67 protein-coding genes (2 of these 67 only partly in view) are annotated in these 115343 nt (G+C 72.1%); 50 read left to right on the top strand and 17 right to left on the bottom strand.

The window, feature by feature from the left end:
* The 18 genes from ACWEGE_RS03125 to ACWEGE_RS03040 form a co-directional block, all read left to right on the top strand.
* Positions 1–11128 carry the 3' portion of a type I polyketide synthase gene (locus ACWEGE_RS03125; RefSeq protein WP_449658780.1) on the top strand. The gene continues 3047 nt to the left of window position 1, outside the view, so the window shows 11128 of its 14175 coding nt (coding positions 3048–14175); its start codon lies off the left edge, out of view; it ends in the stop codon at positions 11126–11128.
* A gap of 33 nt (positions 11129–11161) precedes the next feature.
* Entirely contained in the window at positions 11162–26227 is a 15066-nt protein-coding gene (locus ACWEGE_RS03120) for an SDR family NAD(P)-dependent oxidoreductase (protein ID WP_449658779.1), read from the top strand.
* A 10-nt stretch (positions 26228–26237) separates the two neighbouring features.
* Positions 26238–31466: a beta-ketoacyl synthase N-terminal-like domain-containing protein gene (locus ACWEGE_RS03115; protein ID WP_449658778.1), complete on the top strand. Its 5229-nt coding sequence runs from the start codon at positions 26238–26240 to the stop codon at positions 31464–31466.
* A gap of 100 nt (positions 31467–31566) precedes the next feature.
* Complete coding sequence (locus tag ACWEGE_RS03110; RefSeq protein ID WP_449658777.1) at positions 31567–36651, top strand: beta-ketoacyl synthase N-terminal-like domain-containing protein; 5085 nt, start codon at positions 31567–31569, stop codon at positions 36649–36651.
* Between the two features lie 48 nt (positions 36652–36699).
* On the top strand, positions 36700–46917 hold the full coding sequence (locus ACWEGE_RS03105; protein WP_449658776.1) for an SDR family NAD(P)-dependent oxidoreductase: 10218 nt from the start codon (positions 36700–36702) through the stop codon (positions 46915–46917).
* 9 nt (positions 46918–46926) lie between these two features.
* Positions 46927–47709, top strand: coding sequence for an arylamine N-acetyltransferase (locus tag ACWEGE_RS03100; protein ID WP_449658775.1), 783 nt, complete (start codon positions 46927–46929; stop codon positions 47707–47709).
* A gap of 20 nt (positions 47710–47729) precedes the next feature.
* Positions 47730–47918: a hypothetical protein gene (locus ACWEGE_RS03095; RefSeq protein WP_449658774.1), complete on the top strand. Its 189-nt coding sequence runs from the start codon at positions 47730–47732 to the stop codon at positions 47916–47918.
* Positions 47915–48970 carry a 3-dehydroquinate synthase family protein gene (locus ACWEGE_RS03090; protein ID WP_449658773.1) on the top strand — a complete coding sequence of 352 codons (1056 nt, stop codon included), beginning with the start codon at positions 47915–47917 and terminating at the stop codon, positions 48968–48970. Before ACWEGE_RS03095 ends, ACWEGE_RS03090 begins: the two co-directional genes overlap by 4 nt.
* A complete protein-coding gene (locus ACWEGE_RS03085) occupies positions 48967–50289 on the top strand; it encodes a 3-deoxy-7-phosphoheptulonate synthase class II (RefSeq protein ID WP_449658772.1) in 1323 nt (440 codons plus the stop codon). The genes ACWEGE_RS03090 and ACWEGE_RS03085 overlap by 4 nt, the downstream gene beginning before the upstream one ends.
* 10 nt (positions 50290–50299) lie before the next feature.
* The gene (locus ACWEGE_RS03080) at positions 50300–51091 is read left to right on the top strand and encodes a shikimate dehydrogenase family protein (protein WP_449658771.1); all 792 of its coding nucleotides are present in this window, start codon (positions 50300–50302) and stop codon (positions 51089–51091) included.
* Between the two features lie 91 nt (positions 51092–51182).
* Entirely contained in the window at positions 51183–52349 is a 1167-nt protein-coding gene (gene rifK / locus ACWEGE_RS03075; RefSeq protein WP_449658770.1) for a 3-amino-5-hydroxybenzoate synthase, read from the top strand.
* A gap of 73 nt (positions 52350–52422) precedes the next feature.
* Positions 52423–53493 carry a Gfo/Idh/MocA family protein gene (locus ACWEGE_RS03070; protein WP_449658769.1) on the top strand — a complete coding sequence of 357 codons (1071 nt, stop codon included), beginning with the start codon at positions 52423–52425 and terminating at the stop codon, positions 53491–53493.
* Between the two features lie 12 nt (positions 53494–53505).
* The gene (locus ACWEGE_RS03065; RefSeq protein WP_449658768.1) at positions 53506–54204 is read left to right on the top strand and encodes an HAD-IA family hydrolase; all 699 of its coding nucleotides are present in this window, start codon (positions 53506–53508) and stop codon (positions 54202–54204) included.
* Positions 54205–54208: 4 nt separating this feature from the next.
* Entirely contained in the window at positions 54209–55120 is a 912-nt protein-coding gene (gene rifN, locus ACWEGE_RS03060) for a kanosamine kinase (protein ID WP_449658767.1), read from the top strand.
* A gap of 51 nt (positions 55121–55171) precedes the next feature.
* Positions 55172–55936 (top strand): PIG-L deacetylase family protein, encoded by a 765-nt coding sequence (locus ACWEGE_RS03055; RefSeq protein WP_449658766.1) that lies wholly within the window; start codon positions 55172–55174, stop codon positions 55934–55936.
* A 79-nt stretch (positions 55937–56015) separates the two neighbouring features.
* The gene (locus ACWEGE_RS03050; protein WP_449658765.1) at positions 56016–56948 is read left to right on the top strand and encodes an alpha/beta hydrolase; all 933 of its coding nucleotides are present in this window, start codon (positions 56016–56018) and stop codon (positions 56946–56948) included.
* A gap of 91 nt (positions 56949–57039) precedes the next feature.
* A complete protein-coding gene (locus ACWEGE_RS03045) occupies positions 57040–58554 on the top strand; it encodes an MFS transporter (RefSeq protein ID WP_449659073.1) in 1515 nt (504 codons plus the stop codon).
* A 76-nt stretch (positions 58555–58630) separates the two neighbouring features.
* Positions 58631–59359 carry a TetR/AcrR family transcriptional regulator gene (locus ACWEGE_RS03040; RefSeq protein WP_449658764.1) on the top strand — a complete coding sequence of 243 codons (729 nt, stop codon included), beginning with the start codon at positions 58631–58633 and terminating at the stop codon, positions 59357–59359.
* Between the two features lie 129 nt (positions 59360–59488).
* Here the strand turns inward: ACWEGE_RS03040 and ACWEGE_RS03035 are convergent, their stop codons facing one another.
* From ACWEGE_RS03035 to rfbH, 3 genes are read right to left on the bottom strand one after another with little or no spacing between them, the layout of a single operon-like run.
* Entirely contained in the window at positions 59489–60700 is a 1212-nt protein-coding gene (locus tag ACWEGE_RS03035) for a cytochrome P450 (RefSeq protein ID WP_449658763.1), read from the bottom strand.
* A gap of 25 nt (positions 60701–60725) precedes the next feature.
* Positions 60726–61991: a cytochrome P450 family protein gene (locus tag ACWEGE_RS03030; RefSeq protein ID WP_449658762.1), complete on the bottom strand. Its 1266-nt coding sequence runs from the start codon at positions 61989–61991 to the stop codon at positions 60726–60728.
* A gap of 59 nt (positions 61992–62050) precedes the next feature.
* Positions 62051–63358, bottom strand: coding sequence for a lipopolysaccharide biosynthesis protein RfbH (rfbH, locus tag ACWEGE_RS03025; protein ID WP_449658761.1), 1308 nt, complete (start codon positions 63356–63358; stop codon positions 62051–62053).
* A 204-nt stretch (positions 63359–63562) separates the two neighbouring features.
* On the opposite strand from rfbH, the gene ACWEGE_RS03020 reads away from it, so the two are divergent.
* Both ACWEGE_RS03020 and ACWEGE_RS03015 read left to right on the top strand, forming a co-directional pair.
* Positions 63563–64708, top strand: a complete 1146-nt coding sequence (locus ACWEGE_RS03020) for a glycosyltransferase (RefSeq protein WP_449658760.1) — start codon at positions 63563–63565, stop codon at positions 64706–64708.
* Between the two features lie 30 nt (positions 64709–64738).
* Positions 64739–65362: a dTDP-4-dehydrorhamnose 3,5-epimerase family protein gene (locus ACWEGE_RS03015; protein WP_449659072.1), complete on the top strand. Its 624-nt coding sequence runs from the start codon at positions 64739–64741 to the stop codon at positions 65360–65362.
* Between the two features lie 63 nt (positions 65363–65425).
* Here the strand turns inward: ACWEGE_RS03015 and ACWEGE_RS03010 are convergent, their stop codons facing one another.
* Together ACWEGE_RS03010 and ACWEGE_RS03005 are read right to left on the bottom strand one after the other, a co-directional pair.
* Entirely contained in the window at positions 65426–66724 is a 1299-nt protein-coding gene (locus ACWEGE_RS03010) for an aminotransferase family protein (RefSeq protein ID WP_449659071.1), read from the bottom strand.
* A 26-nt stretch (positions 66725–66750) separates the two neighbouring features.
* The gene (locus ACWEGE_RS03005) at positions 66751–67743 is read right to left on the bottom strand and encodes a Gfo/Idh/MocA family protein (protein WP_449658759.1); all 993 of its coding nucleotides are present in this window, start codon (positions 67741–67743) and stop codon (positions 66751–66753) included.
* Between the two features lie 166 nt (positions 67744–67909).
* On the opposite strand from ACWEGE_RS03005, the gene ACWEGE_RS03000 reads away from it, so the two are divergent.
* The gene (locus ACWEGE_RS03000) at positions 67910–69331 is read left to right on the top strand and encodes an NDP-hexose 2,3-dehydratase family protein (RefSeq protein WP_449658758.1); all 1422 of its coding nucleotides are present in this window, start codon (positions 67910–67912) and stop codon (positions 69329–69331) included.
* Positions 69332–69406: 75 nt separating this feature from the next.
* Here ACWEGE_RS03000 and ACWEGE_RS02995 read toward each other — a convergent pair whose 3' ends face one another.
* Positions 69407–70279: an SDR family oxidoreductase gene (locus ACWEGE_RS02995; protein WP_449658757.1), complete on the bottom strand. Its 873-nt coding sequence runs from the start codon at positions 70277–70279 to the stop codon at positions 69407–69409.
* Positions 70280–70422: 143 nt separating this feature from the next.
* Here ACWEGE_RS02995 and ACWEGE_RS02990 point away from each other — a divergent pair, with 143 nt between their 5' ends.
* Positions 70423–70827 (top strand): winged helix-turn-helix transcriptional regulator, encoded by a 405-nt coding sequence (locus tag ACWEGE_RS02990; RefSeq protein WP_449658756.1) that lies wholly within the window; start codon positions 70423–70425, stop codon positions 70825–70827.
* Between the two features lie 88 nt (positions 70828–70915).
* On the opposite strand, the gene mhpA is transcribed toward ACWEGE_RS02990, so the two are convergent.
* From mhpA to ACWEGE_RS02970, 4 genes are read right to left on the bottom strand one after another with little or no spacing between them, the layout of a single operon-like run.
* Positions 70916–72418, bottom strand: coding sequence for a bifunctional 3-(3-hydroxy-phenyl)propionate/3-hydroxycinnamic acid hydroxylase MhpA (gene mhpA / locus ACWEGE_RS02985; protein ID WP_449658755.1), 1503 nt, complete (start codon positions 72416–72418; stop codon positions 70916–70918).
* Positions 72419–72425: 7 nt separating this feature from the next.
* Entirely contained in the window at positions 72426–73628 is a 1203-nt protein-coding gene (locus ACWEGE_RS02980) for a phthiocerol/phthiodiolone dimycocerosyl transferase family protein (RefSeq protein WP_449658754.1), read from the bottom strand.
* Positions 73625–74395 carry a thioesterase II family protein gene (locus tag ACWEGE_RS02975; RefSeq protein ID WP_449658753.1) on the bottom strand — a complete coding sequence of 257 codons (771 nt, stop codon included), beginning with the start codon at positions 74393–74395 and terminating at the stop codon, positions 73625–73627. The genes ACWEGE_RS02980 and ACWEGE_RS02975 overlap by 4 nt, the downstream gene beginning before the upstream one ends.
* 20 nt (positions 74396–74415) lie before the next feature.
* A complete protein-coding gene (locus ACWEGE_RS02970) occupies positions 74416–75690 on the bottom strand; it encodes a cytochrome P450 family protein (protein WP_449658752.1) in 1275 nt (424 codons plus the stop codon).
* A 198-nt stretch (positions 75691–75888) separates the two neighbouring features.
* Here ACWEGE_RS02970 and ACWEGE_RS02965 point away from each other — a divergent pair, with 198 nt between their 5' ends.
* The 3 genes from ACWEGE_RS02965 to ACWEGE_RS02955 are packed head-to-tail and all read left to right on the top strand — an operon-like array spanning position 75889 to position 78322.
* Positions 75889–76707 (top strand): 27-O-demethylrifamycin SV methyltransferase, encoded by an 819-nt coding sequence (locus ACWEGE_RS02965; protein ID WP_449658751.1) that lies wholly within the window; start codon positions 75889–75891, stop codon positions 76705–76707.
* Positions 76708–76721: 14 nt separating this feature from the next.
* Positions 76722–77414, top strand: coding sequence for a thiamine pyrophosphate-dependent enzyme (locus ACWEGE_RS02960; protein WP_449658750.1), 693 nt, complete (start codon positions 76722–76724; stop codon positions 77412–77414).
* Positions 77411–78322, top strand: coding sequence for a transketolase family protein (locus ACWEGE_RS02955; RefSeq protein ID WP_449658749.1), 912 nt, complete (start codon positions 77411–77413; stop codon positions 78320–78322). The genes ACWEGE_RS02960 and ACWEGE_RS02955 overlap by 4 nt, the downstream gene beginning before the upstream one ends.
* Positions 78323–78551: 229 nt before the next feature.
* Here ACWEGE_RS02955 and ACWEGE_RS02950 read toward each other — a convergent pair whose 3' ends face one another.
* On the bottom strand, positions 78552–79814 hold the full coding sequence (locus tag ACWEGE_RS02950) for a cytochrome P450 (protein ID WP_449658748.1): 1263 nt from the start codon (positions 79812–79814) through the stop codon (positions 78552–78554).
* A gap of 186 nt (positions 79815–80000) precedes the next feature.
* Between ACWEGE_RS02950 and ACWEGE_RS02945 the strand changes: the two genes are divergently transcribed.
* The 6 genes from ACWEGE_RS02945 (at position 80001) to ACWEGE_RS02920 (ending at position 94230) form a co-directional block, all read left to right on the top strand.
* Positions 80001–80456, top strand: a complete 456-nt coding sequence (locus ACWEGE_RS02945; protein ID WP_449658747.1) for a type II 3-dehydroquinate dehydratase — start codon at positions 80001–80003, stop codon at positions 80454–80456.
* Between the two features lie 636 nt (positions 80457–81092).
* On the top strand, positions 81093–82307 hold the full coding sequence (locus ACWEGE_RS02940; RefSeq protein WP_449658746.1) for a LuxR C-terminal-related transcriptional regulator: 1215 nt from the start codon (positions 81093–81095) through the stop codon (positions 82305–82307).
* Positions 82308–83020: 713 nt separating this feature from the next.
* Entirely contained in the window at positions 83021–86533 is a 3513-nt protein-coding gene (gene rpoB, locus ACWEGE_RS02935) for a DNA-directed RNA polymerase subunit beta (protein WP_449658745.1), read from the top strand.
* A gap of 90 nt (positions 86534–86623) precedes the next feature.
* Positions 86624–90535, top strand: a complete 3912-nt coding sequence (locus ACWEGE_RS02930; protein WP_449658744.1) for a DNA-directed RNA polymerase subunit beta' — start codon at positions 86624–86626, stop codon at positions 90533–90535.
* Positions 90536–90745: 210 nt separating this feature from the next.
* The gene (locus ACWEGE_RS02925; protein WP_449658743.1) at positions 90746–92467 is read left to right on the top strand and encodes a hypothetical protein; all 1722 of its coding nucleotides are present in this window, start codon (positions 90746–90748) and stop codon (positions 92465–92467) included.
* Positions 92464–94230: a hypothetical protein gene (locus tag ACWEGE_RS02920; RefSeq protein WP_449658742.1), complete on the top strand. Its 1767-nt coding sequence runs from the start codon at positions 92464–92466 to the stop codon at positions 94228–94230. The genes ACWEGE_RS02925 and ACWEGE_RS02920 overlap by 4 nt, the downstream gene beginning before the upstream one ends.
* Positions 94231–94281: 51 nt before the next feature.
* Here ACWEGE_RS02920 and ACWEGE_RS02915 read toward each other — a convergent pair whose 3' ends face one another.
* The gene (locus ACWEGE_RS02915) at positions 94282–95067 is read right to left on the bottom strand and encodes a M15 family metallopeptidase (RefSeq protein ID WP_449658741.1); all 786 of its coding nucleotides are present in this window, start codon (positions 95065–95067) and stop codon (positions 94282–94284) included.
* 58 nt (positions 95068–95125) lie between these two features.
* A complete protein-coding gene (locus ACWEGE_RS02910; RefSeq protein WP_449658740.1) occupies positions 95126–95626 on the bottom strand; it encodes an Lrp/AsnC family transcriptional regulator in 501 nt (166 codons plus the stop codon).
* Positions 95627–95721: 95 nt separating this feature from the next.
* Here ACWEGE_RS02910 and ACWEGE_RS02905 point away from each other — a divergent pair, with 95 nt between their 5' ends.
* From ACWEGE_RS02905 to ACWEGE_RS02875, 7 genes are all read left to right on the top strand, one after another.
* Positions 95722–96894 (top strand): MFS transporter, encoded by a 1173-nt coding sequence (locus ACWEGE_RS02905; protein ID WP_449658739.1) that lies wholly within the window; start codon positions 95722–95724, stop codon positions 96892–96894.
* Positions 96895–96955: 61 nt separating this feature from the next.
* A complete protein-coding gene (locus ACWEGE_RS02900) occupies positions 96956–97597 on the top strand; it encodes a zinc ribbon domain-containing protein (RefSeq protein WP_449658738.1) in 642 nt (213 codons plus the stop codon).
* Positions 97598–97853: 256 nt separating this feature from the next.
* Positions 97854–98522 carry a Crp/Fnr family transcriptional regulator gene (locus ACWEGE_RS02895; RefSeq protein ID WP_449658737.1) on the top strand — a complete coding sequence of 223 codons (669 nt, stop codon included), beginning with the start codon at positions 97854–97856 and terminating at the stop codon, positions 98520–98522.
* A gap of 141 nt (positions 98523–98663) precedes the next feature.
* On the top strand, positions 98664–99371 hold the full coding sequence (locus ACWEGE_RS02890) for a hypothetical protein (protein ID WP_449658736.1): 708 nt from the start codon (positions 98664–98666) through the stop codon (positions 99369–99371).
* A complete protein-coding gene (locus ACWEGE_RS02885) occupies positions 99368–102514 on the top strand; it encodes a hypothetical protein (protein WP_449658735.1) in 3147 nt (1048 codons plus the stop codon). The genes ACWEGE_RS02890 and ACWEGE_RS02885 overlap by 4 nt, the downstream gene beginning before the upstream one ends.
* 72 nt (positions 102515–102586) lie before the next feature.
* A complete protein-coding gene (locus ACWEGE_RS02880; RefSeq protein WP_449658734.1) occupies positions 102587–102799 on the top strand; it encodes a hypothetical protein in 213 nt (70 codons plus the stop codon).
* Positions 102796–103020: a hypothetical protein gene (locus ACWEGE_RS02875; RefSeq protein WP_043781905.1), complete on the top strand. Its 225-nt coding sequence runs from the start codon at positions 102796–102798 to the stop codon at positions 103018–103020. The genes ACWEGE_RS02880 and ACWEGE_RS02875 overlap by 4 nt, the downstream gene beginning before the upstream one ends.
* Here the strand turns inward: ACWEGE_RS02875 and ACWEGE_RS02870 are convergent.
* Genes ACWEGE_RS02870 through ACWEGE_RS02855 form a run of 4 tightly spaced genes read right to left on the bottom strand, consistent with a single transcriptional unit; the run spans position 103001 to position 105734 of the window.
* Positions 103001–103618: a hypothetical protein gene (locus ACWEGE_RS02870; RefSeq protein ID WP_449658733.1), complete on the bottom strand. Its 618-nt coding sequence runs from the start codon at positions 103616–103618 to the stop codon at positions 103001–103003. The two genes, ACWEGE_RS02875 and ACWEGE_RS02870, sit on opposite strands and share 20 nt — an antisense overlap.
* Before the next feature lie 2 nt (positions 103619–103620).
* Positions 103621–104847: a hypothetical protein gene (locus ACWEGE_RS02865; protein ID WP_449658732.1), complete on the bottom strand. Its 1227-nt coding sequence runs from the start codon at positions 104845–104847 to the stop codon at positions 103621–103623.
* 9 nt (positions 104848–104856) lie between these two features.
* Positions 104857–105189: a hypothetical protein gene (locus tag ACWEGE_RS02860; RefSeq protein WP_449658731.1), complete on the bottom strand. Its 333-nt coding sequence runs from the start codon at positions 105187–105189 to the stop codon at positions 104857–104859.
* Positions 105189–105734 carry a YbaB/EbfC family nucleoid-associated protein gene (locus tag ACWEGE_RS02855; RefSeq protein WP_449658730.1) on the bottom strand — a complete coding sequence of 182 codons (546 nt, stop codon included), beginning with the start codon at positions 105732–105734 and terminating at the stop codon, positions 105189–105191. Before ACWEGE_RS02855 ends, ACWEGE_RS02860 begins: the two co-directional genes overlap by 1 nt.
* A 156-nt stretch (positions 105735–105890) precedes the next feature.
* On the opposite strand from ACWEGE_RS02855, the gene ACWEGE_RS02850 reads away from it, so the two are divergent.
* The 12 genes from ACWEGE_RS02850 to rplV all read left to right on the top strand — a co-directional run.
* Entirely contained in the window at positions 105891–106046 is a 156-nt protein-coding gene (locus tag ACWEGE_RS02850; protein ID WP_449658729.1) for a hypothetical protein, read from the top strand.
* Positions 106047–107289: 1243 nt separating this feature from the next.
* Entirely contained in the window at positions 107290–107664 is a 375-nt protein-coding gene (gene rpsL, locus ACWEGE_RS02845; RefSeq protein ID WP_003102113.1) for a 30S ribosomal protein S12, read from the top strand.
* Positions 107664–108134, top strand: coding sequence for a 30S ribosomal protein S7 (gene rpsG / locus ACWEGE_RS02840; protein WP_003102106.1), 471 nt, complete (start codon positions 107664–107666; stop codon positions 108132–108134). The genes rpsL and rpsG overlap by 1 nt, the downstream gene beginning before the upstream one ends.
* Positions 108135–108197: 63 nt before the next feature.
* Entirely contained in the window at positions 108198–110297 is a 2100-nt protein-coding gene (gene fusA, locus ACWEGE_RS02835; RefSeq protein ID WP_449658728.1) for an elongation factor G, read from the top strand.
* Positions 110298–110427: 130 nt separating this feature from the next.
* The gene (gene tuf, locus ACWEGE_RS02830) at positions 110428–111621 is read left to right on the top strand and encodes an elongation factor Tu (protein ID WP_091304691.1); all 1194 of its coding nucleotides are present in this window, start codon (positions 110428–110430) and stop codon (positions 111619–111621) included.
* A gap of 407 nt (positions 111622–112028) precedes the next feature.
* A complete protein-coding gene (gene rpsJ, locus ACWEGE_RS02825; RefSeq protein WP_003102098.1) occupies positions 112029–112334 on the top strand; it encodes a 30S ribosomal protein S10 in 306 nt (101 codons plus the stop codon).
* A gap of 34 nt (positions 112335–112368) precedes the next feature.
* Entirely contained in the window at positions 112369–113025 is a 657-nt protein-coding gene (rplC, locus tag ACWEGE_RS02820) for a 50S ribosomal protein L3 (protein WP_003102093.1), read from the top strand.
* Entirely contained in the window at positions 113022–113711 is a 690-nt protein-coding gene (rplD, locus tag ACWEGE_RS02815) for a 50S ribosomal protein L4 (protein ID WP_449658727.1), read from the top strand. The genes rplC and rplD overlap by 4 nt, the downstream gene beginning before the upstream one ends.
* Complete coding sequence (gene rplW / locus ACWEGE_RS02810; protein ID WP_003102087.1) at positions 113708–114019, top strand: 50S ribosomal protein L23; 312 nt, start codon at positions 113708–113710, stop codon at positions 114017–114019. Before rplD ends, rplW begins: the two co-directional genes overlap by 4 nt.
* Positions 114020–114034: 15 nt before the next feature.
* The gene (rplB, locus tag ACWEGE_RS02805) at positions 114035–114868 is read left to right on the top strand and encodes a 50S ribosomal protein L2 (protein ID WP_310967696.1); all 834 of its coding nucleotides are present in this window, start codon (positions 114035–114037) and stop codon (positions 114866–114868) included.
* 18 nt (positions 114869–114886) lie between these two features.
* Positions 114887–115168: a 30S ribosomal protein S19 gene (gene rpsS, locus ACWEGE_RS02800; RefSeq protein ID WP_003102083.1), complete on the top strand. Its 282-nt coding sequence runs from the start codon at positions 114887–114889 to the stop codon at positions 115166–115168.
* Between the two features lie 31 nt (positions 115169–115199).
* Positions 115200–115343: the 5' end (the start) of a 50S ribosomal protein L22 gene (rplV, locus tag ACWEGE_RS02795; protein ID WP_003102079.1), read on the top strand. The gene runs 273 nt beyond the window's last position; the window shows 144 of its 417 coding nt (coding positions 1–144); the start codon lies at positions 115200–115202; its stop codon lies off the right edge, out of view.

Genomic DNA, 115343 nt, shown 5'->3' with positions numbered 1-115343 from the left:
CGTCGAGCTGCTGACCGAGAGCCGGGACTGGCCGCGTGGCGACCGGCCGCGCCGGGCCGGGGTCTCCTCGTTCGGCGTCAGCGGGACCAACGCGCACCTGATCGTCGAGGAAGCCCCCGCCGAAGAGCCGGTCGCGACCCCGGAGGCCCCCGTGGTGCCGCTGGTGGTGTCGGCGCGCAGCACGGAGGCGCTGGCCGGGCAGGCCGAGCGGCTGGCGTCCCTGCTGGAAGGGGACGTCTCGCTGACCGAGGTGGCCTCCGCGCTGGTGTCTCGTCGTGCAGTGCTGGACGAGCGCGCGGTCGTCGTAGCCGGTTCGCGGGCGGAAGCCGTGGCCGGGCTGCGAGCGCTGAACCCGGCAGGCGCCGGGACGCCGGGCAAGGTCGTGTGGGTGTTCCCGGGGCAGGGGACGCAGTGGGCCGGGATGGGTCGGGAGCTCCTGGATGTCTCGCCGGTGTTCGCGGCGCGGATCGCCGAGTGCGCGGCCGCGCTGGAGCCCTGGATCGACTGGTCGCTGCTTGATGTTCTGCGTGGTGAGGGCGACCTGGATCGGGTCGACGTGCTGCAGCCCGCGTGCTTCGCGGTCATGGTCGGGCTGGCCGCGGTGTGGGAGTCCGTCGGCGTGCGCCCGGACGCCGTCGTCGGCCACTCCCAGGGTGAGATCGCGGCCGCGTGTGTGTCCGGTGCACTGTCGCTTGAGGACGCGGCGAAGGTGGTCGCCCTGCGCAGCCAGGCCATCGCGGCGGAGCTCTCTGGCCGCGGCGGGATGGCGTCGGTCGCCTTGGGCGCGGACGACGTGGCCGGGAAACTGGTGGACGGGGTCGAGGTCGCCGCCGTCAACGGGCCGTCGTCGGTGGTGATCGCCGGGGATGCGCAGGCCCTCGACGAGACCCTCGAAACCCTGTCCGGGGAAGGCGTCCGGGTGCGGCGGGTGGCGGTGGACTACGCCTCGCACACCCGGCACGTCGAGGACATCCGCGACACCCTCGCCGAAACCTTGGCCGGGATCGGCGCGCAGGCGCCGACCGTGCCGTTCTACTCCACCGTCACCAGCGAGTGGGTGCGCGAAGCCGGTGTCCTGGACGGCGGTTACTGGTACCGGAACCTGCGCGACCAGGTCCGGTTCGGCCCGGCCGCGGCCGCCCTGATCGAGCAGGGCCACCGCGTGTTCGTCGAGGTCAGCGCGCACCCGGTGCTGGTGCAGCCGATCAGCGAGCTCACCGACGCGGTCGCCGGGACCCTGCGGCGGGACGACGGTGGCCTGCGGCGGCTCCTGACCTCGATGGGTGAGCTGTTCGCCCGCGGCGTCGACGTGGACTGGACGGCGATGGTGCCCGCCGCCGGCTGGGTGGACCTGCCGACCTACGCCTTCGACCACCGGCACTACTGGCTCGAACCGGCCGGACCGGCGTCCGGTGGCGACCCGCTGCTGGGCACGATCGTCGGCACGCCCGGCTCGGACCGCCTCACCGCTGTCGCCCGGTGGACGCGCCGGGCGCACCCCTGGGCGGCGGACGGGCTGGTGCCGAACGCGGCGCTGGTCGAGGCGGCCATCCGGCTCGGCGACCTGGCCGCCACGCCGTTCCTCGCCGAACTGACCGTGGACGCGCCCGTGGTGCTCCCGCCCCGCGGTGGCCGGGAGGTCCAGGTGCTCGTCGGCGAACCCGGCGAGCGGCGGCGGCGTCCGATCGAGGTCTTTTCCCGCGAGGAAGACGAACCGTGGACGCGGCACGCCCACGGCACACTCGCTCCTGCCGCCGCCGCGGTGACCGAACCGGCGGCGGCGGGAGCCGCCACCGAAGTCACCGTCGACGGCCTGCGGGACGCGGACCGGTACGGCATCCACCCCGCGCTGCTGGACGCCGCCGTGCGCACGGTCGTCGGCGACGACCTGCTCCCGTCCGTCTGGACCGGCGTGACCCTGGCGGCCTCGGGCGCCACGGCCGTGACCGTGACGCCGACGGCGACCGGCCTCCGGCTGACCGACCCGGCCGGGGAGCTCGTGCTGAGCGTCGAAGCCGTGCGCGGCACGCCGTTCGCCGTCGAACAGGGCCGCACCGAATCGCTCTTCCGCGTCGACTGGCCGGAAATCCGGCTCCCCGCCGAAGCCGCGACCGGCTTCCTGACGTACGAAGCCACGTCGGCCGAGGAAACGTTGGCCAAGCTGCAGACCTGGCTGGCGGATCCGGCCGGCACCCCGCTGGCCGTGCTGACCGGGGACTGCACCGAGCCCGGCGCGGCCGCGATCTGGGGCCTGGTGCGCTCGGCGCAGTCCGAGCACCCGGGCCGGATCGTCCTCGCCGACCTCGACGACCAGGCCGTGCTGCCCGCCGTGCTGGCGAGCGGCGAACCCCAGGTGAGGGTGCGCAACGGCGTTGCTTCGGTCCCGCGGCTGGCCCGGGCGACCCCGGCGCGGGACGCGCGGCCGCTCGACCCGCGAGGCACCGTGCTGATCACCGGTGGCACCGGCACGCTCGGCGCGCTGACCGCCCGGCACCTCGTCACCGCGCACGGCGTCCGGCACCTGGTGCTGGTCAGCCGCCGCGGCGAAGCACCCGGACTCCACGACGAGCTGACCGCGCTCGGCGCGTCCGTCACCATCGCCGCCTGCGACGTCGCCGAGCGGGCGCAGCTCGAAGCCGTCCTGGCGGCGATCCCGGCCGAGCACCCGCTCACCGCCGTGATCCACACCGCCGGCGTGCTCGGCGACGGCGTCGTCACCGAACTGACCCCCGAGCGGGTAAAGGCCGTGCGGCGGCCGAAGGTCGACGCGGCCCGGCTCTTGGACGAGCTCACCCGGGACGCCGACCTCGCCGCGTTCGTGCTGTTCTCCTCGGCGGCGGGCGTGCTGGGCAATCCCGGCCAGGCCGGGTACGCGGCGGCCAACGCCGAGCTGGACGCGCTGGCGCGGGAGCGGAACCGCCGCGGCCTGCCCGCGGTGTCCGTCGCCTGGGGCTACTGGGCGGCGGTCAGCGGCATGACCGAGCACCTTGGCGCCGCCGACCTGCGGCGCAACCAGCGGATCGGCATGTCCGGCCTGCCCGCCGACGAAGGCATGGCCCTGCTGGACGCGGCCATCGGCACCGGTGGTGCCCTGGTGGCGGCCAAGTTCGACGTGCCGGCGCTGCGGGCGGCGGCGAAGTCCGGTGGCCCGGTGCCGCCGCTGCTGCGCGGCCTGGCCCCGCTGCCGCGCCGGACGGCGGCCAAGACCGCGTCGCTGACCGAGCGGCTCGCCGGGCTGGGCGACGCCGAGCGGACCGAAACCCTGCTCGACCTCGTCCGGCGCCACGCCGCCGAGGTGCTCGGGCACGCCGGCCCCGCCGCCGTCCACTCCGGACGGACGTTCAAGGACGCCGGCTTCGACTCGCTGACCGCGGTGGAGCTGCGGAACCGCCTCGCGGCCGAGACCGGGCTCACCCTGTCCCCGGCGATGATCTTCGACTACCCGAAGCCGCCGGCGCTCGCCGGACACCTCCGCGCCAAGCTCTTCGGGGAAACCGCCCGGCGACCGGCCGAGATCGGCACCGCCGCGGTGGACGAGCCGATCGCGATCGTGGCCATGGCGTGCCGGTTCCCCGGTGGCGTGCACAGCCCCGAGGACCTTTGGCGGCTGGTCGCCGACGGCGTCGACGCCGTCACCGACTTCCCCGCCGACCGCGGCTGGGACACCGACCGGCTCTACCACGAGGACCCCGACCACGAGGGCACCACGTACGTGCGGCACGGCGCCTTCCTCGACGACGCCGCCGGGTTCGACGCCGCCTTCTTCGGCATCTCGCCCAACGAAGCGCTCGCCATGGACCCGCAGCAGCGGCTGCTGCTGGAGACGTCCTGGGAGCTGTTCGAACGGGCCGCGATCGACCCGGCCACCCTCGCCGGGCAGGACATCGGCGTCTTCGCCGGCGTCAACAGCCACGACTACAGCGTGCGGATGCACCACGCCGCCGGTGTCGAGGGCTTCCGGCTCACCGGCGGCTCGGCGAGCGTGCTCTCCGGCCGCGTCGCCTACCACTACGGCGTCGAAGGCCCGGCCGTCACGGTCGACACCGCCTGCTCGTCTTCGCTGGTGGCGCTGCACATGGCGGTGCAGGCGCTGCAGCGCGGCGAGTGCTCGATGGCGCTGGCCGGCGGCGTGATGGTGATGGGCACGGTCGAGACGTTCGTCGAGTTCTCGCGGCAGCGCGGGCTGGCCCCCGACGGCCGGTGCAAGGCGTTCGCCGACGCCGCCGACGGCACCGGCTGGTCCGAGGGTGTCGGGCTGCTCCTGGTGGAACGGCTGTCCGAGGCGAGGCGAAAGGGCCACCAGGTGCTGGCCGTGGTCCGCGGGTCGGCGGTCAACTCCGACGGCGCGTCCAACGGCCTGACCGCCCCGAACGGCCCGGCCCAGCAGCGCGTGATCCGCAAGGCACTGGCCGCCGCCGGACTGTCCACTTCGGACGTCGACGCGGTGGAGGCGCACGGCACCGGCACGACCCTCGGCGACCCGATCGAGGCCGAGGCGCTGCTCGCCACCTACGGGCAGGACCGCGAGCAGCCGCTGTGGCTCGGCTCGGTGAAGTCGAACCTCGGGCACACACAGGCGGCCGCGGGGGTCGCGGGCGTGATCAAGATGGTCATGGCCATGCGCCACGGCGTCCTGCCCAAGACGCTGCACGTCGACCGGCCGTCGTCCCACGTGGACTGGACGGCGGGTGCGGTGGAACTGTTGACCGAAGCTCGCGAGTGGCCCGCCGACGGCCGTCCGCGCCGGGCCGGTGTGTCCTCGTTCGGCATCGGCGGCACCAACGCGCACGTCGTCCTCGAAGAAGTCCCCGAGCCGGTCACCGCGGCGAAGCCGGAGCCGGCAGAGCTCCTCGTGCCGGTGGTCCTCTCGGCGAAGACGGCGGCCGCGCTGCACGGCCAGGCCGAGCGGCTCGCCGGGTTCCTCGGCGAGCGGCCCGACGTCCGGGTCGCCGACGCCGCCCACGCACTGGCCACCACCCGCGCCCGGCTCGACCACCGGGCCGTCGTCCTGGCCGCCGACCGGGAACAGCTCCGCGGCGACCTCACCGCGTTCGGTCCCGGCGTCGTGACCGGGACGCCGGTCGACGGCAAGCTGGCCGTCCTCTTCACCGGCCAGGGCAGCCAGTGGGCCGGCATGGGCCGCGAGCTCACCGAGACCTTCCCCGTCTTCCGGGACGCCTTCGAGGCCGCGTGCCACGCGGTGGACGCGCACCTGGGCGGACGTCCGCTGCGCGAGGTCGTGTTCGGCGACGGCGCGCTGCTCGACCAGACGAAGTACACCCAGGGCGCGCTGTTCGCCGTGGAGACCGCGCTGTTCCGGCTCTTCGAGTCCTCGGGCGTGCGGCCGGACCTCCTGGTCGGCCACTCGATCGGCGAACTCGCCGCCGCGCACGTGTCCGGTGTGCTGGACCTGGCCGAGGCGGGCGAACTGGTCGCCGCGCGCGGCCGGCTGATGCAGGCCCTGCCCGCGGGCGGGGCGATGGTCGCGGTCCAGGCGACCGAAGACGAGGTCGCGCCCTTGCTCGGCGACACCGTCTGCGTCGCCGCAATCAACGGCCCGGACTCGGTCGTGCTCTCCGGTGCCGAGGACGCCGTGCTCGCTGCCGCGGCGGAACTGGCGGGCCGTGGTCGCAAGATGAAGCGGCTGACCGTCAGCCACGCCTTCCACTCGCCGCTGATGGAACCGATGCTGGAGGAGTTCCGCGCGGTCGCGCAGCGCCTCACCTACCGGGCCGGCTCGCTGCCCGTCGTCTCGACGCTGACCGGCGAACTCGCGCCGCTCGACAGCCCGGACTACTGGGTCGGCCAGGTGCGGAACGCCGTGCGGTTCGGTGACGCCGTCACCGAGCTGAAGGCCCAGGGCGCGACGACGTTCCTCGAGCTCGGCCCGGGCGGGGCCCTGGCCGCGATGGCGCTCGGCACGCTCGGCGGCCCGGAGCAGAGCTGCGTCGCCACCCTGCGCAAGAACGGCGCCGAGGTCCCCGACGTGCTGACCGCGCTGGCCGGGCTGCACGTCCGCGGTGTGGCCGTGGACTGGACGACGCTGCTCGACGAGCCGGCCGCGGCGGTCGGGACCGTGCTGCCCACCTACGCGTTCCAGCACGAGCGGTACTGGATCGGCACCGAAGAGACGCCGCCGCCCGCCGACCGGCCGGCCGAGCCGGTGGCGGACGTCCTCGAGCTGGTCCGGGAGAGCGCCGCGGTGGTGCTCGGGCACCGGGACACCGGGGCGTTCGACCTCGACCGGTCCTTCAAGGACCACGGGTTCGACTCGCTCAGCGCGATCAAGCTGCGCAACCGCCTGCGCGACTTCACCGGCGTCGACCTGCCCAGCACGCTGATCTTCGACTACCCGAACCCGGCCGTCCTCGCGGACCACCTGAAGGCCGAACTCGCCGGCGAGCGCCCCGCGGCGCCGGTCGTGGTGGCCCGGGACGTCTCCGACGAGCCGATCGCGATCGTCGGCATGAGCACCCGCCTGCCCGGTGGCGCGGACAGCCCCGAGGAGCTGTGGCAGCTCGTCGCCGAAGGGCGGGACGCGATCTCCGGCTTCCCCGTCGACCGCGGCTGGGACCTCGACGGCCTCTACCACCCGGACCCGGCCCACGCCGGGACGAGCTACACGCGCTCGGGCGGGTTCCTGCACGACGCGGCCCAGTTCGACGCCGGGCTCTTCGGGATCTCACCGCGCGAGGCCCTGGCCATGGACCCGCAGCAGCGGCTGCTGCTGGAGACGTCGTGGGAGGCCCTGGAACGCGCGGGCGTCGACCCGCTGTCCGCGCGGGGCTCCGACGTCGGCGTCTTCACCGGGATCGTCCACCACGACTACGTGACCCGGCTGCGCGAAGTGCCCGAAGACGTCCAGGGCTACACGATGACCGGCACCGCTTCGAGTGTGGCGTCCGGCCGGGTGGCCTACACCTTCGGCTTCGAGGGCCCGGCGGTCACGGTGGACACCGCGTGCTCGTCGTCGCTGGTCGCGATCCACCTGGCGGCGCAGGCGCTGCGGCAGGGCGAGTGCTCGATGGCACTGGCCGGCGGCGCGACCGTGATGGCCAGCCCGGACGCCTTCCTCGAGTTCTCCCGCCAGCGCGGCCTGTCCGCCGACGGCCGGTGCAAGGCGTACGCCGAAGGCGCGGACGGCACGGGCTGGGCCGAGGGCGTCGGCGTGGTCGTCCTCGAACGGCTGTCGGTGGCGCAGGAGCGGGGCCACCGCGTGCTCGCCGTCCTGCGTGGCAGCGCGGTGAACCAGGACGGCGCGTCCAACGGCCTGACCGCCCCGAACGGACCTTCACAGCAGCGGGTGATCCTCGGCGCACTGGCCAGTGCCGGGCTCGCACCGTCCGATGTGGACGTCGTCGAGGGGCACGGGACCGGGACGGCGCTGGGCGACCCGATCGAGGTCCAGGCGCTGCTGGCCACCTACGGGCAGGAGCGGGAGACGCCGTTGTGGCTCGGCTCGCTGAAGTCGAACATCGGGCACACGCAGGCCGCCGCGGGGGTGGTCGGCGTGATCAAGATGGTCATGGCCATGCGCCACGGCGTCCTGCCGGCCACCCTGCACGCCGGCGAGCGCACGAGCCAGGTCGACTGGTCCGCGGGCGCGATCGAGGTGCTCACCGAGGCCCGGGAGTGGCCGCGCACCGGGCGTCCGCGGCGGGCCGGCGTCTCCTCCTTCGGGGCCAGCGGCACGAACGCGCACCTGATCATCGAGGAAGGCCCCTTGGAAGAACCGGTGGAACCGGTGGCGGAGGAGCCCGCGGCCGTGGTGCCGCTGGTGGTCTCCGCCCGCAGCACCGGTTCCCTGGCCGGGCAGGCCGGCCGGCTGGCGGCGGCCCTCGACAGCGAGACGCCGGCGGGCGTGGCCGGGACCCTGGTGTCGAGCCGCGCGACGCTGAACGAGCGCGCGGTGGTCATCGCGGGCTCGGCGGACGAGGCCAAGGACGGCCTGCAGGCGCTGGCCCGCGGCGAGACCACGCCCGGCGTGGTCACCGGGACGGCGGGCCAGCCGGGCAAGGTCGTCTGGGTGTTCCCCGGCCAGGGTTCGCAGTGGGCCGGCATGGGCCGGGAGCTCTTGGACTCGTCGCCGGTGTTCGCCGAGCGGATCAAGGAGTGCGCCGCCGCCTTGGCGCCGTGGACCGGCTGGTCGCTGCTCGACGTGCTGCGTGGCGACGCCGACCTCCTCGACCGGGTCGACGTCGTGCAGCCCGCGAGCTTCGCGATGATGGTCGGTCTCGCCGCGGTGTGGACCTCGCTGGGGGTGGTCCCGGACGCGGTGCTGGGGCACTCCCAGGGCGAGATCGCCGCGGCTTGCGTGTCCGGGGCGTTGTCGCTGGACGACGCGGCGAAGGTGGTCGCGTTGCGCAGCCAGGCCATCGCCGCCTCGCTGGCCGGCCGGGGCGGCATGGCCTCGGTCGCGTTGAGCGAGGAAGACGCGCTCGTGCGGCTGGCGCCGTGGGCGGACCGGGTCGAGGTGGCCGCGGTCAACAGCCCGTCCTCGGTGGTGATCGCGGGCGATGCGCAGGCCTTGGACCAGGCCCTGGACGCGCTGGAAGCCGACGGCGTCCGGGTGCGGCGGGTCGCCGTGGACTACGCCTCGCACACCCGGCACGTCGAGGACATCGCCGGCACCCTGGCCGAGACCCTGGCCGGGATCGATGCGCAGAAGCCGGTGCTCCCGTTCTATTCGACGGTCCTCGGCACGTGGATCGAGAAGGGCGTCGTCGACGGGGGCTACTGGTACCGGAACCTGCGGCAGCAGGTGCGGTTCGGTCCGTCGGTGGCCGAGCTGGCCGGGCTGGGGCACACGGTGTTCGTCGAGATCAGCGCCCACCCGGTGCTGGTCCAGCCGCTCAGCGAGAGCAGCGACGACGCGGTGGTGAGCGGCTCGCTGCGGCGTGACGACGGTGGTCTCCGCCGCCTGCTGGCCTCGGCGGCCGAGCTGTACGTCCGCGGCGTGCCCGTGGACTGGGCCGGGACGCTGCCCGCGGCCGGCCGGGCCGACCTGCCGACGTACGCCTTCGACCGCCGCCACTACTGGCTGCGGGAAGCCGAGAAGACCGAGGCCGCCGAAGGCGCGGACAGCGAGTTCTGGACCGCCGTCGAACAGTCCGATGTGGACAGCCTGGCCGAGCTGCTCGACCTGGTGCCCGAACAGCGCGGGGCGCTCGGCGCCGTCGTGCCCGTGCTGGCCGGGTGGCGGGACCGGCGCCGCGAACGCTCGACCGCGGAGAAGCTGCGCTACCAGGTCACCTGGCAGCCCCTCGAACGCGAAGCCACCGGCGTGCCGGGCGGGCGCTGGCTGGCCGTCGTCCCGGCCGGCACCTCCGGGGCGCTCCTGGACGAGCTGACCGGCCAGGGCCTCGACCTGGTCCGGCTGGAGGTCGATGGAACGGCGCGGGACCAGCTCGCCGAGCGGTTGCGGGGTGTCCTGGCCGAGCACGACCTCACCGGCGTGCTGTCCCTGCTCGCGCTCGACGGCGGGCCCGCGGACGCGACCGAGATCACCGCGTCGACGCTCGCGCTGGTCCAGGCGCTGGGCGACGCAGGCGTCGCCGCGCCGCTGTGGTGCCTCACCTCCGGCGCGGTGAACATCGGCATCCAGGACGCCGTCACCGCACCGGCCCAGGCGGCCGTGTGGGGCCTCGGCCGCGCTGTCGCGCTGGAACGCCTCGACCGGTGGGGCGGCCTGATCGACCTGCCGGCCGCGATCGACGCACGCACGGCCCAGGCCCTGCTCGGCGTGCTCAACGGCGCCGGCGGGGAAGACCAGCTCGCGGTCCGGCGGTCGGGCGGCTACCGCAGGCGGCTGGTCCGCAAGCCGGTGCCGGAGTCCGCTTCGGGCAAGTGGGAACCGCGGGGCACGGTCCTGGTCACCGGCGGGGCCGAAGGGCTCGGCAGGCACGCCTCGGTCTGGCTCGCGCAGGCGGGCGCCGAGCGGCTCATCGTCACCGGTGACGAGGGCGCCGAGGACCTGCGGGCCGAGCTGGCCGGGTTCGGCACCACCGTCGAGTTCTGCGACGGCACCGACCGGGACGCGATCGCGCGGCTGGTGGCGGACGCGGAGGTCACGGCCGTGGTGCACGCCGCCGACATCGCGCAGACCAGCTCCGTCGACGACACCGGGCGGGCCGACCTCGACGAGGTGTTCACCGCCAAGGTGACCACCGCGGTGTGGCTGGACCAGCTGTTCGAGGACACCCCGCTCGACGCCTTCGTCGTGTTCTCTTCGATCGCGGGCATCTGGGGCGGTGGCGGCCAGGGCCCGGCGGGTGCGGCCAACGCGGTCCTCGACGCCCTGGTCGAATGGCGCCGGGCCCGCGGCCTCAAGGCGACGTCGATCGCCTGGGGTGCGCTGGACGAGATCGGCATCGGCATGGACGAGGCCGCCCTCGCCCAGCTGCGCCGCCGCGGTGTGCTCCCGATGGCGCCGCCGCTGGCGGTCACCGCGATGGTGCAGGCGGTCGCCGGCAACGAGAAGGCCGTGGCGGTGGCCGACATGGACTGGGCCGCCTTCGTCCCCGCGTTCACCTCGGTCCGGCCCAGCCCGCTGCTCGCCGACCTGCCCGAGGCGAAGGCGATCCTCCAGGCCGCGCAGGACGACGGCGAAGACGGCGACACCGCGGCGTCGCTCGCGGACTCCCTGCGGGCGGTCCCGGACGCCGAGCAGAACCGCATCCTGCTGAAGCTGGTCCGCGGGCACGCCTCGACCGTGCTCGGCCACAGCGGGGCCGAGGGCATCGGCCCGCGGCAGGCGTTCCAGGAGGTCGGCTTCGACTCGCTGGCCGCGGTCAACCTCCGCAACAGCCTGCACGCGGCCACCGGGCTGAAGCTGCCCGCGACGCTGATCTTCGACTACCCCACCCCGGAGGCGCTGGTCGGCTACCTGCGCGTGGAGCTCCTCCGGGAGGCCGACGACGGCCTGGAGGGGCGGGAAGACGACCTCCGGCGGGTCCTCGCGGCCGTGCCGTTCGCCCGGTTCAAGGAGGCGGGCGTGCTGGAGACCCTGCTCGGCCTGGCCGACGCGGAGCCCGCCACGGAAGCGGCTCCGGCCGCCGACGACACCGACCTGATCGACGCACTGGACATCTCCGGTCTCGTGCAACGGGCCCTCGGGCAGACGAGCTGACCGCCGATGGCGAACGAATCGTGGAGGAAGAACATGTCCGCGCCGAACGAGCAGATCGTTGACGCACTGCGCGCCTCGCTGAAGGAGAACGTCCGCCTCCAGCAGGAGAACGCCGCGCTCACCGCGGCCGCCGCGGAGCCCGTCGCGATCGTCTCCATGGCCTGCCGCTACGCCGGCGGGATCCGCGGCCCGGAGGACTTCTGGCGCGTGGTGTCGGAAGGCGCCGACGTCTACACCGGGTTCCCCACCGACCGCGGCTGGGACGTCGAGGGCCTCTACCACCCGGACCCCGACAACCCCGGGACGACGTACGTGCGCGAGGGCGCCTTCCTGCACGACGCGGCCCAGTTCGACGCCGGGTTCTTCGGCATCTCGCCGCGGGAAGCGCTGGCCATGGACCCGCAGCAGCGGCAGCTCCTCGAGGTGTCCTGGGAGACCCTCGAACGCGCGGGCATCGACCCGCATTCGGTGCGCGGCAGTGACATCGGCGTCTACGCCGGGGTCGTGCACCAGGACTACGCCCCCGACCTCAGCGGGTTCGAGGGCTTCATGAGCCTGGAGCGCGCCCTGGGCACCGCGGGCGGCGTCGCCTCCGGCCGGGTCGCCTACACGCTCGGGCTCGAAGGCCCCGCCGTCACCGTCGACACGATGTGCTCGTCGTCGCTGGTGGCGATTCACCTTGCCGCGCAGGCCCTTCGCCGCGGTGAGTGCTCGATGGCCCTGGCCGGCGGTTCGACCGTGATGGCCACGCCCGGCGGGTTCGTCGGGTTCGCCCGGCAGCGGGCGCTGGCCTTCGACGGGCGCTGCAAGTCCTACGCCGCGGCCGCCGACGGCTCCGGCTGGGCCGAGGGCGTCGGCGTGGTGCTGCTGGAGAAGCTCTCGGTGGCGCGCGAGCGCGGGCACCAGGTCCTCGCCGTCATCCGCGGCAGCGCGGTCAACCAGGACGGCGCCTCGAACGGCCTGACCGCCCCGAACGGCCCGGCCCAGCAGCGGGTCATCCGCAAGGCACTCGACAGCGCCGGGCTCACCCCGTCCGATGTGGACACCGTGGAGGGGCACGGCACCGGCACGGTGCTCGGCGACCCGATCGAGGTCCAGGCCCTGCTGGCCACCTACGGCCAGGGCCGGGACCCGCAGCGGCCGCTGTGGCTGGGTTCGGTGAAGTCGATCGTCGGGCACACGCAGGGCGCGTCCGGCGTGGCCGGCGTGATCAAGATGGTGCAGTCGCTGCGGCACGGGAAGCTGCCGGCCACGCTGCACGTCGACGCGCCCACCCCGCAGGTCGACTGGTCGGCCGGGACCGTCGAGCTGCTCACCGAGGGCCGGGAATGGCCGCGGGGCGGCCGCCCGCGCCGCGGCGGCATCTCGTCGTTCGGCGCCAGCGGCACGAACGCGCACATGATCCTGGAAGAAGCCCCCGAAGACCTCGTGAGCGGTAAGGAGGGTGCTGACCCGCCTTACCACTCACGACCGCTTGCGGTGCCCCTCGTCGTGTCGGCGGCGACCGCGGCCTCGCTGGCCGCCCAGGCCGGGCGCCTGGCGGAGGCCGGCGACGTTCCCCTGGCGGACATGGCCGGGACGCTGGTGTCCGGCCGCGCGGTGCTGAGCGAGCGCGCGGTGGTCGTGGCCGAGTCGGCCGAAGAAGCCGTGGCCGGGCTGCGGGCGCTGGCGAACGGCGAGAGCGCGCCCGGCCTGCTCACCGGCCGCGGCTCGGGCGCCCCGGGCAAGCTCGTCTGGGTGTTCCCCGGCCAGGGGACGCAGTGGGCCGGGATGGGTCGTGAGCTGCTGGATGTCTCGCCGGTGTTCGCCGCGCGCATCGCCGAGTGCGAGACCGCGCTCGGGCGCTGGGTCGACTGGTCGCTGACCGACGTCCTGCGCGGCGACGCCGACCTGCTGGACCGGGTCGACGTCGTGCAGCCCGCGAGCTTCGCGGTGATGGTCGGGCTCGCGGCCGTGTGGGCCTCGCTCGGTGTCGAGCCCGAAGCCGTCGTGGGGCACTCGCAGGGTGAGATCGCGGCCGCGTGCGTGTCCGGCGCGCTGTCGCTGGACGACGCCGCGAAGGTGGTCGCCCTGCGCAGCCAGGCCATCGCGGCCTCGCTGGCCGGCCGGGGCGGCATGGCCTCGGTCGCGCTGAGCGAGGAGGACGCGGCCGCGCGGATCGAGCCGTGGGCGGGCCGGGTGGAGGTCGCGGCCGTCAACGGGCCGTCGTCGGTGGTGATCGCCGGTGACGCCGAGGCACTGGACGAAGCCCTCGACGCGCTCGACGACCAGGGCGTCCGGATCCGGCGGGTGGCGGTGGACTACGCCTCCCACACCCGGCACGTCGAAGCCGCGCGCGAAGCACTGGCCGAGATGCTCGGCGGGATCCGCGCGCAGGCCCCGGAAATCCCGTTCTACTCGACCGTCACCGGCGAGTGGGTGGCCGATGCCGGTGTGCTCGACGGCGGGTACTGGTACCGGAACCTCCGCCGCCAGGTGCGGTTCGGCCCGGCGGTGGCCGAGCTGATCGAGCAGGGCCACCGGGTGTTCGTCGAGGTCAGCGCGCACCCCGTGCTGGTCCAGCCGATCAGCGAAGCGGCCGGCGACGCGGTCGTGACCGGGACGCTGCGGCGCGAGGAGGGCGGGCTCCGGCGCCTGCTGGCTTCGGCGGCCGAGCTGTTCGTGCGGGGCGTGAGCGTGGACTGGACCGGCGTGCTGCCGCCGTCCCGGCGCGTCGAGCTGCCGACGTACGCCTTCGACCACCAGCACTACTGGCTGCAGCTGGGCGGGTCCGCGACCGACGCGGTGTCGCTTGGCCTGGCCGGGGCCGACCACCCGCTGCTCGGCGCGGTCGTGCCGCTGCCGCAGTCCGACGGGCTGGTGTTCACTTCGCGGCTGTCGCTGAAGTCGCACCCCTGGCTGGCCGGGCACGCGATCGGCGGGGTGGTGCTCATCCCGGGCACGGTGTACGTCGACCTCGCCCTGCGCGCCGGTGACGAACTCGGCTTCGGCGTCCTGGAAGAGCTCGTCATCGAGGCGCCGCTGGTGCTGGGCGAGCGCGGCGGGGTCCGCGTGCAGGTCGCGGTGAGCGGGCCGAACGAAACCGGCTCGCGCGCGGTGGACGTCTTCTCGATGCGGGAAGACGGTGACGAGTGGGTCCGGCACGCGACCGGCCTGCTCGGCGAGTCGCCCGCCCGGGAGCCGGACCGGTTCGACTTCGCCGCCTGGCCGCCCGCCGGGGCCGAGCCGGTCGACGTCGAGCACTTCTACACCGACCTGATCGAGCGCGGGTACGCCTACAGCGGCGCGTTCCAGGGCATGCGGGCGGTCTGGCGGCGCGGTGACGAGGTCTTCGCCGAGGTCGCGCTGCCCGACGACCACCGCGAGGACGCCGGCAAGTTCGGCCTCCACCCGGCGCTGCTGGACGCGGCCCTGCACACGAACGCCTTCGCCAACCCCGGCGACGAGCGCAGCGTGCTGCCGTTCGCGTGGAACGGCCTGGTCCTGCACGCCGTCGGGGCGTCGGCGCTGCGGGTGCGGGTCGCGCCGGGCGGTCCGGACGCGCTGACGTTCCAGGCCGCGGACGAGACCGGCGGCCTGGTCGTCACCATGGATTCCCTGGTGTCCCGCGAAGTTTCGGCCGCGCAGCTGGAGACGGCGGCGGGCGAAGAGCGCGACTCGCTGTTCCGGGTCGACTGGATCGACGTGCCCGCGGCCGAAAGTGTGGCCACGGACCACGTCGAGGTGCTCGAAGCCGTCGGCGGGGAGCCCCTGGACCTGACCGCGCGGGTGCTGGAAGCCGTGCAGGCGTTCCTCGCCGAAGCGGCGGAGGAAGCCCGGCTGGTCGTGGTGACCCGCGGTGCCGTCCGCGAGGTGACCGACCCGGCCGGCGCGGCCGTATGGGGCCTGGTGCGGGCCGCGCAGGCGGAGAACCCCGGCCGGATCATCCTGGTCGACACCGACGGTGCCCTGCCGCTGGGTGCGCTGCTGGGCAGTGGTGAGCCGCAGATCGCCGTGCGCGGTGGTGCTTTCTCCGTCCCACGGCTGTCCCGCGCCACCGGCGAAGCGCCGGACGGGGTGTTCAGTCCGGAAGGGACGGTCCTGCTCACCGGCGGCACCGGCTCGCTCGGCGCGCTCGTGGCCGAGCACCTGGTCGCCCGGCACGGCGTCCGGCGGCTGGTGCTCGCGAGTCGTCGAGGAGTGGCCGCGGACGACCTCCTCGCCGAGCTGACCGAGCAGGGCGCGAGCGTGACCGTGGTGGCGTGCGACGTGTCCGACCGCGACCAGGTCGCCGCGCTGCTGGCCGAGCACCGCCCGACCGCGATCGTGCACCTGGCCGGCCTGCTGGACGACGGCGTCATCGGGGCGCTGACCCGGGAACGGCTGGCCGGGGTGTTCGCCCCGAAGGTCGACGCCGTCCAGCACCTCGACGAACTGGCCGGCGACCTCGAAGCGTTCGTCGTGTTTTCCTCCGCGGCCGCGCTGATGGGCTCGGCCGGGCAGGGCAACTACGCGGCGGCCAACGCCTTCCTCGACGGCCTGATGGCCCGGCGCCGCGCGGCGGGCCTGCCCGGCGTGTCGCTGGCCTGGGGCCTGTGGGAGCAGGCCGACGGCCTGACCGCGCACCTGTCCGCCACCGACCAGGCCCGGATGAGCCGCGGCGGCGTGCTCGCCATGACGCCCGCCGAGGCCCTCGACAGCTTCGACATCGGCTTGGCCGCCGAGCAGGCGCTGCTGGTGCCGATCAAGCTCGACCTGAAGACCCTGCGCAGCGCGGGGGAGGTCCCGCACCTGCTGCGCGGCCTGGTCCGCGCGAGCCGCCGGGTGACGCGCACGGCCGCCGCGAGCGGCAGTGGCGGCCTGGCGGGCAAGCTCGCCGGGCGGCCCGTCGAGGAACAGGAAGGCGTCCTGCTCGGCGTCGTCCAGGCCGAGGCGGCCACGGTGCTCGGCTTCAACGCCCCCGAGCTGGCCCAGGGCACCCGCGGGTTCAGCGACCTCGGCTTCGACTCGCTCACCGCGGTCGAGCTGCGCAACCGGCTGAGCGCGGCGACCGGCGTCAAGCTGCCCGCCACGCTGGTCTTCGACTACCCGACGCCGGTGGCGCTCGCCCGCCACCTGCGCGAGGAGCTGGGCGAGACGGTCGCGGGCACGCCCACCGCGGTGATGACGACCGCCGCCGCCGACGCGGGCGAACCGATCGCCATCGTCGGCATGGCGTGCCGGCTGCCGGGTGGCGTGATGAGCCCCGACGACCTGTGGCGGATGGTCGCCGAAGGCCGCGACGGCATGTCGGCCTTCCCCGAAGACCGCGGCTGGGACCTCGACGGCCTGTTCGACTCCGACCCGGAGCGCCCGGGCACCGCGTACATCCGCCAGGGCGGCTTCCTGCACGAGGCCGCGCTGTTCGACCCCGGTTTCTTCGGGATCTCGCCACGGGAAGCGCTGGCCATGGACCCGCAGCAGCGGCTGCTGCTGGAGGCGTCCTGGGAAGCGCTGGAGCGCGCGGGCATCGACCCGACGAAGGCCCGCGGTGACGCCGTCGGCGTCTTCTCCGGTGTCTCCATCCACGACTACCTCGAGTCCTTGAGCAACATGCCCGCGGAGCTCGAAGGCTTCGTCACCACGGCCACCGCGGGGAGCGTCGCCTCGGGCCGGGTGTCCTACACCTTCGGCTTCGAGGGCCCGGCGGTCACGGTCGACACGGCGTGCTCGTCGTCCCTGGTCGCGATCCACCTGGCCGCACAGGCACTCCGGCAGGGCGAGTGCACGATGGCCCTGGCCGGCGGTGTCGCCGTGATGGGCTCGCCGATCGGCGTGATCGGCATGTCGCGGCAGCGCGGCATGGCCGAGGACGGCCGGGTCAAGGCCTTCGCGGACGGCGCGGACGGGACTGTCCTGTCCGAGGGCGTCGGCATCGTCGTCCTCGAACGGCTTTCGGTGGCCCGGGAACGCGGGCACAGGGTGCTCGCCGTCCTCCGCGGCAGCGCGGTCAACCAGGACGGCGCGTCGAACGGCCTGACCGCCCCGAACGGGCCCTCGCAGCAGCGGGTGATCCGCGCGGCGCTGGCCGGCGCCGGGCTGGCACCGTCCGAAGTGGACGTTGTCGAGGCGCACGGCACCGGCACCGCGCTGGGCGACCCCATCGAGGCCCAGGCCCTGCTGGCCACCTACGGCAAGGACCGCGAGACGCCGTTGTGGCTCGGGTCGCTGAAGTCGAACATCGGCCACACCCAGGCCGCCGCGGGCGTCGCCGCCGTCATCAAGATGGTCCAGGCGCTGCGGCACGACGCCCTGCCGCCGACCCTCCACGCGGAGGAACCCACCAAGCAGGTGGACTGGTCCGCGGGCGCGGTCGAGCTGCTGACCGAGGGCCGCGAGTGGGCCCGCAACGGCCACCCGCGCCGGGCCGGCGTCTCGTCGTTCGGCATCAGCGGCACCAACGCGCACCTGATCCTCGAAGAGGCACCCGCCGACGACATCACCGAAGCCGACGTGCCCGACGGCGTGGTGCCTGTGGTGGTCTCCGCACGCAGCGCCGGAGCCCTGGAAGGGCAGGCCGGGCGGCTGGCGGAGTTCCTCGACGGGGACGTCTCGCTGACCCGCGTGGCCGGTGCCCTGCTGTCGACCCGGGCGACGCTGACCGACCGGGCCGTCGTCGTGGCGGGGTCGGCCGAGGAAGCCCGGGCCGGACTGACCGCGCTGGCCCGCGGCGAGAGCGCGCCCGGCCTGGTGACCGGCACCGCCGGGATGCCGGGCAAGACCGTCTGGGTGTTCCCCGGCCAGGGGACGCAGTGGGCCGGGATGGGCCAGGAGCTCCTGGATGTCTCGCCGGTGTTCGCCGAGCGGATCGAGGAGTGCGCGGCCGCGCTGGAGCCGTGGGTCGATTGGTCCCTTGTGGACGCTCTGCGGGGTGAGGGAGATCTGGACCGGGTCGATGTGCTGCAGCCTGCGTGTTTTGCGGTGATGGTGGGGCTGGCCGCCGTGTGGGCCTCGGTCGGCGTCGTGCCCGACGCCGTCGTGGGGCACTCCCAGGGCGAGATCGCCGCGGCCTGCGTGTCCGGCGCACTGTCCCTTGAGGACGCTGCGAAGGTGGTCGCCCTGCGGAGCCAGGCGATCGCCGCGGAGCTCTCCGGCCGTGGCGGGATGGCGTCGGTGCAGTTGGGCCGAGACGAGGTGGCTGCCCGGCTCGCGCCGTGGGACGGGCGGGTCGAGGTCGCCGCGGTCAACGGGCCGTCGGCAGTGGTGATCGCGGGTGACGCCGAAGCGCTCACCGAGGCTGTCGAAGCCCTTGGTGGTCGGCGGGTGGCGGTGGATTACGCGTCTCACACCCGCCACGTCGAGGACATTCGCGACATTCTCGCCGAGACTCTGGTCGGGATTACCGCGCAGGCGCCGGTGGTGCCGTTTTACTCGACGGTTACCGGCGAGTGGATCACCGAAGCCGGGGTTGTCGACGGCGGTTATTGGTATCGGAACTTGCGCAACCAGGTTGGCTTCGGCCCGGCCGTGGCCGAGCTGCTCGCCCAGGGCCATGGTGTGTTCGTCGAGGTCAGTGCGCATCCGGTGCTGGTGCAGCCGATCAGCGAGTTCACTGACGCGGTCGTGACGGGGACGCTGCGGCGGGACGACGGTGGTCTGCGGCGGCTGCTGACGTCGATGGCGGAACTGTTCGTCCGCGGGGTCCCGGTGGACTGGGGCACGCTGGCGCCGCCCGCGCGCGTCGAACTGCCGACCTATGCCTTCGACCACCAGCACTTCTGGCTCAGCCCACCCACCGCCGCCGACGCGCCTTCGCTCGGCCTGGCCGGGGCCGACCACCCGCTGCTGGGCGCGGTCGTGGCGCTGCCGCAGTCCGGCGGCCTGGTGTTCACGTCACGCCTGTCGCTGCGGACACACCCGTGGCTGGCCGACGGCGTCCCGAGCGCCACCCTGGTCGAGCTGGCCGTGCGGGCCGGCGACGAAGCCGGCTGGCCGGTCCTCGACGACCTGACCGTCGAAGCGCCGCTCGTCCTGCCCGAAAGCGGGGGCCTGCGGGTGCAGGTCACCGTGAGCGGCGAGCGCGCGGTCGAGGTGTATTCGCAGCTCGAAGGCGACGACGACTGGACCCGGAACGCCACCGGGCACCTGTCCGCCACGGCTCCGGCGCACGAGCCGTTCGACTTCACCGTCTGGCCGCCCGAAGGCGCCCAGCGGGCCGACGGCGGCTGGCGGCGCGGCGAGGAGATCTTCGCCGAGGTCGCGCTGCCCGAGGAGCTGAACGCCGGTGCGTTCGGCATCCACCCCGTGCTGCTGGACGCGGCCGTGCGGCCGGTCCTCGCGGACGACGAGCAGCCTGCGGAGTGGCACCGCCTGGTCCTGCACGCCGCGGGCGCGTCGGCGCTGCGGGTGCGGCTGGTGCCGGGCGGCTCCCTCGAAGCGGCCGACGAAACGGGTGGCCTGGTCGTCACGGCGGGTCCGGTGGTGGCCCGGGAGCAGGCGGCCTCGCCGACCCGCGCCGGATCGCTCTACCGGGTCGACTGGACCGAGGTGTCCCTTGCGGACAGTGCGGTGCCGGAGCAGGTCGAGGTGCTCGAAGCCGCCGGCGGGGAGCCCCTGGACCTGACCGCGCGGGTGCTGGAAGCCGTGCAGGCGTTCCTCGCCGAAGCGGCGGAGGAAGCCCGGCTGGTCGTGGTGACCCGCGGTGCCGTCCGCGACGTGACCGACCCGGCCGGCGCGGCCGTGTGGGGCCTGGTCCGGGCCGCGCAGGCGGAGAACCCCGACCGGATCGTCCTGCTCGACACCGACGGTGAAGGGCCGCTCGGTGCGGTACTGGCGAGCGGCGAGCCGCAGGTCGCGGTGCGCGGCGGGAAGTCCTTCGTGCCCCGGCTCGCCCGCGCGGAGCAGCGCGGCGAGCCCGTGTTCCGCCCGGACGGGACGGTCCTGATCTCGGGCGCCGGTGCGCTCGGCGGCCTGGTGGCCCGCCGCCTGGTGGAACGCCACGGCGTGCGGAAGCTGGTGCTGGCTTCGCGGCGCGGCCGGGACGCCGACGGCGTGGCCGAGCTGGTCGCCGAGCTCGACGCGGACGTGTCCGTGGTGGCGTGCGACGTCTCCGATCGCGCTCAGGTGGCCGCGCTGCTCGACGAGCACCGGCCGACCGCCGTGGTGCACACCGCCGGTGTCCTCGACGCGGGTGTCATCGGGACGCTCGACCGCGAGCGGCTGGCCCGGGTCTTCGGCCCCAAGGTCGACGCCGTCGGGCACCTGGACGAGCTCACCCGGGACTCCGACCTCGACGCGTTCGTCGTCTACTCCTCGGTGTCCGCGGTGTTCATGGGCGCGGGCAGCGGCAGCTACGCCGCGGCGAACGCCTACCTGGACGGCCTGATGGCGAACCGCCGCGCGGCGGGCCTGCCGGGCCTGTCCCTGGCCTGGGGCCTGTGGGAGCAGAGCACCGGCATGGCGGCCAACACCGACGAGGCCACCCGGGCCCGGATGAGCCGCCGCGGCGGCCTGCAGATCATGACGCAGGCCGAGGGCATGGACCTCTTCGACGCGGCCCTGACCTCGAGCGAGCCGCTGCTGGTGCCCGCCAAGCTGGACCTGCGCGGGGTACGCGCCGACGCCGCCGAGGGCGGGGCCGTGCCGCACCTGCTGCGCGGCCTGGTCCGGGCGGGCCGCAGGCAGGCCCGTGCCGCGTCCACTGTGGACAACGGGCTCGCCGGGCGGCTGGCCGGGCTCGCCCCGGCCGACCAGCTCACCCTGCTCCTTGACCTCGTCCGCGCGCAGGTGGCCGCCGTGCTCGGGCACGCCGACGCCGGTGCCGTCCGGGTGGACACCGCGTTCAAGGACGCCGGCTTCGACTCGCTGACCGCGGTCGAGCTGCGCAACCGGATGCGGACCGCCACCGGCCTGAAGCTGCCCGCGACCCTGGTCTTCGACTACCCGAACCCCCAGACGCTGGCGAAGTTCCTGCGCGAGGAACTCGGCGGCGCGGCGGAGACGCCGGTGGCCGCGGCCGTCGCGAAGGCCGACCTCGACGAGCCGATCGCCATCGTCGGCATGGCCTGCCGCCTGCCGGGCGGGGTCGCCGGACCCGAGGACCTCTGGCGGCTGGTGGCCGAAGGCCGCGACGCGGTCTCGGAGTTCCCGACCGACCGCGGCTGGGACGTGGACAGCCTGTACGACCCGGACCCGGCGGTCCCGGGCAAGACCTACACCCGGCACGGCGGGTTCCTGCACGAGGCCGGGCTCTTCGACGCGGGGTTCTTCGGGATCTCGCCGCGCGAGGCCGTCGCGATGGACCCGCAGCAGCGGCTGCTGCTGGAGACGTCGTGGGAAGCGATGGAAGACGCCGGGGTCGACCCGCTGGCGTTGCCGGGCACCGACGTCGGCGTGTTCACCGGCATGTTCGGCCAGGGTTACGTCGCGCCGGGCGACAGCGTGGTCACCCCCGAGCTGGAGGGCTTCGCGGGCACCGGCGGGTCGTCGAGCGTGGCGTCCGGGCGCGTGTCGTACGTGTTCGGCTTCGAAGGCCCGGCCGTGACGATCGACTCGGCGTGCTCGTCTTCGCTGGTCGCGATGCACCTGGCCGCGCAGTCGCTGCGGCAGGGCGAGTGCTCGATGGCGCTGGCCGGCGGCGCGACGGTGATGGCGAACCCCGGCGCGTTCGTGGAGTTCTCCCGGCAGCGGGGCCTGGCCGTCGACGGGCGCTGCAAGGCCTTCGCCGCCGCGGCCGACGGCACCGGCTGGGCCGAGGGCGTCGGCGTGGTCGTCCTCGAACGGTTGTCCGTGGCGCGCGAACGCGGCCACCGGATCCTGGCCGTGCTGAGCGGCAGCGCGGTCAACCAGGACGGCGCGTCGAACGGCCTGACCGCTCCGAACGGGCCGTCGCAGCAGCGGGTCATCCGCCGGGCACTGGGCAGCGCCGGGCTGGCACCGTCCGATGTGGACGTCGTCGAGGCGCACGGCACCGGGACCACCCTGGGTGACCCGATCGAGGCGCAGGCCCTGATCGCCACCTACGGCAAGGACCGCGAGACGCCGCTGTGGCTCGGGTCGCTGAAGTCGAACATCGGCCACGCGCAGGCGGCCGCGGGGGTCGCGGGCGTGATCAAGATGGTCCAGGCGCTGCGGCACGAGGTCCTGCCGCCCACCCTGCACGTCGACCGGCCGACGCCCGAGGTGGACTGGTCCGCCGGTGCGGTCGAACTGCTGACGGAGGCGCGGAAGTGGCCGCGCAACGGCCGTCCGCGCCGGGCCGGGGTGTCCGCGTTCGGCGTCTCCGGCACGAACGCGCACCTGATCCTGGAGGAGGCACCCGCCGAAGAGCCGGTGCCGACGCCCGAGGTGCCGCTCTTGCCGGTCGTGGTCTCGGCTCGGAGCAAGGCTTCCCTGGCCGGTCAGGCCGGTCGCCTCGCCGGTTTCGTGGCGGGTGACGTGCCGCTGGTGAGCGCGGCCAGTGCACTGGTGGCGAACCGGGCCGCGCTGACCGAGCGCGCGGTCGTCGTCGCGAGCTCCCGCGAAGAAGCCGTGACGGGCCTGGAAGCGCTGGCCCGCGGTGAAGACACGGCCGCGGTCGTCACCGGCCGGGCCGGGGCACCGGGCAAGCTCGTCTGGGTCTTCCCCGGGCAGGGCTCGCAGTGGGCGGGCATGGGCCGGCAGCTCCTCGAAGAGTCCCCGGTGTTCGCCGAGCGGATCGCCGAGTGCGCGGCCGCGCTGGCACCGTGGGTCGGCTGGTCGCTGCTCGACGTGCTGCGCGGGGAGGCCGACCTGCTGGACCGCGTCGACGTCGTGCAGCCCGCGAGCTTCGCAGTGATGGTCGGCCTCGCCGCGGTGTGGCAGTCGGTGGGCGTGCGGCCGGACGCCGTCGTCGGGCACTCGCAGGGCGAGATCGCCGCCGCCTGCGTGTCGGGGGCGTTGTCGCTGCCGGACGCGGCGAAGGTGGTCGCCCTGCGCAGCCAGGCGATCGCCGGCCGGCTGGCCGGCCGCGGGGGCATGGCCTCGGTCGCGTTGGGCGAAGAGGACGCGACCGCGTGGCTGGCGCCGTGGGCGGACCGGGTCCAGGTGGCCGCGGTCAACAGCCCCACCTCCGTGGTCATCGCCGGGGAAGCCCAGGCCCTCGACGAGGTCGTCGAAGCGTTGTCGGGCCGGGACGTCCGCGTCCGGCGGGTGGCCGTGGACTACGGCTCCCACACCAACCAGGTCGAAGCCATCGAGGACCTCCTCGCCGAGACGCTGGCCGGGATCGAGGCGCAGGCACCGGCGGTGCCGTTCTTCTCCACGCTCACCGGCGGCTGGATCACCGAAGCCGGGGTCGTCGACGGCGGCTACTGGTACCGGAACCTGCGCAACCAGGTCGGCTTCGGCCCGGCCGTGGCGGAGCTGCTCGCCCAGGGCCACGGCGTGTTCGTCGAGGTCAGCGCGCACCCGGTGCTGGTCCAGCCGCTCAGCGAACTCGGCGAAGACGCGGTGGTGACCGGGTCGCTGCGGCGCGACGACGGCGGCCTGCGGCGGCTGCTGACGTCGATGGCCGAGCTGTTCGTGCGCGGTGTCCCGCTCGACTGGACGGCCGTCCTGCCCCGCGCGGGCCGGGCCGACCTGCCGAAGTACGCCTTCGACCACCGCCACTACTGGCTGCGGGCCGCCGGGGCCGCGACCGACGCGGCCTCGCTGGGCCAGGCGGCGGCCGACCACCCGCTGCTGGGCGCGGTCGTCGAGCTGCCGCAGTCCGACGGCTTGGTCTTCACCTCGCGGCTGTCGGTGCGGACGCACCCGTGGCTGGCCGACCACGCGGTCGGCGGCGTCGTGATCCTGCCGGGCTCCGGGCTGGCCGAACTGGCCGTGCGGGCCGGCGACGAGGCCGGCTGCACCGCGCTCGACGAGCTGATCATCGAGGCGCCGCTGGTCGTGCCCGGCCAGGGCGGGGTCCGGGTCCAGGTCGCGCTGAGCGGCCCGGACGGCACCGGCTCGCGCACGGTGGACGTCTACTCCCAGCGTGCTGCGGGCACTTGGACGCGGCACGCGACCGGCGTGCTGTCGTCGGCACCCGCCGAGGCCGCCGGGTTCGACTTCGCCGCGTGGCCGCCCGCGGACGCCGAGCGGGTCGACGTCGAGACCTTCTACACCGACCTCGCCGACCGCGGTTACGGGTACGGCCCGGCGTTCCAAGGGCTGCGGGCGGTGTGGCGGCGCGGCGACGACGTCTTCGCCGAGGTCGCCCTGCCCGAGGACCTGCGCAAGGACGCGGGCCGGTTCGGCGTCCACCCGGCGCTGCTCGATGCGGCCCTGCAGGCCGCCACGGTCGGCGGTGAACCCGGCGAGCCGGTGCTCGCCTTCGCGTGGAACGGCCTGGTCCTGCACGCGGCGGGCGCATCGGCCCTGCGGGTCCGGCTTTCGCCGAGCGGCCCGGACGCGTTGTCCGTCGAAGCCGCCGACGAGACCGGGGGCCCGGTCCTGACCATGCAGTCGCTGGTGTCCCGGCCGGTTTCGGCCGAGCAGCTGGGCGCCGCCGCCGATGCGGGTCACGACGCGATGTTCCGCGTCGACTGGACCGAGCTCGCCGCGGGCCGGCTGACGGCCACCGCGGAGCAAGCCGAGGTCCTGGAGGTCGCCGCGGGTGATTCCGCGCTGGCCGCGACCACCCGGGTCCTGGAGAAGCTCCAGGCGTGGCTGGCCGGACCCGAAGCGGAGCGCCTGGTCGTCGTCACCCGCGGGGCAGTGCCCGCCGGCGGCGACGACACGGTGACCGACCCGGCCGCGGCCGCGGTGTGGGGCCTGGTCCGGTCCGCGCAGGCGGAGCACCCGGACCGGATCGTCCTGCTGGACACCGACGGCGAAGTTCCCTTGGCCGCCGTCCTGGCCTCCGGCGAGCCGCAGCTCGCGGTCCGCGGCACGAGCCTCCTGGTGCCCCGGCTGGCCCGCGCCACCCGGCTCGCGGACACGTCTGCCGCCTTCGACCCGGACGGCACGGTGCTGATCTCGGGCGCCGGTTCGCTGGGCGCACTGGTGGCCCGGCACCTGGTGACCCGGCACGGCGTGCGGAAACTCGTGCTGGCCAGCCGGCAGGGTGCGGACGCCGAAGGCGCGAAGGACCTGATCAGCGACCTGCCCGGCGCGGACGTGTCCTTCGTGGCCTGCGACGTCTCGGATCGCGGCCAGGTGGCCGGGGTTCTCGCGGACCTCCCGGACCTGACCGGGGTGGTGCACACCGCCGGGATCTTCGAAGACGGCGTGATCGAAGCGCTGACTCCGGACCAGCTGGCGAACGTCTACGCGGCCAAAGTCACCGCCGCGATCCACCTCGACGAGCTGACCCGCGACCGGGACCTCGGCGCGTTCGTCGTGTTCTCCTCCGTCGCGGGCGTCATGGGCGGCGGTGGCCAGGGGCCGTACGCGGCGGCGAACGCCTACCTGGACGCGGCGATGGCCCGCCGGCGCGCGGCGGGCCTGCCCGGCCTGTCCCTCGCCTGGGGCCTCTGGGAACGCAGCGGCGGTATGGCCGCCCACCTCAGCGAGGTCGACCACGCCCGGGCGAGCCGCAACGGCGTCCTGGAACTGACCCGGGCCGAAGGCCTGGAACTGTTCGACCTCGCGCTGCGGATGGACGAGTCGCTGCTCGTGCCGATCAAGCTCGACCTCGCGACGCTGCGGGCGGGCGCGGTCCCGGTCCTGTTCCGCGGCCTGGTGCGGCCGGCCAGGACCCAGGCCCGCTCGGTGTCCACTGTGGACTCCGGGGTGGCCGGGCTGGCCGGGCTCGCCCCGGCCGACCGGGAGGCGCGGCTCGTCGACCTGGTGCGCGGGCAGGTCGCGGTCGTGCTCGGGTACGACGGGCCGGACGCGGTGCGCGCCGACACGGCGTTCAAGGACACCGGGTTCGACTCGCTGACGTCGGTGGAACTGCGCAACCGGCTGCGCGAGGCGACCGGGCTGAAGCTGCCCGCGACGCTGGTCTTCGACTACCCGAACCCGCTGGCCGTGGCCCGTTACCTGAGCGCGCGGCTGGTCCCGGAAAGCACCGGGAACGGGCACGGCGGGGACAGCGACCGGCTGCGGCACGTCCTGGCGGCCGGCACGGCCGACGAGCCGTCGATCGCCGATCTCGGTGTCGATGACCTCGTGCAACTGGCTTTCGGCGACGAGTGATGGGGAGCAAGTGGTGAGTGCGTCGTATGAAAAGGTCGTCGAGGCGCTGCGGAAGTCCCTCGAAGAGGTCGGCACGCTGAAGAAGCGGGCCGCCGCCGCCCGCGAGCCGATCGCGATCGTCGGCATGGCCTGCCGGCTGCCCGGTGGCGTCAGCGGACCGGACGACCTGTGGCGGCTGGTGGCCGAGGGCGGCGACGCCGTGTCGGGGTTCCCCGCCGACCGCGGCTGGGACCTGGAGAACCTGTTCGACCCGGACCCGGACCACCCGGGGACGTCCTACACCGACCGGGGCGGCTTCCTGCACGACGCGGCCCTGTTCGACCCGGGCTTCTTCGGGATCTCGCCGCGCGAGGCCCTCGCCATGGACCCGCAGCAGCGGCTGCTGCTGGAAGCGTCCTGGGAAGCCCTGGAAGGGGTCGGCCTCGACCCGGCTTCGTTGCGGGGCACCGACGTCGGCGTATTTACCGGCGCGGGCGGCTCGGGCTACGGCGGCGGGCTGGCCGCGCCGGAGATGCAGAGCTTCGCGGGCACCGGGCTGGCGTCGAGCGTCGCTTCGGGCCGGGTGTCCTACGTCTTCGGGTTCGAGGGCCCGGCCGTCACGATCGACACCGCGTGCTCGTCTTCGCTGGTGGCGATGCACCTCGCCGCACAGGCCCTGCGCCAGGGCGACTGCTCGATGGCACTGGCCGGCGGCGCGATGGTGATGTCCGGCCCCGACTCCTTCGTCGTCTTCTCCCGGCAGCGCGGGCTGGCCACGGACGGCCGCTGCAAGGCGTTCGCCTCGGGTGCCGACGGCATGGTGCTGGCCGAGGGCATCAGCGTGGTCGTGCTGGAGCGGCTGTCGGTGGCGCGGGCGCGCGGGCACCGGGTGCTGGCCGTGCTGCGGGGCAGCGCGGTGAACCAGGACGGGGCGTCCAACGGGCTCACCGCCCCCAACGGGCCTTCGCAGCAGCGCGTGATCCGCGCCGCGCTCGCCGGCGCGGGGCTGGCACCGTCCGATGTGGACCTCGTCGAGGCGCACGGCACGGGAACGAGCCTGGGCGATCCCATCGAAGCGCAGGCGCTGCTGGCCACCTACGGGCAGGATCGCGAGACGCCGTTGTGGCTCGGCTCGCTGAAGTCGAACATCGGCCACACGCAGGCGGCCGCGGGCGTGGCGAGCGTGATCAAGGTCGTCCAGGCGCTGCGGCACGACGTCATGCCGCCGACCCTGCACGTCGACGAGCCCAGCGCGCAGGTGGACTGGTCCGAAGGCGCGGTGGAACTGCTGACCGAGCGCCGCGAGTGGCCGCGCGGCGACCGGCCGCGCCGGGCCGGGGTGTCCTCCTTCGGCGTCAGCGGCACGAACGTGCACCTGATCATCGAGGAAGCGCCGGCGGAGCCTGCCGCACCGGAGCCGGTTCCCGCGGACGTGGTCCCGCTGGTGATTTCGGCTCGCAGCGCCGGTTCCCTGGCCGGTCAGGCCGAACGGCTGACCCGGGTGAGTGCGCCACCGGCCCGGCTCGCCGGTGCGCTGGTGGCCGGGCGCGCGGTGCTCGAGGAACGCGCGGTCGTCGTGACCGGTTCGGCCGAGGAAGCCCGCGCCGGGCTGGGGGCGCTGGCCCGGGGCGAGGCCGCGCCCGGCGTCGTGACCGGGAGCGCGGGCAAGCCGGGCAAAGTCGTGTGGGTGTTCCCGGGGCAGGGGACGCAGTGGGCTGGGATGGGCCGGGAGCTCCTGGAGGCTTCGCCGGTGTTCGCGGCGCGGATCGCCGAGTGTGCGGCCGGGTTGCGGCCGTGGGTCGATTGGTCCCTTGTGGACGTTCTGCGTGGCGAGGGTGACCTGGAACGGGTCGATGTGCTGCAGCCCGCGTGCTTTGCGGTGATGGTGGGGTTGGCTGCGGTGTGGGAGTCCGTGGGGGTGCGTCCGGACGCGGTCGTGGGGCACTCGCAGGGTGAGATCGCGGCCGCGTGTGTGTCCGGTGCACTGTCGCTTGAGGACGCGGCGAAGGTGGTCGCGTTGCGGAGCCAGGCGATCGCTGCGGAGCTCTCCGGCCGTGGCGGGATGGCGTCGGTGCAGCTGGGCCAGGACGAGGTGGCTGCCCGGCTCGCGCCGTGGGAGGGGCGGGTCGAGGTCGCCGCGGTCAACGGCCCATCGGCAGTGGTCATCGCGGGTGACGCCGAAGCGCTCACCGAAGCCGTCGAAGCCCTTGGCGGCCGGCGGGTGTCGGTGGATTACGCGTCTCACACCCGGCATGTAGAAGACATTCGCGACACTCTCGCTGAGACCTTGGTCGGGATTACTGCGCAGGCGCCGGTGGTGCCGTTTTACTCGACGGTCACCGGCGAGTGGATCACCGAAGCCGGTGTCCTCGACGGCGGTTACTGGTATCGGAACCTGCGCAACCAGGTTGGCTTCGGTCCGGCCGTGGCTGAGCTGCTCGCCCAGGGGCATGGTGTGTTCGTCGAGGTCAGTGCGCATCCGGTGCTGGTGCAGCCGATCAGCGAGTTCACTGACGCGGTCGTGACGGGGACGCTGCGGCGGGACGACGGTGGCCTGCGGCGGCTGCTGACGTCGATGGCCGAACTGTTCGTCCGCGGGGTCCCGGTGGACTGGGGCACGCTGGTGCCGGCCGCCCGGGTGGACCTGCCGACGTATGCCTTCGACCACCGGCACTTCTGGCTCAGCCCGGCCGAACAGGCGGACGCCGTCTCGCTCGGCCAGGCCCCGGCCGGGCACCCGCTGCTGGGCGCGGTCGTCGAGCTGTCCCAGTCCGGCGGCCTGGTGTTCACTTCGCGGCTGTCGCTGCGGACGCACCCGTGGCTGGCCGACCACACGATCGGCGGCGTGGTGCTCTTCCCCGGCACCGGCCTGGTCGAACTCGCCGTGCGGGCGGGCGACGAGGCCGGCTGCCCGGTCCTCGACGAACTCGTGACCGAAGCGCCGCTCGTCGTGCCGGGGCAGGGCGGCGTGAACGTCCAGGTCACGGTGAGCGGCCCGGACCCGGACGGCTCGCGCACGGTCGAGGTCCACTCCCAGCGCGACGAAGGGTGGACCCGGCACGCGACCGGCACGGTCTCGGCGACGCCGTCCGGCGCCGGCTTCGACTTCACGGCGTGGCCGCCGCCCGGTGCCCAGCGCGTCGAAACCGGCGGCTTCTACGAGGACCTCGCCGAGCGCGGCTACGCGTACGGGCCGGTGTTCCAGGGCGTGCGGGCGGTGTGGCGACGCGGTGACGAGGTGTTCGCCGACGTTGCCCTGCCCGACGACCGGCGCGAGGACGCCGCCCGGTTCGGCCTGCACCCCGCGTTGCTCGACGCGGCCGTGCAGACCGGGACGTTCGCCGCGACCGGCGAACCCGGCCGGTCCGTGATGCCGTTTTCGTGGAACCGGCTGGCGCTGCACGCCGTCGGGGCCGCGGGCCTGCGGGTGCGGGTGGCGCCCGGCGGGCCGGACGCGCTGACCGTCGAAGCCGCCGACGAGACCGGTGCCCCGGTGCTCACCATGGACTCGCTGATCCTGCGCGAGGTCGCCCTCGACCGGCTCGACACCGCGCGCCCCGGCTCCCTGTACCGGGTGGACTGGCCCGAACTGACCACTGTGGACACTGCGGTCCCGTCGGGCCGGGCCGAGGTGCTGGAAGCCGTCGGCGAGGAGCCCCTGGAGCTGACCAGCCGGGTCCTGGAAGCGGTGCAGGCGTTCCTCGCCGACGCGGCGGAGGAAGCCCGGCTGGTGGTGGTGACGCGCGGTGCCGTCCGCGAGGTGACCGACCCGGCCGGCGCCGCGGTGTGGGGCCTCGTCCGGGCCGCGCAGGCCGAGAACCCGGACCGGATCGTCCTGTTCGACACCGACGGCGAGGTGCCGCTGGACGCGCTGCTGGCCACCGGTGAGCCGCAGCTCGCGTTGCGCGGCACGACGTTCTCGGTGCCCCGGCTCGCCCGCGTCACCGAACCGGCGGAGCCGCCGACGACCTTCCGCCCGGACGGGACGGTCCTGGTCTCCGGGGCCGGGACGCTGGGCGCACTGGCCGCCCGCGACCTGGTCACCCGGCACGGCGTCCGGAGCCTGGTGCTGGCCAGCCGGCGCGGCCGCGAAGCCGTCGGCGTCGAAGACCTCGTCGCCGAGCTGGCCGGGCAGGGCGCGTCGGTGTCCGTGGTGGCCTGCGACGTCTCCGACCGCGACCAGGTGGCCGCCCTGCTCAAGGAGCACCCGGTGACCGCGGTGGTGCACACGGCGGGCGTCTTCGACGCCGGCGTCACCGGGGCGCTGAACCGGGAGCGGCTGGCCAAGGTGTTCGCCCCCAAGGTCGACGCCGCCCTGCACCTCGACGAGCTGACCCGCGACCTGGACCTCGACGCGTTCATCGCCTACTCGTCCGCCTCCTCGATCTTCATGGGCGCGGGCAGCGGCGGGTACGCGGCGGCGAACGCCTTCCTCGACGGCCTGATGACCGCTCGCCGCGCCGCGGGCCTGCCCGGGCTGTCGCTGGCCTGGGGTCCGTGGGAGCAGCTCACCGGCATGGCCGACACCATCGACGACCTCACGCTGGCCCGGATGAGCCGGCGTGAGGGCCGAGGTGGCGTCCGCGCGCTGGGCTCCGCCGAGGGCATGGAGCTGTTCGGCGCCGCGCTCGCCGCCGGGCAGGCGCTGCTGGTGCCGATCGAGCTCGACCTGCGCGAAGTGCGGGCGGACGCCGCCGGCGGCGGCACGGTCCCGCCCCTGCTGCGCGGGCTGGTCCGCGCGGGACGGCAGGCGGCCCGCTCGGCACCGGGCGAGGACGGCGGCCTGCCCGCCAAGCTGGCCGGGCTCACCGTGGCCGAACAGGAAGCGCTGCTGCTCGACGTCGTCCGCGGGCAGGTCGCCGTGGTCCTCGGGCACGACGGCAGCTCCGGCGTCCGCGCCGACACCGCGTTCAAGGACGCCGGGTTCGACTCGCTGACGTCGGTGGAACTGCGCAACCGGCTGCGCGAGACGACCGGCCTGAAACTGCCCGCGACGCTGGTCTTCGACCACCCGAACCCGCTGGCGCTGGCCCGGCACCTGCAGACGGAACTCGCCGTCGAGGAAGCGTCCCCCGCGGACGCGGTGCTGGCCGGGCTCGCCGGACTGGAGGCCGTCATCGCGGCCGCCTCGGACGGCGACCGGATCGCCGTCCGGTTGCGGGAACTGCTCAAAGCCGCCGAAGCCCGGCCCAGCGCGTCCGACGACCTCGACACGGCCAGCGACGAGGAGCTCTTCGCCCTCGTCGACGGGCTCGACTGACAAACCGACTGTGACATCCGGGGCTTCGCCCCGGGCCGGGGGCTCCGCCACCCGGGCCCCCGAAAAGCAGCAAACGTGAGACTTCTGGGAGTTGAGTTCAGTGGCTGACGAGGGACAGCTCCGCGACTACCTCAAGCGGGCCATCGCCGACGCCCGCGACGCCCGCACGCGGCTGCGCGAGGTCGAGGACCAGGCGCGGGAGCCGATCGCCATCGTCGCCATGGCGTGCCGGTACCCGGGCGGCGTGGCCTCGCCCGAGGACCTGTGGCGGCTCGTGGCCGACGGCACCGACGCCGTCACCGCGTTCCCCGGCGACCGCGGCTGGGACGTCGACGGCCTCGTCGACCCGGACCCCGACCGCCCCGGGACGACCTACACCGACCAGGGCGGGTTCCTGCACGAGGCCGGGCTCTTCGACGCGGGGTTCTTCGGGATCTCGCCGCGCGAGGCCGTCGCCATGGACCCGCAACAGCGGCTGTTGCTGGAGACGTCCTGGGAAGCCATCGAACGCACCGGCACCGACCCGCTGTCGCTGAAGGGCAGCGACGTCGGCGTGTTCACCGGCGTCGCGAGCATGGGCTACGGCGCCGGCAGCGGCGTGGTCGCGCCGGAGCTGGAGGGCTTCGTCGGCACCGGCGCGGCGCCGTGCATCGCGTCCGGGCGGGTGTCGTACGTGCTCGGCCTGGAGGGCCCGGCGGTCACCGTCGACACCGGGTGTTCGTCGTCGCTGGTGGCGATGCACCTCGCCGCGCAGGCCCTGCGGCGCGGCGAGTGCTCGATGGCGCTGGCCGGCGGCGCGATGGTGATGGCGCAGCCCGGCTCCTTCGTCTCGTTCTCCCGGCAGCGCGGGCTCGCCCTGGACGGGCGGTGCAAGGCGTTCGCCGACAGCGCCGACGGGATGGGGCTGGCCGAGGGGGTCGGCGTCATCGCGCTGGAACGGCTGTCGGTCGCCCGCGAGCGCGGGCACCGCGTGCTGGCCGTGCTGCGCGGCATCGCGGTCAACTCCGACGGCGCGTCCAACGGCCTGACCGCCCCGAACGGCCCGTCGCAGCAGCGGGTGATCCGCGCCGCGCTGGCCGAAGCCGGGCTGGCACCGTCCGATGTGGACGCCGTCGAAGGCCACGGCACGGGCACGACGCTGGGCGACCCGATCGAGGCGCAGGCCCTGCTGGCCACCTACGGCAAGGACCGCGATCCGGCGAAGCCGTTGTGGCTCGGTTCGGTGAAGTCGAACCTCGGGCACACGCAGGCGGCCGCGGGCGTGGCCAGTGTGATCAAGATGGTGCAGGCCCTGCGGCACGGTGTGCTGCCCCCGACCCTGCACGTCGACCAGCCGTCCACCGAGGTCGACTGGTCGGCCGGGGCGGTTTCGCTGCTGACCGAGGCGCGGGAATGGCCGCGCGAAGGCCGTCCGCGCCGGGCCGGGGTGTCTTCGTTCGGGATCAGCGGGACCAACGCGCACCTCATCCTGGAGGAAGCGCCCGAAGAGGAGACCGCCGCGGCCGAGCCCTTTGCGGGTGTCGTGCCGGTGGTGCTCTCGGCCCGCGGGGCGCTGGCCGGTCAGGCCGCGCGGCTGGCCGCGTTCCTCGGCGAATCCGACGCGCCCTTGTCCGACGTCGCCGGGGCGCTCGTCTCCGGGCGCTCCCGGTTCGATGACCGGGCCGTCGTGGTGGCGGGCACCCGGGACGAGGCCGTGACGGGCCTGGAAGCGCTGGCGCGCGGGGAAGACACGGCCGCTGTCACCGGCCGGGCAGGTTCGCCGGGCAAGGTGTTGTGGGTGTTCCCCGGCCAGGGTTCGCAGTGGGCGGGCATGGGCCGGGAGCTGCTGGACTCCTCTCCGGTGTTCGCCGAGCGGATCGCGGAGTGCGCGGCCGCGTTGGCGCCGTGGGTCGACTGGTCGCTGGTCGAGGTGCTGCGCGGGGAGGGCGACCTGGACCGGGTCGACGTGGTGCAGCCCGCGAGTTTCGCGATGATGGTGGGCTTGGCCGCGGTGTGGTCGGCGGCCGGCGTGGTTCCCGACGCGGTGCTCGGCCATTCCCAGGGCGAGATCGCCGCCGCGTGCGTGTCGGGTGCGTTGTCGCTGCCGGACGCGGCGAAGGTGGTTGCGTTGCGCAGCCAGGCGATCGCGGCGAAGCTGGCCGGCCGCGGTGGCATGGCGTCGGTGGCGTTGGGCGAGGAAGAGGCGCTCGCTCGGCTGGCGCCGTGGGCGGACCGGGTCGAGGTGGCCGCGGTCAACAGCCCGTCTTCGGTGGTGGTCGCCGGGGACGCCGAAGCCCTCGACCAGGCTCTCGAAGCGTTGGCGGCACAGGACATCCGGGTCCGGCGGGTGGCGGTGGACTACGCCTCGCACACCCGGCACGTCGAAGACCTCCAGGAGCCCCTCGCCGAAGCACTGACCGGGATCGAGGCCCAGGCGCCGGCGCTGCCGTTCTTCTCCACCCTCACCGGCGACTGGATCCGCGACGCCGGTGTCTTCGACGGTGGCTACTGGTACCGGAACCTGCGCAACCAGGTCGGGTTCGGCCCGGCCGTCGAAGCACTGCAGGCGCAGGGACACGGCGTGTTCGTCGAGGTCAGCGCCCACCCCGTGCTCGTGCAGGCCATCAGCGAGCAGGCCGGCGACTCGGTCGTCACCGGCACGCTGCGGCGCGAGGACGGCGGCCTCCGGCGGCTGCTGACGTCGATGGCCGAGCTGTTCGTCCGCGGCGTCGACGTCGACTGGGCGGCCCTGGTGCCGTCCGCGCGGGTGGACCTCCCGACCTACGCCTTCGACCGCCGGCACTACTGGCTGCGCTACCTCGAGAGCACGACCGGCACCGAGGGCCCGGTGGTGCGCCTGCCGCAGACCGGCGGCCTGGTCTTCACCTCGCGGTGGTCGCCGAAGACGCAGCCGTGGCTGGCCGGCCACACCCTGGACGACGTGCTCGTCGTCCCCGGCGCGGCGCTGGCCGAGCTGGCGATCCGGGCCGGCGACGAGGCCGGGACCCCGGTGCTGGACGAACTCGTCGTCGAGACGCTGCCGGTGGTCCCGGACCGCGGCGCGCTCCGGGTGCAGGTCGTGGTGGGCGGGCCGGACGAAACCGGCGTCCGCCCCCTTGAGATCCACGCCCAGCCCGACGACGCCACCGACGAGTGGACCCGGCACGCCACCGGCACGCTCTCGGCGACGCCACCGCCGCCGGGCGCGCGGCAGGCCGGCGACGAGGACTTCACGGAAGTCTCCCTGCCCGACGATGCGGACGCCGGTGCCTTCGCGATCCACCCGGCGCTCCTGAACGCGGCCCTGTCCGGCGACGACGGCCTGACCCAGCCCATGGAATGGCGCGGCCTGACCCTGCACGCCGAAGGCGCGTCGACCCTGCGCGTCCGGCTGGTGCCCGGTGGCGCCCTGGAAGCGGTCGACGGCGCCGGCAACCTGGTCGTCACGGCGAAGGAAGTGGTGCTGCGGCCGGTGTCCACCGCACGGCCGAGCACCAGCCACGACTCGCTGTTCCAGGTGAACTGGATCGAACTCCCCGAGGTGCACGAGGGCGACGGCGTCGCCGACGTGCTGGAGGTCCCCGGCGGCGGCTCCCCGCTGGCGGCCACCGCCCGGGTCCTGGAAAAGCTCCAGGCGTGGCTGGCCGAGCCCGAAGCGGAACGCCTGGTCGTGGTGACCCACGGCGCGGTCCCCGCCGGGGACACCGTGGCCGACCCGGCCGCGGCCGCGGTCTGGGGTCTGGTCCGGTCCGCCCAAGCGGAGAACCCGGACCGGATCGTCCTGCTCGACACCGACGGCGAGGTCCCGCTCGGCGCGGTGCTGGCCACCGGGGAGCCGCAGGTCGCCGTGCGCGGCACGGCCCTCCACGTCCCGCGCCTGGCGCGCGCCGACGCGGCCCCGGCGGCCGGTCTCCAAGGGACAGTCCTGGTCTCCGGTGCCGGGGTGCTCGGCGAGATCGTCGCGCGGCACCTGGTCACCCACCACGGCGTGCGGAACCTGGTGCTCGCCAGCCGCCGCGGCCTCGACGCGGACGGCGCGAAGGACCTGGTCACCGACCTCGCCGGCGAGGGCGCGGACGTGTCCGTCGTCGCCTGCGACCTCGCCGACCGCGCCCAGGTGGCCGCCCTGCTCGACGAACACCGCCCGGCGAGCGTCATCCACACCGCCGGCGTGCTCGACGACGGCGTCATCGGGACGCTGACGCGAGAGCGGCTGGCCAAGGTCTTCGCCCCGAAGGTCGACGCGGTCCGCCACCTCGACGAACTCACCCGCGACCGGGACCTCGACGCGTTCGTCGTCTTCTCCTCCGGCTCCGGCGTCTTCGGCTCGCCCGGCCAGGGCAACTACGCGGCCGCGAACGCCTTCCTGGACGCGGCGATGGCGAGCCGACGGGCCGCCGGTCTGCCCGGCCTGTCGCTGGCCTGGGGCCTGTGGGCGCAGGCCACCGGCATGACCGCCCACCTCGGCGGCACCGACCAGGCCCGGATGAGCCGCGGCGGCGTGCGGCCGATCACGGCCGGGGAAGGCATGGCGCTGTTCGACGCGGCACTGGGCGCGCAGCCCCCGCTGCTCGTGCCGGTCAAGCTCGACCTGCGGGAGGTGCGGGCCGGCGGCGCCGTGCCGCACCTGCTGCGCGGCCTGGTCCGCACCGGACGGCGGCAGGCCCAGGGCGCGTCCACAGTGGACGATTCGCTGAAGCGGCGGCTGGCCGGGCTGGCCGCGCCCGACCAGGAGGCACTCCTGGTCGACCTGGTCCGGAACCAGGTCGCGGCGGTGCTCGGGCACGCCGGGCCGGACGCCGTCCGCGCCGACACCGCGTTCAAGGACGCCGGGTTCGACTCGCTCACCTCGGTCGACCTGCGCAACCGGCTGCGGGAGAGCACCGGGCTGAAGCTGCCCGCGACGCTCGCCTTCGACTACCCGACCCCGCTGGTCCTCGCCCGCCACCTGCGCGACGAGCTCGGGGGCGGCGACGACGCGCTTTCGGCGGTGCACGCGCGGCTCGAAGACGTCGAGGCGCTGCTCGGCGGCCTGCGCCTCGACGAATCCACGAAGACCGGCCTGACGCTCCGGCTGCAGGGCCTGGTGGCCCGGTGCAACGGCGTGCTCGGCCCACCGGACGACGCACCGCTGGCGGACCGGCTCGAAGCCGCGTCCGCCGACGAAGTCCTCGGCTTCATCGACGAGGAGCTGGGCCTCACCTGACCCGGTCCGAGACCCACGCTCCCAGCAAACCCTTGTGAGGACACAGGAATGGCCACGGACGAGAAACTTCTCAAGTACCTCAAGCGCGTCACGGCGGAACTGCACAGCCTGCGCAAGCAGGGTGCCCGGCACGCCGACGAACCGCTCGCCGTCGTCGGGATGGCGTGCCGGTTCCCGGGTGGCGTGGCCTCGCCCGAAGACCTGTGGCGGCTGGTGGCCGGCGGCGTCGACGCCCTCTCGGACTTCCCGGACGACCGCGGCTGGGAGCTGGACGGCCTGTTCGACCCGGACCCGGACCACCCGGGGACGTCCTACACCAGCCAGGGCGGCTTCCTGCGCGGGGCCGGGCAGTTCGACGCGGGCCTGTTCGGCATCTCGCCCCGCGAGGCCCTGGTCATGGACCCGCAGCAGCGGGTGCTGCTGGAGACGTCGTGGGAGGCCTTGGAGGACGCCGGGGTCGACCCGCTTTCGCTGAAGGGCAGCGACGTCGGCGTGTTCTCCGGCGTGTTCACCCAGGGCTACGGCGCCGGCGCGATCACGCCGGACCTCGAGGCCTTCGCGGGCATCGGCGCGGCGTCCAGCGTGGCTTCGGGCCGGGTGTCCTACGTCTTCGGGCTCGAAGGCCCGGCCGTCACCATCGACACGGCGTGCTCGTCTTCGCTGGTGGCCATCCACCTCGCCGCCCAGGCCCTGCGCGCGGGCGAGTGCTCGATGGCGCTGGCCGGCGGCGCCACGGTGATGCCGACGCCGGGCACCTTCGTCGCGTTCTCGCGGCAGCGGGTGCTGGCCGCCGACGGCCGGTCCAAGGCGTTCTCCTCGACCGCGGACGGCACCGGCTGGGCCGAAGGGGCCGGGGTGCTCGTCCTCGAACGGCTTTCGGTGGCCCGAGAACGCGGGCACCGGATCCTCGCGGTGATCCGCGGCAGCGCGGTCAACCAGGACGGCGCCTCCAACGGCCTGACCGCGCCGAACGGGCCTTCGCAGCAGCGCGTGATCCGCAAAGCGCTCGCCGGGGCCGGGCTGGTCGCCTCCGATGTGGACGTCGTGGAGGCGCACGGGACGGGCACCGCGCTGGGCGACCCGATCGAAGCGCAGGCGCTGCTGGCGACCTACGGCCAGGGCCGCGAACGCCCCTTGTTCCTGGGCTCGGTGAAGTCGAACTTCGGGCACACGCAGGCGGCGGCCGGCGTCGCGGGCGTGATCAAGATGGTGCAGGCCCTGCGGCACCGGGCCATGCCGCCGACGCTGCACGTGGCCGAGCCGACGCCGGAGGTCGACTGGTCGGCCGGTGCGGTCGAGCTGCTGACCGAGCCGCGCGCGTGGCCCGCCGTCGACCGGCCGCGCCGGGCCGGTGTCTCCGCGTTCGGGATCAGCGGGACGAACGCGCACCTGATCCTGGAAGAGGCGCCTCCGGCCGAGACCGGCGCCGACGAGCCGGTGGCCGAGGGGCCGGTGCCGCTGGTCGTCTCGGCCGGCAGCCCCGCGTCACTGGCGGCCCAGGCCGGCCGGCTCGCCGACGCACTGGAAACCGGCGTGTCGAGGACTCGCGTGGCGAGCGGGTTGCTGTCGAGCCGGGCCCTGCTCGGCGACCGCGCGGTCGTGGTCGCCGGGACCGACGCCGAAGCGGTGGCCGGGCTGCGGGCGGTGGCCCGCGGGGACCGCGCGCCCGGCGTGGTGACCGGATCGGCCCGGCCGGGCAAGGTCGGGTTCGTCTTCCCCGGCCAGGGTTCGCAGCGGCTCGGCATGGGCCGCGAGCTCTACGACCGGTATGCCGTGTTCGCGACGGCGTTCGACGAGGCCTGCGAGCAGCTGGACACCTGCCTGGCCGGTCGCGCCGGCCACCGCGTGCGGGACGTCGTGCTGGGCAAGGTGCCCGCCGAAACCGGGCTGCTGGACCAGACCGTCTTCACCCAGGCCGGGCTGTTCGCGGTGGAGAGCGCGCTGTTCCGGCTCGCGGAGTCCTGGGGCGTCCGGCCGGACGTCGTGCTCGGCCACTCCATCGGCGAGATCACCGCCGCGTACGCCGCAGGCGTGTTTTCGCTGGCGGACGCGGCCCGGATCGTTGCCGCGCGGGGCCGGCTGATGCAGGCGCTGCCGCCGGGCGGGGCGATGGCCGCCGTCGCCGCCTCCGAAGCCGAGGTGGCCGAACTGCTCGGCGACGGCGTCGAACTCGCCGCCGTCAACGGCCCGTCGGCGGTGGTCCTCTCCGGCGACGAAGACGCGGTCCTCGCGGCCGCCGCCCGGATGCGCGAGCGCGGCCACAAGACCAAGCAGCTCAAGGTGTCGCACGCGTTCCACTCCGCGCGGATGGCGCCGATGCTCGCGGAGTTCGCCGCCGAGCTGGCCGGCGTGACCTGGCACGAGCCGGAAATCCCGGTCGTCTCCAACGTGACCGGACGGCTCGCCGAGCCCGGCGAACTGACGACGCCGGGCTACTGGGCCGAGCACGTGCGGCGCCCGGTGCGCTTCGCCGAGGGAATCGCGGCCTCCGGCGCCACCCGCTTCGTGGAACTCGGGCCGGGAGCGGCGCTGACCGGGCTGGTCGAGGAGACGGCCGACGTCCCGTGCGTGGCCGCGCTGCGGGACGACCGGCCCGAAGAGGTGGCGCTGCTCGGCGCGGTCGCCGAGCTGTTCGTCCAGGGCACCGCCGTCGACTGGTCCGCGCTGCTGCCGCCGGTCACGGGGTTCGTCGACCTGCCGAAGTACGCCTTCGACCAGCAGAACTACTGGCTCCACCCGGCCGCGCAAGCCACCGACGCGGCGGCGCTCGGGCAGGTCGCGGCCGACCACCCGCTGCTCGGCGCGGTGGTCCGGCTGCCGCAGTCCGACGGCCTGGTCTTCACCTCGCGGCTGGCGCTGAAGTCGCACCCCTGGCTGGCCGACCACGTCATCGGCGGGGTGGTGCTCGTCGCGGGCACCGGCCTCGTCGAGCTGGCGGTCCGGGCCGGGGACGAGGCAGGCTGCCCGGTCCTCGAGGAACTCGTCATCGAAGCGCCGCTGGTCGTGCCCGACCACGGCGGGGTCCGGATCCAGGTCGTCGTGGGCGCACCGGGGGAGACCGGCTCGCGCACGGTCGAGGTGTACTCCCTGCGCGAAGACGTCGGCGCGGAAGTGTGGACGCGGCACGCCACCGGCTTCCTGGCGGCTTCCTCGGCAGCGCCCAAGCCGTTCGACTTCACCACCTGGCCGCCGCCCGGCGGCCGGCGGGTCGACGTCGAGGACTTCTACGACGGCCTCGTCGAGCGCGGGTACGCCTACGGGCCGTCGTTCCGCGGCCTGCGGGCGGTGTGGCGGCGCGGGGACGAGATCTTCGCCGAGGTCGCCCTGTCCGAAGACGAACGCGCGGACGCGGCCCGGTTCGGCATCCACCCCGGGCTGCTGGACGCGGCCCTGCACGCGGGCATGGCCGGTGCCGTCACGACGGAGGAGCCGGGACGGCCGGTGCTGCCGTTCGCCTGGAACGGCCTGGTGCTGCACGCGGCCGGGGCGTCGGCGCTGCGGGTGCGGCTCGCCCCGAGCGGCCCGGACGCCCTGTCGGTCGAGGCCGCGGACGAGGCAGGCGGTCTCGTCGTCACGGCGGATTCGCTGGTCTCGCGGCCGGTGTCGGCCGAGCAGCTGGGGACGGCGGCCAACCGTGACGCGCTGTTCCGGCTGGCGTGGACCGAGTTGTCCGTTGTGGACAGTGCGCCGCCGGGCCAGGTCGAGGTGCTCGAAGCCGCCGGTGGAGACGACCCCCTGGACCGCACCGGCCGGGTCCTCGAAGCCGTGCAGGCGTTCCTCGCCGATGCGGCGGACGAAGCCCGCTTGGTCGTCGTGACCCGCGGCGCGGTGCCCGACGGCGACGGCGTGGTGCGCGATCCCGCCGGTGCCGCGGTGTGGGGCCTGCTCCGGGCCGCGCAGGCGGAGCACCCGGACCGGATCGTCCTGCTCGACACCGACGGCGAGGTCCCGCTGGGTGCGGTGCTGGCCTCCGGTGAGCCGCAGGTCGCCGTCCGGGGCACGACCCTGACAGCTCCCCGGCTCGCGCGCGCCGAGGCCGCGGAGGCCCCGGCCGTGACCGGGGGGACGGTCCTGATCTCGGGCGCGGGCTCGCTGGGCGTGCTCACCGCCCGGCACCTGGTGGCCCGGCACGGAGTCCGGCGCCTCGTGCTCGCGAGTCGCCGGGGACCGGACGCCGACGGCATGGCCGAACTGACCGCGGAACTCACCGCCCAGGGCGCCGAGGTCTCCGTGGCCGCCGTCGACCTGGCCGACCGGGACCAGGTCGAGGCGCTGCTGGCCGAGCACCGCCCGACGGCCGTCGTGCACACCGCCGGCGTCCTCGACGACGGCGTCTTCGAGTCGCTGACACGGGAGCGGCTGGCCAAGGTGTTCGCACCCAAGGTCGACGCGGTCCGCCACCTCGACGAGCTCACCCGCGAGTCCGACCTCGCCGCCTTCGTCGTTTTCTCGTCCGCGTCCGGCGTCTTCGGCTCGGCCGGGCAGGGCAACTACGCCGCCGCCAACGCCTACCTCGACGCCGTGGTGGCCAACCGCCGCGCCGCGGGCCTGCCCGGGACGTCGCTGGCCTGGGGCCTGTGGGAGCAGACCGACGGCATGACCGCGCACCTCGGCGGCGCCGACCAGGCGCGGGCCGGCCGCGGCGGCGTCCTGGCCATCTCGCCCGCGGAGGGCATGGAGCTGTTCGACGCCGCGGCCGGGCTCGTCGTCCCGGTCAAGCTGGACCTGCGCAAGACGCGGGCCGGCGGGGCGGTGCCGCACCTGCTGCGCGGCCTGGTCCGCCCCGGCAGGCAGCAGGCCCGCGCTGCGTCCACTGTGGACAGCGGACTGGCCGGGCGGCTCGCCGGGCTGGCGCCGGCCGAGCAGGAGGCGCTGCTGCTCGACGTCGTTCGCACGCAGGTCGCGCTGGTGCTCGGGCACGCCGGGCCGGAGGCCGTCCGCGCCGACACCGCGTTCAAGGACACCGGGTTCGACTCGCTGACGTCGGTGGAACTGCGCAACCGGCTGCGCGAGACGACCGGCCTGAAACTGCCCGCGACGCTGGTCTTCGACTACCCGACGCCGGTCGCGCTGGCCCGCTACCTGCGCGACGAACTCGGCGGCCCGGCGGCCACCACCGCGGTGCCGACGACGGCGGTCGCGGACGCCGGCGAGCCGATCGCCATCGTCGGCATGGCGTGCCGCCTGCCCGGCGGGGTGGCCGACCCCGAAGGCCTGTGGCGCCTGGTGCGCGAGGGCCTCGAAGGGCTGTCTCCCTTCCCCGAGGACCGGGGCTGGGACCTGGAGCACCTGTTCGACGACGACCCCGGCAGCGCCGGCACGACCTACACCAGCCAGGGCGGCTTCCTCGACGGCGCCGGTCTGTTCGACGCCGGCTTCTTCGGCATCTCACCGCGTGAGGCGCTCGCCATGGACCCGCAGCAGCGGTTGCTGCTGGAGACGTCCTGGGAGGCCCTCGAAGGCGCCGGCGTCGACCCGGATTCGCTGAAGGGCGCCGACGTCGGTGTGTTCGCCGGCGTGTCCAACCAGGGCTACGGCATGGGTGCGGATCCGGCCGAACTGGCGGGGTACGCCAGCACGGCGGGCGCGTCGAGCGTCGTGTCGGGCCGGGTGTCCTACGTCTTCGGGTTCGAGGGCCCGGCGGTCACGATCGACACCGCGTGCTCGTCTTCGCTGGTCGCGATGCACCTGGCCGGGCAGGCGCTGCGGCAGGGCGAGTGCTCGATGGCGCTCGCCGGCGGGGTCACGGTGATGGGGACGCCCGGCACGTTCGTCGAGTTCGCGAAGCAGCGCGGCCTGGCCGGCGACGGCCGGTGCAAGGCCTACGCCGAAGGCGCGGACGGCACGGGCTGGGCCGAGGGCGCCGGGATCGTCGTGCTGGAACGGCTTTCGGTGGCGCGCGAGCGCGGCCACCGCGTCCTGGCCGTGCTGCGCGGCAGCGCGGTGAACTCCGACGGCGCCTCGAACGGCCTGACCGCGCCCAACGGGCCGTCGCAGCAGCGGGTGATCCGGCGCGCCCTCGCCGGTGCCGGGCTCGAACCGTCCGATGTGGACGTCGTGGAGGGACACGGCACCGGCACCGCGCTGGGCGACCCGATCGAGGCGCAGGCCCTGCTGGCCACCTACGGCAAGGACCGCGACCCGGAGAAGCCGTTGTGGCTGGGGTCGGTGAAGTCGAACTTCGGGCACACGCAGTCGGCGGCCGGCGTCGCGGGGGTGATCAAGATGGTCCAGGCCCTGCGGTACGGCGTCATGCCGCCCACCCTGCACGTCGAGGCGCCCACCAGCCAGGTCGACTGGTCCGCGGGCGCGGTCTCGCTGCTGACCGAGGCGCGGGAGTGGCCGCGCAACGGCCGTCCCCGCCGGGCCGGGGTGTCCTCGTTCGGGATCAGCGGCACGAACGCCCACCTGATCCTGGAGGAAGCCCCCGATGCGGGTCTGCCGCAGCCCGTCGTGAGTGAAGAAGCGGGTTCTAACCCTCCTTTCCACTCACGACCGCCCGTGGTGCCGCTGGTGGTGTCGGCCCGCAGCGCCGGTGCGCTGGCCGGCCAGGCGCGCCGGCTGGGCGCGTTCGTCCGCGACGAGTCTCTGTCCGATGTGGCCGGTGCACTGACGGGCCGCACCCGGTTCGGCGAGCGCGCGGTCGTGGTGGCGGACTCGGCCCAGGAGGCCCGCGCGGGGCTGGGGGCGCTGGCCCGCGGCGAGGACGCTCCGGGCCTGGTCACCGGCCGGGCGGGCACGCCGGGCAAGCTCGTGTGGGTGTTCCCCGGGCAGGGGACGCAGTGGGCGGGCATGGGCCGGGAGCTGCTCGAAGCGTCGCCGGTGTTCGCCGAGCGGATCGCCGAGTGCGCGGCCGCGCTGGAACCGTGGACCGGCTGGCCGCTGCTCGACGTGCTGCGCGGCGACGACCCCGGCCTGCTGGACCGGGTGGACGTGCTCCAGCCCGCGAGCTTCGCGATGATGGTCGGCCTGGCCGCGGTCTGGTCCTCCGTCGGCGTGGTGCCCGACGCGGTGCTCGGCCACTCCCAGGGCGAGATCGCCGCGGCCTGCGTGTCGGGCGCGCTGTCGCTCGAAGACGCGGCCAAGGTGGTCGCGCTGCGCAGCCAGGCCATCGCCGCGAAGCTCTCCGGCCGCGGTGGCATGGCGTCGGTGGCGTTGGGCGAGGAAGAGGCGCTCGCGCGGCTGACCCCGTGGGCGGACCGGGTCGAGGTGGCCGCGGTCAACAGCCCGTCTTCGGTGGTGGTCGCCGGGGACGCCGAGGCACTCGGCGAAGCACTGGAAAAGCTGTCCGGCGAAGGCATCCGCGTCCGGCGGGTGGCGGTGGACTACGCCTCGCACACCCGGCACGTCGAAGACATCGAGGAGACCCTCGCCGACGCGCTGGCCGGGATCGACGCGCGGGCGCCGCTCGTGCCGTTCCTGTCCACCCTGACCGGCGAGTGGGTCCGGGACGAGGGGGTCGTGGACGGCGGCTACTGGTACCGGAACCTGCGCGGCCGGGTGCGGTTCGGCCCGGCCGTGGAAACCCTGCTGGGCCAGGGGTACGGCGTGTTCGTCGAGGTCAGCGCGCACCCGGTGCTGGTGCAGCCGATCACCGAGCTGACCGAAGACACCACTGCGGTCGTGACCGGGACCCTTCGGCGTGACGACGGCGGCCCGCGCCGGCTCCTGACGTCGATGGCGGAGCTGTTCGTCCGCGGGGTCGACGTCGACTGGGCCACCCAGGCGCCGCCCGCCCGGGTGGACCTGCCGACGTACGCCTTCGACCACGAGCACTACTGGCTCCGCGCGGCGGCGACCGCCACCGACGCCGTCTCGCTCGGTCTCGCCGGGGCGGACCACCCGCTGCTCGGCGCGGTCGTGGAGCTGCCGCAGTCCGACGGCCTCCTCTTCACCTCGCGGCTGTCCCTGCGGACGCACCCCTGGCTGGCCGACCACGCGGTCCGGGACGTCGTGATCGTCCCCGGTACCGGGCTGGTCGAGCTGGCCGTGCGCGCGGGTGACGAAGCCGGCTGCCCGGTGCTCGACGAGCTGGTGATCGAAGCGCCGCTGGTGGTGCCCCGCCGCGGCGGGGTCCGCGTGCAGGTCGCGGTCGGCGGGCCCGCCGAGGACGGCTCGCGCACGGTGGAGATCCACTCCCGGCGCGAAGACACCGACACGTGGATCCGGCACGCGTCAGGCGTGCTGGCCCCGGACGACCGCCCGCGGGGCACCGCCGGCTTCGACTTCGCCGCTTGGCCGCCGCCGGACGCGAAGGCCGTGGACATCACCGGTGCCTACGACGTGCTCGCGGACGTCGGCTACGGCTACGGGCCCACCTTCCAGGCTGTGCGGGCGGTGTGGCGGCGCGGTGACGAAACCTTCGCCGAGATCGCGCTGCCCGAGGGGGCGGACGCGGCGGCGTTCGGCATCCACCCGGCGCTGCTGGACGCGGCCCTGCACTCGACCATGGTCAGCGCCGCGGCGGACACCGAGTCCTACGGCGACGAGGTGCGGCTGCCGTTCGCGTGGAACGGCCTGCGGCTGCACGCGGCCGGCGCCTCGGTGCTGCGGGTGCGCGTCGCCAAGCCCGAGCCGGACAGCCTGTCCCTCGAAGCCGTCGACGAGACCGGCGGCTTGGTCGTGACGCTGGATTCCCTGGTCGGCCGCCCGGTCTCGAACGAGCAGCTGACGACGGCGGCGGACACCGGGGCGCTGTTCCGGGTGGACTGGACTCGACTGTCCTCAGTGGACACGACACTGCCGGAGCCGTCCTGGGTGCCGGCGGCGACCGCCGAGCAGGTGGCGACGCTGGCCGACGACGTGCTGACCGGCGCGGCCGAAGCACCGGCGGTGGCCGTCATGGACGCCACCGGGGACGAGCCGCTGGAGCTCACCGTCCGGGTGCTGGACGTCGTCCAGTGCTGGCTGGCCGGCGGCGGCCTGGAGGGCACCAAGCTGGCGATCGTGACCCGGGGCGCGGTGCCCGCGGGCGACGGCGGGGTGAGCGACCCGGCCGGGGCCGCGGTCTGGGGCCTGGTCCGGGCCGCGCAAGCGGAGAACCCGGACCGGATCGTCCTCGTCGACACCGACGGCGAGCTGCCGTGGGGTGCGGTGCTGGCCACCGGCGAGCCGCAGCTCGCGGTGCGGGGCCCGGCCCTCCACGTCCCGCGGCTCACCCGCGCGGCGGCGAAGGCCTCGAACGTGGACTTCGGCGAGACGGTGCTGATCACCGGGGGCACCGGGTCGCTCGGCGGCCTCGCCGCCCGGCACCTGGCCGAGCAGCACGGCGTGCGGAAGCTGGTGCTGGTCAGCCGGCGGGGCCTGGCCGCCGAAGGCGCGGAAGAGCTGGTCACCGACCTCACCGCGCTCGGCGCGGACGTGGCCGTCGCCGCCTGCGACGTCGCCGAGCGGGACCAGGTGGCGGCCCTGCTGGCCGAGCACCGGCCGACCGCCGTGGTGCACACGGCCGGCATCGCCGACGCCGGGGTGATCGGGACCGTGACGCCGGACCGGCTGGCCGAGGTGTTCGCGCCCAAGGTCGACGCCGTCCGCCACCTCGACGAGCTGACCCGGGAGATGGACCTCGCCGCCTTTGTCGTCTACTCCTCGGTTTCCGCGGTGTTCATGGGCGCCGGGAGCGGCAGCTACGCCGCGGCGAACGCGTATCTGGACGGGCTGATGGCCCAGCGGCGTGCGGCGGGCCTGCCGGGTCAGTCGCTGGCGTGGGGCCTGTGGGACCAGACCACGGGCGGCATGGCGGCCGGCACCGACGAAGCCGGCCGGGCCCGGATGACCCGGCGCGGCGGCCTGGTCGCGATGAACCCCGCGGACGGCATGGCCCTGTTCGACGCCGCGGTCGGGTCGGGCGAGGCCCAGCTGGTGCCCGCCCAGCTCGACCTGCGGGGCCTGCGCGCCGAGGCGGCCGGCGGCACCGACGTGCCGCACCTGCTGCGCGGCCTGGTCCGCGCGGGACGGCAGCAGGCTCGCACTGCGTCCACTGTGGACGATAACTGGGCCGGACGGCTGGCCGGGCTCGAGCCGGCCGAGCGGGCGGAGGTCCTCCTGGAGCTGGTGCGCACCCAGGTGGCCGGGGTGCTGGGCTACCGCGCCGCCCACCAGGTCGACCCGGACCAGGGGCTGTTCGAGATCGGCTTCGACTCGCTCACCGCGATCGAGCTCCGCAACCGGCTGCGGGCCCGCACCGAACGGAAGCTCGCGGCCGGCGTCGTCTTCGACCACCCGACACCGGCCCTGCTCGCCGCGCACCTGAACGAACTGCTCTGAAAGAAGGTGGTGAACGTGTTCGACGTGGAGACCTACCTCCAGCGGATCGGCTGCGGCGGGGAAACCGGCGTGGACCTCGAAACGCTCGCGAAACTGCAGAAGCGCCACCTGATGGCGATCCCGTACAACAGCCTCGCCTACGAACTCCGGGACGCGGTGAACGTCGTCGACCTCGACGAGGACGACGTCTTCGTGACCAGCATCGCCGAAGGCAAGGGCGGCGCCTGCTACCACCTGAACCGGCTGTTCCACCGGCTCCTGACCGAGCTGGGCTACGACGTCACCCCGCTGGCGGGCAGCACCGCCGAAGGCCGGGAGACGTTCGGCACCGAGGTCGAGCACATGTTCAACCTGGTCACCCTGGACGGCACCGGCTGGCTGGTGGACGTCGGCTACCCCGGCCCCACCTACGTCGAGCCGCTGCCGGTGTCACCCGCGGTGCAGACCCAGTACGGCAGCCAGTTCCGGCTCGTCGAACAGGACGCCGGGTACGCGCTGCAACGCCGGGGCGCGGTCACCCGCTGGAGCGTGATCCACACCTTCACGACCCAGCCCCGCGAGTGGAGCGACTGGAAGGAACTGGAGGACAACTTCCGGGCACTGGTGGGGGACACCACCCGCACCGACAGGCAGGAAACCCTGTGCGGCCGGGCGTTCGCGAACGGCCAGGTCTTCCTGCGGCAGCGCCGGTACCTGACGGTCACCGGCGGCCGCGAGCAGGTCCGCACCATCACCGACGACAACGAGCTCCGGACGCTGGCGGCCCGCGTGCTGGCCGGCGACCTCGGCTGAACCTGGCGAAAGGCACGACGATGAGGGAAAAAGAGGGCCTGCTGGCGAAGTTCGCCGGCTTCTGCAGGACCGCCTACAAGCAGCACTACGTCCCGTACCTGAACCTCTTCTACGGCGGCGAGTACCTCCACCACGGTAGCGAGCCGGTGTCCCGGATCGCCGACCTGCCCTACCGGACGCTGCCGGAGCCGCGGGAGCCGTCGCCGTGACGACCACGATTCCGGTGTGCCTGGAAGAACGTTCCTACGACGTGCTCGTCGGGCCCGGGGTGCGGGCGGAGCTGCCCGGGGTCGTCCGGCGGCTCGGCGCGAACCGGGCCGTGGTCGTTTCGGCCCGGCCGGCCGGCTGGGTGCCCGACACGGGGGTCGACACGCTCCTGCTGCCCGCGCGCGACGGCGAGCACGGCAAGCGGCTGTCCACAGTGGAGGATCTGTGCGGCGAGTTCGCGCGGTTCGGGCTGACCCGGTCCGACGTCGTCGTCTCCTGCGGCGGCGGCACCACCACGGACGTCGTCGGGCTGGCCGCCGCGCTGTACCACCGGGGCGTGGCCGTGGTTCACCTGCCGACGTCCCTGCTCGCGCAGGTGGACGCCAGCGTCGGCGGGAAGACCGCGGTGAACCTGCCGGCGGGCAAGAACCTGGTCGGCGCGTACTGGCAGCCCAGCGCGGTGCTGTGCGACACGGACTACCTGACCACCTTGCCGCGGCGGGAGCTGCGGAACGGCCTCGGCGAGATCGCCCGCTGCCACTTCATCGGCGCGCCGGACCTGCGGGGCCTGCCGCTGCCGGAGCAGATCGCCGCCAGCATCACCCTGAAGGCGGGCATCGTCGCCCGCGACGAGCGGGACACCGGGCCGCGGCACCTGCTCAACTACGGCCACACCCTCGGGCACGCGCTGGAGATCGCGACGGACTTCGCCCTGCGCCACGGCGAGGCGGTGGCCATCGGCACGGTCTTCGCGGGCCGGCTGGCCGGTGCGCTGGGCCGGATCGACCAGTCCGGGGTGGACGAACACCTCGACGTCGTCCGCCACTACGGCCTGCCGGCCGCACTGCCCGACGGCGTCGACGCGGACGTGCTCGTCCGCCGGATGCGCCGGGACAAGAAGGCGATCACCGGGCTCGCCTTCGTGCTGGCCGGCCCGCGGGGGGCGGAGCTGGTGAGCGATGTGCCGGTGGAGGTCGTCACGGACGTCCTGGCCCGGATGCCCCGCGACCGGCTGGAAAACCTGGCCGGGACGACGGAAGCGGCGGCGACATGAGACGGCTGCCGTACCTCGCGGACCCGGTCTTCCCCGGCCGGGCGGTCGACCGGGTGCTGGCCGGCCGGCTGAGCGCGGCGTTGGCCCGCCCGGCCGCGCAGCAGCCGTGCTGGCCGGACGCCGAGCGGGCGGCCGCGGTGGTCGAGCTGCTGCACAACGCCGAGCCGATCGTGGCGCCGGAGGAGACGACACGGCTGCACGCCCGGCTCGCGTCGGTCGCCCGCGGCGAGGCGTTCCTGCTGCAGGGCGGGGACTGCGCGGAGACGTTCGCCGGCAACACCGAGCCGCACCTGCGGGCCAACCTGGGCGTGCTGGAGCGGATGGGCGAGGTGCTGGCCGGGGCGGCCGGCCTGCCGGTGGTCAAGATCGCGCGGATGGCCGGGCAGTTCGCCAAGCCGCGGTCCAGCACCGTCGATGCGCTGGGGCTGCCCGTCTACCGGGGCGACATCGTGAACGCCCCGGAGTGCACGGCCGCCGCCCGGACGCCCGACCCGCACCGGATGCTGATGGCCTACGCCCACGCCGCCAGCGCGATGGACCTCGTCCGCAAGCTCTGCGCCGAGGGCGTCGAAGCACCGCAGCCGGCGCTCGCCGGTGCCCGCCGCTCGTCCTCCGCGGGCGGTTTCCCGGGCGATGCCCGGCCGCGCCTGGCCGAGATCTTCGTCAGCCACGAGCTGCTCCTGCTCGACTACGAGCGGGCCGTCCTGTGGGCCGACTCCGGCGGCCCGGAACCGCGGCTGTCCAGCGGCCTCGCGCACTTCCTGTGGATCGGGGAGCGCACCCGCCAGCTCGACGGCGCCCACCTCGCCTTCGCCGAGCTGCTGGCCAACCCGATCGGCCTCAAGCTGGGGCCGGGCTGCACCCCGGAGGAGGTCGTCGAGTACGTGCGGCGGCTGGACCCGCACCGCACGCCGGGCCGGCTGACGCTGGTCAGCCGGATGGGCCACGACCGGGTCCGCGAGCTCCTCCCCCCGATCGTCGAGAAGGTCACCGCCTCCGGGCACGAGGTGATCTGGCAGTGCGACCCGATGCACGGCAACACCCGGACCTCGGCCAACGGCTACAAGACCCGGCACTTCGGCCACGTCGTCGCCGAGCTGGCCGGCTTCTTCGCCGTGCACCGGCAGCTCGGCACCCACCCGGGCGGCATCCACGTCGAGGTGACCGGCGAAGACGTGACGGAATGCCTCGGCGGGGCGGCCGGCCTCACCGAGGCCGACCTGCCCGGCCGCTACCTGACCGCCTGCGACCCGCGGCTCAACGGCGACCAGTCGGTCGAACTCGCGTCCGCGATCGCAACCATGCTGCGTCCCGCTTGAGGAGGACGAGATGACGATCAGCGGCACCACCCGCCTGTACGTCGTGCTGGGCGATCCGGTCACCCAGGTGCAGTCGCCCGGACTGCTGAACCCGCTCTTCGCGGAGCTGGCCGTCGACGCGGTGCTCGTCCCGGTGCACGCGCCGGCGCCCGACCTCGCGCGGATCGTCGCCGGGCTGCAGGCCGTGGCCAACCTCGACGGCATCTTCGTCACCGTGCCGCACAAGGCGGCGGTGGCCGGGCTCGCCGACCGGTGCAGCCCGGTGGTGGCGATCACCGGCAGCGCCAACGCGTTGCGGCGCGAAGCGGACGGCCGCTGGTACGCCGAGAACTTCGACGGCACCGGGTTCGTGGCCGGGCTCGTCGAGGCCGGGCACGATCCCCGGGCGAAGAAGCTTTCCTTGGCCGGAGCCGGTGGCGCGGGCAGTGCCATCGCGGCGGCCCTGCTGGCCGCGGGCGCGGACCGGCTCGCGGTGTGCGACCCGGACACCGCGAAACTCGCCGCGCTCCGAGCCCGCCTGGAAGCGCACTGGCCCGGCCGGACGGCGGTGTCGGCCGAACCGGACACCGCGGGCGCCGACATCGTCGTGAACGCGACGCCGCTCGGGCTGCGGCCCGGCGACCCGCTGCCGTTCCGGCCGGACGAGCTGGCCCCGCGCAGCGTGGTCGCCGACATCGTCATGAAACCCCGCGAGACCCGCCTGCTGCGCGAAGCGGCCGCTCTCGGCCACCGCGTCCATTACGGAATTCACATGCTCGAAGGCCAATTGAACGCCTACCGCGCTTTCTTCGGTCTCGGCTGACAAAGCCGCACTACCAAGCCGGGGGATGTAGGCGGGACGGGCGCCGATCTAGCCTTTTTCCATTCGAACCCCAGCGGAGATTCGGAGAACCATGAACGCGCGAAAGGCACCGGAATTCCCCGCGTGGCCGCAGTACGACGACGCCGAGCGGGACGGCTTGGCCCGCGCGCTCGAACAGGGGCAGTGGTGGCGCATGGGCGGGGACGAGGTGAACTCCTTCGAGCGCGAGTTCGCCGAGCACCACGGCGCCGCGCACGCGCTGGCCGTCACCAACGGCACGCACGCGCTGGAACTCGCCCTGCAGGTCATGGGCGTCGGCCCGGGCACCGAGGTCATCGTGCCCGCCTTCACCTTCATCTCCTCGTCCCAGGCCGCCCAGCGGCTCGGCGCGGTCACCGTCCCGGTCGACGTCGACGCGGCCACCTACAACCTCGACCCCGAAGCCGTCGCGGCCGCGGTCACCCCGCGCACCAAGGTGATCATGCCGGTGCACATGGCCGGGCTGATGGCCGACATGGACGCGCTGGCGAAGGTTTCCGCCGACACCGGCGTGCCCCTGCTGCAGGACGCCGCGCACGCGCACGGCGCGCGCTGGCAGGGCAGGCGCGTCGGCGAGCTGGACAGCATCGCCACCTTCAGCTTCCAGAACGGCAAGCTGATGACGGCGGGCGAAGGCGGCGCGGTCGTCTTCCCCGAGGGGGAGACCGAAAAGTACGAGACGGCGTTCCTCCGGCACAGCTGCGGCCGTCCCCGCGACGATCGCCGCTACCTGCACAAGATCGCCGGCTCCAACATGCGGCTCAACGAGTTCTCCGCGTCCGTGCTGCGTGCGCAGCTGGCCCGCCTCGACGCGCAGATCGCCGTGCGCGACGAGCGCTGGACGCTGCTGTCCCGGCTGCTCGGCGAGATCGACGGCGTCGTGCCCCAGGGCGGTGACGTGCGCGCCGACCGCAACTCCCACTACATGGCCATGTTCCGCGTCCCCGGGCTCACCGAGGACCGCCGCAACGCCCTGGTCGACCGGCTCGTCGAAGCCGGCCTGCCCGCCTTCGCGGCGTTCCGCGCGATCTACCGCACCGACGCCTTCTGGGAGCTCGGCGCTCCCGACGAGAGCGTGGCCGCGATCGCCGAGCGCTGCCCGCACGCCGACGCGATCAGCGAGGACTGCGTCTGGCTGCACCACCGGGTTCTGCTCGCCGGCGAGCCGGAGATGCACGCGACCGCCGAGATCGTCGCCGCCGAAGTGGCCAGGGCATGAACGAGCTCGCGAGTGAATCATTCGACACGGCGTTTGCCGCTCAGGCCGCGCCGAGCGTCAGCGAGGTGTGCGCATGAGTGTCCGGGCCGCGGTGGTCGGGCTCGGCTGGGCGGGCCGCGAGCTGTGGCTGCCCCTGCTGCGCGAGCACGCGGACTTCGAGGTGGTCGCCGCCGTCGACGCCGATCCGGCGTCGCGGCAGGCGTTCACGAAAGCCACCGGCATCCCCACCCACCCCGCGGTGTCCGCGCTGACCGCGCGCGAGGTCGACCTCGCCGTCGTCGCGGTGCCCAACTACCTGCACACCGAGGTGGCGGGCGCGCTGCTCGCCACCGGGATCTCCGTCTTCCTCGAGAAGCCGGTGTGCCTGACCTCGGCCGAGATCGACGTCCTCGCCGCGGCCGAACGCAGCGGCGGCATGCTGCTGGCCGGCAGCGCGGCCCGCTACCGCGGTGACGTCGGGGCCCTGCGTGACCTCCTGCCGGAGCTCGGCGACATCCGGCACGCGGCCCTGGGCTGGATCCGGGCGCGGGGCGTGCCGCGCGCGGGCGGCTGGTTCACCCAGCGCGAAAAGGCCGGCGGGGGAGCGCTGTACGACCTCGGCTGGCACCTGCTCGACACGCTCGCGTTCCTGCTCGGCCCGGCCGCCTTCACCCAGGTCATCGGCGTGACGTCGGACGACTTCGTCAACGCGGACGCCTGGCGGGCGGCGTGGCGGCAGGACCGGCTCGGCGCCGACCCCGCCGACGTCGAGGACACCGCGCGCGGCTTCCTGGTCCGCGAAGACGGCGTCTCGGTCTCGCTGCGCGCGAGCTGGGCCTCCCACCAGGCGCGGGACGTCTCGGTGCTGCACGTCGAGGGCAGCGCCGGCACCGCGGACCTGCGGTGCACCTTCGGCTTCAGCCCCAACCGCGAGCCCGAGCCCGTGCTGACGATGACGCGCGAGGGCACCACCACGCGGCTGCCCGTGCCGCTCGAACCCGTCGGCGTGGAGTACACCCGCCAGGTGGGCGACCTCGCCGCGATGCTGGCCGATCCCGGCAACCGCGGCCGGGCCCTCGCCGAAGCACGGCCGATCGTGCAGATGATCGAGAACTTCTACGCCTCCGCGGGCTCGGCGCGCGGCGCCGTCCCGGCGTTCCAGTAGAGAGGGAGCTCCATGACATTCCCGATCGTCGATCGGCCGGAGGCCGGGGCCGATCCCTCGGTACCGGTCCGGCACGCGGTCGTCTTCGACCTCGACGGGGTGGTCGTCGACAGCTTCGCGGTGATGAGCGAGGCCTTCGCCATCGCCTACGCGGAGGTCGTCGGGGACGGGCCCGCGCCCTTCGCGGAGTACCGGCGCCACCTCGGCCGCTATTTTCCGGATATCATGCGGATCATGGACCTTCCGCTGGAGATGGAAGAACCCTTCGTCCGCGAAAGCTACCGCCTCGCCGGTGAGGTCCAGGTCTTCGACGGCGTCACCGAGCTGCTGCTGACGCTGCGGGCGCGTGGCCTGCGGCTGGCCGTCGCCACCGGCAAGAGCGGCCCGCGGGCGCGGTCCCTGCTGGCCGACCTCGGCCTGCTCCCGTTCTTCGAGCACGTCATCGGCTCGGACGAGGTCGCCCGGCCCAAGCCGGCCCCGGACATCGTGCGGCACGCGCTCGACCTGCTGGACGTCCCGCCCGGGCAGGCCATCATGATCGGCGACGCGCCCACCGACATCGCCAGCGCGCAGGGGGCGGGCGTCGCCTCGGCCGCCGCGTTGTGGGCGCCCCCGGACGACGTCGGCGAGCTGCTCGCCGCGGGTCCCGACGTGGTGCTGCGGCAGCCGGCCGACCTGCTCGCGCTCTGCCCGTCGGTGCCCGGCCGCTGACGACGTGGGCACCCCGTACCACCTCGGTATCGACGTCGGTGGCACCAAGGTCGCCTTCCGGGTCGAAGCCGGCTCAGAGTGCATCGAGGAAACCTCGTTCGACTGGGGCGCCCGCCGCAGCGCGGAGGACGACCTCGCGCAGCTGGCCGGACACGTGGCCCGGCTGCGCGAGCGGCTCGGCGTCCCGCTGGAGGCGGTCGGGGTCGCGATGCCCGGCACGGTCGGCCCGGACGGCCGGATCGCGACCTGGCCCAGCCGCCCGGAATGGACCGGGGTCGACCTGAAGACGGCGTTGCGCACCCTGTTCCCCGAGGCGGCCCTCGCCTGGGCGGACGACGGCGACCTCGGCGCGCTGGCCGAGGCGCGGGCTTCGGGCTGCGAGAACCTGCTGTACATCGGGATCGGCACCGGCATCGGCGGCGGCCTGGTCCTGGGCGGCGTGCCGTGCCCCGGCCTCGGCCGCGGGTCGTTCGAGATCGGCCACGTGATCGTCGAGATGGGCGGCGTCCGCTGCGTCTGCGGCCGCCGCGGCTGTCTCCAGGCCCTCGCTTCCGGGCCGGCGACCCTGCGCCGGGCGTCCCTCCTGCGCGGCGCCGACGTCTCGTTCTACGCGCTGCAGCGGGCGCTGCGCAAAGGAGAGCCGTGGGCGGCCGACGCGCTCGAAGGGACCACCCGGGCAGTGGCCGCGGCGGTGACCGGTGTGCAGGAACTCGTCCACCCGGACCGGGCGCTGATCGGCGGCGGGTTCGCGGCGGGCATCCCGGAGATCGTCCCGTCGGTGGCGGGGCACCTCGCCGATTTCGTGCGCCAGGGCCAGACCCCGGTCCCCGTGGAGCCGGCCGCGCTGGGCGGGTTGTCGTCGTTGCGGGGCGCGGTGGCGCTCGCCGGGCTGGTGGCGGCGGGAGAGGTGTTGTGACTGCTCATCTGCGGGATCCCGCGCGCGCCTCGCGTGCGTAGGTTCGGCGCCATGGGCACTCTCGTTTCCTTCCACGCACACCCCAACGACGACACCACCACCTGCGGCGGCGTCCTGCGCAAGGCCCACGAGGACGGCCACCGCGTCGTGCTCGTGCTCGCCACCCGCGGGGAACTCGGGTACCAGCCGGACGGCCTCCTCGCCGATGGCGAGACCCTGGCCGACCGCCGGGCCGTCGAAGCACGGGCCGCGGCCGACGTGCTCGGCGTGGACCGGCTCGAGTTCCTCGGCTACACCGACTCCGGGATGGCGGCCGCCGGCGAGGGCGGCACGTTCCAGACCGCGGACGTCGAGGAAGCCGCGCGGAAGCTCGCCGCGATCCTGCGCGAGGAGAACGCCGACGTGCTGACCGTGTACGACGAGAAGGGCACCTACGGCGACCCCGACCACATCCAGGTGCACCGCGTCGGCACCCGGGCGGCGGAGCTCGCGGGCACGGCGAAGGTCTTCCAGTCCACGATCAACCGCGAGCAGATCAAGGCGAACCAGCACGCCCTCGCCGAGCAGGCCGGTGTCGAGCTGCCCGCGGGCCCGGACTTCGGCACCCCGGAAGCCGAGCTCACCTGCCGCGTCGACGTCTCCGCGTACACCGAGTACAAGCGCAAGGCGCTGCTCGCCCACGCCAGCCAGATCACCCCGCAGTCCACGCTGTTCACCGACCTGCCCGAGGACACGTTCCGGACCATGTTCGGCACCGAGTGGTTCATCCGCACCGGCCAGGGTCCCGGCATCACCGAAACCGACCTCTTGGCGTAAGCACCCTTTTCTTCTCTCCGGGCCGCACCGCACGGGCACCCGCCCGCGCCGCGCGGCCCGGCTTTTTCGTGGAGGCACCATGGTCTATGCGTTCGACCCCGAGCTCGCCCTCGCCGTCCCGGCGCTGCCGGTCACCGACCTCGGTGACCTCGCCACGGCCCGGGCGGCGGTCAGCGAGCTCAGAGACCGGCTGCCGGCGCCGGACACCGCGGGCCTGCGGATCGACGACGTGCGGGTCCCCGGCGACGGGCACGACGTGGCGCTGCGCGTCTACCGCCCCACCCGCCCGGTGTCGACGGCCGCGGTGTACTTCGTGCACGGCGGCGGGTTCGTGGTCGGCGACCTCGACGTGGCCCAGGTGCCGTGCGTCGAGCTGGCCCGCGCGCTGGGGGTCGCCGTCGTCTCGGTCGAGTACCGCCTCGCGCCGGAAACGCGCTACCCCGGCCCGCTCGAGGACGTCTACACGGGCCTGTGCTGGCTCGCCGGGCACGCGGACGAGCTGGGCGTGGACCCATGCCGGATCGTCACCTACGGCATCAGCTCGGGCGGCTGCCTCAGCGGCGGGCTGGCGCTGCTGGCCCGCGACCGCGGCGGCCCGCCGATCGCCTACCAGTTCCTCAACGCGCCCGTCCTGGACGACCGGCTCGAGACGCCGAGCATGCGCGCGTTCGTCGACACGCCGTTGTGGAACCGGCCGCAGGCGGAGATCAGCTGGGACGCCTACCTCGGCCCGGCCCGGCGCGCGACGAGCGAGGTGCCGTGTTACGCGGCCCCGGCCCGCGCGACCGACCTGAGCGGGCTGCCGCCGGCGTATGTCGCGGTGAAGCAGCTCGACCCGCTGCGGGACGAAGGTATCGCCTACGCGCTGGCGATGCAGGCGGCGGGCGTGAACGTGGAGCTGCACCTGTTCCCCGGCACGTTCCACGGCTCGGCCCGGTGCGCGGACGCCGCGATCAGCCGCCGCGAGCAGGAGGAACAGCTGGCCGTCCTGCGCCGGGTGACCGGTCGCTGAATGGCCCCTTGCGACCCGCTCCCCACTCCTTATATGGTGTATAAGAACTTGTCGGACGCAATTCGCTACCGGGGGTGCTCTCTTGCGCGAAATGCACGCCACGGTGACGGTGACCGAAACCCGCAATCCCCGGCGCTGGCTGATCCTGGCCGTCATCTCCCTGGCCCAGCTGGTCGTCCTGGTCGACAACACGGTCCTGAACCTGGCCATCCCCAAGCTCACCGAAGACCTCGGCGCCACCACCGCCGACATCCAATGGATGATCAACGCGTATGCGCTCGTGCAATCCGGCCTGTTGCTCACCGCCGGGAGTTTCAGCGACCGCTACGGCCGGAAACGCTCGTTGCTCGTCGGGCTCGTGCTCTTCGGCGCCGGTTCGCTGGCCGCCGCGTTCAGCCTGTCCTCCGGGCAGCTGATCGCGGCCAGGGCCGGGATGGGCATCGGCGGCGCGCTGCTGACGACCACCACCCTGGCCGTCGTCATGCAGGTCTTCGACGAGAAGGAGCTGCCGAAGGCGATCGGGCTGTGGAGCGCGGTCAGCTCCTTCGGGTACGCCAGCGGCCCGCTGATCGGCGGCGCGCTGCTGGCCCGCTTCTGGTGGGGCTCGATCTTCCTCGTCAACATCCCGGTGGCGCTGCTCGGCTGCGTCGCCGTGGCGAAACTCGTGCCGGAGTCCAAGGACCCGCAGGGCAAGCGGCCCGACCTGATCGGCGCGGTGCTCTCCACGATCGGCATGGTCGGGGTCGTCTACGCGATCATCTCCGGTCCCGAGCACGGCTGGACCTCCGCCACCGTCCTGGTGGCGGCCGCGATCGGCGTGGTCGCGCTGGCCGCGTTCGTCCGGTGGGAGCTGCACGTGCCGAACCCCATGCTGGACATGGAGTTCTTCCGCAACCGCCGGTTCAACGGCGCCATCTCCGGCGGCCTGCTGGTGGCCTTCGGGATGGGCGGCTCGGTCTTCCTGCTGACCCAGCAGCTGCAGCTGGTGCTCGGCTACGGCCCGCTGGAAGCCGGGCTCAAGACGGCCCCGCTGGCGCTGGTGGTCGTCGCGCTGAACGTCGTCGGCCTCGGCGCGAAGCTGCTCGAGAAGCTGGGCATCGCGTGGACGATCCTCGCCGGGATGACGCTGAACGCCGTCGGCCTCGCCATGGTGGCCGTGCTCGGCACGCCCGAGCGCGGGTACGGCGGGATGCTGGCCGGCCTGCTGGTCATGGGCGGCGGCATCGCGTTGGCCATGCCCGCCATGGCCAACGCCATCATGACCTCGATCCCGGCCGAGAAGGCCGGGGCGGGAGCCGCGGTGCAGGGCACCGTGAACCAGTTCGGCAGCGGGCTCGGCGTCGCCATCCTCGGCGCCGTGCTCAACTCGCGGTTCGCCGCGCTGCTGCCGGTCGGCCTCGGTGCCGGCGCCGCCGGTTCGCTCCACGAAGCGCTGCTCGACGCGCGGACACCGGAACTGCGGGCCCAGGTGCGCGAAGCCTTCGCCGGCGGCGTGCGGGCCAGCGAGCTGATCGGTGCGCTGGCCGTGGTGCTGGGCGGCCTGCTCGCCGGCCTGCTGCTGCGCCGGGCGGCCCGGGCGGAGGCGACCCCGGCGGCATCCCCCTGAGCAGGCAGGGTGCGTGGCGCCACGCACCCTGCCCCCGTACCGTTGAACTCCTCCGCCGTCGAGAAGGAGGGCCGCGATGGGCAAGCGGGCTTCGCAGCCGCGCGAGAGCGTGTGGCTTTCCTCGCGGCCGGCCCGCAAGCACCGGGCGGGCGAATCCGAGCTCGACCGGGAGAAGATCGTCGCGACGGCGGTCCGCGTGCTCGACGCCGAGGGCGACGCGAAGTTCTCCATGCGGCTGCTGGCCGAGGAGCTGAACGTCACCCCGATGTCGGTGTACTGGTACGTCGCGAACAAGGACGACCTGCTGGAGCTGGCCCTGGACGCGGTGGCGGGCGAAATCGAGCGCCCGGCCATCGAAGACGGCAACGACTGGCGCGACGACCTCCGCGCCCTCGCCCGCGCGTGGCGCCGCACGATGGTGGCCCACCCGTGGGCGATCCGCTGCTACGGCGAGTACCTGAACATCGGCCCGAGCAGCCTGCGGTTCACCGAGTGCGCCCAGGCGGTGATGGCGCGCTCGCCGTTGCCGCTGAAGGACCGCTCGGCGGCGCTGAACGTCGTCTTCCAGTACGTCTACGGCTTCACGGCGACGGAAAGCCGCTGGCTGGAGCACCTCGCCGAAACGGGCCGCACGGCGGAGGAGTTCGCCGCCGAGGTGACCGGCAGCATGGCGGCGATGTCGTCGGCGCTCGAGCAGGGCGGCCTCCTGGACCGCGACGGCGACCAGTCGATGGAGCAACTGCGCGACCGGGACTTCGACCGCGGGCTGGACTGGCTGTTCATCGGCATGGTCGCCGGCAGGTGACAGTCTCCCGCCCCGAAGGTGCCGGCTGACCTGGGCGGGTTGCGGTGCCCACCACCCCGAAGCTCTTCGGCCGGGCAAAGCTTCGGCCGGCCGGGGAGCACCCGGCCGGCCGAAGCGGAGAACAACGCGTCACCAGGTGACCGGCAGCTCGGCCAGCCCCTGGAACGCGTCCCCCGGCTTGACCCGGACTTCGTCGGCCGGGACCGCCAGGCGCAGACCCGGCAGCCGGTCGATCAGCCGCCGGAAAGCGATTTCCATGATGGCGCGCGCGTGGTTCATCCCGGCGCACTGGTGCGTCCCGAACCCGTAGGTCAGGTGGTCGCGGAACGTCGGGCGGTGCCAGTCCAGCTGGTCGCCGTCGTCGTAGGCTTCCTCGTCCCGGTTGATGAGCGAGAACAGGAAGAACACGCCGTCGCCCTTGCGGATGGTGGTGTTCGCGTCGACCTCGATGTCGGCCGCGGCCACCCGCTGCAGGCCGTCGGGGACGACCACGAACCGGGTCAGCTCGTCCACCGCCGCGGGCATCAGCGACGGGTCGGCCCGCAGCTCGGCCAGCTTCTCCGGGTGCTGCAGCAGCGTGAACGCACCCAGCCCGATCGAGCTCGACGTCGTGTCGTGCCCGGTCACGAGCACGATGAGGAACATCTGGAGGATTTCCTCGTGGTCGATGTCGCTCGACGGGTCGCGTTCGGCGAGCAGGGCCTGCAGGAAGCCCTCCTCGGCCGGGTTCTGCTGGGCCTTCTCGATGAGCTTGGTCAGGTAGGCCATCAGCTCGTCGTAGGCCCCGCCGGCGTCCGGCCCGAACAGGATCTGGTGGGCCTTCCGCTCGAAGTAGTCCTGGTCCTCGTGCGGGATGCCGAGCAGGTCGCACAACGCCATCAGCGGCACCGGCGAAGCGAACTTCTTGAGCAGGTCCGCCGGCGCGCCCTCGGCGATCATCTCGTCGATCTGCCGGTCGACGATCTCCTGGATCTTCGGGCGCAGGGAGTCGATCCGCTTGACCGTGAACCCCGCCTGTACCAGCTTGCGCCGCGCCCGGTGGGCCGGGCCGTCGACGCCCACCAGCGCGGTGAGCAGCTTGATGACCTTCTGCTGGACGTCGGTGAACTCGACGGCGGCGGCCGCGCTGACCATCGGCCACGCCGGGTTGGTGCGGTCACTGGAGATGCGCGGGTCGGTCAGGAGCTTGCGGGCCAGTTCGTGCCCGGTGACCGCCCAGGCCTTGCGGCCGTCGTACAGGGTGACTTCGGCGATCGGGCGCCGGTCGGCGAGCGGCTCGTAGCCGGGCGCCGGCTGGTACGGGCAGGTGCGGTCCTGCGGGAAGGCGACGGTTTCGGTCAAGGGAATCTCCTCCGACTAACTGACGTCAGGACGCCGGGGTGACCAGGCGCACCGGCAGGTCCTTGGTCCGGGTGAAGCCGGGCCGCAGGATCCACGGGATCTCCTTGCGCGGCACCGCGAGCGTCAGGTCCGGGAAGCGGGTGTACAGCCCGCGCAGCGCCACCTCCGCCTCCAGGTAGGCGACGTGCTGGCCGAGGCAGCGGTGGATGCCCTTGCCGAAGCCGAGGTGGCTCTCGCTGCCGACGGCGAGCCGGTCGATCTGCAGCTTCTCCGGCTCCGGGAACTTCCGCGGGTCGCTGTTGGCGGCCATGATCAGCGGCACGACCGGCATCCCCCGCGGGATCACCGTGCCGCCGACCTCGATGTCCTCGGTGGCGAACCGCGGCTGCCCGAACTGGATCGGGCCCAGGCGCTGCAGCTCGCGCACGGCCTGCGGCCAGAGCGTCGGGTCCGCCTTCAGCCGGGCGAGCTGGTCCGGGTGCTCGTGCAGGGCCAGCACCGAGTTGCCGATCAGGTACGTCGTCGTCTGGTGGCCGGCGGTGACCAGGCTGAACAGGATGCCGACCAGCTCGTCGTCGGTGGCGATGCCGGGGTTCTTCGCCTGCGCCTCGACGAGCGCGGTGACCATGTCGTCCTTCGGCTCTTCGCGCCGCCGCTCGATCATCCCGCGCGCCGCGACCAGCGTCTTGCGGACCTCCTCGGGCAGCCGCTTGCCGTCGAGCGTCGCCATCGCGTCGCTCCACGCGCGCCACTGCGGGCGGTCTTCCGCGTCGACGCCGACCAGCTCGCAGATCACCGTGACCGGCAGCGGGTAGCAGTAGGACTCGACGAGGTCGATCGGCGTGCCGTCACCGCCCTCGGCCTCGAGCTTGTCGAGCAGCTCGGAGGTGAGTTCCTCCACGCGGGGGCGGAACTTGCCGACCCGGTGCGCGGTGAGCGCGTAGGAGACCAGCTTGCGCAGCCGGGCGTGCTCCTCGCCGTCGGAAGCGTTGATCAGGTTCTTAAGCCAGGGGATCAGCTCCTCTGGCATGTCCAGGTGCCGGAAGACCCCGTTCCGGATGTCCTCGGCGGGGGAGTCCGCCAGCGGGTTGCACTGGAACCGCTGGTCCATCAGGACCTGGCGGACGTCTTCGTAGCGGGCGGCCAGGTACATCGGCGGCCCGCCCATGAAGCCGCCGATCTGCAGCGTCGGCGCCTCGCGCACCGCCGCGTGCGCTCCCCACGGGTCGGCGACCACTTCCGGGGAGAACAGGTCGACCGGTTCGGCCGAAGTCTCGGCAGTGGTGGTCATGGGTTCTTCCTTTCCTGTTGGATCCGGTGGCGCACAGTCCTTTTCGGACGCCCGTGCGGTCAGTGCGTGGCGGCGAACTCCTTGAGCGTGCCGATCACGTACTCGATCATCTCCGTGGTGATCCCCGGGTAGACGCCGATCCAGAACGTCCGCTCGGTGACGATGTCGCTGTTGGTCAGCGGGCCGGCGATGCGCTGCGGCTTGCCGATGTAGGCGGGGTGGCGGGTCAGGTTCCCCGCGAACAGCCGCCGGGTGCGGATGTTGCGCGCTTCGAGGTACTCGACGACCTCGGGAACGTCGTAGCCCGCATCGGGTTTCACCGTGATGACGAACCCGAACCAGCTCGGGTCGCTGCCCGGCGTCGCCTCCGGCAGGATCAGCCCGGGCAGCCCGTCCAGGCCTTCGCGCAGCTGGCGCCAGTTCCGTTTGCGGGCCTCGACGAAGTCCGGCAGCTTCGCCAGCTGGCTCAGCCCGAGCGCGGCGTGGATGTCGGTGCTTTTGAGGTTGTAGCCGACTTCGGAGAAGACGTACTTGTGGTCGTAGGCCTCCGGCAGCGTGCCCAGGTGCAGTTCGAACCGCTTCAGGCAGCGGTCGTCCTCGCCCGGCTCGCACCAGCAGTCGCGACCCCAGTCGCGGAACGACTTCGCCAGCTTGGCCAGCTTGATGTCCGAGGACAGCAGCATCCCGCCCTCACCCATGGTCAGGTGGTGGGCGGGGTAGAACGACACCGTGGAGAACCGGCCGAACGTGCCGGTGAGCTGTCCGTGGTAGGTCGAGCCGACGGCGTCGCAGTTGTCCTCGATGAGGTGGAGGTCGTGGCGCTTCGCTATTTCGGCGACTTCGGCGACAGGGAAAGGATTTCCCAGCGTGTGCGCGATCATGATGGCGCGCGTGCGCGGCGAGATCGCGGCCTCGACCCGCTCGGCCGTCGTGTTGTACGTGCCGAGCTCGATGTCGACGAACACCGGGATCATGCCGTTCTGCAGGATCGGGTTCACCGTGGTCGGGAAGCCGGCCGCGACCGTGACGACCTCGTCGCCCGGCTTGAGCTGCTCGTCGCCCAGTGTCGGGGACGTCAGCGTGCTCAGCGCCAGCAGGTTCGCCGAGGACCCGGAGTTCGTCAGGACCGCCTTGCGCCGCTGGAGCTTCCGGGCGAAGGCCGACTCGAACTTCGTCGCGATCGTGCCGGAGGCGATGCGCAGGTCGAGCGCGGCGGCCACCAGCGCTTCGCGGTCGGCGGCGTCGAGCACCGCCCCGGACGACAGGATCGGCGTCTGCCCCGGGATGAACGGCGCCGGCCCGGGGGACTGGGCGTCGTGGTAGTCGCGGACCTGCGCCAGCAGGTCCGATCGGGCTGAGTCGACCATGTCGGATCGATCCCCTGCTCCTCGAGTGCGGATTGCGGACCTAACGCTCCAGCCACGCTAGAAGCGCCGGGGGAAGGGGACATCCCTCAACGTGGTAGGCCGCCGCGGGCAACCGGCCGGGACTACCCGCGTTGGTGATGGCCACGGGCTTCTCCGTGGGCAAGCTGAAGGCGACCACGAGCCACCCCTGGGAGGACGATCTTCGTGAAGGTTCTTAATCTCGCCGGGGTCGCCCCGTCGACGGTGTTCAGCCACGTCCCGCTCGCGAACGCGCTGCGCAACGCCGGGCACCAGGTGATGACCACGGCGTCGGTCGACGAGATGGTCGACACGATCGCCGGCGTCGGGCTGTCCGCGGTGCGCACCACCGCGCCGGGGGTGTCCCCGCGCCAGGTCATCGCCGAAAGCGGCCTGACGCACGTGCCCGCGGACCCCCGCGAACGCGAAATCATGGCCGGCCGCTGGTACGCCCACATGGAATACGTGACCCTCGACGCGCTGCTGGCGTTCAGCGAGGACTGGCGCCCGGACGTCATCATCAGCGGTGTCACCTCGTACTCCGGCCCGCTGCTGGCGGCCCACCTCGGCGTGCCGTACGTCCGCCACGCCTGGGACATCCACACCCCGCGGCTGATGGACTCCGGCGCCGAGGAGCAACTGCGTCCGCAGCTGGAGGAGCTCGGCCTGGACGGCCTGCCCGAGCCGGCGATGACGATCGAAATCGCGCCGCCGAGCCTGCTGCCCGAAGACCTCGCGGGCGGCCAGCCGATGCGGTGGATCCCGGGCAACTCGCAGTCCGTGCTGGAACCGTGGATGTACACCAAGGGCGCGGGCACCCGGATCGGCGTCACCATCGGCACCGGTGTCGCGAACTACAACCAGTACGACTTCCTGCAGGGCGTGGTCGAGCAGATCGCCACGCTGGACGCCGAAGTCGTCGTCGCGGTCACCGAGGACGCGGCGCCGGAACTGCGCGAGCGGCTGAAGAACGTGCGGGCGGGCTGGATCCCGCTGGACGTCGTCGCGCCGACCTGTGACGTCCTGGTGCACCAGACCGGCGGCAGCACCATGATGACCGGCCTGAGCTTCGGCGTGCCGCAGGTGCTGCTCCCGGACCCGAACCTCTACCGCGCCAACGCCATGGCCCGCCGGCTCGCCGACACCGGGGCCGCGGTGGTGCTCTCGCCCGAGGAGGCCACGAGCGAGGTCATCGCGAAGACCTGCGGTGAGCTGGTCGCCGACCCGGCCTTCAAGGCGGCCGCGGGTGGCCTCGCCCGGGAGATCGCCGCGCTGCCGTCGCCGAACGAGGTGGCGCGGCGCATCGAACGGCTCGTCCGGGAAGCGTCCTAAAAGGACATGGGGACCGTCAGCACCCGCAGCATGACCGTGCGGCCGCTCGGCATCGACGGCGCGCACCTCGTGTCGTCCAGGTCGTTCGGCGACGAGCGCGGTGACTTCTTCGAGGTCTACCGCGAAGACGTGCTCACCGAGGCACTCGGCTACCGGCCGCGGTTCCTGCAGACGAACGTCTCGACGTCGTGCCGCAACGTCGTGCGCGGCGTGCACGGGGCGACGACCCCGCCCGGCCTCGCGAAGTTCGTGACGTGCCTGCGGGGTTCGCTGCTCGACTTCGTCGTCGACGTCCGGACGGGCTCGCCGACGTTCGGGCAGTGGGACATGATCGTGCTCAACTCCCGCGGCGGCACGGCGGTGTACGTCGAGGAAGGCCTCGGCCACGCGTTCGTGGCCCTCGAAGACGACACGTGCGTCCAGTACCTGCTGTCCGACCTCTACCGGCCGGCCGAGGTGCTCACCGTCAACCCCCTCGATCCCGGAATCGGCCTCCCGCTGAACCTGCCGGGCGAGCCGATCCTGTCCGAACGCGACGCGGCGGCGCCGGCCCTGCGGGAGGCGGGCGAGCTGGGGCTGCTGCCGCGGTACGAGGAGTGCCTGGCGTTGCGGGCTTCCCGCGTCCGCCTGACCGAGGCGGCGGCCGCTTCCTGACGCACCCTTCCTGACGCACCCAAGAGAAAGGCCCGGGACCACGGTCCCGGGCCTTTCTCTTCGTCAGCCGACCTGTTCGAGGGCCGTGCGCAGTGTCTCGCCGAGGAAGTCCAGATCGCCGTCGGTCGCGTTCAGCGGCGGCGCCACCAGCAGCCCCTCGCCCGTGCGGTCCGGCCGGAACCCGACGTACGGGTACAGCAGGAGCCCCTTGCTCCGGGTGATCCGCATGACGTCGCCGACCGTGCCCGCGGCCAGCTCGATGCCGTGGAAGTAGCCCAGCCCGCGGACGTCGGTCACCACCGAACGGCCGCGCACCGCGTCGGCCACCAGCCGGCCGAGGGCCGCGCCGCGGACTTCGCCGCGGTCGAGGACACCGAGGTCCTCCAGCACCGACAGCACCGCCAGCCCGGCCCGGCCCTGCAACGGCGTCGCCGACATCGTGCCCATCAGCGGCAGCCACTTGCCGCTCGCCATGATGTCCTCGGCCAGGTTCGGGGAGAGCATCGTGGCCGCCAGCGGGACGTACCCGGCGCCGAGCCCCTTCGACAGCGTGACGATGTCCGCCGCCGAACCCGGCGTGTGGTGCGAGGCCAGCGGGAGCCCGGTGCGGCCCAGCCCGGTGAGGACCTCGTCGTGGATGACGAGGACGCCGAACTCGTCGCAGACCTCGCGCAGCGCCCGCAGGTATCCCGCCGGCGGGACGAACCCGCCGCCGGTCGTGCCGTTGACCGGCTCCAGCATGACCGCGGCGACGCTCTCCGGGCCGGCCGCGACGATCGCGTCGCGCACCGCTTGCACGCACTCGACGCGGCAGGCGGGGAACGGGCAGTCCAGGTGCTGGCCGGGGTAGGGCGGGTTGAACGCGGGGGCGAGGCCGAAGCTGTCGTCCTCGTGCGGCCGCCGGGACCGGTGCCCGGACAGCGCGAGCACGAACGCGCTGTTGCCGTGGTAGCCCAGCGTCGAGGTCAGGATCTTGTGCCTGCCCTCTTCGCCGCGGGCCCGCTGCACCAGCCGGGCCAGCGCGATGGCGGATTCGGTCGCGTGCGTGCCGGTCGGGGTGAACATGACGCGGTCGTCCGGCCGGTGCACCGCCCGCGCGGTGGCCGCGGCCAGCTGCTCCATCAGCTCGGGCGCGAACGTGCCCGGGCTGGCGTAGGTGCAGATCCCGACCTGGTCCCGCAGGGCCTCGACCACCACCGGGTGGGCGTGGCCGATGTTCACGTTGACGATCCCGCTGGCGCCGTCGAGGTAGCGGGTGCCGTCGGAGGCGTACACCCACGACCCGGCGGCGTGGCTGTAGGGGATCGGGGGGATCTGCAGCCGGGCCGCCAGCAGCTGGGACGGCGCTTCCTGCGCGGTCATCGTCACGATCGGGTCTCCTCCTGGGCTCAGCCCACCGGCTCGGTGGCGTGATCGACGTAAAGCCTCGCCTTGGTGCGGATGTCGTCGACGAGCACCGCCTGCCGCGCCACGTCGCCGGTGTCGGGCAGCCGTCCCGAGCGGACGGCCGTCGCGAAGGCGGTGAGGGTGTTCGCCACCTGATCGTCGGGTGGCAGCGGGATTTCGTCAACGCCGGAGCGCCGTTCCAAGCGCAGCAACGGAATGTGGTCGGCGGGCGGGGTGAAGGCGTGGTCGAGGACGATCCGTCCTTCGCTGCCCCAAAGCTCGTAGCCGGACCGGTAGCCGTGGTCGATGCCGAAGGTCGCGGACGCGCCCACGCCGTCGCCGGTGCACAGCAGCGCCTGCCCGGCGGAGTCGACGGGGTGGCCGTGGCGCCGGGTGAGCACCGCCGAGACGACGTCGACTTCGCCGCCCAGGAACGACATCGCCGCGCGCACCGGGTAGACACCGGTGTCCAGCAGGGCACCGCCGCCGAGCTCGGCGCGGTGGCGGATGTCGTCGGCCGGGCGTGCCGGCACGGCGAACGCGGCGTGGAACGCCCGCAGCTCGCCGATCGCGCCGTCCTCCAGGAGCTCCCGGACCGCCGTGTGCTGGCTGTGGTGGAGGAACATGACGTTCTCCATCAGCACCAGCCCGGCCGACCGCGCGGCGGCGAGCAGGTCCCGCGTGCGGGAAACGCTGGTGGTGAGCGGTTTTTCGGCGAGCACGTGCTTGCCGGCGGCGAGGGCCCGCTCGATCCACCCGGCGTGCGCGGCGTTCGGCAGCGGGATGTAGACGGCTTCGACGTCTTCGGAATCGAGCAGCGCCGAATACCCTTCGACGGCACGGCATCCGTAGGCGCGGGCGGTTTCCGCGGCCTTGCCGACGCTCCGGCTGGCGATCGCGGCGATTTCCGTGCGGGGCAGGGCCGCCATGGCGGGGAGCATCTTCCGGAGGGCGATGCTCGCGCATCCCATGATCCCGATGCGCAGGGGGGCCACAGGATCTCCTTCGCGGACACACGGTTTCGGTGTGCCCCACGCTAGGACAGCCCGCTCCGGCCGGGCATCCCCCGACCTGATAGCGGGGCAGCGGCCCTATCAGGTCGAGGGATGCCCGCCGCGCCGCCACCGGCTTAGGCTCGCCGCAGCCGAGGAAGGGAGTGACGTGGTCCACAGCGCGATCCACGAAGACACGGCGCGGGACGGCCGCTCCGACGCCGTGGCCGACGACGCGGTCATGTCCATGGCGGACTTCCACTCCTGGTTCAACGCGCGGGCCCGCGCGAACAGCTTCCAGGTGGACCGGATCCCGTTCCTGGAGCTGTCCGGCTGGGACTTCGAGCCGGACACCGGCAACCTGGTGCACGCCAGCGGCCGGTTCTTCTCGGTCGAAGGCCTGCGCGTCCGGACCGACCGGCCCTGGGTGAGCGAGTGGGCCCAGCCCATCATCGTGCAGCCGGAGATCGGCGTGCTCGGCATCCTCGTCAAGCGGTTCGACGGGGTCCCGCACTGCCTGATGCAGGCGAAGATGGAGCCGGGCAACATCAACGGCCTGCAGATCTCGCCGACCGTGCAGGCCACCCGCAGCAACTACATGAAGGTGCACGGCGGCGCGGCCACCAAGTACCTGGAGTACTTCCGGCCCGGTTCCCGCGGCCGCGTGCTGTTCGACGGGCTGCAGTCCGAGCAGGGCTCGTGGTTCCTGCACAAGCGCAACCGCAACATCGTCGTCGAGACCGACGACGACGTCCCGCTCGACGAGGACTTCTGCTGGCTCACCCTGGACCAGATCCGGCGCCTGCTGCGGCTGGACCACATGGTGAACATGGACTCCCGGACCGTCCTCGCGTGCGTGCCGCCCGCGTTGGCGCGCCCGGACGGGGCGGCCACCGGTGACGGCTCGTTCGTCGAAGCGGTCCACCGCTCGCTGTCCGGCCGCGCCCGGGCCGTGCACGACCCGGGCCACATCCTCAGCTGGCTCACCGAAGTGCGGGCGCGCCAGGAGCTGGTGCAGCGCCGGGTGCCGCTCAAGGAGATCGCCGAGGACGGCTGGCGCCTCGGCCACGACGTCATCGACCACCGCGACGGCAAGTACTTCGACGTCGTCGCGGTGGCCGTGGAAGCCAGCAACCGCGAGGTCGGCTCGTGGACCCAGCCGCTGGTGGCGCCCCGCCAGTCGGGGCTGCTGGCGTTGCTGGTCAAGCGGATCGGCGGCACGCTGCACGCGCTGGTGCAGGCCCGCAGCGACGCCGGCACGCTCAACATCGCCGAGCTGACCGCGACCGTGCACTGCCAGCCGGGCAACTACGCCGACGCGCCGGCGGAGCACCGCCCGCCCTACCTCGACTACGCGCTCGCCGCCCCGCCCGGCCGCGTGCGGCTGGACGTCGTGCACTCCGAGGAAGGCGGCCGGTTCTACCACGCGCAGAACCGCTACCTGGTGATCGAGGTCGAGGACGACTTCGCCGCCGAGCCCGACGACCGGTTCCTCTGGACCACGCTGAGCCAGCTGATGTCCCTGCTGTCGCACAGCAACTACCTGACGGTGGAACTGCGCAGCCTGATGGCGGGCATGCGCAGCTTCTGACTCCCCGCCTCAAGCGCCCCGAGGCGGCCTTGGTTGCGTCTACTCGGGCAACCCGGCCACGTCACGAGTTCAACTTCAGTGATGCAGGGCGGCCGCAAGTGCCTCGGCCAGGGTCACGGGCGGGCGGCCGATCAGGCGGCGCAAGTCGCCGGAGTCGGTGTACATCTCGCCGCGGTTCATGCCGCGGTCAGCGTCGGCGAGAACCTCCGCCAGCTCGGAGGGCAGGCCCGCGGCGGCCAGTGCCTGGGCGAAGCCGGTCACCGGGAGGTCGGCGTAGGCAACCTGTGTTCCGGCCGCAGCGGAGATCGCGGCGGCGAGCTCGGTCAGGGTGAAGGATTCGTCGCCGCCGAGCTCGTACACGGCGCCGGCGTGGCCTTCAGTGGTGAGGACGACCGCTGCGGCCTCGGCGTAGTCGGCGCGGGACGCGGCGCTGATCCGCCCCTCGCCCGCGGCGCCGACGACCGCCCCGTTCTGCAGGATCTGCGGCAGCTGGCTGGTGTAGTTCTCCAGGTACCAGCTGTTGCGCAGCAACACGCTGGGGATTCCGCGGTCCCGCAGATACGCCTCGGTCTCGCCGTGCGTGGCACCGATGACGGTGGTGGCCGTGTCCGCCTGCGTCGTGCTCGTGTACGCCACCAGCGACACGCCTGCGGATGCCGCGGCGTCGATCACGCGGCGGTGGTTGGCGACCCGCTCGCCCACGGGGACCGAGGCCGAGATCAGCAGCAGCCTGTCCGCGCCCGCGAATGCCTCGGCCAGGCCGTCGGTGTCCGCGAAGTCGGCGCGGCGCACCGTGATGCCCCGGTCGGCCAGGTCCTTGATCCCGGCGATGTCCCGGCCGGTCGCGATGATGTCCGCGGCCGGGATCCCGCGCCGCAGCAGTGCCTCGACGGTGAGCCTGCCCAGCCGGCCGGTGGCTCCGGTGACGACGATCGGCATGATGGTCATTCCTTCCTTCCGCGCGTGCCTCGCACGCCTGCCGCGGCCCGTCCGCCGCGGGTGGAACACAGAATGACCTGGACACTCTCTGCTGGGGAGTAGCCACTTCTTGGTAGGGTACTTACCGCAGCGAAAGCATTGAGGTGAGCCGTATGACTGCTGTCGAGAACGTGACGGGGCCCATATCGTCATTCGATCCGTACGAGCGCGGCTGCCCGTCGCGGGACCTGCTCGATCAGATCGGCAGCAAGTGGGCGGTCCTCGTGCTGGGCGAACTCGGCCGGAACGGGACCTCCCGGTTCAGCCGGCTCCGGCAGGCACTGGCCGGCGTGAGCGAGAAGATGCTCACCCAGACCCTGCGCACCCTCGAACGCGACGGGCTGGTCAGCCGGACGGTGTACCCGGAGGTGCCGCCGCACGTGGAGTACGAGCTGACCGCGCTCGGCCAGACGCTGCGGGAACCGCTGAAGGCGCTCACGGAGTGGTCCGTGGTGCACATCGAAGAAGTCATCACCGCCCGCGAAGAGTACGACGACCGCACTGAGCGCACCGGGTAATCGGCGGCGGCCGGCGGTCCGGTCACCGACGGCTGCCTCGTCGAGAACCGGCTCGACCACGATGAAACAACCCCATCGGGCGCTTGGGTCAGGCGGTGGGGACTGGGGTGCGGAGACGGTTCTGCAGGTCCTCCACCAGCGCGTCGAGCCCGCCCGGGCCGGCCGTGCCGAAGACGTGGTAGTCGGGTCGCACCAGCACCGAAGCCGCCCCGAACCGCGCCAGGAAGGGCCGGTAGACGTCGTCGACGTCCACGGTGGCGTCGAGCCGGACGACGTGCGTCCCCAGCGAAGCGAGGAAGTCCGAACCGGACTCTTCGGTGGTGAGCAGCACGAAACCCCGGCCGGCCACGTCGTCGAAGAGCCCGGTGGTGCCGTTGAGACTCACCCGGCCCTGCGGCACGACCACACCCGCGCCGGGGCTTTCGTGGCGCAGCCCGGTGGTGAGCGGCTTCGCCGGTTCCGGCCGGCCCGCCGGTTTGCCCCGCCGGTTGGCCAGCACGGTGGCGTCCCGCTCGGCGGCGGCCGCCGGGTCGGTCACGCAGATCACCCGGCCGAGCTGGACCGACGCCAGGATGGCCTCCCGCGCCTGCTCCCGGCGCTCCTCGCCGTAACTGTCCAAAAGGGACTCCGGCGCCAGGCCGCGGAGCGTGAGGTCGAGCTTCCACGCCAGGTTGGTGACGTCCCGGATACCGGAGCACATGCCCTGCCCGGCGAACGGCGGCATCAGGTGCGCCGCGTCGCCGGCGAGCAGGACGTGCCCCACCCGCCACCGGTCGGCCCACCGGGCCTGGAAGATGTAGGTGGTGCTGCGCAGCAGGGTCGCGGTTTCGGGGGTGACGCCGAAGGGCGCCAGCAGCCGCCACGCCGTCTCGCCGGCGTTCAGCTCGGCCGCGGTTTCGCCCGGCAGCCGCATGAACTCCCAGCGACGGCGGCCGGGCCCGCTGCCCACCAGCGTCGTGGGCCGGGCCGGGTCGCAGATCTGCACGTTCGTCGGCACGAACTCGCGCGGCTCGTTCAGCTGGACGTCGCAGAGCAGCCACTCGTAGGAGAAGCCGAGGTCGGTCACCGGCACGTCGAGGTGCTCGCGCACGAAGCTGTTGGCGCCGTCGCAGCCCACCACCCACCGCGCGGAGAACGTCCGCGAGACGTCGTCGGCGTCGGTGGCGGTCACTCGAACCGGCGAGCCGTCGGCGATGGCCACCACCTCGTGCCCACGCAGCACGGTGATCCCGGGCAGGTCCCGGACCCGCGCCGCGATGAGCTCTTCCAGTGCGGGCTGGTGCACGGTGTTCGCGTCCGGCCAGCCGTACGGGCCGTCGGTGGTGAAGGCGATGTCGAGCAGCGTCCGCCCGTCGGCGGTCTGCCACTGGTAGCCGTTGGCCGGCGCGGTGATCCGCCCGAGGTCCGGGCCGATGCCGGTGGCGGCGAGCAGGCGGGCGGTCTCGCCGTCGAAGCTGGTCGCCCGCGGCAGCCGGTACGGCCGGGGCCGGCGTTCCAGCACGGTCACCCGCCAGCCCCGCTGGGCCAGCAGCACCGACAGGGTGGCGCCGATCGGGCCGTTGCCGACGATGACGACGTCCGTGTCCGTCAAGACAACCTCACAGGTCGCGGGTCAGGCGGGCCAGCCGTTCTCGCACGCATTCGATGCGCTGCGGCAGCGACGGATCGCCTTCGGGCCAGCCCAGGTCGAGGCCGATCCGGCCGCCGAAGCCGCTCAGCACGTAGCCGCCGAGCGCGACGGCCTCCCGCATCCGGGACGCCGAGTGCAGGTTGGTCAGCCGCAGCCCGTCCGGCGTGCGCATCGGCGGGGCGACACCCCAGTTCATGATGCTGACCACGGCGAGGGCGAGCTTCGGGTCCCACGGCTTCGCGGCGGCGGGCCGGGAGAACATGTCGAGGATGCTGCGCTGCACGGACCCGTCGGCGAGCCCGGCCCGCAGCTGGTCGCCGATGGCCCGGCCGATCGCCACGGCGTCCTGCTCGCCGGTGACCTTGAAGCCGACGCCGCCGAGCACGTTCGTGCCCTCGGTCGCGCCGACCGGCGGTGTCAGCCGGTTGCGCAGGTTCACCGAGTACCGGTGGATCAGGTCGCTCGGCGGCAGGTCCCGGATCTCGGCCTCGGCGAGCAGGACCGCGCCCGACACCAGGCCGTTGATCGTCACCTTCTCGCGGTGGCCCAGGTCCGCCAGCGCCGTCGTCTCGGCCTCGGTCAGCCGGATCCGGACGACGTGGCGGACGACCGGATCCGGCCGTGGCTCCGCCGGCGGGGCCACCGGGGTGGCGGCGCCGTTCGCGTGGATGCCGCGCTCGGCCAGCAGGTCCTCCAGCGATCGCGGGTACGGGTGCCGGCCCAGGTCGAGCGGCACCCCCTCGACGACGTCGGTGTAGCCAGACCACAGGCTCGCGAGGATCGCGGTGGCGTGGTGGGCGTCGGCGACGCTGTGCTGGACGGCCAGGCAGACGCCGGCCTCGTCGCCGTCCCGGACGACGTTGAGCGCGCTCAGCGAGCGGCTCTGGTCGAGCTCCAGCCCGGCCAGGGGCCGGTCGGGGTCGCCGTCGGCGAACCGGATCTCCGGCCGGGCCGTGGGGTCTTCGGACTCGGTGAGCACCGCGCCCTCGCCGGTGAACTCCACCCGCGCGGCAAGGTGGGGGTAGGCGCGGCAGACCGCGTCGAAGGCGATGGTCAGCGCGTCGGGGTCGAGCCGGCCCTCGGCCCGCACGGTGTACCCGATGTAGGCCTCTTTGGCGGCGTGGATGCTTTCGCTGGGCGCCAGCGCCCGCCGGACGGCGGCTCGCGTCACGGCTTCCCTCCCGTGGACAGCGCGGCGCCGACCAGCTTTTCGGTCATCGTCGCGATCATCGGGGCGGCCTGCTCGACCAGGAAGAAGTGGCCGCCCGGCAGCACCCGCAGGTCCGACGGCCCGGTCGTGTGCTCCGCCCAGGCGCGGGCCTCCTCGACGGACACGCGCGGGTCGCGGTCGCCGGTGAACACCGTGACCGGGCAGTCCAGCCGCCGTCCGGGTTCGTGCCGGTAGGTCTCGACCGCGCGGTAGTCACTGCGGATCGCGGGCAGCACCATGGCCAGCAGCTCGGGGTCGGCGAGCATGGCCGCGTCGGAACCGCCCAGCTTCCGCAGCTCGGCGACCAGCCGCGCGTCCGACACGCCGCGCAGGTCGTCGTCGCGGTAGCGCGACGGCGCCCGCCGCCCGGAGGCGAACAGGTGCACCGGCGCGGACCCGGCTTCGGTCATCCGCAGCGCCACCTCGTACCCGATGATCGCGCCCATGCTGTGCCCGAACAGCGCCAGCGGCCGGTCGTCGAACGGGCGCAGCACCTCCAGCAGCCGGTCGGTCAGGCGGGCGATGCTGTCGACGGGCGGCTCGTGGCGCCGGTCCTGGCGGCCCGGGTACTGGACCGCCAGCACCTCCACCTCGGGTGCGAGTGCCTTGGCCAGCGGGAAGAAGAAGCTGGCCGAGCCGCCGGCGTGGGGCAGGCACACGAGCCGGGCTCGCGCGTCCGGCGCCCGTTCGAAACGGCGTAACCACTTTTCGGCGTCAGGTCGGTGCACGGTGAGACCGCCTTTCGGAGCTAAGCGAGCTTCAGGGGAAGCGTCTTGGTCCGGGTGAACGCCGGCCGCAGGATCCACGGGATCTCTTCGCGCGGCACGGCCAGCGCCAGGTCCGGGAACCGGGTGAACAGCCCGTGCAGCGCCACCTCGGCCTCCTGGTAGGCGAGGTGCTGGCCCAGGCAGCGGTGGATGCCCTTGCCGAAGGACAGGTGCATCTCGTTGGCGACGCTCAGCCGGTCGACGATCAGCTTGTCCGGCTCGTCGAACTTGCGCGGGTCGGTGTTGGCGGCCAGCAGCAGCGGCGCGACCGGCGTCCCCCGCGGGATCGTGACGCCGCCGAGCTCGACGTCCTCCGACGGGAAGCGCGCCTGCGTGAACTGGAGCGGGCCCAGGCGCTGCAGCTCCCGCACGGCCTGCGCCCACAGCGACGGCTCGGCCTTCAGCCGGGCGAGCTGGTCCGGGTGCTCCAGCAGGAACAGCACCGAGTTCCCGATCAGGTAGGTCGTCGTCTGGTGCCCGGCCGTGACCAGGCTGAACAGGATGCCGACGATTTCGTCGTCGGAAACCCGGCCCGGGTCCTCGGCCTGGGCCTGCACGAGCGCGGTGACCAGGTCGTCCTTCGGTTCGACGCGCCGGCGGGCCATCAGCTCGCGGGAGAGGGCGATGCACTTGCGCAGGGCGGGCGGGATGCTGGGGCCGTCCATGGTCGCCATCGCGTTGCCCCAGGCGTGCCAGGCCGCGCGGTCGGGCTCGTCGATGCCCACCAGCTCGCAGATCACCGTCACCGGCAGCGGGAAGCAGAACTCCTCGACGATGTCGACCGGCGAGCCGTCCTCGCCCAGCTCCGCCATGTGGTCGAGCAGGTCCGCGGTGATCTTCTCGACGCGCGGCCGCAGCGCGTTGACGCGGCGCGCGGTCAGCGCGTAGGAGACCAGCTTGCGCAGCCGCGTGTGGTCCTCGCCGTCGGCGGTGTTGAGCTTGTTGGCCATCCAGGGGATCAGGTCTTCGGGGAAGTTCATCGCCTTGAAGACGCCGTCGCGGATGTCGGCCAGCGGCGAGTCGGCCGGCGGGTTGGTGAGGAAGCGCGGGTCGGTCAGGACGGTGAGGACGTCCTCGTAGCGGGTGGCCAGCCACATGTCCGGGCCGCCCATCATGGTGCCGAGGTTCAGCGTCCCCGTGTGCGGCAACGGCTCTTCGCGCAACCGCGCGTACCAGCCGAACGGGTCGGCGACCACTTCCGGGGAGAACAGGTCGACCGGCTCGGCCGAAGGCCTGGCGGTGGCGGTCATGGCCATCCCTTCCGTTCGCGTGAAGCGTGCCCTGGTCGGACGGTAGGGAAGCGAGGCCCGGCCGGGCATCCCCCAACCTGGCAGTGCTCGCCTGTGTCTCTTGTGGACAGTCCGGCAGCGCTATCAGAACGAGGGATGCCGCGGCCCGCCGGGTCTCCCATAGCCTGCGGAGAATCATGCCGAACCGAATGCTTAGGGGTACTGGTGACGAAGCCGACTCCGAACGAGATTGGCAAGGGCTACGACGCTTTCGCGGACCTGCTCGACCAGCTCTGGGGTGAGAACCTGCACCACGGGTACTGGGACGACCCGGCCGTGACGCTCGAAGAGGCCACCACGCGGCTGACCGACCGGCTGGCCGCGATGCTCCCGCTGCGGGCGGGCGACCGGCTGCTCGACATCGGCTGCGGCAACGGCGAGCCGGCGATCCGGATGGCGACCGCGAACGACGTCATGGTCACCGGCATCTCCATCAGCGAGAAGCAGGTGGAGCGCGCGAACGACCGCGCCTACAAGGCCGACGTCGACGACCGGGTCGTCTTCGAGTACGCCGACGCGATGGAGCTGCCGTACGAAGACGGGTCGTTCGACCTCGTCTGGGCGCTGGAGTCGCTGCACCACATGCCGGACCGCTGGCACGTGATCCGCCAGGCGGCCCGCGTGCTGCGGCCGGGCGGGCGGCTGGCGCTCGGCGACTTCCTGCTCGTCCCCAGCCCGGCCGGGCTGGAAGCCGACGCCGAGCGCGTGCGCGAGGTCGGCAAGGGCGTGGTGGCCGTCGTGTCGCTCGAGGAGTACCAGGAGCACCTGCGCGAAGCCGGTCTCGAGCCGGAGAACGCCGAGGACGTCAGCGAATACACCCGGCCGTCGTGGGCCAAGGCGGCGGAGCGGTTCGAAGGGCTGCGAGAGCAGGCGCTGCAGCACATCGACGCCGCGCAGTTCGAGGTCACGCTGGGCCGGTTCCAGGCCTTCAGCGACGAACCGTCGCTCGGGTACGTCCTCCTGACCGCGCGCAAGCCCGAGTGAGGGAACCCGAAACCATGCAGATGACCGAAGAGAACCTCCGCGGCCTGTTCGGCCGGATGACGGGGGACGAGAAGCACGGCTGGGCCGCGGCGTCGACGCTGCACGCGATCTGGGTGCTCTACGAACGCGTGCTCAACGTGTCGCCGTCGAACATCGACGACCCCGACCGCGACCGGTTCTACCTCTCCAAGGGCCACGGCCCGATGGCCTACTACGCGGTGCTCGCCGCGAAGGGCTTCATGGCGCCGGAGACCCTGGACACCTGGCGCGAGTGGGGTTCGCCGCTCGGCATGCACCCGGACCGCACCCTGGCGCCCGGGGTGGAGATCAGCGCCGGTTCGCTGGGCCACGGGCTCCCGCTCGGCGTGGGCACCGCGCTCGGGCTGCGCGCCCAGGGCCGCGACGCCCGCGTGTTCGTCCTGATGGGCGACGGCGAGTTCGACGAGGGCAGCAACCACGAGACGATGGCGATCGCCGGACGGCTCGGCCTCGACCGGCTCACCGCGGTCGTCATCGACAACAAGACGGCCAGCCTCGGCTGGCCGGGCGGCATCGCCGGGCGCTTCGAGCAGGAGGGCTGGGCGGCGACCACGGTCGACGGCCGCGACCACGACGAGCTGGAGAAGGCGCTGACCGGGGAGACCGACGGACGGCCGCGCGCCGTCGTCGCGGAGATCCTCCCGATCGAGGAAGGGGCCGCCGCATGACCGCCCAGGTGACCAGGAAGCAGATGCGGACCGTCTTCGCCGAGACGGTGATCGAGTCGCTGGCCACGGACCCGCGGGTGGTCATGCTGACCGCCGACATCTCGTCGTGGTTCTTCTGGGAGGTGAAGAAGGACTTCCCGGACCGCGTGCACAACTTCGGCATCCGCGAGCAGGCGATGATCGACATCGCCGGCGGCTTCGCGCTGGCCGGCCAGCGGCCGGTGGTGCACACCTACGCGCCGTTCCTGGTCGAGCGGCCGTTCGAGCAGCTCAAGATCGGCCTCGGCCACCAGGACGTCGGCGCGGTGCTGGTCAGCGTGGGCGCCTCCTACGACGACCCGTCGTGGGGCCGCACCCATCAAGCCCCCGGCGACGTGGCCCTGCTGGACACGCTCCCGGGCTGGACGGTGCACGTGCCGGGCCACGAGGACGAGGTCGCGCCGCTGCTGAGCCAGGCCATCGCGGGCGACAACCGGGTCTACGTCCGGCTGTCCGAACGCGCGAACAGCGAGCCGGTGCCGGTCTCCGACAGGTTCACCACGCTGCGCCAGGGCCGCAGGGGCGTGGTGGTGGCGGTCGGCCCGGTGCTGGACCAGGTCCTGGCCGCGACGGCCACGGCCGACGTCACGGTGCTGTACGCGTCGACGATCCGCCCGTTCGACCACGCGGGCCTGCGCGCGGCGGTGGCCGCGTCGGCGCCGAACGTGGTGCTGGTAGAGCCGTACCTGCGCGGCACGTCGGCGTTCGAGGTGACCGAGGCGCTGGCGGACGTCCCCCACCGCCTCCGCTCGTTCGGCACCTGGCGCGACCGCGAGGCCCGCGTCTACGGCACGGCCGAGGAACACGACCGCCTCTTCGGCGTGGACGCCGAGTCCCTGGCGGACTCGATCACCCGCTTCGTCGCCTGACCGGCGAACCGCACCGGCTCCACCCGCACCGGCCCCCGGACGGTGCGGCGTGGAGCCGGTTTTCGCCGTGTCGCCCCTCCAATCACGAGTGATGCCCCTCCAATCACGCGAGATCCGCCTCCAATCACGCGAGACACGTCCCCGATCACGCGTGGTGCCCCCTCCGGTACCCCCGGACATGCGAAGGCCCGGACCGCCGTCGTGCGGTCCGGGCCTTCGGACGTCCGTCCTAGGGGGCGTCCCAAGCGACCGGGAGCGAGTGCACGCCGTACGTCAGCATGTCGTTGCGCAGCGGGACCTCCTCAGGCGGCACGGCCAGGCGGAGGTTGGGCAGCCGGCGCAGCAGCTCCGCGTAGCCCGCCTGCATCTCCATCCGGGCCAGCTGCTGGCCGAGGCACTGGTGGACGCCGTGGCCGAACGCCAGGTGCGGGCCGCGGGGGCGGGTCAGGTCGAGGTCCGGGTCCGGCCACTGCCGCTCGTCGCGGTTGGTGGCCACCACCGAGACGACCACCGTCGAGCCGGCCGGGATGTGCTGGCCGGCGAACTCGAGGTCCTCCTTGGCGAACCGGAAGATCCCCGGGTTCACCACCGACAGGTAGCGCAGCAGTTCCTCGACGGCGTCGGCGACGCGGTCCGGGTGGTCGCGCAGCGTGGCGAGCTGGTCCGGGCGCTGCAGCAGCACGAAGATGCCCAGCCCCAGCATGCTCGCGGTGGTGTCGTAGCCGGCGATGAGCAGCAGGTTGGCGATGTTGATCAGCTCGTCGTCGGTGAGCGCGGGGTCGGCGCCGGCGTGGTGGATCAGGCCGGAGAGCAGGTCGTCGGCGGGGTGCTCGCGCTTGTCGGCGACCAGCGCCTGCATGAACGCGCGCAGGGCGTCCGCGTTCTTCACCGCCTCCGCGACCGGCTGGTTCATCTGCAGCAGCGCCGACGCGCGCTGCTGGAACTCCGCCCGGTCCTCGTACCGCACCCCGAGCAGTTCGCAGATCATCAGCGAAGGCGCGGGGAACGCGAATTCCGTCATCAGGTCGGCGGTGGTGCCGCCGGCCAGCATGGCGTCCACCCGCCCGGCGACGATCTCGTCGATGCGGGCGCCGAGCTCGCGGATCCGGCGGACGGTGAACTGCCCGGTGAGCAGTTTCCGGTACCGGGTGTGCTCCGGCGGGTCCATGTTGATGAACGACCCGGCCCGCGCTTTGTCGTCGCGGAGGCGTTCCCGGAATTCGGCCGACAGTTCTTTGAACCGCGGGTGGTACTGGAACCGGTCGGAGGAAAAGCGCGGGTCCGAAAGCACCGCGCGCGCCTCCTCGTACCCGGAGACGAGCCAGAAGGGATCGCCGGCGGCCAGCGTCGCCCTGGCGACGGGCCCCCGTTCGGCGACCGCCACCAAAGCGGGCGGCACGTGGAACGGGTCCTCGCGCCGGACGAACTCCGGCGGCAGCGGTGAGCGCAGCGATTCGTTGCTGGGCGCGGTTTCGGTCACGTTGGTCGTCACTGCGGAGGAACTCCATTCCCGGATCGCCGGACAAGCCTCGGTGCGGAGCCTAAGTTCCCCGCGGCCGGGTGGGCATCCCTCGGTCTGATAGGTCACCGGGCGCAACTATCAACGTGGGGGTTGGGGCCCGCGGACGGCGTCGACAGCATGAGGTGGTCCGGCCCCCTGCTGAGCGAGGTGTCCCCGTTGCCCGACGTCCTGCTGCTGAACGGTCCCAACCTGGGTGTGCTGGGCCGGCGCGAGCCCGAGATCTACGGCACCGACACGCTGGCCGACATCGAAAAGGCCGTCGCCGAGGAGGTCCGGCCGCGCGGGTGGGACGTCGTGGGAGTGCAGCACGACGGCGAAGGCGAGCTGGTCGGCGCGGTGCACCGGCACCGCGACACCACGGTCGGGGCGATCGTCAACCCCGGTGCGCTGATGATCGCGGGCTGGAGCCTGCGGGACGCGCTCGCCAGCTATGCGCCGCCGTGGGTCGAGGTCCACCTGAGCAACGTCTGGGCGCGCGAGCAGTTCCGGCACGAGTCGGTCATCGCGCCGCTCGCGAGCGGGGTGGTGGTGGGCCTCGGCGCCTTCGGTTACCGGCTGGCCGCGCGGGCGCTGCTGCACTTGTGCTCCGATTCGGGGAATGCACTGCGCTGATTGCGCGGTCCGCACCCGACGCCCCGGGACCGTGCCGGTAACGGCGGTTTCCGGGTATTCCGCCGTGACCAGGTGCTCTCCCGATGGTCCAGTCCATCGTTATCGTGAACATCCAGCTGCCACCTGGTTTGTTGACTACTAACCGTTTGCCCGCTAGTCCATCGGGCTGATTCAAACCCGGCGCTACCGGAGAATTCCCTTGCAGGGCAAGGAATAAGTGTCGGTTTCAGCATTCTGAAAGGCTGTGATCGCCGTCACATCGCCGATGACGACCAGTCGGACCGAGGCTAGTGTGGGCCGGGTAAGAGGTTAATTTTTGACGTGTCAACCTGGGGAGGTTGTGGTGGCGCGCCCCGACGCGCCTTCTGGGGTGCCGCCACACGCTGACTTAACATTCCGCGCTCCGCGTGAACACCTGTTTGACGCGGTGCGCACTACATTGGGGGGAACGGCCCCTACGGGGCGTGCCGTTCATGCTCGGTGTCGGGAGAAATCCCCTGCAGCGCGGCGCGCCGTGAAATCGATTCCGCTCCGTCTATGCCGCTCCGTCTATGCCTGGGGGATAGCCGATCGATGTTGGACGTACCGAACTTGCAAATGCCACAGAATCCGTTCACCGGATTCGGTGACGATTTGATGCAGCGGTCCTGTGACACCGCTGGTTTCCTCCGCCGCTCCGCCTCGTCGTGGTTCAACGGGCGGCTCGACACGGGCCTGCACTGCGCCAGGGCCGCGGCGGAGGGCAACCGCCGGGAATCCGACGAACTGAGCCAGCTGGCCCAGTTCTGGTACGTCGGGTTGCTGATCAAGGCCCGGGACCTCGACGCCGGCCGCCGGGTGCTCGAGTCGGCGGAAGCGGGCCGGGGCGGGGCAGCCTCCGACCGCATGACCGCCGTCGCGCACAACGTGCGGGGCAGCCTGCTGTTCGCCATGGGCAGCGTCGACGACGCCATGGACGAGATCAGCACCGGGCTGCGGATCGCCGAGAGCTGCGGTGACCGGTCGCTGCGGCCGCCCAGCTACGTGGTGCTCGCCCTCGGCGCGCTGCGCCGCGCGGACATGCGGGCGTGCCGCCACTTCGTCGACAAGCTGTCGGACGAAGCGCTGCTCGGGTACTTCGGGCAGGCGCCGGGTGCGTGGGTGGCCGCGCAGGCGGTGGAGGCCCGCAGCGGGGTGGCGAGCGCGGCGAGCCTCATCGCCGGGATCGTCACGAACCCGGTGGTGCTCCGGCAGCTGCTGGTGTCGGAACCGGCGGCGGCGTCCTGGCTGGTGCGCGCGTGCGTCAAGCTGGGCGCGCACGACCTGGCGACGGCTTCGGCGCGGGAGTCCGCCGCCCTGGCCGCCGAGCAGCCGGAGTTCAGCGTGATCCGCGGCTCGGCCCTGCACGCGGCGGGGCTGCTGGAGCAGGACGCGGCCAAGCTCCACGAAGCGGCCGACATCCACCCCGACCGGTGGTGCGCGGCGTCGGCGCGCGAGGACCTGGCGAGCCTGCTGGCCGTCCGGTGCACCGAACGCGACCGGACGATCCGGGTCCTCGAGTCGGTCTTGGACGCCTACACGGCGGTGAGCGCGACGAGGGACTCCGCCCGGGTGGTGAACAAGCTCCGCGAGTACGGCGTCCGGCGTGGCACGACCCGCACGGTGGAGTGCGACGGCACGGTCCCGCACGGGCTGACGAACACGGAGTTCGCGGTCGCGGAGCTGGTCAGCCAGGGGCACACCAACAACGAGGTGGGCAGGCAGCTGTTCATCTCCCGGCACACGGTCGCGTTCCACCTCAAGAAGGTGTTCCAGAAGATGAACATCACCTCGAGAGTGGAGCTGGCGGCGGCTTGGAAGGTGTTCTCGTAAGAACTCGTAAGAAGAGGTGGACGCGGTGGGCCGGTCGGTCCCCCGGGCGGTTGGGTGCCGTGCCGGGCGGGAGGATCGGATCCGGAGTAGCCGTGCGGTCACGAAGTGTGGTCACGCCGCTGTGGAGGGCGGCGCGGCCCCGAGTGGCCCCCTTCGTGCCGGTGGTCGCGCAAGCGCTCTCTCGCGCCCTCGAACCGCCCCGCGCGACCCCTCGATCCGCGAAACCGACACGCCGACACGCCCGGCGCCGATCCGGTCCGGTGGCCTTCGCCTCATCCGCAGGCCTGTCCGAAAACCCCAGGTAGAGCCGCCAAGGTGGCGTTACCGGCCGGTAGCTGGAATGATATTTGGCCGCTCACGCTCCGCTGAACCTCTTCCACGCTGCGCCAACCGGCGGGACCCCCGTGTGGCATCTTGACTGGAAGCCCCGGTGGGGTCACGCTTACTCCCGACGGCGAAACCGGGGCCCTTGCGGGAGGGACCACCGGCTCGCCCGGAGGCATACCTGAAGACGTTGCGAAGCAGGCTGGGCCCCATCTGGAGCGCCCCCTGGACAAGCCGCGACGTTCGGGCTAGACTGCCTCTTTGCGCTGCCCTCTTTCAGGCTGCCCGGAGCCGGTAGTTAGGATAGTGGGCACACGGCACCCTTGACAGTCGCTGATAGCTGTTGCTATGGCGGCCGTCACCGCTCATTGTCCCCGGAAGGACGCATCTTGGCAGTCTCTCCCGCGAACCAGGCCACTGCTGCGACCAACTCGGCTGAATCTCGCTCGGAGTCAGCGTCGAACTCGGGAATCCCCGGCGCGCCCAAGCGGGTTTCCTTCGCAAAGATTCGCGAACCCCTGAACACCCCCAACCTGCTCGACGTCCAGATCCAGTCGTTCCAGTGGTTCACCGGGGACGAAGCGTGGTTCCAGCGCCGTGTCGAGGAAGGTGAAGAGAACCCGGTCGGCGGTCTCGAAGAGGTCCTCAACGAGATCTCCCCGATCGAGGACTTCTCCGGTTCGATGTCCCTGTCCTTCTCCGCCCCGCGCTTCGACGAGGTCAAGGCCTCGATCGAGGAGTGCAAGGACAAGGACATGACGTACGCGGCCCCGCTGTTCGTCACGGCGGAGTTCGTCAACAACAACACGGGCGAGATCAAGAGCCAGACGGTCTTCCTGGGCGACTTCCCGGTGATGACCGACAAGGGCACCTTCGTCATCAACGGCACCGAGCGTGTCGTGGTGTCCCAGCTGGTCCGCTCCCCGGGCGTCTACTACTCCAAGGACATCGACAAGACCTCCGACAAGGACGTCTTCAGCGTCCGGGTCATCCCGAGCCGGGGTGCCTGGCTGGAGTTCGACGTCGACAAGCGCGACACCGTCGGCGTCCGGATCGACCGCAAGCGCCGCCAGCCGGTCACCGTGCTGCTGAAGGCGCTCGGCTGGACCACCGAGGCGATCCGCGAGCGCTTCTCCTTCTCGGAGACGCTGCTGGCCACCCTCGAGAAGGACCACACCGCCGGCACCGACGAGGCGCTGCTCGACATCTACCGCAAGCTCCGCCCGGGCGAGCCGCCCACGAAGGAGAGCGCGCAGACCCTGCTGGAGAACCTGTTCTTCAAGGCGAAGCGCTACGACCTGGCCAAGGTCGGCCGGTACAAGGTCAACAAGAAGCTGGGCCTGTCGACCCCGATCGACAACGGGACGCTGACCGAAGAGGACATCGTCACGATCATCGAGTACCTGGTCCGGCTGCACGCCGGCGAGGACAAGATGACCGCCGCGAACGGGACCGAGATCCCGGTCGAGACCGACGACATCGACCACTTCGGCAACCGCCGCATCCGCACCGTCGGCGAGCTGATCCAGAACCAGATCCGGGTCGGCCTGTCGCGCACCGAGCGCGTCGTCCGCGAGCGCATGACCACGCAGGACGTCGAGGCGATCACCCCGCAGACCCTGATCAACATCCGCCCGATCGGCGCGGCGATCAAGGAGTTCTTCGGCACCTCGCAGCTGTCGCAGTTCATGCAGCAGACGAACCCGATCGACGGCCTGACCCACAAGCGCCGCCTCAACGCGCTGGGCCCGGGTGGTCTGTCGCGTGAGCGCGCCGGCATGGAGGTCCGCGACGTCCACCCGTCGCACTACGGCCGGATGTGCCCGATCGAGACGCCGGAAGGCCCGAACATCGGCCTGATCGGCTCGCTCTGCTCGTACGCGCGGGTCAACCCGTTCGGCTTCATCGAGACGCCGTACCGCAAGGTCGTCGAGGGCCGGGTCACCGACCAGATCGACTACCTGACGGCGGACGAGGAAGACCGCTACGTCAAGGCCCAGGCCAACGCGCCGATCGACGACGAGGGCAACTTCGTCGAAGACCGGGTCATGGCCCGCCGCAAGGGCGGCGAGGTCGAGCTGATCGACCCGCTCGACATCGACTACATGGACGTGTCGCCGCGGCAGATGGTCTCGATCGCGACGGCGATGATCCCGTTCCTCGAGCACGACGACGCGAACCGCGCGCTGATGGGCGCGAACATGCAGCGTCAGGCCGTGCCGCTGCTCCGCAGCCAGGCGCCGTACGTCGGCACCGGCGTGGAGCTGCGCGCCGCGATCGACTCGGGCGACATGCTGGTCGCCGAGCAGTCGGGCGTGGTCGAGGAGCTGTCGGCCGACCTGATCACGGTCATGCACGACGACGGCACCCGCAAGAGCTACAGCCTCTACAAGTTCCGCCGCTCGAACCACGGCACCTGCTTCAACCACCGCCCGATCGTCAACGAGGGCGACCGGGTGGAAGCCGGCCAGGTCATCGCCGACGGCCCGTCCACCGAAAACGGTGAGGTCGCCCTCGGCAAGAACCTGCTGGTCGCGGTCATGCCGTGGGAGGGCCACAACTACGAGGACGCGATCATCCTCTCCGAGCGCCTGGTGCAGGACGACGTGCTGACGTCGATCCACATCGAGGAGCACGAGATCGACGCCCGCGACACGAAGCTGGGCGCCGAGGAGATCACCCGGGACATCCCGAACGTCTCCGAGGAGGTGCTGGCCGACCTCGACGAGCGCGGCATCATCCGGATCGGTGCCGAGGTCCGCGACGGCGACATCCTGGTCGGCAAGGTCACGCCGAAGGGCGAGACCGAGCTGACCCCGGAGGAGCGCCTGCTCCGCGCGATCTTCGGCGAGAAGGCCCGCGAAGTCCGCGACACCTCGCTGAAGGTGCCGCACGGCGAGACCGGCAAGGTCATCGGCATCCGGGTGTTCTCCCGCGAGGACGACGACGAGCTGCCGCCCGGTGTCAACGAGCTGGTCCGCGTCTACGTGGCCCAGAAGCGCAAGATCCAGCCGGGCGACAAGCTCGCCGGCCGGCACGGCAACAAGGGTGTCATCGGCAAGATCCTGCCGGTCGAGGACATGCCGTTCATGGAGGACGGCACCCCGGTCGACATCATCCTGAACACCCACGGTGTGCCGCGACGGATGAACATCGGCCAGATCCTCGAGCTGCACCTCGGCTGGCTGGCCTCGCAGGGCTGGACGATCGAGGGCGACCCGGACTGGGCGAAGAACCTTTCGCCCGAGCTGCGTGACGTCGCGCCCGGCACGAACACCGCCACCCCGGTGTTCGACGGCGCGAAGGAAGAGGAGCTCACCGGGCTGCTCAGCAGCACGAAGCCGAACCGCGACGGCGAGCGGATGGTCAAGGAGAACGGGAAGGCCAACCTGTTCGACGGCCGCTCCGGCGAGCCGTACCCGTACCCGGTGTCGGTCGGCTACATGTACATCCTGAAGCTGCACCACCTGGTCGACGACAAGATCCACGCCCGCTCCACCGGTCCGTACTCGATGATCACGCAGCAGCCGCTGGGTGGTAAGGCGCAGTTCGGTGGCCAGCGCTTCGGTGAGATGGAGTGCTGGGCGATGCAGGCGTACGGCGCCGCCTACACGCTGCAAGAGCTGCTGACGATCAAGTCGGACGACGTGGTCGGCCGCGTCAAGGTGTACGAGGCCATCGTCAAGGGCGAGAACATCCCCGAGCCGGGCATCCCGGAGTCGTTCAAGGTGCTCCTCAAGGAGCTCCAGTCGCTGTGCCTCAACGTCGAGGTGCTCTCCAGCGACGGTGCGGCGATCGAGATGCGCGACTCCGACGACGAGGACCTCGAGCGCGCCGCGGCCAACCTCGGCATCAACCTGTCCCGCAACGAGTCGCCCTCGGTGGACGACGTCGTGCACTGATCGCGAGCTGAGCTGGGCCCTACCTCCCGCAGGGCCCAGCTCGCCCGCCGAACCCCTCTCTAGCCGAAACAACCCCAAGGGGATTAAGACGTGCTGGACGTCAACTTCTTCGATGAGCTCCGCATTGGTCTCGCCACGGCCGACGACATCCGTCAGTGGTCGTACGGCGAGGTCAAGAAGCCGGAGACCATCAACTACCGGACGCTCAAGCCCGAGAAGGACGGCCTCTTCTGCGAGAAGATCTTCGGCCCGACCCGGGACTGGGAGTGCTACTGCGGCAAGTACAAGCGCGTCCGCTTCAAGGGCATCATCTGTGAGCGCTGCGGCGTCGAGGTGACCCGCGCCAAGGTGCGCCGCGAGCGGATGGGCCACATCGAGCTGGCCGCCCCGGTCACCCACATCTGGTACTTCAAGGGTGTTCCCTCGCGCCTCGGCTACCTGCTGGACCTGGCGCCGAAGGACCTCGAGAAGATCATCTACTTCGCGGCTTACGTCATCACCGGCGTGAACACGGAGCTGCGCCACAACGACCTGCCGACCCTCGAGAACGAGATCGGCGTCGAGCGCAAGAACCTCGAGACCAAGCGGGACGCGGACATCGAGGCCCGCGCGCAGAAGCTCGAAGCCGACCTGGCCGCGCTGGAGGCGGAGGGCGCCAAGTCCGACGTCCGCCGCAAGGTCAAGGAGGGTGGCGAGCGCGAGATGCGCCAGCTGCGCGACCGCGCCGGCCGCGAGCTGGACCGCCTCGAGGAGGTCTGGACGACCTTCACGAAGCTCGACACCCGCCAGCTGATCGCCGACGAGCTGCTCTACCGCGAGCTCGTCGACCGCTACGGCGAGTACTTCACCGGCGGCATGGGCGCGGAGGCCATCCAGAAGCTGGCCACCGAGTTCGACGTCAACGCCGAGGCCGACAGCCTGCGCGACACCATCCGCAACGGCAAGGGGCAGAAGAAGCTCCGCGCGCTGAAGCGGCTCAAGGTCGTCGCGGCCTTCCAGGCCACCGGCAACGACCCGCGCGGCATGGTGCTCGACGCCGTCCCGGTGATCCCGCCGGACCTGCGCCCGATGGTGCAGCTGGACGGTGGCCGCTTCGCGACGTCGGACCTGAACGACCTGTACCGCCGGGTGATCAACCGGAACAACCGCCTCAAGCGGCTGATCGACCTCGGCGCGCCCGAGATCATCGTCAACAACGAGAAGCGGATGCTGCAGGAGGCCGTCGACGCGCTGTTCGACAACGGCCGCCGCGGGCGTCCGGTCACCGGCCCGGGCAACCGGCCGCTGAAGTCGCTGTCCGACCTGCTCAAGGGCAAGCAGGGCCGGTTCCGCCAGAACCTGCTCGGCAAGCGCGTCGACTACTCGGGCCGTTCGGTCATCATCGTCGGCCCGCAGCTGAAGCTGCACCAGTGCGGTCTGCCGAAGGACATGGCGCTCGAGCTGTTCAAGCCGTTCGTCATGAAGCGGCTGGTCGACCTGAACCACGCGCAGAACATCAAGTCCGCCAAGCGGATGGTGGAGCGCTCGCGGCCGCAGGTGTGGGACGTGCTGGAAGAGGTCATCACCGGCCACCCGGTGATGCTGAACCGCGCGCCGACGCTGCACCGCCTCGGCATCCAGGCCTTCGAACCGCAGCTGGTCGAGGGCAAGGCCATCCAGCTGCACCCGCTGGTCTGCGAGGCGTTCAACGCGGACTTCGACGGTGACCAGATGGCGGTGCACCTGCCGCTGTCGGCCGAGGCGCAGGCCGAGGCCCGGATCCTGATGCTGTCGGCGAACAACATCCTGTCGCCGGCGTCGGGCCGTCCGCTCGCCATGCCGCGGCTGGACATGGTCACGGGTCTGTTCCACCTGACCCGCCTCACCGAGACGGCCGAGGGCGCGGGCAACGCGTACTCGTCGCCGGCCGAGGCGATCATGGCCTTCGACCGCAAGGCGCTGAGCCTGCACGCCCCGGTCAAGATCCGCATCACCGACCGCCAGCCGGCCAAGGCCGACGAGGCGCGGCTCGCGGAGAAGGGCTGGGAGCCGGGCAAGGCGTGGCTGGCCGAGACGACCCTGGGCCGCGTGCTGTTCAACGAGCTGCTGCCGGCGGACTACCCGTTCATCAACGAGCCGATGCCGAAGAAGCGGCAGGCCGCGATCGTGAACGACCTCGCCGAGCGGTACTCGATGACCCAGGTCGCGCAGACCCTGGACCGCCTGAAGGACGCCGGCTTCTACTGGGCGACCCGGTCGGGTGTCACCGTCGCCATCTCGGACGTGCTCACCCCGGTGGGCAAGAAGGCCATCCTCGACGAGTACGAGGGCAAGGCCTCCCAGGTGGAGAAGCGCTACCAGCGCGGTCAGCTGTCGCACGCCGAGCGCAACAACGAGCTCGTCAAGGTGTGGACGCAGGCCACCGAAGAGGTCCACAAGATCATGGAGACGGCGCTGCCGGACGACAACCCGATCGCCATGATCGTGAAGTCGGGCGCCGCCGGTAACATGACGCAGGTCCGGTCCCTGGCCGGCATGCGTGGCCTGGTGTCGAACCCGAAGGGTGAGTACATCCCGCGTCCGATCAAGGCCAACTTCCGTGAGGGCCTGTCGGTGGCGGAGTACTTCATCGCGACGCACGGTGCCCGGAAGGGTCTGGCGGACACCGCGCTCCGGACCGCCGACTCGGGTTACCTGACCCGGCGTCTGGTGGACGTCTCGCAGGACGTCATCGTCCGCGAGATCGACTGCGGCACCACCCGCGGCATCATGATGCCGATCGGCGAGGACATCGGCGACGGCAAGGTCCTGCGCGACCAGCACGTCGAGACCTCGGTGTACGCGCGGAACCTCGCGACGGACGCGGTGGACGCCAAGGGCAACGTCGTGCTGAACGCCGGCGACGACCTGGGCGACCCGGCCATCGAGAAGCTGCTCGGCAGCGGGATCTCGAAGGTCAAGGTCCGCTCGGTGCTGACGTGTGAGTCGGCCGTCGGTATCTGCGCGACCTGCTACGGCCGCTCGATGGCGACCGGTCAGCTCGTCGACGTCGGCGAGGCGGTGGGTATCGTCGCCGCCCAGTCGATCGGTGAGCCGGGTACGCAGCTGACGATGCGTACGTTCCACCAGGGTGGTGTGGCCGGTGACGACATCACCACCGGTCTGCCGCGTGTCCAGGAGCTGTTCGAGGCCCGCGTCCCGAAGGGCAAGGCGCCCATCGCCGACGTCGACGGCCGCGTGCGGATCGAGGAGAGCGAGCGGTTCTGGAAGATCACCCTCATCCCGGACGACGGGGGCGAGGAGATCGTCTTCGACAAGCTGTCCAAGCGGCAGCGGCTCGCGAACACCCCGAACGGCCCGCTGGGCGACGGTGACCACGTGCACGTCGGCCAGCAGCTGCTCGAGGGCACGCCGGACCCGCACGAGGTGCTGCGGGTCATGGGGCCGCGCGAGGCGCAGATCCACCTGGTGGACGAGGTCCAGAAGGTGTACCGCGCCCAGGGTGTGTCGATCCACGACAAGCACATCGAGGTCATCGTCCGGCAGATGCTGCGCCGGGTGACGATCATCGACTCCGGGGCCACGGACTTCCTGCCGGGCGAGCTGCCCGAGCGGACCAAGTTCGAGGCGACGAACCGGGCCGCGGTCGCCGAAGGCGGCGAGCCGGCTTCGGGCCGTCCGGTGCTGATGGGGATCACGAAGGCGTCGCTCACCACGGACTCGTGGCTGTCGGCGGCGTCGTTCCAGGAGACCACGCGAGTCCTGACCGACGCGGCCATCAACGGCCGCTCGGACAAGCTCGTGGGCCTCAAGGAGAACGTGATCATCGGTAAGCTGATCCCGGCCGGTACGGGCATCAACAAGTACCGCAACATCCAGGTGCAGCCGACCGAGGAGGCCCGGGTCGCGGCGTACGCGATCCCGTCCTACGACGACGGCTACTACACCCCGGACGTGTTCGGTACGGGTACCGGTGCCGCGGTGCCGCTGGACGACTACGACTTCGGCCGCGACTTCCGCTGAAGCTGATTTGACGGAAAGGCCCTCGCCGGGTTACCGGCGGGGGCCTTTCCCTTTTCGTCACCCAAATGGGTATTCACCCACCCGGAATGCCGCTAGAGTGAGCCGGTTCACGCGGTTCGGGGGCTTTGCGCGTTTCCAACGGGTAATCAGGGGTGACTGTTCGTGAACACATCCAGAAGCGCGAGATCTGTCGCGCGCGGTTTCGCCGCATTGACCGCCGTAGTCGCGCTGACCAGCGTGTTCGCCGGTCCGGCGGCCGCGGATCCGACTCCGGAATCGACGGCACCGGCCACGTCCGAAGCGCCGTCCACATCGGAAGTGCCGGTTCCGGAGCCGAGCTCCGCGCCGAGTTCCACCCAGCCGGAGAACAAGCCCGCGGCGGCGGAGCCGCGGGACGAGCCCGCGCCACGCGCCCGCATCGAGGTCGCGGTCGTCGGCTTCGGCGGCGAGCACGCGTCCGACGAGGACATCCGCTTCACGTTCAAGCTGACGAACACCGGCAACGCCACCGCGACCGGGGTCTGGGTCATCCAGCACCTCGACCAGCCGACCGATCTGCAGGTCGGCTCCGTGCCGGGCTGGGAGGACCTGACGTCCTACGGGCGGGGGGTCAAGCTCGAGCCGGGGCAGACGTACGAGCTGGCGATGACCGGGCACATCCGGGACATCGGCAAGGACACCGTGCGCTTCCGGGGCGTCGTGTTCGACGGTTCCGGCTCTCCGTCCAACCTGACCTTCGACGAGTCGGCGAAGGTCGTCCAGACCCCCGGCGAGGCGTCGGGGGTCGTGTACGGCGACAAGAACGGCAGCGGCACGCGCGACAGCGGCGAAGAGCTGGCCGGGATCAAGCTCACCCTCCGGTACGTCCACGGCGACGTCAGCTACCCCGCGACGAGCGACGAGAAGGGCAATCTCACCTTCAAGGTGCCGGCCGCGGACTACTACCTCGGCGGCGACGTGGTCGACGGCTGGCTGTTCCCGTGGCGCATCGTCCACATCGGCGAGGGCACGAAGCTGGACCTCCGCGGCGCACCGCCGCTGAACGGCGCGCTCAAGGCCACGATGAAGTTCACCAAGAGCAGCTACCAGGTCGGGGAGCTCGCGCACGTCACGGTGACCCTGTCCAACTCCGGGCCGATCCCGCTCGTCGGCATCGTGGCCGCGTGCAACCGCATCGGCGACCCCTACATGCTCAGCGGCCGTACTCCCGGCTGGGGCGACCTCGCCGGGAACGGGGTGACGATCGCCCCCGGGGAGACCCGGGTGATCGACGTGTCCGAGGCGGTCCCGCAGGCCGCGTTCGACCGGGGATTCGTGATGGCCGCCTGCGACTTCGGCTACTCCGAGGTCGACTCCGAAAACCACGCGGACACCTACACGCAGGCGGCGGTCCCGGGTGGCAAGGCCGTCGTCGAGGGCAACATCGGCACTTTCGACAATCAGGGCCAGGTGGCGCAGGGGCTCGCCGGAGTCAAGGTCGTGCTGGTGTCCGATCAGCACTGCCCGGTCGTGGGTGAGCGGATCACCGACGCGAAGGGCCACTTCGAGTTCCTCGATGTCGCGCCCGGGCCGGAGTTCCACCTGTACCTGCTGCCTCCGGCGGGCTGGAAGATCAAGTATGAGAACCCGATGTGGATCAGTGTCTGGGGCCCGCCGGAGAACCACCGCGCGTGGCGGATCGACGCGGAGGAAGGCGACGCGCCCCTGCCGACGGTGCCGGTCAACCCCGCTGACTGCACCGCGGTCCCCCCGACTTCCACGACCGGCGCGTCCGGCGGGACCGGTGGGACCGGCGGTGGCCAGAGCGGCGCCTCCGGGCTGGCCAGCACCGGTGTCGACGCGCTCGGCCTCGGCGCGCTCGCGCTGATCGCCCTCGCGCTCGGTGGCGGCCTGGTGTTCGGTGCTCGCCGGCGCAGGGGTGATTTCTCGTGAACGTGTCCAGGAGCGCGAGCTCTCTTGCGCGCGGTTTCGCCGCGTTGACGGCCGCAGCCGTGCTGACCAGCGTTTTCGCCGGTCCGGCGGCCGCGGAAGACGCGACACCCACGGTGCCGGCCACGTCCGAAGCACCGGCTACCTCGGAAGCGCCGGCGCCGCCCGCGCCGAGTACGGTGCCGAGTTCCACCGAGCCGGAGAGCAAGCCCGCTCAGCCGCGGGCCGCCGCGGACGACCGGGCGGAGATCGCCGTGTCCGTCGAGCTCGACAAGGACGTTTACCAGTCCGACGAGGACGTCCCCTTCACCTTCAAGATGACCAACACCGGGACGGTCCCGGCCAAGGGCCTCCACATCGCCCAGGGCATGAGCAAGCCGACCGACCTGCTCGTCTACTTCGACGACAACGGCTGGGGCAAGCTCGTCCAGCAGTCGGGCGTGGACCTCCAGCCGGGGGAGAGCTTCGAGCTGAAGAAGACGGCGAAGATCCGGGACGTCACCCAGGCCGAAGTGGTCCTCGAAGGCCAGGTGTTCGACAGCGACGGCCGTCGGGTCGCCGACTTCGGCGACACGGCGAAGGTCCAGCAGAACCTGCGGCCCACCAAGGGCACGGTGTACGGCGACCGGAACGGCAACGGCGTCTTCGACGAAGGCGAGCAGCTGTCCGGTATCCCCATCACGCTGCGGTACGCCAACGGTTCGAACCAGTACGAGGCCGCGAGCGGCCCCGGCGGGAAGATCGACTTCGGCGAGGTGCCGGCGGCCACGTACTACCTCGGTGGCGTGCCGGCCGGCGACTGGCTGATCCCGTTCCAGTTCGTGCACGTCGGAGCGGACTCGAAGGACCTGCTCATCCGCGCGGTCCCGCCGATGAAGGGTGCGCTGAAGGCGTCGCTGGTGTTCACCCAGGACAGCTACCAGGCCGGTGATCTCGCGCACCTCACCGTGACGCTCGCCAACTCCGGCTCGATCCCGCTCACCGGCATCGTGGCCGCGTGCGACCGCTTCGGCTCCGGCTTCGCGCTGAAGACCGGGCCCGGTTGGGGTGACCTCTACACCTTCGCCGACGGCGTGACGATCGCCCCGGGGCAGACGCGGACCTTCGACGTCACCGAGCGGGTGCCGGAAGCGGCCCGGAACAGCGGTGTCGTCACGGCGGACTGCGACTTCGGGTACCGGGAGGTCGGCATCGACGACCACCCGGTCGGGAGCGCCCAGGCGGCGGTACCGGGAGTCAAGGCGACCGTGGTCGGCGACGTGGCGGTCTACGACGACCGGGGCGAGGTCAAGCAGGGCGTCGCCGGCGCCAAGGTCGTGCTGGTGTCCGACCGGCACTGCCCGGTCACCGCCGAGCAGACGACCGACGGGAAGGGGCACTTCGAGTTCCACGACGTGGTGCCGGGCCCCGACTACCGGCTCTATTTCCTGCTGCCGAAGGGCTGGAAGGTCAAGGACGAGAACCCCAGGTCGATCTTCGTCCGCGGCCCGGCGGACCGTCCGGTCCAGCTCCAGATCGAGGCCGAGCAGGGTGACGCGCCGCTGCCGGAGGTGCCCGCCAACCCGGCGGACTGCACGGCCGGTGCCCCGACGTCGACCACCGGCGGGACCGGTGGGACCGGCGGGACCGGCGGTGGGCAGGGCAGCGGCTCCGGGCTGGCCAGCACCGGTGTCGACGCGCTCGGCCTCGGCGCGCTCGCGCTGATCGCCCTCGCGCTCGGTGGCGGCCTGGTGATCACCGCCCGCCGGCGGCGGAACGCGGCCTGACGGACACGACAGCGCCCCCGGTCCACAGTGGACCGGGGGCGCTGCTGCGCTTCAGTGCAGGCTTCCCCGGGAGACCGGGAAGTCGAAGTAGGTGTCCGGGAACGGCTCGCCGTTCAGCGTGAAGTGCCACCACTCCTCGGGCAGGTTGCGGAAGCCCGCGGCGGCCATCGTGGACCGCAGCAGGTCGCGGTGCTGCCGGGCCACGCCGGTGATCGCCGGGTTGTCGGTGTGGGCCAGCGGGTCGAAGCAGTCGTAGCCGGTGCCCATGTCGACCGTGTTGTCCGGGAACCGCTGGTCCCGCGGCGCGAAGCACGCCTTGAGCGGCTCGCCCGGGAGGTACGGCCGCTGGAACGCCGGCGGGAGCCGCACGATCGTCAGGTCCATCGTGCTGCCGCGGCTGTGCCCCGACTTCTCGGCGATGTACCCGTCGGCGAACAGCCGGTCCTTGGCGACGTTCGGGTAGAACTCCGCCTTCATCTTCTCGTCGGCGAGGTCCTTCGCCCACCGCACGAAGTGGTCGACGGCGCGCTGCGGCCGGTAGCAGTCGTACACCTTGAGCGTGTAGCCCTGCCGGACCAGCCGCGCCTGCGCCTTCCGCAGCCCGTCGGCGGCCTGCCGGGTCAGGATGCACAGCGGCTGCCGGTACCCGTCGATGCGGCGGCCGACGAAGTTGTGCCGCGTGTCGTAGCGGATGTCCTGCAGGATCGACGGCGCGACGTCGGAGAGCGCGACGAACGCACCGGACGTGGTGGCCTGCGCGGGCGCGGGTGCGGCGAGGCCGCCCAGAGCGGCGAGGGTGACGGCGAGCGCGCGCACCCGGCGAGTCAAGATCGGCATCCCTCTCGTCTACCACTTGGGCACCGGGGGAATCAGCCGCCTTCCGGGCAGCTCTTCGTCAGGACCAGCCTTCGGAGGTCGTCGCGCGGAGGAAGTCGTCCGAGGGCGGCTGCACCGGCCGTCCTTCGAACTGCGTCGACAGCACCACCGACGACCGCAGCTCGCCGTGCTTGCCCAGCCGCTCCAGCAGTCCCTCGAAGTGCTCGAGCGAGGCGGTCCGGACCTTCAGCATCGTGCAGTGGTCGCCGGAGAGCCGGTGGATCTCCACGACCTCCGGGTAGTCCTCGGACTTCGACGTCTTCAGCAGGCAGCTGCTCAGCGCGCACCGCATCTCGACGAACGCCTGCAACGGCTGGCCCGCGCGCCGCGCGTCGACCTGGGCGCGGTACCCGGTGATCACCCCGGTCTCCTCCAGCCGCCGCACCCGCTCGGCCACCGCCGGCGCGGACAGGTTGATCCGGCGGCCGAGCTCCTTGAACGACAGCCGCCCGTCGGCCTGCAGCAGGTCGAGCAGCCGCCAGTCGACGTCGTCCAGCGCCTTTTCCGAACGGAAGGTCATGGGCCTCATTCTCCTTCCGTTGTGCGGGGCGGACGACCGGAATTCCGTTCGCCGCCCCTTCGAAGCGCGGCCGGAAATCCCTAACGTTGCCGGTCATGGGGACTTTCACGGTGACCGGCCGGACCCGGTCCGTGTGGGCGTTGTTCGCCGGTGTCGCACTGCTCAACACGGCCACGGTCGGCCTCGGCACCGCGGCCACGCTGATCGTCGCCGCCGGGAGCGGTGCGGTCTGGAGCGGCCTGCCGAGCGTCGCGAACGTGCTCGGCACCGCGGCGGGCGCGCTCGGTGCCGGGACACTGCTGCCGGTCCACGGCAGCCGGAAGGTGCTGGCCGGCGGCTACGGCGTCGCCGCGGCCGGCGCGTTGGTGGCGTTCGCGGGCGCGCTGACGACGTCGGTCGTGCCGCTGCTGCTGGGCATCCTGCTGGTCGGCCTGGGCAACGGCGGCGCGCAGCTCTCGCGGTACCTGGCCGCGGACCTGTACCCGGAGGACCGCCGGGGCCGCGCGCTCTCGACCGTCGTCTGGGGCGGGACCGTGGGCGCGCTCGCCGGGCCGGCCCTGATGGCCCCGGCGGCCGGCGCCGCGGCCGGCTTCGGCTGGCCGTCGCTGTCCGGTCCGGCGGCGGTGGCGGTCCTGGCCACGGCGGGCGCGGCGCTGGCGGCGGCGTTCCTCCCGCGGCACGTGCCCCCGCCGCGACCACCGGCCGCGCGCGGCCCGGTGCGGCAGGCCGGCGTCGTGCGGCCGCTGGTCGCGATGGTCGCCGCGCAGCTCGCGATGGGAGCGGTGATGACGATGACGCCGTTGCAGCTGCAGGCACACGGGCACGGCCTCGGCGCCGTCGGCTGGGTGCTCGGCGCGCACCTGGCCGGGATGTTCGCGCTGGCGCCGCTGTCCGGCCGGATCGCCGACCGCTGGGGTCCGCGCGTGGCGGTCAACGCCGGGCTCGGCGTGCTGGCGGTGGCGTCGGCCACGGCGCTAGCGGCCCCGACGGCGCACACGTCCGGCCTGCCGCTCGCGTTGTTCCTCCTCGGCTACGGCTGGAACCTGGTGTTCGTCGGCGGCAGCGCGCAGCTGAGCCGGGACCTGGCACCCGAGACGCGCCGCCGGGTGCAGGGCACGGTCGACGCGGTCGTGTGGTCGGCGTCCGCGCTGGCCGGGCTGGGGTCGGGCGCGCTGTTCGCCGGCGGCGGGTACGCGCTGGTCGCGGTGGTCGGCGGCGTGCTGGCCCTGCTCCCGCTGGCGTTCGCCGCGGCCCGTGACGGCCGGTAGCCGGACCGTTGTCGGCAAATCTCTCGTCGCCGGGGTCGCGGTTTCCCGGCCAAGATGGGCCGTGGCTGACTCTGTGCCCTTCACGGACAACTTCTCGGACCTCTCGAACCTGCAGGGGTACCAGTTCGAGTTCCGCTGTGAACGCTGCGGCAACGGCTTCCGCTCCGCCTTCCGGCGCGACAACGTCGAAACCGGCCGAAGCGTGCTCCGCGCGGTGGGCTCCTTCTTCGGCGGCACCCTGCGCGACCTGAGCAATTCGGCCGACCAGTGGCGCTACGACCGCGCGACCAACTCGCCGGCCAAGGACCGCGCCCTGGCGGCGGCGGTCGAGGAGATCACCCCGAGCTTCCGCCAGTGCCGCGGCTGCGGCGACTGGATGTGCCACGACCAGTGCTGGAACGAAGAGATCGGTCAGTGCCTGCGCTGCTCGCCGAGCGTCGCCGAGGAGATCTCCCGCGCCCAGGCCTCGGCGCAGCGCGACCAGATCTGGGAGAAGGCCCGTGAGAAGGACTGGACGTCGGACCTGGACATCGACACCCGCGCGAAGGTCACCTGCCCGGGCTGCGGCCTGAAGGCCGACGGCGGCAAGTTCTGCTCGTCCTGCGGTACGTCCTTGGCCCTCAAGGTCGCCTGCGGCGGCTGCGGCAGCGAAAGCAACAAGCCGGGAGCGCTGTTCTGCTCCGATTGCGGCGCCAAGCTCTGAGGCGGGCCCCGGCGGAAACCGGCGTTTCCCCGCTGCTTCCCACGAATTCCACCGAATCACCCCGGCGCGGTCCGCGATGTGGACCGCGCCCTTTTCTCGGCATCGACAAACCGCCTTCGGCGCGGGTATTTGTCTAGGGCGCGCGAGGGGGGCTCGCGGGCACGAACCGGATCGGCGGTCGGTCCGGGACTCGCGGAGGAGGGGGTGCGGTTTGGCTGCGGGCGGGAACAACGCGGAATGGCCCGGTGGCACGGTCATGTCCCGGTTGCCGGGTGCGCTGGCCGGTGAGCTGCTGGGACTGGGGAACGCGAAACCGTGTCCGGCCGGGACCGTGCTGCTGCACCAGGGCGAGCCCAGCACGCACGTTTTCCTGCTCGGGCACGGGAAGCAGCCCCGGATGGCGTCCGTCAAGGTCACCGCGGCGGACCGGAACGGCACCGAAAGCCTGCTGGGCATCCGGATCAGCGGCGATCTCGTCGGCGAGATGGGGGTGCTGCGGGACGGCCCGCGCTCGGCCACGGTGACGGCGTGCGGGGCGATGACGGTGCACCGGATCCCGCTGGAGCAGTTCCGGCTCTTCCTGCGCCGGCGGGAAGAAGCCTGGCGGGTGGTCTGCCACATGCTCGCCGACCGGCTCGACTGGGCCAACCGCCGTCGCCTCGACTTCGCCGGGTACGACACGGCGGTGCGCCTCGCCCGGGTGCTGCTCGAACTCGCCGAGCGCCACGGGGCGCCCGGCGAGGCCGGGATCCGGCTGGGGATCCAGCTTTCGCAACCGGAATTCGGCAAGCTGATCGGGGCCGGCCGGGACGCGATCCAATTGGCTGTCCGTCAATTGAAGGAGAAGAACTACATCGCGTACCGATACCGGACAGTAACCATTCTTGACCTGAACGGGCTAGTGGCGTTCGCTGATCCTGGCTAACGAACCGGTGCAGATCACGGAATTTTCCGGAGTCTTGGTCACGGAGAGCAGGCAGACTCTGCGCTCATCTCCTACCGCCTCCGGAAAAGGACAACGACCTTGGCTCGCGGCAGCGATTTTTCCCGTCATCTTCTCGTTTCCATGGACGTCCAGGGCTACGGCGGCCGGGACGACCGGCAGCACGCTTCGATCCAGTCCGGTCTGCTGGCCGTGGCGGACACCGCCGCCGCCCGGTGCGGCCTGGACCGGACGGCCTGGCACCGGCAGGGCGCCGGCGACGGCGAACTGGCGATCCTCCCGGCGGGCACGCCCGAACCGGCCGTCACGGACGACTACGTCCGCGAACTGGCCGCCGCGCTCGCCGACCACAACCACGACCTCAGGGCCGAAGCCCGGATGCGCCTGCGGATCGCGATCCACCACGGCGTCGCGATGCCCGGCGCGAACGGCTGGACGGGACAGGGCGTCGTGGGGGTGAGCCGCCTCGTCGACAGCGCGCCGCTGCGCGGAGCCCTCCGCGCGTTCCCGGACGCCGGCCTGGCCGTGCTCGTGTCGCGGCAGATCTACACCGACGTCGTGGCCCAGCGCCACACCTCGCTGAAACCGGGCGAGTTCCGGGAAGTCGTGGTGCGGCACAAGGAGTTCACCGACGTGGCCTGGCTCCGGGTCCCCGGCCACGACGTGCACGGCGCCGCGCTCTCGGCCGATCCGCCCGGGCACCCGGTGGACCCGCCGGGCACCCGGGTGACCGCCGCGGCGGGCCAGCACTACCGCGCCGAGGCGATCACCGTGGTCAACGGCAGCGTCGACGCCCCGAACGCGGTCTTCGGGATCAAACACGGCTCATGAGCGACGAGGAAGAACCGGCGGAGAAGCCGGATGCAGCCTTCGGTGACGACTGCTCCGAACAGCTCGCCCGCGTGGTGAACCAGTTCAATGCCCCGATCTACGCTGCGGGCGCCGAATTCGGCGCCGGCTCGCAGGGGGCAGCTCAGGTCAAGGCGGCCATCGGGAAGCTCGATGACACTGATGTCCAGACCGAGCTGAGGTACTACGTCTCACCTGCCTGTTACGACGCAACCTTCAGCGCCCTGCGCAAGGACCACGTCGTCTGTCTGTACGGCGATCGGGGAACCGGGAAGCGTTCCGGGGCCGTGGCGCTGCTCCGCGAACTCACCGCCGGGCCCCTGTACGTCCTGTCCCCAATGCACAAGCTCAAGAGCTTGGCGGAGCGCGAGTACATGGCCGGCAGTGGATACATCATCGCCGACCACATCGCAGAGCGAAGATCCGCCGATGCCGACTTCACGTGGCGCACGGTCCGGGACCGTGTCCGCGACCAAGGGGCCTACCTGGTCGTCACCACGGTCGTCGCAGTCGGGACGCGAGAAGTCGACGCGGTGGCTCAGGTGCGCTGGGAGTCACCGGACCTGCGTAGGGTTCTGCGCGTCCGCCTCGCCGGTCTCGAGGACGCGGAGGAGATCGGCGAGCGGGTCGTGCGCTCGTGGCCCGACGGTGGGCGGCTGACCGACCTCGTCGCCGTCGCCGGCGACCTTACCGAGGGGATGACGGTCGACGAGGCGCTGCCCAAGCTTGACGCGTCGCTGCAGGAGCGAGTTCGGGCGTGGTTTGACGAATACCGCGACGAGCGTGATTATCTGGCTGTTACCGCGTTGGCGTTTCTCGAAGGTACACGGCAACGAATCTTCGAGTCGCAGCTCGGCAAGCTCGAGGCCAAGCTCGCCGAGGTTCTGCTCGAGGAAACCGATATCGTCGAGAAGAAACGTGGATTGTTCCGGCAGAACCGGGTTGCGCTTTATGCTCGCGAAAACCTGATCAAGATCGCGAAAGTTGGTTCGGATGAGGTTGTGCGACAGTGTCCAGTTTTCCGGGAGTTCCAATATCGTCGATTTGTTTTGGAGGAGTTGTGGTTCAGGGAGGATGAGTCATTTTGGGGTGGTATCTCCGCGTGGCTCGACGAAGTGATTCCCGAAGAAGGTCTGCGCGTCGCAGGGGGTCTTGCCCTGCTCGCGAAGTGTGCCCTCGATGAGGTGGTCGACATCCTTGCGCCCTGGGCCGACGGGCGACGGGGCGGGCCGGGCCAGGCGACCGCGACGCACGTCCTTTGGCTATTGAGTTATGACGAAGAACTTGCTCCGGAGGCCTTGCGGTTGGCCGCACACTGGGCGGCCCGTGGAAGTCCTGCTGAGCGATGGACAGGGGCGGTCGTCCTGAGTGGCGAGCTTGGCGCCAGATATCCCGCCGAAGCGTGTAACCGCCTGTGGCAACTCATCTTGCAGAGTCATACCGTCGCAGGAAATCCGAACGCGGCTCTCGCAGGCTTGTTCGTCACCCTCTCGAGGCGTGCTGAGGACGCTGGCGTCGTGCTGACGTTGCTCGACAGGAAATTGGCGAAGCCATCCGTTGCTCCCGAATACGCGCGGGCGACCATTCGTGCCATTTTCAGTGTGCTGTCGACGCGAGACCGAAACTCCGGTCGACATGCTGCTACCGCTTACCTCTGCCGCGCACGAGACTCTGCTGCACCCATCCAAGGCCGCTTGTGGGCCGCTGTTCTGACCGACAAAGCGACCCGCACCCGTGCGCTGAAGGCCCTTAAGGTCGCGCTGAGCGACCTTAAGCACCTATGCGATGACCCCGGGTCCGTCGCCACTTTGCTGGGGCGGGCCATTCTGGTTGCCTTGCCTCCTGAGGTGGGGGACCTCATGCGGGCGGACTTCGCCGAGTTTCGAATCCGTACCCGTACAGGTAGCTTCCTGTTGGCTCAACATCTGGCCGTGCCGCCTGCTGCATCGGCTCAGGACTGCCGCACTGCCATGACCGAGTCCTACCCGATCGTCGAGCAACGCTCCCTGGATCCCGCGCAGGTGAAGGGGAAGTTCTTCGGGCGCGAGGAATACCGCGAGCACGGCGAGCTGCCGCGGCCGAACGCGCACCAGGTGTTCGTGTACCGCGTCGACGGCGAGTACGTCCTCGACAGCGCCCAGCGGCGCCTCGACGAGGAACAGGTCGTCAACGCCACGCACGTCAGCCTGGTGGACCTGACCCGCGACGCCGAGGTGATCGTCGAGCTGGCCATCCCGGGCGCCGAAGCCGAGGACTTCACCATGCGCGTCACCTTCGTGTGCACGGTGACCAACCCGGTCAGCGTGGTGCGCGAAGGCCGCGGCGACGCCCAGACCCTGCTGCGGGCCTACCTCAAGAGCCACCACCGGTTCTTCGAGCTCGGCCTGAAGTACCGGCTCGACGAGATCAACGAAGTCCGCCGGGACGTCAACGCCCAGGTCAAGGCCTTCACCACGGTCAAGCCGCCGGTGATCTCCGGCATCGCCGTGGAGCTGCGCAGCGTCGAAGTGCTGACGCCGGACGAAGTGCGCCGGCTCATGGGCAACCGCCGCAGCCTCGAGTACCAGCACGAGCTCGACACGGCGCAGCAGCGCTACGAGCTCGACCGCGCGGAGATCACGGCGCCGGCCGAGATCATCGACGAGAACCCGGACAGCCTGCTGGCCAACGCCTCCGTGGTCGGCTCGCTGGACGCGACGGACCTGGCCGAGCGGCTGCTGACCGAGAACCGCCACCGCGCCGAGATCGAGCGCACCGACCGGCAGGCCCGGTTGGACCGCGAGCACGAGGAGCGGCTCTTCGAGATCGAACGCCGCAACGAGCAGCGCCGCTGGGAGCGGGAGCAGTCCCGCGAGGAGCGCAAGTGGAGACGGGAGGACCACGGCCTGGCGCGCGCGGAGACCCTGCGCAAGGAGGAGATCACCCTGGAGGTGATCCGGGAGCTCGGCAAGCACGGCTACCTCGACATGACGAACCTCGACCCGAACGTGCTGATCACCAAGCTGACCGGGGCGCCCTCGCGCGAGCAGCTCGAGCGGGGCTCCTCGGCGCCGCCCGCGCAGCAGGGCGTGCTCGACGACGGCGAAACCGACGACACCGGGGTGAGGGAAGAGGATGTCAGTTGACACCGAGGCGCCCACCCGGGGCGCCCTGCCCCCGGACGTCCCGCTGGACCTACCGGCCGGTGGACCCGCACCGTGGGCTCGGCAGGCGGCTGCGGGCGCTGGCCGGGATCCGCGAGGAGATCCTCGACTGGGTACCGGAAGAGCGGCCGCGCCATCGTCTTCAACACCGGCCTGCTCGCCGGGGTGTCGCTGCTGGTGGCGCTCGGCGACCTGTCGAGCGTGCCGTGGATCTTCCAGCCCGCCGTCCGGCGGATCCGCGCCGCCCCGGGCACCATGAAGGCATGACGCCCGTCACGAAGCGCCTCACGGTGGTCGCCGTCGTGCTGATCACCGCCGGGGCGATCCTGCTGTCGGTGGGTGCGATCGGCTTCCGGGCGACCTCGGACCAGCCCGACGCCAACATCGGCGCCGGGTTCGCGCTCCTCGCCGGTCCCTACGTCGTCGGCCTCGGGCTGGTGTTCGCGCTGTCGGCGGCGCTGACCCACCTCACGACGCGCCGCCGCTGAAGTTCCACAGCGCCGTCGGCAGGTGATCGGCCAGGTCGGCGAGGTACCGGGCGTCGGCGGCGAGGTTCTGCCGCGTCGCGCACCCCGGCCCCCAGGTGCGCGCGGCGCCGTTCTCGACCACGACCTCCCGCTGCCCGAACCGCGGGTTCGCCGCCAGCCACCGGGCCACCTCGGCGTCGAGCGCCGAGCCCGGCGGGAGCGTCGGCATCGACACCGGCCGGCCCGGGACGATCCGCAGCTGGGGTCCCGGCGGCACCCGCACCTGCGTCACGTGGAGGTCGCGGAAGTGGATGTGGTCGTCGAAGTTCCGGTAGGACTCCCGCGTGTCGATCGCGAGCACCGGCCGGTCGCCGAGGCGGAACTCGACCCACGGGTCCGCCGGCCCACCGGCCAGGGGACGCCCGGTCGGGTGAAACACGCCGAAGGACGGGGCCGGCCCGCCGTCACCGCTGCCGAACGTGCCACCCCGCTCCGCGGCGAACGCTTTGAACCAGTGGCCGGCGCGGCCGGCGGCGGCCTTCCGCTGCGAACGCCACCAGATCGCGGCGGCCACCGCGGCCACGACCACCAGCACGCCGATCGTGAAGAGCGTCTGCATCGTCAGAAGTCCAGGTCCTCGCGGGTTTCCTCGCTCGGCTGGTCCCGGCCCGTCCCGTCGTAGCCGCTCGTCTTCTTCGCGTTCTTGACGTGGCTGTTGAGCTTGCCGAGGTGGTCGTTGACGGTCTTGGCCGGGTTGTCGCCGGGGTTGGCCGGGTTGAAGCCGAGCACGCCCTTGACCGCCGCTTCGCCGCCTTTCTTCAGCGCTTCGGTGGCGCCCGCCTTCAGCATCGTCTTCCGGTAGTCGACCTTGCCGGCGGCGTCGAGCACCGGGTTTTCGAACGCCTTCGCCCAGCGCTTGCCGATCAGGCCCTTGTCGCCGACGGCCTTCTGGAGGAGGTCCTTGCCCTCGTTCTCCTCCGCGATCTTCGTGAGCGACTTGCCCAGCGTCGTCGCGGCGAACTTCTGCTGCAGCTGCCGGAGCCAGTCGAGCACCTTCTGCAGCAGCTCGCGCAGCTTGTTCACCTTCTGGGTGGTCTTCGCGGTGGTCTGGGCGGCCTTGACCTCGGTCACCGGAGCGGCGGCGGACAGCGAGGCCCCGCAGGTCGGCACCGCGGCCGCCAGTGCCGGCACCCACAGCAGGATCAGCCAGGTCACGAACTCGGTGAGGATCGCCTTGACGATGTCTTCGACGAAGCTCATCAGCATGCTGTTCAGCTGCAGCATCCTGGCCAGGTCGCCGGACTTCCCGGCGACGCCCTCGATGCCGTGCGCGAACTCGCCCAGCGCCGTCTTCGCCGCGTTGCTCGCGTTGCCCTGCCAGCCCTTCAGCGACTCGTCGGTGACCTCGGCGAAGTTCTTGGCCAGCTGGTCCAGCCCGGTGGCGATCGCGCCGAAGTTCTCCGCCGCGACGCCCAGCGCCGGCCCGTCACCGCTGACGAAGTGGATCGCGTCCTGGATCGGCTGGACGGCGCCGACCAGGAAGTTCAGCCCCTGTCCGACCAGCCAGCCGAGCGGGTCGGTGGCGATGTCGGTGATGGTGCTCGAACTCGACTGGATGAAGCTCGCGGTGTCGGTGGCGATCGTGCCCAGCGCGAGGGTGATGTCCGCGCCGTCCGGCTGGGGCGCGAAGACGGCCTTCGTCACCGAGACCGCGTCCTTGCCGACGGTGACCGCGCTGCCGGCGAACGGTGTCGCCTTGATCGCGTTGTCGACGTTGACCCCGAGCACGGTCTTCGGGTCGTCGGGTTTGACGGTGATGCCGCTCGCGACGTCTTCGACCTCGGCCATGTGTTCCCCTCAGTGCTTTCCCGGGCCGTCGAGCAGGGTCTCGACCTGGCCGAAGAAGATCTTGTGGTCGTCCTCGACGCCCTGGTAGACGTTCGCCGCGTCGGTCAGCTTGGCCTGCGCCGACGCCAGGCCGTCCGCGATCGAGGTCAGCAGCGAGTGCAGCTCGCGGAGGGTGTCGTCGTAGCCGCTCTTGGTGAAGAGGCCGACCACCCCCCACGACTTGTCGCCGACGTCGGCCTGCGCGACCTTCTCGGTGATCTTCGCGCCTTGGTCGCGGTACTCGTCCAGGTCGCCGACGTACTGGTGCAGTGCGTCGACCTCGATCCGGTAGCCGTCGGGCATCAGTCCTCCTCGTCGAACAGGGTGCGCAGGAAGCGGTCGCCTGCCGTCGGCCCGGCCGCGGGCGGCGACGGTGGCGGGTCGGCCGGGCGGAGCACGCGCTGCTCCGAGAAGTCCGGCGGTGCTGCCGGCTCTTCGGGCGCTTCGGGGAGCTTCGACCGCAGTTCCTCGACGGTGGTCCCGAACGCCACGGCCTGCGTCTCGAGGACCTGCTCGACCAGGCCGAGGTCGTCGCCCATGTGCGCCTCGACGAGCACGGCCTGCCGCCGCGCCGCTTCGCCGACGGCCTCCCGCAGCGTGGCGAGGAGGGTCGCCGAAAGGGCCTGCGGGCCCCTGGCCAGCGCGGCTTCGGTGAACTTGACGTCCAGGACGGCCCCGCCGGGCCCGGTGACGACGGTGACGCCCCCGTCCGGCGACGCGGCGCTCGCCCGCAGCTCGGTCAGCTGCTGCTGCATGGCGCCCAGGCCGGCGAACCGGTCGTCGGCGTCGCGGATGCCCGCCTGGAACCGCTCGAACTCGGCCACCAGGTGCTCGAACTCGCCCGACATGCGCCCGCCTCTCCGTTTCGTGGTGCACCCATCGTGACCCTCCGGCCGCACTGTGACGCACGGAACGGCCGATCCGATCCCACTGCATCACCCGACCGGGTAATGGGTAGGTTTCGGCCGAGAGGGAAGCAGGGGACAACGCGCGAGGAGTGTGTGATGACCAGCACCGAAGGGGCCGGAGGCTCCACAGAGGAACCGAAGTCGACGGGCAGCCACGCGGCCCCGGAGGGGGCGGGCGTGCACCCGCTGATCGACCTGTCCCGCGACCCCAACCCGGGCAAGCCGGACCACGCCAAGCCGGACGAGGACTGAGCCACGCCACGGCGCCGGCGCACCTCGTCGGAGGCGGTGCGCCGACCCGGAACAGGGGAGCGGGGTGGTCATCCCGTCGCCTGAGGCCGTGAAATCACTTTGAGCCGGGCCCGCAACCTACAGCGCTACGTGGGAGAGACAGCGCACGCTTGCGGGCCCGGCTCAAAGTGATAGGCCTCAATCAGGCGACGGGATGGCCACCTCGCGGCCCACCTCGAGAACGCGAGGCGGCAGCGGGAGTTGTGGTCATCCCGGAGCCTGCCCGTCCGGCGAGGACAGTCTTTAGAGCTGCGGCAGAACTTCTGCTGCAGCTTTGTTCTGCCGTGGTTTGTTCTGCCGCGGCAGAGCGGGTCCGACCTCCCCCGCCCCTCCGGTGGGATTTTCAGCCGGCGGGCGGGTTTGTCAAGGCGGGAAAGCGTGCCTTGACAAACCCGCCCGCCGGCTGAAGGGATAGCTGGGATGAGGGGCGGGGGAGGTCTGGTGACGTCGTTGGTTGCCTCGCGTCCCCGGCCGCCGGTTCGCGTGTGGTGATGCTGTGGGTCGGCTTGCCGCCCATTGCGCGCCTCGCGACCAGCCCCCATGCAGCTCCTGTGCCGCGAGTCGGTTCGGTAGCCGCGCGGTCCGTAACACCGCGCCGCACCGGCAGTCCGAGTCGAGCCGCCCGGGCCCGGTGTCGTGAGTCGGTTCGGTAGCCGCGCGGCCCGCAACACCACACCCCACCGGCAGCCCGAGCCGCCCGGCTCCGGTGCCGCGAGTCGGTTCGGCGGCCGCGCGGCCCGTAACACCGCACCTCACCGGCAGCCCGAGCCGAGCCACCCGGCCCACTGCCGCGAGCCACCCCCACCCCGCGAACCACCCCACCACCCGGCCCGCCCGCCCGCCGGAACCACCCGCGTCCCCACAACCGTGATCGCCCCGCGACCCGAGGTGTGGAATGTCCCGCAGCCCCGGGGCGTTGAGAGGTACGCTGGAGGTTCGTCGACCTACAGACCCCCCGCCGCGCTCCTCCCGGACCCGGGCGGGTATCTTTGGAGACCGTGCCCGGCATGCGTCGGGCCGCTCCGCGTGCCGTGCGCATGGGCGGGGTGCTCAGGCACCCGGTCACCGGCTTCGGCAGGTCGGGGTTCCGACGGAAATCCCTCCGGGAAGTTACCGGTCGCGAGACCGTGACGCGGGCCGACACGCCCGACCGCGGGGGCCGGTGAAGACACGAAGAAGCAGATCACGACAGGAAGCTGGTCCATTGCCCACGATCCAGCAGCTGGTCCGCAAGGGCCGCCAGGACAAGGCTGCCAAGCAGAAGACGGCGGCCCTCAAGGGGAGCCCGCAGCGGCGTGGCGTGTGCACCCGCGTGTACACCACGACCCCCAAGAAGCCGAACTCGGCGCTGCGCAAGGTCGCGCGTGTGAAGCTGACCAGCGGCATCGAGGTCACCGCCTACATCCCCGGTGAGGGCCACAACCTGCAGGAGCACTCGATGGTGCTCGTGCGCGGTGGTCGTGTGAAGGACCTTCCGGGTGTCCGTTACAAGATCATCCGCGGTTCGCTCGACACCCAGGGTGTCAAGAACCGCAAGCAGGCGCGCAGCCGGTACGGCGCGAAGAAGGAGAAGAGCTAATGCCCCGCAAGGGTCCGGCCCCGAAGCGGCCGCTGATCTCCGACCCCGTCTACGCCTCCCCGCTGGTCACCCAGCTGGTGAACAAGGTGCTGAAGGACGGGAAGCGGTCCCTGGCCGAGCGCATCGTGTACGGCGCGCTCGAAGGCGCTCGCGAGAAGACGGGCACCGACCCGGTCGTCACGCTGAAGCGCGCCCTCGACAACGTGAAGCCCACCATCGAGGTGAAGAGCCGCCGCGTCGGTGGTGCCACCTACCAGGTGCCGATCGAGGTCAAGCCGGGCCGCTCCACCACGCTGGCGCTGCGCTGGCTGGTCTCCTTCTCGCAGGCCCGCCGCGAGAAGACGATGATCGAGCGCCTGCAGAACGAACTGCTGGACGCTTCCAACGGCCTCGGTGCCTCCGTGAAGCGTCGCGAAGACACGCACAAGATGGCCGAGTCCAACCGGGCCTTCGCGCACTACCGCTGGTGATGACCGCCCGGCTGTCGACCAAGCCATGCCGGGCCCCAAGCTTGAGAACAGGGGAACACTCTCGTGGCACGTGAAGTGCTGACCGACCTGAACAAGGTCCGCAACATCGGCATCATGGCCCACATCGACGCCGGCAAGACGACGACCACCGAGCGGATCCTGTTCTACACCGGGGTCAACTACAAGATCGGTGAAGTCCACGACGGCGCCGCCACCATGGACTGGATGGAGGAGGAGCAGAAGCGGGGTATCACCATCACCTCGGCTGCCACCACCACCTTCTGGGACGACCACCAGATCAACCTGATCGACACCCCCGGGCACGTCGACTTCACCGTCGAGGTGGAGCGCAACCTGCGGGTGCTCGACGGCGCGGTCGCCGTCTTCGACGGCAAGGAAGGTGTCGAGCCGCAGTCCGAGCAGGTCTGGCGGCAGGCGGACAAGTACGACGTCCCGCGCATCTGCTTCGTCAACAAGATGGACAAGCTGGGTGCGGACTACTACTACACCCTGAAGACCATCGAGGAGCGCCTCGGCGTCAAGCCGCTGGCGATCCAGCTGCCCATCGGCGCCGAGAACGACTTCGAAGGCGTCGTCGACCTGGTCCGCATGAAGGCCCTGGTCTGGCGCGGCGAGGTGCAGAAGGGCGAGGACTACACCGTCGAGGAGATCCCGGCTGACCTGGCCGACCGGGCCGCGGAGTACCGCGAGAAGCTGGTCGAGACCGTCGCCGAGACCGACGACGCCCTGATGGAGAAGTTCCTCGAGGGCGAAGAGCTGTCCGAGGCGGAGATCAAGGCGGGCATCCGCAAGATCGTGATCACCCGGGCGGCGTTCCCGGTCCTGGCCGGCTCCGCGTTCAAGAACAAGGGCGTGCAGCCCATGCTCGACGCGGTGATCGACTACCTGCCGTCGCCGCTGGACGTCCCGGCCGTCGAGGGCCTGCTGCCCGACGGCGAGACCGTGGCGACCCGCAAGGCGTCGGTCGACGAGCCGTTCGCGGCCCTCGCGTTCAAGATCGCGGCGCACCCGTTCTTCGGCAAGCTGACCTACATCCGGGTGTACTCGGGCAAGGTCGCTTCCGGCGCGCAGGTCATCAACGCGACCAAGGAGCGCAAGGAGCGCATCGGGAAGATCTTCCAGATGCACTCCAACAAGGAGAACCCGGTCGACGACGCCCAGGTCGGCCACATCTACGCGGTCATCGGGCTGAAGGACACCACCACGGGTGACACCCTGGCGGACCCGCAGAACCCGATCGTGCTGGAGTCGATGACGTTCCCCGAGCCGGTCATCCGGGTCGCGATCGAGCCGAAGACGAAGGCCGACCAGGAGAAGCTGTCCCTGGCGATCCAGAAGCTGGCCGAAGAGGACCCGACGTTCCAGGTCAAGCTGGACGAGGACACCGGCCAGACGATCATCGCGGGCATGGGTGAGCTGCACCTCGAGGTGCTGGTGAACCGGATGAAGTCCGACTACAAGGTCGAGGCGAACATCGGCAAGCCGCAGGTCGCCTACCGCGAGACGATCAAGAAGACGGTCGACAAGCTCGACTACGTCCACAAGAAGCAGACCGGTGGTTCCGGCCAGTTCGCGAAGGTCATCGTGAAGCTGGAGCCGCTCGAGCGCACCGACGGCGCGCTCTACGAGTTCGACAACAAGGTGACCGGTGGTCGCGTGCCGCGGGAGTACATCCCGTCGGTGGACGCGGGCGCGCAGGACGCGATGCAGTACGGCGTCCTGGCCGGCTACCCGCTCGTCGGGTTGAAGTTCACCCTGTTGGACGGTGCTTACCACGAGGTCGACTCTTCGGAGATGGCGTTCAAGATCGCCGGTTCCATGGCGATGAAGGAAGCCGCGAAGAAGGCCGGCCCGGTGATCCTGGAGCCGATGATGGCGGTCGAGGTGACCACGCCCGAGGACTACATGGGTGACGTCATCGGTGACCTCAACTCCCGCCGTGGTCAGATCCAGGCCATGGAGGAGCGGTCCGGTACCCGCGTCGTGAAGGCGCTGGTTCCGCTGTCGGAGATGTTCGGCTACGTCGGCGACCTGCGGTCCCGCACCCAGGGCCGGGCGAACTACTCCATGGTGTTCGACTCCTACGCCGAGGTTCCCGCGAACGTCGCGAAGGAAATCATCGCGAAGGCGACGGGGGAGTAATTCCCCCCGGCGCTCGCGGGCATTAAGGGACTCTCCTGAACGTCCGCAGCACCGACGAAGGAACAATCGTGGGGCGGCAGCCACGCCGCCCCACGAGCACAAAGCGAAATCAGTCCAGGAGGACATTCCAGTGGCGAAGGCGAAATTCGAGCGGACCAAGCCGCACGTCAACATCGGCACCATCGGCCACGTTGACCACGGCAAGACGACTCTGACCGCGGCCATCACCAAGGTGCTGCACGACAAGTACCCGGAGCTGAACGAGTCGCGGGCGTTCGACCAGATCGACAACGCGCCGGAAGAGAAGCAGCGCGGCATCACGATCAACATCTCGCACGTCGAGTACCAGACCGAGAAGCGTCACTACGCCCACGTGGACGCCCCGGGTCACGCGGACTACATCAAGAACATGATCACCGGTGCCGCCCAGATGGACGGCGCGATCCTGGTCGTGGCCGCCACCGACGGCCCGATGCCGCAGACCCGTGAGCACGTGCTGCTCGCCCGCCAGGTCGGCGTGCCCTACATCGTGGTCGCGCTGAACAAGGCCGACATGGTCGACGACGAGGAGATCCTCGAGCTCGTCGAGCTGGAGGTCCGCGAGCTGCTGTCCTCGCAGGAGTTCCCGGGCGACGACGCGCCGGTCGTGCGCGTTTCCGGCCTGAAGGCCCTCGAGGGCGACGAGAAGTGGTCCGAGGCCGTTCTCGAGCTGATGACCGCCGTCGACGACAACGTGCCGGACCCGGTGCGTGAGCTCGACAAGCCGTTCCTGATGCCGATCGAGGACGTCTTCACCATCACCGGTCGTGGCACCGTGGTGACCGGTCGCGTCGAGCGCGGCCAGATCAACGTCAACGAAGAGGTCGAGATCGTGGGTATCCGCGAGAAGTCGACCAAGACCACCGTCACCGGTGTCGAGATGTTCCGCAAGCTGCTCGACTCGGGCCAGGCGGGCGACAACGTCGGCCTGCTGGTCCGCGGTATCAAGCGCGAGGACGTCGAGCGCGGCCAGGTCGTCGTGAAGCCGGGCACCACCACCCCGCACACCGACTTCGAGGGCCGGGTCTACATCCTGTCGAAGGACGAGGGTGGCCGTCACACCCCGTTCTTCAACAACTACCGCCCGCAGTTCTACTTCCGCACCACCGACGTGACCGGCGTCGTGACCCTCCCCGAGGGCACCGAGATGGTCATGCCGGGCGACAACACCGACATCTCGGTCCAGCTGATCCAGCCGGTCGCGATGGACGAGGGTCTGCGCTTCGCCATCCGCGAGGGTGGCCGGACCGTCGGCGCGGGCCAGGTCACCAAGATCATCAAGTGACGTAGGCGCCCTGCGCCCGGGTAATACACCCCCGGGTGCAGGGCGTCAACTCACGTGTGCGACACTATTTTGGTTGCTCGTCCTGGGGCGGCCGATCCCTTTGGGGTCCGGCCGCCTCGGTGCGAGTGGCCACGGTCCGCGGAGCTCTTTCCTTCGGGTGAGGCGAGCGGGCAAGGGCAGTGAGACGGTGTTCTTGGAAAAGCGCAGCCGGCTCATCGCCTCCTCACGTTGAGGAAGACCAGGCAAGACGACGATCCCGCGGGATCCGTCTGTGCGTCGGGCGCGACACGCCCGACCGCGTGGACCGGGGACAGGGCCGTTGAACTGCGGAAACTCATGGCTTGGTGGCAACACCGGCCGGGGTTTGTGAGATAGCGGCACGAGACGACAAGGAACGAGCAGCCACCATGGCGGGACAGAAGATCCGCATCCGGCTCAAGGCCTACGACCACGAGGCGATCGACACCTCGGCGCGCAAGATCGTCGAGACGGTCACGCGCACCGGCGCCCGGGTTGTCGGGCCGGTGCCGCTGCCCACCGAGAAGAACGTTTACTGCGTCATCCGCTCGCCGCACAAGTACAAGGACTCGCGCGAGCACTTCGAGATGCGCACGCACAAGCGTCTGATCGACATCCTCGACCCGACGCCGAAGACGGTCGACGCGCTCATGCGCATCGACCTGCCGGCAAGCGTCGACGTCAACATCCAGTAGTAGCGGCTGGCGAGCGGCGGAGAGTAAGAGACTCATGTCTGACAGGCAGATGAAGGGCATCCTGGGCACCAAGCTCGGCATGACCCAGGTCTTCGACGAGCAGAACCGGGTTGTCCCGGTCACCGTCGTCAAGGCCGGTCCGAACGTGGTCACCCAGGTTCGGACCCAGGACAAGGACGGCTACGCGGCCGTGCAGCTGGCGTTCGGCGCGGTCGACCCGCGCAAGGTGAACAAGCCGCGCACCGGCCACTTCGACAAGGCGGGCGTGACCCCGCGCCGGTTCCTCGCCGAGCTGCGCACCACCGACGCCGAGACCTACGAGGTCGGCCAGGAGATCACCGCCGAGGTGTTCGCCGCCGGCGTCGAGGTCGACGTGACCGGTACCAGCAAGGGCAAGGGCTACGCGGGTGTCATGAAGCGCCACGGCTTCAAGGGCCAGGGCGCGAGCCACGGTGCCCAGGCCGTGCACCGCAAGCCGGGTTCGATCGGTGGCTGCGCCACCCCCGGCCGCGTCTTCAAGGGCCTGCGCATGGCGGGCCGGATGGGCAACGACCGGGTCACCACGCAGAACCTGACCGTGCACGCCGTGCGTGCCGAGGACGGCCTGCTGCTGATCAAGGGCGCCGTGCCCGGTCCCAAGGGCGGCCTGCTGTTCGTGCGCAGCGCCGCGAAGGGTGGTAACTCCGAATGACAAGCGTCGAGCTGAAGACCCCGGCCGGTAAAGCCGACGGCACGGTCGATCTCCCCGCGGAGATCTTCGACGTGCAGGCCAATGTCGCGCTCATGCACCAGGTCGTGGTGGCCCAGCAGGCCGCCGCGCGCCAGGGCACGCACGACACGAAGACCCGTGGTGAGGTTCGCGGTGGCGGCAAGAAGCCGTACCGCCAGAAGGGCACCGGCCGTGCCCGCCAGGGTTCGACCCGCGCGCCGCAGTTCGCCGGCGGTGGCGTCGTGCACGGCCCCACGCCGCGCGACTACACCCAGCGCACCCCGAAGAAGATGAAGGCCGCCGCCCTGCGTGGCGCCCTCTCCGACCGGGCCCGCGCCGGCCAGCTGCACGTCGTCACCGAGCTGGTGACCGGCGAGAAGCCGTCGACCAAGGCCGCCAAGAGCGTGCTCGCCGCCGTCACGGCCGCGAAGCGCGTGCTCGTGGTGCTGGACCGGGCCGACGAGCTGAGCTGGGTTTCCCTGCGGAACCTGCCCGAGGTGCACCTGCTCTGGGCCGACCAGCTCAACACCTACGACGTGCTGGTCAACGACGACGTCGTGTTCACCAAGGCCGCGTACGACGCGTTCGTCGCCGGCCCCGTCCGCGGCAAGGCCGTCAAGGCTTCCGCGCGGTCGGGCGAGGTCACGGAAGGGAGTGACGAGAAGTGAGTTCGGTCGCCATTCCGGACCCCCGCGACATCCTGCTCGCGCCGGTCATCTCCGAGAAGTCCTACGGGCTGCTCGAGGACCACAAGTACACGTTCATCGTCCGCCCGGACGCCAACAAGACCCAGATCAAGATCGCGGTCGAGAAGGTGTTCGGCGTCAAGGTGGTCAGCGTCAACACGGCCAACCGCCAGGGCAAGCGGAAGCGGACTCGCGCCGGCTTCGGCAAGCGCAAGGACACCAAGCGCGCCATCGTGACTCTTTCGCCCGAGAGCAAGGCGATCGAGATCTTCGGCGGACCCACCGCGTAAAGGACTGAGCTGACAATGGGCATCCGCAAGTACAAGCCGACGACCCCCGGTCGTCGCGGTTCGAGCGTCTCGGACTTCGCCGAGATCACCCGCTCCACCCCGGAGAAGTCGCTGCTTCGTCCGCTGAGCGGTTCGGGCGGTCGCAACTCGTCCGGCAAGATCACCACCCGGCACAAGGGTGGCGGCCACAAGCGCGCCTACCGCGTCATCGACTTCCGTCGCAATGACAAGGACGGCATCCCCGCCAAGGTCGCGCACATCGAGTACGACCCCAACCGGTCCGCTCGCATCGCGCTGCTGCACTACGCCGACGGCGAGAAGCGCTACATCATCGCGCCGGAGAAGCTGAAGCAGGGCGACACGGTCGAGAACGGCCCCCGGGCCGACATCAAGCCGGGCAACAACCTGCCGCTGCGCAACATCCCGGTCGGCACCGTGATCCACGCGATCGAGCTCCGCCCCGGCGGCGGCGCGAAGATGGCGCGGTCCGCGGGCGCGAAGGTGCAGCTCGTCGCCAAGGACGGTCCGTACGCCCAGCTGCGTCTCCCCTCGGGCGAGATCCGCAACGTGGACGTGCGCAACCGCGCCACGGTCGGCGAGGTCGGCAACTCCGAGCACGCCAACATCAACTGGGGCAAGGCCGGCCGCAACCGCTGGCGCGGCAAGCGCCCCACGGTCCGCGGTGTCGTCATGAACCCGGTCGACCACCCGCACGGTGGTGGTGAGGGCAAGACCTCCGGTGGTCGCCACCCGGTCAACCCGAACGGTAAGCCCGAGGGCCGCACGCGTCGCCGCAAGGCGTCCGACGCCCTCATCGTCCGCCGCCGGCGTACCGGCAAGAAGCGCTGAGCAGGGAGGTAGAAGCACATGCCACGCAGCCTTAAGAAGGGCCCGTTCGTGGACGACCACCTGCTCAAGAAGGTGGACGCGCTGAACGAATCGGGCAAGAAGACGGTCATCAAGACCTGGTCGCGCCGCTCGACGATCATCCCGGACTTCCTGGGTCACACGATCGCCGTGCACGACGGGCGCAAGCACGTCCCGGTGTTCGTCACCGAGGCCATGGTGGGTCACAAGCTGGGCGAGTTCGCCCCGACGCGGACCTTCAAGGGCCACATCAAGGACGACCGCAAGTCGCGCCGCCGCTGAGCGGGCACGAGAAGAGACAAGGGAAGTAGCGATGAACGCCCAGAACGACGCGACGACCGAGGCCCTGCCTACGGCGTACGCGCGGGCTCGCTTCGTCCGGGACTCGCCGACCAAGGTGCGCCGGGTGATCGAGCTCATCAAGGGACGTAGCGCCGCCGACGCCTTGGCCGTGCTC

This window comes from Amycolatopsis sp. NPDC004747, from assembly GCF_053601335.1.
Note: the sequence above shows the minus strand (reverse complement) of the source record. Positions and strands in the feature narration are given on the sequence as shown.

Coding starts and splice junctions, on each gene's coding strand:
- ACWEGE_RS03120 (WP_449658779.1), top strand. CDS start 11,162: ATGTCCGCGCCGAACGAGCAGATCGTTGACGCACTGCGCGCCTCGCTG.
- ACWEGE_RS03105 (WP_449658776.1), top strand. CDS start 36,700: ATGGCCACGGACGAGAAACTTCTCAAGTACCTCAAGCGCGTCACGGCG.
- ACWEGE_RS03095 (WP_449658774.1), top strand. CDS start 47,730: ATGAGGGAAAAAGAGGGCCTGCTGGCGAAGTTCGCCGGCTTCTGCAGG.
- ACWEGE_RS03085 (WP_449658772.1), top strand. CDS start 48,967: ATGAGACGGCTGCCGTACCTCGCGGACCCGGTCTTCCCCGGCCGGGCG.
- ACWEGE_RS03080 (WP_449658771.1), top strand. CDS start 50,300: ATGACGATCAGCGGCACCACCCGCCTGTACGTCGTGCTGGGCGATCCG.
- rifK (WP_449658770.1), top strand. CDS start 51,183: ATGAACGCGCGAAAGGCACCGGAATTCCCCGCGTGGCCGCAGTACGAC.
- ACWEGE_RS03070 (WP_449658769.1), top strand. CDS start 52,423: ATGAGTGTCCGGGCCGCGGTGGTCGGGCTCGGCTGGGCGGGCCGCGAG.
- ACWEGE_RS03065 (WP_449658768.1), top strand. CDS start 53,506: ATGACATTCCCGATCGTCGATCGGCCGGAGGCCGGGGCCGATCCCTCG.
- ACWEGE_RS03055 (WP_449658766.1), top strand. CDS start 55,172: ATGGGCACTCTCGTTTCCTTCCACGCACACCCCAACGACGACACCACC.
- ACWEGE_RS03050 (WP_449658765.1), top strand. CDS start 56,016: ATGGTCTATGCGTTCGACCCCGAGCTCGCCCTCGCCGTCCCGGCGCTG.
- ACWEGE_RS03045 (WP_449659073.1), top strand. CDS start 57,040: ATGCACGCCACGGTGACGGTGACCGAAACCCGCAATCCCCGGCGCTGG.
- ACWEGE_RS03040 (WP_449658764.1), top strand. CDS start 58,631: ATGGGCAAGCGGGCTTCGCAGCCGCGCGAGAGCGTGTGGCTTTCCTCG.
- ACWEGE_RS03030 (WP_449658762.1), bottom strand. CDS start 61,991: ATGACCACCACTGCCGAGACTTCGGCCGAACCGGTCGACCTGTTCTCC.
- rfbH (WP_449658761.1), bottom strand. CDS start 63,358: ATGGTCGACTCAGCCCGATCGGACCTGCTGGCGCAGGTCCGCGACTAC.
- ACWEGE_RS03015 (WP_449659072.1), top strand. CDS start 64,739: ATGACCGTGCGGCCGCTCGGCATCGACGGCGCGCACCTCGTGTCGTCC.
- ACWEGE_RS03010 (WP_449659071.1), bottom strand. CDS start 66,724: ATGACCGCGCAGGAAGCGCCGTCCCAGCTGCTGGCGGCCCGGCTGCAG.
- ACWEGE_RS02995 (WP_449658757.1), bottom strand. CDS start 70,279: ATGACCATCATGCCGATCGTCGTCACCGGAGCCACCGGCCGGCTGGGC.
- ACWEGE_RS02990 (WP_449658756.1), top strand. CDS start 70,423: ATGACTGCTGTCGAGAACGTGACGGGGCCCATATCGTCATTCGATCCG.
- ACWEGE_RS02970 (WP_449658752.1), bottom strand. CDS start 75,690: ATGGCCATGACCGCCACCGCCAGGCCTTCGGCCGAGCCGGTCGACCTG.
- ACWEGE_RS02960 (WP_449658750.1), top strand. CDS start 76,722: ATGCAGATGACCGAAGAGAACCTCCGCGGCCTGTTCGGCCGGATGACG.
- ACWEGE_RS02955 (WP_449658749.1), top strand. CDS start 77,411: ATGACCGCCCAGGTGACCAGGAAGCAGATGCGGACCGTCTTCGCCGAG.
- ACWEGE_RS02940 (WP_449658746.1), top strand. CDS start 81,093: ATGCAGCGGTCCTGTGACACCGCTGGTTTCCTCCGCCGCTCCGCCTCG.
- ACWEGE_RS02915 (WP_449658741.1), bottom strand. CDS start 95,067: ATGCCGATCTTGACTCGCCGGGTGCGCGCGCTCGCCGTCACCCTCGCC.
- ACWEGE_RS02910 (WP_449658740.1), bottom strand. CDS start 95,626: ATGACCTTCCGTTCGGAAAAGGCGCTGGACGACGTCGACTGGCGGCTG.
- ACWEGE_RS02905 (WP_449658739.1), top strand. CDS start 95,722: ATGGGGACTTTCACGGTGACCGGCCGGACCCGGTCCGTGTGGGCGTTG.
- ACWEGE_RS02895 (WP_449658737.1), top strand. CDS start 97,854: ATGTCCCGGTTGCCGGGTGCGCTGGCCGGTGAGCTGCTGGGACTGGGG.
- ACWEGE_RS02890 (WP_449658736.1), top strand. CDS start 98,664: ATGGACGTCCAGGGCTACGGCGGCCGGGACGACCGGCAGCACGCTTCG.
- ACWEGE_RS02885 (WP_449658735.1), top strand. CDS start 99,368: ATGAGCGACGAGGAAGAACCGGCGGAGAAGCCGGATGCAGCCTTCGGT.
- ACWEGE_RS02875 (WP_043781905.1), top strand. CDS start 102,796: ATGACGCCCGTCACGAAGCGCCTCACGGTGGTCGCCGTCGTGCTGATC.
- ACWEGE_RS02870 (WP_449658733.1), bottom strand. CDS start 103,618: ATGCAGACGCTCTTCACGATCGGCGTGCTGGTGGTCGTGGCCGCGGTG.
- ACWEGE_RS02865 (WP_449658732.1), bottom strand. CDS start 104,847: ATGGCCGAGGTCGAAGACGTCGCGAGCGGCATCACCGTCAAACCCGAC.
- ACWEGE_RS02860 (WP_449658731.1), bottom strand. CDS start 105,189: ATGCCCGACGGCTACCGGATCGAGGTCGACGCACTGCACCAGTACGTC.
- ACWEGE_RS02855 (WP_449658730.1), bottom strand. CDS start 105,734: ATGTCGGGCGAGTTCGAGCACCTGGTGGCCGAGTTCGAGCGGTTCCAG.
- ACWEGE_RS02850 (WP_449658729.1), top strand. CDS start 105,891: ATGACCAGCACCGAAGGGGCCGGAGGCTCCACAGAGGAACCGAAGTCG.
- rpsG (WP_003102106.1), top strand. CDS start 107,664: ATGCCCCGCAAGGGTCCGGCCCCGAAGCGGCCGCTGATCTCCGACCCC.
- rpsJ (WP_003102098.1), top strand. CDS start 112,029: ATGGCGGGACAGAAGATCCGCATCCGGCTCAAGGCCTACGACCACGAG.
- rplC (WP_003102093.1), top strand. CDS start 112,369: ATGTCTGACAGGCAGATGAAGGGCATCCTGGGCACCAAGCTCGGCATG.
- rplD (WP_449658727.1), top strand. CDS start 113,022: ATGACAAGCGTCGAGCTGAAGACCCCGGCCGGTAAAGCCGACGGCACG.
- rplB (WP_310967696.1), top strand. CDS start 114,035: ATGGGCATCCGCAAGTACAAGCCGACGACCCCCGGTCGTCGCGGTTCG.
- rpsS (WP_003102083.1), top strand. CDS start 114,887: ATGCCACGCAGCCTTAAGAAGGGCCCGTTCGTGGACGACCACCTGCTC.